The sequence below is a fragment of the Flavobacteriaceae bacterium GSB9 genome, assembly GCA_022749295.1.
In the GTDB taxonomy this organism is placed as follows: domain Bacteria; phylum Bacteroidota; class Bacteroidia; order Flavobacteriales; family Flavobacteriaceae; genus Flavisericum.
The window spans coordinates 3,125,172-3,240,514 of the sequence record CP062007.1 but is presented as its reverse complement, the minus strand read 5'-3'; the positions used below and the strand labels follow the sequence as shown (position 1 = coordinate 3,240,514).

Sequence of the window (115,343 nt, the reverse complement as noted above, 5' to 3'; positions counted from 1 at the left end):
ATTATTTAACGCACGGTTACAAAGAACTCAGTATTTTGCCAGATGAAGGTGGTGCTTTCAAAACCTATAAAAATGCCCTTCATATTTGGCCACGAGGCGATTTTATGCTTATTGCATTGCCCAATTTAGATGGCAGCTTTACCGTTACCTTGTTTTTAAGCTATGATGAAGGTGCTTATAATTTTAACAACCTTACCACCGAAAAGGAGGTACTGGAGTTTTTCAGAAAGGAATTTCCAGATGCCTTGGCAATGATGCCTAATTTATTGGACGACTTTTTTAACAACCCCACGTCTCCATTAGGCACCATAAAATGTTCGCCGTGGCATTACAAAGGCAATACCCTTTTAATGGGTGATGCCGCCCATGCCATTGTTCCGTTTTATGGGCAGGGTATGAATGCCTCTTTTGAAGATGTCACTGAATTCGATAAAGTTTTAGAAGAAGGTTTGACCGATTGGGAAACTATTTTTAAAACCTTTGAAAAAAACAGAAAAAAAGACACCGATGCCATTGCCGATTTGGCGATTGATAATTTCCACGAAATGAAAGACCACGTAGCTAATCCCATTTTTCAAGAAAAACGAAAGATAGAAATGGCATTAGAAAAATCATTCCCCTACGAATATTCATCTAAATATTCCATGGTAACCTTTAATGAAAATATAGGCTATCGTGAAGCAATGATAAAAGGAAGAGCACAAGATAAGGCTATTTTAAACCTCCTGTCGGATAAGCAAATTAACCTAAACGGCGATTTAAAAGTAAACCTAGAAAAAATAAAAAAAGAAACACAATCTATTATAGAAGATGATAGAATTGCTGGATTAAAATAACTTAAAAAAAAAAGAACATCATAATGGATTTAAAAATAAACAACAAAAACGCCTTAGTATGCGGAAGCACGCAAGGAATAGGTAAAGCAACCGCTATCGCTTTGGCTAACGAAGGGGTTAACGTTACATTAGTTGCCAGAAACAGAGAAAAATTAAAAGCTGTTTTAGAAGAACTACCACAACACCGAAATCACAGCTACATTGTAGCCGATTTTGCCAACCCAAGAGATTTGCAAGAGCAAGTCATTAAGTTTATTGAAAAAAATCACGGTTTCCACATTCTTGTCAATAATACAGGCGGCCCTAGAAGCGGAGAGATTCTAACGGCTAGTCTTGATGAATTTGACAATGCCTTTACCATGCACATAAAATGTAACCACGTGTTGGCACAGGCAACTATTCCCTTTATGAAACAAGAAGGGTTTGGCAGAATTATCAATATTATTTCCACTTCAGTGAAAGAACCTATTCCTGGATTAGGGGTGAGCAACACCATTCGTGGCGCTGTTGGAAACTGGAGCAAAACGCTTTCGTTAGAATTAGGCGCTTTTGGCATTACCGTAAACAATGTGCTCCCCGGGTTTACTGAAACCGAACGATTAAACGACATTATAAAAATTAAAGCCAACAACGAAGATATATCCTTAGAGAGCATGACCGAAACCATGAAAAATTACACACCGGCCAAACGTTTTGCCAAACCCGAAGAAACAGCAAGTGCCGTGGCGTTTTTAGCCAGTCAACCTGCTGCATACATTAATGGCATTAACATTCCTGTTGATGGTGGACGCACAAAAAGTTTGTAACTTTATAATGTAAATGTTTTGAATTATGAGCAAATTAGTTTCCCCATTAAATTTTAAAGATTGGATTGAAGAAAACAGACATCTCTTAAAGCCTCCTGTTAGCAATAAAGTGGTATGGAAAGATGGCGATTTTATCGTGATGGTCGTTGGCGGTCCTAACAACCGAAAAGACTATCACTACAACGAAACACCCGAATTTTTCTATCAAGTGGAAGGCGATATTGTTTTAAAAATAATCGACAACGGCAAGCCTAAAGATGTCCATATTAAAGAAGGTGACATTTATTTACTACCGCCAAAAGTACCACATTCACCACAACGCGGTGCCAACACCGTTGGACTCGTTATAGAATACAAGCGACCAAAAGGCATGAAAGATGCCCTGATGTGGTTTTGTGAAAATTGTACTACCAAACTCTATGAGGAAGATTTCACCCTTGAAGACATTGAAACCGATATGCCCAAAATATTCGACAATTATTACAGCGATAAAGATAAACGTAGTTGCCCGAATTGTGGCGAAATCATGCAGCCACCAAAAAAGGTTAAACTCAAAGATTAAGTATTATAAAATTTGTCATTACTAAAAAATTATGACGAAGTACTACCAAGACAAAAGTATACCACGACAAATAAATTATGGAAAATCGTAAGCTTCGCATAAATGGCCATTCGCATCTACTTCCTTACCCCGAGGAAATCCCAGAATACATGCGCGAAAAGGGTATTTTTTGGGTAGATAAAGACCGAAAATTTATGCTCCAAAAAGATTGGAGCCGACCTGTAACCGATTCGAGTTTTTTCCTCCACGAAAAACTAGATTGGATGTCGCGTTACAACATCGACCACGCTGTAGTTTTAAACCTATCTCAACTTTACGGTAATGGTTTACGGGTTGAGGAAATGAAAAAAGCACTGCGTTTTCAAAATGATTTTAATGCACGTATTCAGCACGATTACCCCAGCAAATTTACTTGTGGTTTTGTTGTACACCCTGGATTTGTAAGGAGCGCTTGTTGGGAAATAGAACGCTGCGTTGAAGAGCACGGTATGCAACTGTTGTGTTTGCCCACGCATTACATGGACACGATTGGTACTTGGCGATGTATTTTTGACGAAGAGAACGAACCCATTTTTGAGATGGCCAATCAATATAATCTAGCAGTTGAAATTCATCCTTATGATGGCGAAAAGTTTATTAAACTCGAAAATACAGCTTGGCGTTTTCACCTAATTTGGATGCTTGCCCAATGTGGTGATGCTTATCATTTTTTAACCCTTAACGGCTATCAAGAAAAGTATCCGAACATGAGAACCTGTTTCGCCCATGGCGGCCAATTGGCACAAATAAACCTAGGAAGACGGATTCAAGGCTTTGATGGCCGTCCCGATTTATTTGAAGGCAAGCACCACCCCAGAAAAGCCGTAGGCCACAAAAATATTTTTTTTGACACCTTAGTACACGATACGGGAGGCTTGGAGTTATTGATAAAAAACCACGGCGCCAAACAAGTTTTAATGGGATTGGACGACCCATATCCGTTGGGTGAAATGGAAAGCACACAACAATCGTCGTACCCAGGAAAAATTTTAGATTTGGCCAAAGAGCGAAACATCATTTCTCAAACCGAACATGATGCCATGTGGGAAGAAAACGTAATACAATGGTTGTGTGGAGATGACGAAGCAGCCAAACAAAAATTAATTCACAGAATATTAAACTAATGCATTTTATACCTGAAAATATCGACGAATATGTTGTACACCATTCTGAAAACGAACCAGAACTGTTACAACAATTAAACCGCGAAACCTATCAAAAAATATTACAGCCTCGAATGTTAAGCGGGCATTACCAAGGAAGAGTTTTAAGCATGATATCGAAATTGATAAGCCCAAAAAATATTTTGGAAATAGGTACTTACACTGGGTATTCTGCACTGTGCTTAGCTGAAGGCCTTCAAAAAAACGGAACTATAGATACCATCGATGTTAATGAGGAATTATATGATTTTCAAAGGAAATATTTCGATAAATCTGGGTTTGGAGAACAGATTTCTCAGCATTTAGGAAATGCACTTGATATTATACCCAAATTAAACAAGACCTATGATTTGGTGTTTATCGATGCCGACAAAGAAAACTATGCCAACTACTTTGAGGTGATTATCAATAAGTTAAACCCAGGCGGCATCATTCTGTCTGACAATGTACTTTGGAGCGGAAAAGTACTTGAGACAAGCTTTAAAAAAGATGACACCTCCACACCTGCACTCATTGAATACAACATGCTTTTAAAAGTTGACCCACGTGTTGAAACCGTTATACTACCCATTAGAGATGGGTTAACCATCAGTAGAAAAATTTAGCAATTGTATGAAATAAAAATTCATTGTATTTTCAAAATCTAAAAAACCAATAACTTCTTTCTCACTTAAACATAAAACCTTGTGAAGCAAATTCAAAAAATTATTTTTTCACTTAACTTTTTCCTTGTTACTGCTATAGCCATTCATGCTCAAGTAAAAGTAGCTTGTGTGGGAAACAGTATTACTTATGGCTATGGCCTTTCATCACCTTCAACGCAAAGTTATCCAGCAAGACTTCAAGTTTTATTAGGAAATGGCTACTCAATCTCAAACTTTGGTGTGAGCGCTAGAACGATGCTAAAAAATGGAGATAGACCTTATTGGAATGAACCTGCTTATACACAAGCTCTAGCTTTAAATCCTGATATCGTTATCATTATGTTGGGCACAAATGACTCTAAATTAAACACCAATTGGACACCTCATAAAGATGACTTTTACGGCGATTATGTAGATATGATTAAATCTTTTAAATCGCTCGACTCTAAACCTGAAATTTATGCATGCTTAGTACCTCCTGCTTATAAAGAAATATGGGAAATTTCAGATGCTACAATAAAAAATGAAGTGAACCCAAAAATTAAACAGGTTGCCATTGACGAGTGTGTTAATCTTGTTGACATGTATACCCATATGTCAGATAAAAATGCAATGTTTTTATCGGACGGCATACATCCTAATGCAACTGGAGCATCAGAAATAGCAAATTACATTTATGAAATACTTACTACCGAAAAAACTAATATTACTGAATTTAGCAATACACTTACCGCTCCAGAATCGGCCAGCTATCAATGGTATTTGTTTGATACCCCTATTGAAGAAATAAATGAAGGAAAAAACCAAACACTATCTAATCCAGATTCTGGAACCTATAAAGTTGGCTTGCAAAGCGATGAAAACCGTTCAACAGTGCTTATTTCAAATGAAACAACATTTGAAAACACACTATCTGTTAATTCCTTTGAAAAAAAAAGTGATAACGAATTTAAAATCCATCCAATTCCTTTTAAAAATTACTTTTACCTAAGTTCAAAAAACACAGACAGCAAAAAAATATTCATTTATACTCTTAATGGAGCTCTGGTTCATCGAAGTAAAAATTGGATTAAAAATTCAACCGAAAAAATTGAGATAAAAAATATTGGTAGTGGTTTATACATTTATAAAATTATAACTCCAACTAACAGCAATTTACATTCAGGAAAACTTATTATAGACAAATCCTATTGATATTTATCGTTACAGATGATGGCTAGCCCAACTATCGCTTTAATTTTTTGAAGGTGCTCTTAAAAAAGTAGCACAAGTTCTTGATAAAAATGCTATAGAAGGAAAGAGTTTGGTAATTATTTAGGGGGAGGGCTACCATTCTGAGATTATCCCTATGATTTTTTTTGTATATCTGAACTGATTATTGAATCACAAACGAACGGTTAAAACTTCCGTTTAATTGAGCCCGTAAAATCTTCTAAATCGTCTTTTACTTGATCCAACTCCTTTTTTACATCTTTTGTTATGCTGGTATCAATACCGTTTTTATCGGCTGTTTTGGTGATTTCGTGCTTAATATCGTTGGTAGCATCTTTTAGAGTTCGCATTCCCTTTCCTAGGCCACGCGCTATTTCAGGTAATTTATCGGCACCAAAAACCATTATAGCAATAAATAGTATAAATGCTATTTCAGCACCACTGATGAATAAAAATGTTGCTTGTTGTATCACGTTACAAATATACTAAGTTGTTTTATCAGAATAAAAAAAAGCCGATTTTAAAAATCGGCTCTTTTAATTTATTTTATCATTACTATCCTTTTATCCGCTCTTTAAACTGATCGAAATCACTCATTTGTTCCTTTTTTGGCCAAGAATTGTTTGAGACATCAATATCTGCCGTTTCTTCGTTAGGGTCTATTTCAATACCCACAATTTCTTTATCTGAAGCAATGGCCTTACTCACCTCATTATCATTAAACCTCCAGATTTGCGCGGGGTAGGTCTCCTGTCTTGAAGTTCCATCTGCATAGTTATATTTAACTATAATAGGCATTACCAGACCTCCTGGCTTTTCAAAGGTCACATTATAAAAATATTTTGGTTCTTTGATGTTTTTGCGTTCCTCTGGTGTAAAGTTATCCATTATGTACTCTTGTAAAGGCTTTGAGCTTTCCAAGAGTGTATTTTTCTTCATTTTTTCCTTAAAATCCTTGCTTCCTTCTTCAACCAAATAAACAAGGGGCTTCAACTGGCTTCTTTTTATCCCTCTTTCTTTCATGAGGTTTCTCATGTATTCGTTGGGCTCTTCGGACACATAATATTTTTTAACATCTTTTACACCAATATCCACCCAGTCTGTAGTATAAAACCAACCTCTCCAAAACCAATCTAAATCAAATGCAGAAGCGTCTTCCATGGTTCTAAAAAAGTCTTCAGGTGTTGGGTGTTTAAATTTCCATCTATTGGCATATTCCTTAAATGCGTAATCAAATAATTCGCGCCCCATAACGGTTTCTCTTAAAATATTAAGTGCAGTTGCCGGTTTTCCGTAAGCGTTATTCCCAAACTGATAGGTGTTAAGCCCTTTGGTCATTATAGGCGCTATAAAATCTTGGTTACCACCCATGTACGGCACAATCATTTTTGCAGGCCCACGATCTGATGGAAAATGTGTATCTCCAGCAGACAACGCCGAGGGATATTTTTCTCCAAAATCCTGTTCGGCTACATATTGAACAAACGTATTAAGGCCTTCGTCCATCCAGGTCCATTGGCGCTCATCACTATTAACAATCATCGGGAAAAAGTTGTGTCCCACCTCATGGATAATAACTCCCATCATACCATATTTTACACGGTCGCTGTAAGTACCGTCTTCTTTTGGGCGCCCATAATTCCAACAAATCATCGGGTATTCCATACCTTGTTGTTTGGCATGCACAGAAATTGCTTTATGGTATGGATAATCAAAGGTCATTCTTGAGTATGACTTTAAAGTACTTGCCACGGCTTTGGTTGACCATTGTTCCCAAAGCGGATTTCCTTCTTTTGGGTACATAGAAACTGCCATAACATCCTTAGCGCCAATTTTAACGGCCATCATATCCAAAATAAACTTTCTGGACGTTGCAAAGCCAAAATCACGAACATTTTCTGCTTTAAGTTTCCAGGTTTTTGTTTCTTCGGAAAAGCCTTTTTCGGCAGCTTCAGCCTCCTCTTGAGACACGATTACAACTGGTTCATCATAAGATTTTTTTGCTGCTTCATAACGCTGTAACATCCTTTTGGAATAAACTTCCTTTCTATTGGTCAGTACTCCGGTTCCATCCAAAATATGATCGGCAGGTACGGTAATGTTCACTTCGTAATCTCCAAAAGGCAAAGCAAACTCATCGCGCCCCCAAAATTGTGAATTTTGCCAACCTTCCACATCGCTGTAAACCGCCATTCTTGGGAAAAACTGAGCAATCACATAAGCTTTATTACCATCCTTTGGAAAATATTCATAGCCAGAACGCCCACCTTCTATGGTATGCTCATTAATATTGTACCACCATTTTATGGAAAATGAAAATTTATCACCCGTTTGAAGCGGCTCGGGCAATTCAACACGCATCATGGTTCGGTTTATCATATAATCGAGCTGCTCTCCATTGGTGCCTGTTACCTCTAAAATATTAAAACCACGTTCTAAAGGCGTTCTCATGTACTCTGAAGTAAAAGCATTTGGAAGCATTACAGGCGCCACTCCACTGGTTTCAATTAACGGCGATTTAGAATCTTTTGCTCTTTTATTTTGCTCCAACTGTACCCACAAATACCTTAGCACATCTGGAGAATTGTTGGTATATGTAATGGTTTCGTAACCCGACAACCTAGAGTTTTTGTCGTCTAAAACGATATCCATCTCATAATCTGCCTGTTGTTGATAGTAGGCCGGCCCAGGTGCTCCCGAAGCAGACCTAAACATATTAGGTGTAGAAAATTCGTCATACAGCTGCTTAAATTTATTGGTATTTGTATGCCCTTTTTTTTCTTGATTAACAACTTGGTTTTGGGAGATTACGGCAAAAGAAACCATAAAAAATGGCAGATAGAAGTAAACGAATTTACGCATTGTGTTTTTGTGTTTTGTTCAAAAAAAAGTCGGTTTAAGCAACTTTCGTTAGGATATTATTATAAAAAGTGCTCGAAACTAATAAAATATTTAGAAATAAGACTTTGTTTTAATTAAACTTTAACACAGCTGTATCCTTTTGTGGAATGAGGATAACACTTTTTTGTTTTGAATTTATTTTTGTTTTTATGATATTTTGTTGCTCTTGAATCAAATCGAATAAAATGCGATTTGTTATTTCTAAAGTATCAATCTTTTTAACATCTTCGATTTCAAGATAACACTTAATGATATCTATATCGTATTCCTTGCCAATGTAAGCTAAATCTGCTCTTTTACCGTTAATTTTAATGGTTAAATAATCCTTTAAATACCCCTCAATGTAATCGTCGAGGTTTTCTGTTTCGTCTTCCCCTCCAAAGGTTAACACTTTATTATAACGCGTTCTTACAGCACTTTCAAAATCGTTTATGAAAATTCTAGAAATAATTTGCACCGATTTTTTTTCTTTCACGAACTCAACCTGGGTTAAACTTATATAATAATCATGCCACGTGGTATAAGCAAAAAAAGACATTGAACAAACAAGGAGTAGTATCTTAAAAAATTTCATCTTTAAATTATAAATGGTGCTAATGTACTGTTTTCAAAAAGCATTCCAAAAACATTTAAACTTTGTTAGAATTCAGGTTAGCTTGGTACTGTTTGTATTTCATTTTTAGAAAAGTAAGAATTTCAAAATTGGTTTTGTTCTTACAATGTTTTATGAAGTTTTTATCGTCGGCACAGAAATAGAAAAAATCCATTTTCATGCTATCACCCAAAGAGTTCGAGCTAAAAAAACCTCTCGCTAATCGAGATTTTATTTGTCGCATCAAGGATTCGCGCTCCTCATGGTCAACGCGTTTTTCAAGAATTTTTGTTCTGCCTGATATTTCATTTATAATGGGGTCTAACGAAGCTCCGCCCGCTAAAATACCCAACAACATTATAGGTTTAAATTGCCCTGCTTGACTCAAGCGCCTTTCACTTTGAGTGGCTATTTTTCCAGTATAACCAGGAATGCCAACGTCAAAGAAATTAATAGGCGCTTTGCCGTCAACGTTTTCAATATCTGATCGTAAATTGCCCGTTAAAATCTTACCCACCACCACTTCGTCAAGTACATTAATTAGTGCTTCGAGAGTTAAATAAACAATTTTAGAATCATAAATACTTTTAGTTGCAACAATGTTTTTTGGTTGATGTAATACGGACGAAAAAGAAACGGTATCGTTTAACTTTGCTTTAATCTTAAACACTCCTATTTTATCACTAATAGTAAACTCCTTTTGGGTTTTATTGGTAACATGAACATTTTCAACATCACTCGAACTACTAATTTTCCCAATCAATTCAACAGATTGTCCAAATAGAAAACAAGTTAGTGCATTAAAACACAAAAAAAGTTGTTTAAACGATAAAGAACGCCTATGAAATCTTAAAAAAAAGACAAATGGTATTTAATCTTATGTTAAAATATGCACGGAACGTTAGTTTTTAGATTTTAAAAATGTCTTACTTTTTTGGTTAAGCAACTCTAAAAACTCCATTTCATTTCCATAATTGAGAAGAGAAAAATCAAAACCGTCGGCCTGTACGTATTGTATAAAATCTTCAACACGATGCTCTGGAATATTAAAATTATCCATTAAAAATTCGGAACCAAAATAGTATTTAATCGATTCTATAGGCACATCGGGCACTTGTACTGTCTTCTTGTCGGACACTTTTGAACGGAACAGGGGCAATAATAGCTGGTCGACTACATTAACGACATCCAAACCATTTACAACGGCTACGCCCTTGGTGTTCATGGCTACGTTTTCTGCTTCAGTTTTATAGTCTTTTTCAAAATCATACTCGGCACTATGCTTCACTCCAAAGTAGAGGGCATCCAATTTAGGCTTGAATGGTTTCGCGTCTTCCATATCGGCAACCAAATTCCCCGTTAATCCTTTTGTCACCACAACGACCTCTTCAAGCTTATTTATTTCTTCTATTAAGAAGAGTTTCATCTTTCTGGATTTTATAATGTCTTCATTAATCCTAAATGTAATGTTTTGGTACTGCAGGGCACTCACTTCTATTTGGTCGTTTAAGGCTACTTTTAAAGAAAATGTCCCATCTTCATCTGTAACGGTTCCTATATTAGACGAGGCGTTAAAAACGGTAATGCCAGCCAAATCGTTGTCTTCTACAATTATTTTACCAGAAACGGCAACCCTACTTATGGTTTGGGAAAAGGCTGATCCCGAAATGAAAACGGCTAAGAGTAACAATATTCTGTTCATGTTTTTTTATTTGAAAATACCACTTTATTTTCACTTTTTAAAGAATAGACTTTTAAAATCCTGTGAAAATTGATTTTTTAGTTAGCTTTACCTTAAAACGTATTTATGAAAAATTTGATTATAGCAAGCACATCAACGGTTCACGGCAGTGATTATTTAGAATACATAATTCCCGAGTTAGAAATCCACTTTAAAGCAGCCTCTGAAATTGTTTTTATCCCCTATGCGCGACCCAGTGGAATCTCGCATGATGATTATACAGAAATTGCCCGCAAAGGCTTGGCAAAAATTGGAAAATCTGTTAAGGGTATCCACGAGTTTGAAAACCCGGTTAAAGCCATAAAAAACGCCGAAGCCCTATTTGTTGGTGGCGGCAATACCTTTGTTTTAACCTACCAGCTGTACAAAAACGACGTTATAACCGTATTAAAAGAAACCATTGGCAACGGAACGCCTTATCTAGGCACAAGTGCGGGCAGCAACATATGCGGACTTACCATTAAAACCACCAACGATATGCCCATTGTTTACCCGCCTAGCTTTAATGCCTTAGGGCTAGTACCGTTTAATATTAACCCGCATTATTTAGACCCCGACACATCGAGCAAACATATGGGGGAAACCCGAGAAACCCGAATTAAAGAATTTCATGCCTACAACACGCCACCCGTAGTAGGGCTAAGGGAAGGCAGTTGGCTTAAAGTAAAAGGACATTCAATTGTTTTAAAAGGAAACCTATCGGCCAGAATATTTGAATATAACAAAAAAGCCTACGAAGTTGAAATAGAAACCGATTTGAGCCATTTAAAATAAAAAAAACTCCACCATTTCTGATGAAGCTTTTTGAGCGGGAGACCGGGTTCGAACCGGCGACATTCAGCTTGGAAGGCTGACGCTCTACCAACTGAGCTACTCCCGCCTTAATTACGCTACAAATATATATAAACTGTTTAATTTTTAGCAAGAAAAAAGCACAACTTTTTTAACAATAAAAAACAAATGCCTAAAGTGTTTTCTATCTTTGGACAATGGGCATATTCTCCATCTTATAAAGCAATGAATTTCAACATAAAACAGATATCCGCTAACAAAACCTACGAAGTTAGACAGCCTATCCTAAGGCCAGGAAAACCTATTGAAACTTGCTATTTTGAAGGCGACCAACTAAAGACGACACTTCATTTTGGCATTTTTTCAGACAAAAATCTATTAGGCGTAAGCTCTTTTTTTAAAAACAATCACCCTTCACTTTCTGAAAGCACCCAATATCAACTAAGAGGCATGGCTGTATTGACTTCGCATCAAGGAAAAGATTTAGGGCGAACTCTTTTAAACTATGGCGAACAGGCACTCAAACTAAAACAGGTAAACATCATTTGGTGCAACGCCCGTGAGGTTTCGGTTAGTTTTTACAAAAAGAACAACTACCAAACCTTTGGCAGTCCCTTCATAATTGAAGGTATTGGCCCGCATTATGTTATGTTTAAAAAACTGTAATTAGCGCTAAAAATAAAAACATGAAAATTATTGACTAAAATTTCTTAGTTTTATTTCAATTAATTCAGACAAAAGTGAGAGGAAGAAATTTAAAATTCAGATTACTAATAGGTGTAGCTATTGCTTTGTTTTTTGTTTTTAAAAGATGTAACCAACAAGAAGTTAATCCATATACGGGTAGGACACAAACCATATCTATGACCCCGGATAAAGAAATAGCTATTGGCCTGCAAAGTGCTCCGCAAATGGCACAGCAACATGGTGGTCTGCACCCCAGCAACCAATACCAAGCTTTGGTAGATAATGTTGGCAACAAACTTGTAAACAGCAGTATAGCTAAAAAAACACCATACAAGTACGAATTTCATTTACTAAACGACCCTAATACCATTAATGCTTTTGCGCTTCCTGGCGGACAAATTTTCATAACCTATGCGCTATTTTCCCAACTGGAGAACGAAGACCAATTAGCTGGTGTTCTTGGTCATGAGATTGGCCATGTGTTAGGCCGGCACAGCGCAGAACGAATTGCGGAAAGCGAGTATTGGCAAGGCTTAACTACAGCTGGGGCTGTTGGTGCCGATATGGGAGGGCTAATAAGCGGTATTGGACAAAATACATTGTTAACAAACGGACGTGACGACGAATTAGAAAGTGATGATTTAGGTGTTAAATTCATGATAAAAGCAGGATACAACCCTCAAGAAATGATAGGAGTCATGGAAATTTTAAAAGCAGCAGCCGGACCGAATCGTGTTCCTGAGTTTCAAAGCACCCACCCAGATCCAGACAACCGCATTGACAAAATAAAAGAAGCTATTGAAAAATATAGCACACAATAAAACTACAAAAGCCCTTACTAAGGGCTTTTGCAGCGAGTGACTAACTCAAATAATTATTAAATTCTTTAGATTATTTTTTTCTATTGGCCTTGGCTTCTGCTAAGGCCTCTTTAATAATGGCTGCAGCATCGTCTGCACCATGCAACTCAGCATATTTTAAGGCTGTTTTTCTTTTATCGCATCGTGCCTTTAAATCTGCGCCATGAGCAATTAACAGTTTCAATATTTCGGTTCTGTTGTATTTTGCTGCATACATTACCGGCGTCATGCCATTAGACTTAGCATTAACATCGGCCCCCCTTGCAATAAGTTTCTGTACGGTCTCTAAATCGCCTTTAGCAATAGAAACACAAAAAGAATTAACCTTAAAGTATGCCTCAACACTATTATTGGCAATTAAATGTTCTGTGGTAGCATTAGCTGATACAACTGAAAAGCATAATGCGATTGCGGAAATAATGATTGTTTTTTTCATGATGAAAGATTTTAATTTGATTAATTGATTACGTTTTTTGATATACTAAAGAGACGACTTTATTTTAAAACTGTTACACAAAAAAAGTTTTATAACGTATTTTTAACGTTTAATTAGCATAACATTAACGGAATGCAGGCATTTTTAAAAAATCCTAAAAGCCCTTAAAACCACTAGCATTTGAAAGGTTTTTTAACTCTTTTCTGAACAAACTTCGTTATCTTTGCATCATTATAAAATTTTAACAAAAAATGAATAAAAAAGTTATTTTGATGATACTTGATGGCTGGGGAAATTCTCCAGACCCAAAAGTTTCTGCCATAGACCACGCTAACACACCTTTCATAGATTCGCTTTATACCAAATACCCTTTTGCAACGTTACGCACCGACGGCGAGCACGTTGGTTTACCAAAAGGTCAAATGGGAAATAGCGAAGTGGGACATATGAATTTAGGGGCAGGTCGCATTGTTTACCAAGACTTGGCAAAAATTAACAAAGCTATTGAAGAAGATACCTTAAAAGACGAAAAAGTACTTGTTGATGCGCTTAAATATGCTTCAGATAACAATAAAAATGTTCATTTTTTAGGTTTGCTGAGTGATGGTGGCGTTCATGCCCATACCAGCCACCTAAAAGGTTTTATCGACGCAGCTAATAAAGCGGGCGTAAATTCTTTTGTACATGCGTTTACAGATGGGCGTGATGTTGATCCTAAATCAGGCAAAGGCTATGTTGAAGATTTAGAAAACTACATGGAAGGCACAAATGCCAAACTAGCAAGTATTACCGGGCGTTACTACGCAATGGATAGAGACAAACGTTGGGAACGAGTAAAATTAGCCTACGATGCTGTTGTAAATGGTACAGGAACTAAAACGCAAAACGCTGCTGCATCCATTCAAGATAATTACGACAATGATGTTACCGATGAGTTTATAAAACCGTTAATTTTAACAGATAGCGACAACCAACCAGTAGCCACAATACAAAACGACGACGTTGTTATTTTCTACAACTTTAGAACTGATAGAGGCCGGGAATTAACAGAAATGTTGAATCAAAAAGATTTTCCTGAATACGACACAAAAAAACTAGACCTCTACTACGTTACCATTACAAATTACAGTGATGACTTTAAAGGCATTAAAGTTATTTTCAACAAAGACAATATTACCGAAACTATTGGCGAAGTACTATCCAAGAACGGTAAAAAGCAAATTCGAATTGCCGAAACCGAAAAGTATCCGCACGTTACGTTTTTCTTTTCAGGAGGTCAAGAAACACCTTTTGATGGCGAATCTAGAATACTTAAAAATTCACCAAAAGTGGCTACCTACGATTTGCAACCAGAAATGAGCGCTTACGAACTTCGTGATGCTTTAGTTCCTGAACTCGAAAAAGGAGAAGCCAATTTTGTGTGTCTTAATTTTGCAAATGGCGATATGGTTGGCCATACCGGCGTAATGGAAGCCGCAATAAAAGCCTGTGAAGCAGTTGACGCCTGTGCAAAAGACATTATTACCACAGGACTTGAAAATGGATACAGCACATTGTTGATTGCCGACCACGGCAACTGTGAAACCATGATCAATCCCGATGGTTCACCTAACACCGCACATACTACAAACCCAGTTCCTGTAATTTTAATCGATAAAGATTTGAAAGAAATCAAGGATGGCATTTTGGGCGATGTGGCACCTACTATACTAAAACTTATGGGGGTTGAGCAGCCAGCAGCTATGACGCAACACGCATTGGTATAAATTTAAAAAATGTAACTTTGCAAAAATGTAACGCCTTAAATCCAAATGAATTTTAACGACACCCTCATTATTGCTGTTGATTTTGACGGTACCATAGTTGAAGACGCCTATCCCAAAATTGGAAAACCAATGTTGTTCGCTTTTGAAACCTTAAAAAAGCTTCAGGAAGACGGTCATAGGCTCATTTTATGGACATACAGATGTGGTGAAAAGTTGGATGAAGCAGTAGAGTTTTGCAAAAATAACGACATAGAGTTTTACGCGGTTAACAAAAGCTTTCCCGAAGAGGAGTTCACCGATGATGTAAGCAGAAAAATCCATGCCGATTTATTTATTGACGACCGGAACATTGGTGGTTTTCCAGGCTGGGGCGAAATTTACCATATGCTAACAGATGGTTCGGCACAACCGTTGAAAGAAAAAAAGAAAGGGTTTTTCGGGCTTTTTAGTTGATTTAATGTCCAAATTATTTCAAGACAAAAGACGCTTATATTTTAAGTATCTTTGCATCCTGTTAATTGATAGTTATGATTATTGTAAAAACCAGAGAAGAAATCGAATTGATGCGCGAAAGTGCATTAATTGTTTCAAAAACCTTGGGCGAATTGGCCAAAGAAATAAAACCAGGGGTTACTACTTTAGAACTCGACAAAATCGCAGAAACCTGCATAAGAGACCATGGTGCTATCCCTGGGTTCTTGGGGTTATATGATTTCCCAAACACCCTTTGTATGAGTCCCAATTCGCAAGTCGTACATGGTATACCAAACAACGACCCTTTAGTTGAAGGCGATATTATTTCTATTGATTGCGGTGCCTTAAAAAATGGCTTTTACGGTGACCATGCCTATACATTCGCTGTTGGCGAGATTGCTCCAGAAACCGAAAAACTTTTACAAGTAACCAAAGAATCTCTATACATAGGCATTAAGGAATTTAAAGCCAATAACCGAGTGGGTGATGTGGGCTATGCCATTCAAAAATACTGTGAAGACCATGGTTACGGAGTGGTTCGTGAGTTGGTTGGGCACGGACTTGGTAGCACCATGCACGAAGACCCAGAAATGCCCAACTACGGAAAACGGGGCCGAGGCAAAAAATTTATTGAAGGCATGGTTGTGGCTATTGAACCTATGATTAATATGGGCACACAGCGCATCAAGCAACATAACGATGGTTGGACCATCACTACACGCGACGGAAAACCATCAGCTCATTTTGAACACGACGTGGCTCTTATTGATGGCAAACCCGAATTGCTTTCAACCTTTGCTTACATATACGAGGCCTTAGGTATTGAAAGCAACGAAGAAGACGAGTTTAGACAACATGCCTTAGTTTTATAAAATATATGAATCAACTCAAGTTAATTGAGCAGGAATTAGCGCCTTTAAGGGCACAACTAAACAAACACAATCTTTATAAAAACCTTCAGTCGATTGATGATGTTAAAATTTTCATGGAGCAACATGTTTTTGCCGTTTGGGATTTTATGTCGCTTTTAAAAGCATTACAAAATCAACTTACAAACACTTCTATTCCTTGGACACCTGTTTCAAATCCATCAACAGCACGTTTTATTAATGAGATTGTTTTAGGAGAAGAAAGCGACGTGAACGAACTTGGCGAACCCAAGAGTCATTTTGAAATGTATTTGGATGCTATGGACCAAATCGGGGCCAGCACAGAACAGGTTATCAACTTTATTGGCTTGCTAAAAAATGGCACATCGCTGCACCAAACAACATCAGAAGCTATATTAAATACCGAAACATCAGATTTTATTAAATTTACATTCGATGTTATAAATACTGGTAAGCCCCATATCATAGCCTCGGCTTTTACTTTTGGACGGGAAGATGTTATACCTGAAATGTTTTTCCAAATCATCAACCAATCTAAAACCGAAAGCAACACGTACGACAAACTTTCTTATTACCTTAATAGGCATATTGAATTGGATGGTGACGAACACGGACCTTTGTCTTTAAAAATGATAGAAGAACTTTGTGGAGACGATAATCTAAAATGGAAGGAAACCATTAATATAGCCAAGTTTGCCCTGAAACAAAGAATTGCCCTTTGGGATGGTATTTTAAAATTAATAGAACAGAACAAAATGGTTACGGCCAACTGAATACGTTTGAAAAAAGTCTTTAAAATAATTCTAAATCTTGTTCCTAGACCTTTGTTAATCCGGCTAAGTTATTTTGTTCGCCCCATTTTAGCTTTCTTTTTAAAAGGGAAAAAATATACCGACCCCATTGACGGCAAGCGTTTTAAAACATTTTTACCTTACGGATACGGCACCCAACGAAACAATGTACTCTCACCTTCTACGTTAAGTTTAGAGCGGCACCGACTTTTATGGCTGTTTCTGAAAAATGAAACTGATTTTTTTTCGGACAGCAAAAAAGTACTTCACTTTGCTCCAGAGCAAGCTTTCTATAAGCGCTTCAAGAACATGCCAAATTTGGACTACGTAACAACCGACCTAAATTCGCCATTGGCCGACGTAAAAGCGGATATTTGCCACCTACCTTTTACTGATAATGAATTTGATGTTATTTTGTGCAATCATGTTTTAGAGCATATCCCAAACGACACCAAAGCAATGCAGGAACTTTATCGCGTCTTGAAATCTGGAGGTATGGGTATATTCCAAATTCCGCAGGATTTGAACAGGAAAAAAACTTTTGAAGACGACAGTATTACCGACAAAAAAGAACGCGCCAAAATTTTTGGTCAATACGACCATGTTCGGGTTTACGGCCGCGATTATTTCGACAAGTTACGTTCTATTGGATTTAGGGTTGAAGAGGTTGATTATACGTCCAAACTTTCCGCGGAAGCGATAGAAAAATACTGCTTGGCAAAAGGCGAAATTATTCCTGTGGTTTATAAATAAAATTGTTAAAATGGCACAACAAATTTTTATCGTTACTGGGGCTTTTTTTGGCATGCTCGCCATTATAATTGGGGCTTTTGGTGCTCATGCCCTAAAAAGCATATTATTAGAAGGTCAACAAAAAAGCTTTGAAACAGGTGTAAAACACCAAATGTACCACGCTTTAGTGTTGCTCATACTTGGCTTTAACCCAGAATTTTCATCCACAGGTATGTATTGGTGTTTCACCTTAGGAATTATCTTGTTTTCGTTTAGTATTTACGGACTTGTTTTGAGTGATGCCAAAGGCAAAAAAATAAATATTCTCGGCCCCATACACCCATTGGCGGTTTGTTTTTTGTCTTGGGTTGGGCTTTAATAATTTTCAAAGCTATTTAAAACTTTTACTCTGGAAATCCGTTTAGTGACAAAGTTTCAAACGCTCCTTTTTCGTTTTCAAAAATTAAAAACACTTTTAGCTCGGGATGCATTTTTAAAAAGGTTTTTACGCTTTCAATACCCATGGCTTTAAAAGCGGTTGCATAGGCATCGGCAGTCATGCAATTATCGGCTATAACCGAAATGCTCAATAAATTGGTTTTGCTCGGGTAACCCGTTTTGGTATCGATAATATGAGCGTAGCGATTACCGTTTTCATCAACTTTAAACTTTCGATATGTGCCTGAAGTGGCCATGGCCGCATCCTTTAAAGTGATGACTTTTAAAATAGATTGTGTACCATCAAAATGGGGTTGCTCTACCCCTAATTTCCATGGGACATTTTTCTCTGCGTTTATGCCTCCCGCCCTAATTTCACCGCCTATTTCAACCAAATAGTTGTTTATGTTTTGACCTTCTAAAAATTCGGCAATTACATCGACACCGTAACCTTTTGCAATGGCATTAAAATCTATAAATGTCCCGTTTGGCTTAGCAATATGATGGTTTTTTAATGTCACTTTATCAAAACCCACATATACCATTAAGCTATCTATTTTTAAGCTGTCAAGGTTAGCGATTTTCCCTTTGGGGCCAAAATCCCATGCGTTCACCACAGCTCCGATGGTGGGATCGAAAGCACCTTCGGTGGTCTTAAATATTTCTTTTGAAGCTTCAAAAACTTTAATAAAATGGGCATCAACCGCAACAGCCTCATTTCGGTTTAATTTTGAAATATCAGATTCTTCGATATAAGTGGACATCGACTGGTTTACAGCATAAAACAAACTGTCAAACTGCTTTTGAAAATTGGTTTCAGAATCGTAAATAACGGAATACGACGTGCCAAAAACAGGTCCTACTATTTTGGTATTTTTAATTTCCTTTTTACATGAAAGTAGTAGTAAAACGACAGAAACGACGAATATTTTTTTCATCTAATTTAAATTGGTTTCAACCACCTGAATGCCGTTATATTCCATAAGGTACTCTTCATTCAAATAAATAGGTTCTTTGTCTCCCTGTAAACTACCAATACCAACACCGGCATAAAGTACTTTAGCATCTTTTTCCCTGGCATGCTTTTTAAAGGTTTCCATCCAAACCACATCGTAATTGTTCGGATTATCTGGCAATATAACCGCCCTTACAATTACAAAGTAATATTGCTGGTTTTTATCAATGCAAACAAACTGCGGGTGTTTTTTTAGCTTACTGTTAACGGCTATAAACTCAAAACCACGTTGCTCTAAATCCTTGCCCACGTGATTCATGGCTAGATTATGTAATTCTTGTTCGGTAAGTGGTCTGCCCATAAGACAAAAATATAAAATCTTACTGAGGTGATGACATCTTAAATTAAATCATTAATTTAAAAACCGTTTAAAAAGCAATAATCCTGAGCGTTTCATGGAAATGAAGAAACACCCCGTATCTAAAAAAATTGGGCTTTTTGTTGGTCCTTTGCTTTTTTTATTAGTTCAATATATTACCCCAGAAATTATTTCAGAAAAAGCCAGTACGGTAATCGCTCTTGCACTTTGGATGGTTTCTTGGTGGGTTACTGAAGCTGTTTCCATATCGGTTACGGCCTTGCTGCCGTTATTGATTTTTCCTCTTTTTGGGGTCATGTCTATGGATAACGTTGGCGCAAATTATGGCAGTCCCATTGTTTTTCTTTTCTTTGGCGGCTTTGTGCTGGCTCTAGCTTTAGAAAAAGTTAATCTGCACAAACGCATAGCCTTGAACATTATAAATTGGACGGGCACTACACCTAACAAAGTTGTTTTAGGGTTTATGATAGCCACGGGGTTTATGAGCATGTGGATTAGCAATACGGCCAGTACAGTGGTTATGCTGCCCATTGCCATGTCGGTTATTAAACTTTTAATTAACAATGCAGACGGATTTACAAAAAAGGACAGGAATTTTGCTTTAAGCATTATGTTGGGCATTGCGTTCTCCGCCAATGCCGGTGGCATAGCAACAGTAATTGGCACTCCGCCCAACTCTGTTTTAATTGGCTTATTGGAAAATGAATACAATATTGAAATCTCCTTTTTAAAATGGATGGTATTGGGGCTACCTTTTTCCATACTCTTAATTGGTATCATTTATTTGGTTTTGGTAAAATGGATGTTTCCTAGCAAGGGTTTAGTGTTTAATGCTTCAAAAGACTTTATTGGTGAAGAACTAAAAAAACTAGGTAAAACTTCCAAAAAGGAAAAACATGTTTTAACCGTTTTTAGTGTTATTGTTTTTCTATGGATATTTAGAAGCCCAATCAATACGCTCATTCCTGGTTTAGCGCTTTCTGACACCATTATAAGCGTTCTAGGGGCCGTAGCATTATTTGCCGTTCCTTTCAATTTGTCTAAAGGTGATTTTGTCCTGAAATGGAACGATACACAAAAATTGGCTTGGGGAATTTTAGTTCTTTTTGGTGGTGGCTTAGCTTTGGCCAGAGGTATGTCGGCTAGCGGTATAGTTGATGTTGTGGCAAATATCATTTCCAACAGTAATATCAGCATTTTGGTAATGGCATAATTACTTATCGTCTTAATGCTGTTTATGACCGAACTGATGAGCAATGTGGCCTTAACCGCAGTATTAGTTCCCGTTGTTGCCGGTATTGCTTTGGGTTTAGATATTCCAATGTTGTATTTATTAATTCCTGTAACCATAGCAAGTAGTTGTGCCTTTATGTTGCCTATGGCCACACCGCCTAACGCTATTGTTTTTGCCAGTGGTTACATTAAAGTGAGCGAAATGGCTAAAGCGGGCTTCATTTTAAACCTTATTTCGATACTTTTACTCCTACTACTTTTCAAAATATGCCTACCATTAATATTTTAAGTTGTTCTGTAATTCCGCTTAAGAAACATCATTAAGTAATTCACCCATTAATATGTTGTGAAAATAATTTCTAACAACTGTATCAGTATTTTTTGTAACTTTATTACAGAAATAAAATATGTCTCCCTAACATTAATCAATACTTAATTAAATAATAGCAGCTTATTTAATTTAATGTTAACATATTATACTTCTGTAATGAAAATAAAAAAAGGAAGCTTTTGGGAGTTATCAATATTCTTTTTTACTACTGGGCTTTTATTCTCTCAAAGCCAAATCACGTCGAAAAACGCAAACATTTTCGGAAAATTACTGGACGAAAACAATAAAGAAATAGTTTATGCATCAGTAATGTTATTCCAAAATGATTCTACTTTAGTAAAAAGTAGCATTAGTGAAGATGACGGCAGTTTCCGATTTTTAAATGTTCAACCCGGAACATATTCTGTATCTGTAAGCCATATTGAATTTGAATCGTACCAATCAAATATTTTTATATTAGAATCTTTTCAAAATAGAACACTTCCCGATATCATTTTACAAACGGCTAACAATACATTAGACGAGGTTCTTGTTACCCACAAAAAAGCATTGGTAGAAGTAAAGCCAGATAAACTTGTATTTAATGTATCTAGTAGCCCAAGTGCTTCAGGCACTAATGGTTTAGATTTACTAAAAATATCACCAGGGATTAACTTAGACATAGATAACAACATTACTCTATTGGGAAAAAATAATGTACAAGTGTATTTTAACGGAATACAATCAAGGTTGTCTGGTAATGATCTAACTAATTTTTTACAGAGTTTAACCTCGGATGTCATAGATTCAATAGAAATTATTTCAAATCCACCAGCAAAATATGATGCCGAAGGTACCGGAGGTATTATTAACATTCGCCTAAAAAAAAACGTAGCTACGGGTTTTAATGGCAACGTATCTTCTAATTTTACAAAGGGTATAGAGTATAAGTATAATAACAACTTGTCTTTAAATTTTGGAGGAGAAAAAATAAAAACCAATTTTAATATAACCCAATCACATAATAACAATGTAGAGTTTTTTGACGATGACAAACAACAAAATAATGCTCTTTTACTTTTAGACTCAAAAGAAAACAAAATAAGAAATGGCTATAATATTGGGTTTGGACTAGAAGCAGCAGTATCAGAAAATCACACCCTAAATTTTAGTAGCAGAGCTATTTTTAATTTTAGTGACAATGCCCTAAATAGTAATACGGATATTTATCAGGACTCTCCAAGAGAATTTATAGAAATTCTTAATTCAAAATCTCTTCTCGACGGAACATCTCATAATTATATTTTTAATTTAAATCACCTTTGGAAAACGGGGAAAGCTTCAACTTTAAGTTCCAATGTAAGTGTAGGTGACTATACTACCGAAAGAAACACATTTCAACCAAACACCTATTTTGAGCCCGATGGCACAACTGTAAAAAATACCACAGATAGGTCTTTTGATGCCAATACAGACATTAATTTATGGTCGGCCAAAATAGATTACGACAAAGAATGGAAAAAACTAACCTTATCTGCAGGAATGAAATACGCCCATATCATTACAAAGAATGGCTTTGCTTTCTACAATTTTGAAAATGATAATCCTGTTTTAGATCCCAATAAAAGTAATGATTTTAATTACACCGAAAATGTTACAGCAGTGTACGCCAACCTAAACTTTAAACTAAGCACCAAAATAGCTCTCAATACAGGCTTAAGGATGGAAAACACTAAATCAAGGGGACTGCTTACAAGCAGCATTGATATTGATAATAAAGATGTTAAGAGAACATACACCGATTTTTTTCCGAATTTGGGGCTTTCATTTGATGACAAAAAAAACAATAGCTTGAGTTTAAACATAGGAAGAAGAATTACAAGACCTAACTATCAAGACTTAAATCCCTTTGAAAATCCCACAAGTCAACTTACGGTGTGGAAAGGAAACCCATTCCTTAAGCCCAATTATATCATGAATTATCAACTATCTTATGCTTATAAAAGTAAACTTATTGTAACAACTTCTTACAGTAAGACCAAAGACTTTTTTGCTAGAATAGTAGAAGTTCTAGATGGCAATAACACTCAAATTATCCCCAGAAACATGCAAAAATCCAATAACTATGCATTATCAATGAGTTATTCTATAAAAGCAGTCAAATTTTGGGATATCCTTATTTTTGGCAATTTGGCTTATCAAACTTATAACGGTAATGTAGAAGATAATATCATTGACTTAAAAAACACCTTTTGGGATTACCGCATTCAAAACAATATTAAACTTCCTCATAATATTTTATTCGATATTACTTTCAATCAATGGAGCAAATGGGTATGGAGAGGTTCTGCTTTTATTGAAGGCAACAAAAGATTCGATTTTGGACTGCGAAAAGACTTTTATGGAAAAAAGCTACAAATACGAATAACAGGAAGTGATATTTTTAGAACAGCTACCGATTACCCCTATTTTTTAGACTACGGTGGTTTAATTTTAAATGGCGTTTATACAAATGACAACCAACGCTTTGGGTTGGGTGCCACCTATAAGTTTGGAAACCAAAAAGCAAAAAACAAGAAAAAAGCCGATAGTGCCTTAGATGATGAACTAAATAGAATCTCCGATTAAATAAACTTGGTCAAAACAAGAATTAAACTTGTTCATTATAATAAACAACTGTTGTTTCAGATTTTATTTAAATAACATAAAACAAATTATTTTTTGTAAATTAATACAGTATAACCATTTTCTTCTCTAATGAAAACAGTAAGTCGATTCGATAAGGCAATAAAAAAACTATACAGTGCATTTCATAATGACACATTAAACCCTGAATGCTGTAAACAATGTGCAGTGGGAAACATTTTGGATAACATGGAGAGTTGGAAACACTTTTCTGATGACCACGGAAGTTTAAAGCTGAATTATATTGGTCAAGTTAATCAAGCGTTTGGCAAGCGTTTTAACGGCTACACACCTGTAGAGTTATTAAATATAGAACACAACTTTTTAAAAGCCTGTGGTTATCAATTACCTTATCAACATTCAAATTTTAAGCCCAAAAATCCCACCGACAAAAATGTTTTGTTTGATGGCTTGGTAGCTGTTATTACTTATTTATGTAAATTGGACGGCATACCAAACGTAATGGATTATTACAAACTTTTTGAAACAAACAGCACCTTACCTATTAACAACATCGATACATCAAAAATAAAAGTAGCGCCCCTTCCCTATTAAAAACCAGAAGTTTACATAAAATACACTATCTTTATATACCCCTTCTTTAAAGAAAAGTAACTTATTAACCAACCAATTATATGAAACCAGCTATTTTAATTTTTGGGGTAGCACTTTGCGCTATTTTGAATGCTTGCAACTCAAATTCGAAGGACAAGAAAACTTCTGAATTTGATTATGAACCTGTAAAGGAAATTACAGTCGACCCGAGCGAACGAGGCAAATACCTAGTAGACACCAACGGATGTCACGACTGCCATACACCTAAAAAGTTTTCAGAAAAGGGAATGGAAGAAAACCAAGATTTGTTGTTGTCGGGACACCCGTCAGGTGAAAAATTAGCCCCATATGATGCTAAAACGGCAAAATCTTATGTGCTTTTTTCAATGGGACTTACATCTACAACTGGGCCTTGGGGAACTTCCTTTGCAGCTAATTTAACCCCAGATGAATCGGGCATTGGCACTTGGACTGAAGAACAATTTATTAATTGCATTAGAAAGGGGCTTTATAAAGGTCTTGAGGGCAGCAGACCCCTACTTCCTCCAATGCCTTGGAAACACTATTCGAATTTTACAGATGATGACCTAAAGGCTATTTTTGCTTATCTAAAAAGCGTGAAACCTGTAGAAAATGTGGTTCCGGCACCCATACCACCAACTATTTAAAATTATCCTACCATTATAAAAAAAGCCAACACTAATTAGCGTTGGCTTTTTATCTATTTTAATCTATCCCAGTTAACACTGAGATTAATTAGTGTTTATCCACCAAAATCATCAAATCTGATGTTCTCGTCTGGAATTCCAAAATCCTCTCCCATTTTCTGAACTGCTTTGTTCATTAATGGCGGTCCACAGAAATACAATTCTATATCTTCAGGAGTATCGTGTTTGCTTAAATAATTATCGATCACACAATTGTGGATGAATCCTACGAAACCATCTCCTTCTTCATCATGTATGTCCTTTTTAACCTTCCAGTTATCTTCTGGTAACGGTTCAGACAGGGCTAAGTAGAACTTAAAGTTAGGAAATTTACGCTCCAAATCATAGAAGTGCTCTAAGTAGAACAACTCTCGTTTAGAACGACCACCGTACCAATACGTTACGGTTCTTCCTGTTTCTAAAGTTTTGAATAAGTGGTATAAGTGCGAGCGCATTGGTGCCATACCTGCTCCTCCACCTACGTAAAGCATCTCGGCATCACTCTCGTTAATAAAGAATTCACCGTAAGGTCCAGAAATAGTTACTTTATCACCTTTCTTTCTTGAGAAAATATAAGATGAAGCCACACCTGGATTAACATCCATCCAACCATTTTTGTTTCTATCCCATGGCGGCGTTGCAATACGTACATTCAACATAATATCCCGACCTTCAGCTGGGTAGGAAGCCATTGAATAGGCTCTTTCAACAACCTCATCGTTTTTCATCACTAAAGGCCAAAGACCAAATTTATCCCATTCTTCTTGAAATTTATCTGGTGTTTCATGCTCTTCGGGATGCGCAGTGATATCGATATCTGAATATTTAATTTCACACGGTGGAATTTCAATTTGAATATATCCTCCCGCTTTGTAATTCATATCCTCAGGGATACGCACTACGAATTCCTTAATGAAGGATGCCACATTATAGTTACGAACAACTTCGGCTTCCCATTTTTTAATACCAAAAACTTCTTCAGGAATGGTAATTTCCATATCCTGTTTTACTTTTACCTGGCATGCCAAACGCGCTCCATGCTGTAGTTCTTTTCGTGTAAAGTGTGGCGTCTCTGTTGGAAGTGCTTCACCGCCACCTTCTAACACATGGCACTCACATTGAATACACGTTCCACCACCACCACATGCAGATGGCAAAAATATTTTCTGGTTACCCAAAGTTGATAAAAGCGACCCCCCTGAGCTTACTTCTATTTCTTTTTCACCATTAATTTTTATAGTTACCGGACCAGACGGCGATAGCTTTTGTTTTACGAATAATAACAACCCCACCAATAGTAGAGTCACTACTAAAAAGGCCGCTACGGTTGCTAAAATTGTTCCTAATGTACCTGCTGCTAATATCATATTACTCGTTTATTGTAGTCGTGTTTTTAGCTAATTTGTTGTCTTGTTTTTCTTTTACTTGCTCAACGTTTGCAGTCTCGGTTTTCTCTTTACCTTCATCGTCACCACCTGTTAACATACCACCAAAACTCATAAAACCAATGGCCATTAAGCCTGTAATGATAAACGTGATTCCTAAACCTCTTAATGGTGCAGGAACGTTAGAATAGCGTATTTTTTCACGAATGGCTGCAATGGCTAAAATAGCCAAGAACCAACCAATACCTGAAGAAAAACCATAATTAAAAGCTAAACCGATGGTTTCTATTTCTCTAGACTGCATAAAAAGTGATCCACCAAGAATGGCACAGTTTACCGCAATAAGCGGCAAGAAAATACCTAAAGAGTTGTATAGTGATGGTGAAAACTTCTCGACAACAATTTCTACCAATTGCACCATAGTTGCAATCGTTGCAATAAACATAATAAAGGAAAGGAAACTTAAATCGTAATCAGCATACTCGGCTCCCAACCATTTTAAAGCACCCGGTTGTAAAATATATTGGTCTAATAACCAGTTTACCGGTACGGTTACAGCCAAAACGAAAATTACGGCTGCCCCTAGACCAACTGCGGTACTTACCTTTTTAGATACAGCAAGGTATGAACACATTCCTAAGAAGGTGGCAAATACCATGTTATCTATAAATATTGATTTGAAAAATAATTCTATATGTTCCATATGTTTTTAGTATTCAGTATTCAGTATTCAGTATCCAGTAGAGCTCACTGTGACCGCCAACTGTTTTACTAATTTTAATGATCTTCTATTAAATCTTTGTTTTTACTGCGTTGTACCCAAATAATGATTCCAACCACGATTAATGCCATTGGCGACAACAACATAAACCCGTTATTTTCATAGCCTATAGCATACAATCCGGTTTTCTCTATAGGATCTCCCAAAACTTTAAAGCCCAATAAAGTACCTGAACCTAGAAGCTCCCTAAAGAAACCTACTATAATAAGAATAACACCATAACCTAAAGCATTACCAATACCGTCTAAGAACGATTTCCAAGGACCATTACCTAATGCAAAAGCCTCAAAACGTCCCATGATAATACAGTTTGTAATAATTAATCCAACAAAAACCGAAAGTGTCTTACTCAATTCGTAGGCAAAAGCTTTTAAAACTTGGTCTACAATAATTACAAGAGCAGCTACTACCGTTAGCTGAACGATAATTCTAATTTTTGATGGTATAATGTTACGCATTAAAGAAATAACAACGTTACCAACGCCCAATACGAACATTACCGAAATAGCCATTACAATAGAAGCTTTCAACTCTGCTGTAATTGCCAAAGCCGAACAAATACCCAAAACCTGAATGGTAATTGGATTATTATCCGCTAAAGGATCGGTTATTAATTTGGCATCTTTTTTTGATAAAAGTCCCATACGTTTTAGTTGTTTTTAAGATTATCGAAATAAGGCTTATAAAGCTTAAGGTCGCTTTTAATCATAGCTGTAACGCCATTACCTGTAATGGTTGCTCCAGCAATAGCATCTACCTCATTATCTGTTTTATTTTCATTTTTTGGATCGGCATTTCCTTTAGCTACTTCAACTCCCTTAAAGTTCCCATTTTCTCCCAAAAGGTGCTCTCCAATAAAGTCGTCCATAAAAAAACGCTCTTTGATATTGGCACCCAAACCTGGTGTTTCCCCTTTGTGGTCAAAATAAGCGCCTTGAATTACCATGTTTTTATCCATGGAAATATAGCCCCAAATGGCATCCCAAAGCCCTTTACCATAAATAGGTGCTATATAATACATCTGTCCATCCTTTTCGCCAACAAACAATGGCAACCTTCTTTTTGAAGCATCACCTTTAGCTTTTTCTTTTTTGATATCGATTAAGTACGCCTCATCGTTCTCGGATACGTTACCATCTTCAATAACAATTTGCTTGATAATGTACTTATTAAACAATTCTGGAGCTACATCAGTGGAAACAAAGTTGGCACTGTTTTCATCGTTTTCGTTAACCCCCATGGCGTAAAGAATGTTTTGTTGTTTTTCCAACTCTACATTCTTGGTTATTGTAGGCTTGAGAGAAGCTGCCGTAAAGGCCAACAATGCGCCTACTACGATTACCATTCCTATGGCAAACAATATGGTATATACGTTGCTATCTGTTTTATTACTCATTTTTAAGCTGTTTTTGCCTTTAAACGTTTCATTCTTTTCTTAACATTACCCTGTACTACGTAATGGTCTATTGTTGGTGCAAATACGTTCATCAATAAGATGGCCAACATCACACCTTCTGGGTAAGCAGGGTTGAACACACGGATTAAAATCGAGATAAAGCCAATTAAAAACCCATAAATCCATTTCCCTTTGTTGGTTTGCGAAGCGGTTACTGGGTCGGTTGCCATAAATACAGTACCAAAAGCAAAACCACCAATTAATAAGTGGTGCCAGAATTCGGTACTCATTAAACCGTAAAATTTACTACTTTCTGAAATCCAACCTGCATTTACAACACCATTGAATATTAAGCCCATAACAAGCGCTCCTATTACAGAAGACAACATAATCCTCCAGCTACCTATTTTGGTAAAGATTAAAAATAAGCCTCCTATAAGGATTAAAAATGCCGATGTTTCACCTATTGAGCCGGGTATCATTCCAAAGAACATATCGGCTAAGGAATAACCCGCTTCGTTCCCTTGGGCCAAACTACCTAAAATGGTTTCACCAGAAATGGCATCAACATTAGCACCACCAGCTATTTCCTGAGTGCGCTCTACTGCTCCGTGCACCCATACTTTATCTCCAGACATCCAAGTTGGATATGCAAAAAACAAGAATGCTCTAATCGTTAAAGCCGGATTAAGTATGTTCATTCCCGTACCTCCAAAAATTTCTTTTCCTATTACAACGCCAAAGGCCACAGCAACTGCCAACATCCAAAGCGGCAAATCTACAGGAACAATTAGCGGCACAAGCATACCGGTTACTAAATACCCCTCTTCTACTTCGTGTCCTTTTATCACAGCAAATAAGAATTCAATCGCTAAACCTACACCGTAAGACACAATAACAAGCGGTAATACTTTCCAAAGACCTACAACAAGATTATCCCAAGTCCAGAACGATGACCCCAAAAACCCATCGGCCGATTGGATATCACCTAATGCCAAATGATGTTGGTAACCCGCATTGAACATACCAAAGATTAAACACGGCACCAATGCCATGATAACTGTATTCATGGTACGTTTTAAATCGTCTGCCGCTTTAATATGCGTACCACCATGGGTCGTTTCATCTGGTAGAAATAAGAACGTATGCAATGCATTGAAAGCAGGAGCCATTTTTTTGTTCCTGTACTTTCTTTTTAAAATATGTAATCTCTTTTTCAGTTTCATTATCCTATCTCTTTAAGCATTAAATCTAGGCCTTCTCTTATTATTTTTTGATGTGGTTGTTTAGACACACAAACAAATTCTGTTAATGCAAAATCTTCTGGTGCAACCTCGTACATTCCTAACGCTTCCATTTCATCCAAATCTTTATACATACAAGCTTTTAAGGTCTGCATTGGATATATATCCAAAGGAAAAACTTCTTCGTAGTTTCCTGTTACTACAAAAGCTCTGTGCTCGCCATTTGTATTAGTATCCAAATCGTACTTTTTCTTCGGGTTTAACCACGAAAAAGTAAATGCTCTAGTGGTTGAAACCTTATCGAATACAGGTTTGTTCCAACCAAATAGTTCGTAATCATCACCTTCAGGAATTACTGTAATAATATTGCTGTAATAGTCTAGACTGCCATCTGGCTTAACTTCTTTTCCAGTCAATACATTACCAGATATAATACGGTCTTCACCTCTTTTGTGTACACCATCTTGGTCTACTATGGTAGAAACATCGCTTCCGATTAGCGTTTTGAAGTATTTTGGTTTTTTAACCGAAGAACCGGCCAAAGCAACGATACGCTCGGCATTGAACTTCCCTGTTAACAACAACTCTCCAATAATCACCAAGTCTTGTGGATTAACGGCCCAAACCGTTTCGCCTTTGTTGACAGGGTCTATTTTATTGATTTGCGTGCCAACATTTCCCGATGGGTGCGGCCCCGAAACCTTGTGCAAGGTAATACCCGACAAACCTGCAAGCGGAGAATTGGAATCCTTACCAACAGAAACATGAACTTTTCCTTCGGTAAGCTTTCCTAAGGCAGTAATTGCAGCTTGCAACTCAGTCTCTTTACCTTTAAGTGTAAAATCCAAATCGGCTGCTAATGGTGCACTTGCATAACCAGAAATAAAAATAGCTTTTGGCGATTTATCTGGGTTTGCAATAACGTCGTACGGACGCTGTTTAATAAAAGGCCAACAACCCGATTTTAAAAGATGTGCTTTTAATTCTTCCGGCTCGGCAGCCTCGAAATTGAATTTACCAAAATCTTCACAAACCTGAGTCTTATCTGCTTCGATTTTGATAGCATCAATTCGTCTTTTTGGCCCTCTAACAATCTCAGTTACTTTTCCAGAAACTGGAGATACAAATTTCACAGCCTCATTACTTTTGTTATAAAATAAAACGCCCCCAGCTTTAACTGAGGTACCTTCTCTTGCAACAAGTTTTGGTGTAACGCTATGAAAATCTTCTGGTCTTACGGTGCAATATTCACTGATAGTAGCCTGTTCAACGGTTTTTTCAGCTTCACCTTTAAGTTTAATGTCCAGACCCTTTTTAATACGAATGTCGTTTGACATATTTATTTTTATTGAAATTAGTTGTCTAAAAATCGCTGCAAAAATACGAATTTCTTCAGTAAAAAAATGCAATGTTTTACAGAGTTTGTTATTTGTATTCATTCTAAATAATCAAATATCCAAAAGGCATAGATTTTGCATATCTTTACATTTTTTACACCAAAAACCACATGAAAGACATCCTAACATTCAGCTTGTTTACAACTATTGTATCTATTTGCGGGTTTGCGCAAGTAGAAGAAACAGTACCGCCCGATTATATTAAAACAATAAATTTTAAGGGCGACACACCTGAAACCCAATTGCCAATTCTGAAACTAGGCGAGTACTTGGTTTTAGAGTTTGATGCTCTTAATGGGAATGAAGACGACTTTTATTATAAAATCGAGCACTTTAACTACGATTGGACACCTTCTGTTTTGGTACGTTCAGAATTTATGGATGGCTTCGACAACCAACGTATTCGCGATTACGAAAACTCATATAACACTTATCAGATCTACTCCCATTATAAATTGACGATTCCTAATAGTTTCACCAAAGCACTCAAAGTATCAGGGAACTATTTACTCTCCATTTACGACACCAGTGGCGAGCTTGTGTTTTCACGAAAGTTTATGATTTATGAAGACAAATCGAATGTTGGCGTAAGCATAAAACGCTCAAGGGACATACAATATATCGAGGAAAAACAACGGGTCGATATCGTAATAACCCCACGGGGCATGCGGCTAAACAATCCCAAACAAACCGTAAAAGCCATGATTATTAAAAATAACAATTTGCACAATGTTATTTCCAATTTAAAACCACAATACACTATAGGCAATCAGCTCATTTACAAATACGATACCGAAACCAGTTTTTGGGGTGGAAACGAGTATTTTTTCTTTGAAAACAAAGATGTTAGAGCGGCCAATACCGGCATTCAGTTTATCGATTTAAAAGACCTTTACCACAACCACCTTTACACCAATATTGTTCGTGCTAACCGGCCGTACACCTACAACCCCGACATTAACGGAAATTACGTTATTCTAAATATCGATGCTGAAAACCCCAGCATTGAAGCTGATTATGTTTGGGTACATTTTTCGTTGGAAGGGAAAGAACAACTAATTGGCAAAAACATCCATGTTTATGGAAATTTTAACAATTACGTTATCGATGAGTCTACAAAACTAGAGTATGATGATACCAACAACGTTTTTAAAAAACCCATTTTATTGAAACAAGGGTTTTATAATTACAAGTATGTTGTGGTTAATGGTGACGGTAGCATTGACGAAGGCCTTATAGATGGAAATTTCTACCAAACTGAAAATAATTATAAAGTTTTGGTTTATTATAGAGATTTAGGCGCTCGTTACGACCAAATTATCGGAATTGGTGAAGGCAACTCGGTTAATATCTCGAACTAATCGCTCATTTCAACTAATATTTTAACGATAGATGTTAAATTTTATCAAATCAACTTAATTTTAATTATTTTAGCACCCCAAAACGCTTTGTATATCAATAGTTAACATGGTTCAACAAGTTACAAAAGGCATTAAAATTTCGGTAGAAACCAATTACGAAGGCTCATTTTATAAAAATTATAAAATACAGTACGCCTTTGGCTATACCATAACCATTGAAAACCAAAGCAAAGATTCTGTACAACTCAATGCACGCCACTGGGAAATTATGGATGCGCTCAACAACATTGAGACCGTTTCGGGCGAAGGCGTTATTGGTAAAAAACCAGTTTTAAAACCTGGCGAATCGCACACCTACACTTCGGGGTGCTTACTAACATCGCCTTTTGGCGCTATGCAAGGCCATTACAGTATGGTAAACTTCACAACTACAAAAAAGTTTTTGGTAACCATTCCTACTTTTAAGCTCAGCGCGCCATTTGCTATAAATTAGCCGCCACCCTAAAGAAGGCTCAATCACTCTTTTTTACCAATCTTCAAAATGGTAAAACTATTCCTTTCTATTAAATCGAAATACTTTACCATTTTGTTTAACATGGAAAAATTTACAGTTTGAATAATGCACAAACTCAAATTCGGAAAAGTAATCGAACCCTTCATCTTCAATCCAAAACACATCTTGCACATCTATATTCCCGTATGGAGAAATACGCTTAAAATGATACTCTACAGTGTGTCCATTATGGTATAATTCAAACCAAGCACCTGCCGCAATACCCGATAACCATTGGGCATTATCGTGCAATCCATCAACAAATTTAGGCTTTAAAGTTCCAACAAAATTTGGTACGTGGTTCTTTAGTTGGTCTAAAAAGCACCGTATATTTACGCTAGTTTGCGATTCTTTAAATTCTGAAATCACACCATTTTCCGAAACTTCATAAACACGATTTTCGGTAGTGGCCAACACTACATTCCCCACCGTACTTGGTGTAAACCATTTCGATTTTTCAAGTTTCTTTTTTATCGTTTTATCGGTAACAGAAGCTATTAAACTATCGGTAACAAAACGGGCGCAATTACAGGCGTTCTTTATAAAAGCTGCATACCTAATAAAATGCTTATTTTGCATTTGGGTAATGTGCGCTCTTGCCTTTTTATAATCTACGGCATCGCAAACTGAAGCTATTAGTTTACCGTCGCCATGAGTCAGTTTTGGGTTTGTAGCTAAAAACCTTAAAATTTCATCTAAATTAGAAATTTTACCGTTTTCGATATTAGCTTTGAGCGGAAAATCGAGTTCGTTGTCGGTATCTTTTCCGCGAACACGACCTGTTGGCTCGGGAGTAATGTAACGACCAAAATCGTGGTACTCTAAAAGACCCGTTTCCTTATTTATCAATACCAATGCCGCATGGCCGGCACGCAAGTAGTTTTTTTTACCTATCCCCACATAACGCAAAAAAGGCGAAAACCATTCCTTTGAAACCATTACAATGGTTTCTGGGTAGGCCAGGGTTAAAATAATTCCGGTATTATTCATTTACAGTTTCGGGAAGTTTAAACAGTACTTTAGAGGCCTTATTGTTTTGAAGATTTTTATAAGCCATTTCCACCTTCTTTTTTTGCTTAACCACTTGAGTGATACTGGTAGTTTTCACAAATCCACGATCCATAATAACGCCATAATCATTATTGCCATTGCCCGCAGTTTTGTGAAATGCAATAAGCGTATCGGCACTTAGTGCATTATTCTTTTTAAATTCTTCGAACCATTGTAACCGTTCTGCTTTCATTTTTGGAGAATATAAGGTTGAAGAGGACCACATTTTTATTTCCATGGGTAAATCTCTAAAGTATTTTTTTTTGCCATCCCAAACCCATTCAATAAATTTTAAGCCTGTATTCCAATCGGCTATTACCATAGTAAATGGCTCTACGTTTTCTAAATCGTAAATGGCTGTTGTTTCAAAGGCATTTTCCGCGGCCAAAATATCTTTTGCTATAAGGCCTCGGCTTTTCCCTTTTTCTAATTGCCGTTCATGGTATTCAAAACCGCCGTTCAATACACAAACCACCCGTTTTTTTTCACTTACCCCCACCCATGTTCCACCAGACTGCTCATCTTTTGGAAATAGCAGTTTAGCACCTTGAAATGTATAAAAACTGGGTGCTAGTGAGTTTCTATCGGGTGCCTCATCCCTATTTGTGGTTAACACAAAATCGTTGTTTTCTAATGGAAAAATGGTTACGGTACACATAAAACCTGTAGTCTTAAAACAGATGAGCAACTTACAAAAAATTAATAAACTTCGATAAGTGTTTAACACACCGGGATTATATAAATCATGCGAAAATCGTTAGTTTTGTTATCATTTGATAAGTATTTTTATACCAAAATTTAATACTGAAAAATCATGGGAGAAGGTTTCTTTAACGTACCAATCGCCAAAAACGAGCCAATACAATCTTACGCCCCCGGTACACCCGAACGCCAAGCTGTTTTGGAAGCTTATGAAACTATGTATAACAGCCAAATTTACATACCACTGTATATTAATGGCAAATATGTTACTACCACCCGCACACAAACCATTACGCCTCCCCACGAACACCAACATATTGTTGGGCAGTATTATTTGGCTGAAGAGGAGCACATCGAAGACGCTATTTCAAGCGCTCTAGAGGCCAGAAAAGTTTGGAGCCGAACACCTTGGGAACACCGTGCAGGCATTTTTTTAAAGGCAGCTGAATTGATTGCCGGCCCATACCGTGCCAAAATAAATGCCGCGACCATGTTGGGGCAGTCGAAAAACATTATTCAATGCGAAGCCGATGCGGCCTGCCAGCTCATAGACTTCTTGCGTTTTAACGCGCAGTTTATGACGGATATTTACACACAACAGCCCGAAAGCACCAACGCTGCATGGAACCGCATGGAATACCGTCCGTTGGAAGGCTTCACCTATGCCGTTACGCCGTTCAATTTTACTTCTATTGCTACCAACCTTCCCACCTGTATGGCTCTCATGGGCAACGTAGTGATTTGGAAACCGAGTGACAACCAAGTCTATTCGGCAAAAATTGTTATTGACGTTTTGGAGAAAGCCGGGTTGCCTCCAGGCGTTATAAACGTTGTGTTTGGTGACCCCGAGATGATTACCAAAACGGTACTATCCAATCACCATTTTTCTGGGCTACATTTTACAGGTTCCACCTCCGTATTTAAAGAATTATGGAAACAAATAGGCAACAACATTACGCACTATAAAACCTATCCTCGTATTGTAGGTGAAACCGGAGGGAAAGGCTTTGTTTTGGCCCACCATTCGGCCGCACCCAAAGAAGTAACCACAGCCCTATCGAGAGGCGCTTTTGAGTTTCAAGGTCAAAAATGCAGCGCGGCATCACGCGCCTACATCCCCAAAAGCATTTGGAACGATGTAAAACAACAGCTTTTAAACGATGTAAAATCCTTTAAAATGGGTGCACCCAATGATATGGGGAATTTTATTAACGCCGTAATTCACGAAAGAGCCTTCGATAAACTGGCCAAATACATTGATAACTCTAAAACCGACAAAGAAGTAGAAATTATTGCCGGCGGCACCTACGATAAAAGCAAAGGGTATTTTGTTGCTCCCACGGTTATGGTAACCCGAAATCCTAAGTACGTTACCATGTGCAAAGAATTATTTGGCCCTATAGTTACCATTTACGTTTACGAGGATAACGCTTACGCGGAAACCTTGCAACTAATCGATGAAACGAGCGACTATGCATTGACTGGAGCCATTTTTGCTACCGACCGGTACGCCATTGCGGAAGCCACCGAAGCTTTAAGAGACAACGTTGGCAACTTATACATTAACGACAAATGTACTGGAGCCGTAATTGGCCACCAACCGTTTGGAGGCGCGCGTGCATCGGGCACCAACGATAAAGCTGGAAGTATGCAAAACCTCTTGCGCTGGGTTTCACCACGACTAATAAAAGAAGTTTTTATTCCACCAACAGATTATCGTTATCCGTTTTTGGCTGAGTAGCCCATTTCTTAAAAAAAGACTATTTTATAAATTGAAAACAAAGGCTGTAAATCTTGCAACTGTTTTTATTGAAAACTCTTTTTTATGTTGTAATATTTTTCAGTTATCTTAGTAAGCAACTAAGATCTATTTGAGATAAATATAATGGAGCTAAACACCATTGTGTTTAGCCATACGTTGGCTACAATCTGAAATATGATTTCAATAAAAAGTGAAATAATAGGAGTTTTAAAACAAGACAAACAATTTGAAGATTGGTGGGAAAGCGAACCAATTAAAGTTCCATTTTTTGACAAAAAAAACTTAAAATCAATTTTATAGGTTTAGAACCAGAAAGTGACACTGAATTTATCCGAGAAGCTGATGAAGCTCTAAAATTGTTTTTAGAAAAGTCAGAAGTTGATAAACTTTTAATTTCAAATCTCGTGCATAAAAATTGCTTTGACTTTCTTAATGCTGTTAGGTTTAATAAAGCTGACCAAAATCTTTGGGATATAAAAGATAAAAATCAAATATGGGATTTTGCTCACCCAACTGGCATTCTCATTTCAAGAAGGCCTTACCAAGACCAAGATATATTTGGATATAAATTGCGAATGTGATTGGGAACAAGAACATGGATTACAATTAGTTTTCAGACAAGGAAAAAACTAACAAGAGTTAGCCAAATTGACGGGCATCTGACTGATGCTGATGCATAAGGAAAACCTGATGGTGAAGATATATTATTAAGTCAATTTAAAAAAAACGGAGTGAGCACAAAATTGAACTTTCCTGAAATAGGTTGACTAAAAATTAAACCATTAATTATAGTCACTTATGAAAATAAAAAAAGACCACTGCGAAAAAAGAAGCTACCAGAAAGTAACTTTAGAGACCAAACTTTTAGTCGTTGAACAAATTCTAACCAGGCACATCTCTAACAATCAAGCTTCCAAAAAATATGATGTCCCTAGAACAACCATTGTCTATTGGTTAAGAAAATACAGTACCTTAGTGCAACAAAACAATGGTATGAGCAAGGACGATGAAATAAAAAGCTTAAAGGAAAAGATTGAAGAACGCACTTATCTAATTAAATAAAAACGGTAGGCAACAATGGTAACCGTTGAACAAGTTCTTTTTTTTTTACAAATAGAATATAAAAAGCCCTAAAAAGTTTTTTATTTCATCAGCAAACAACCTACTCAACCCATATTTTTTTACTGACACTTCCATTTGCAGAATGCACCTTAACAATATGTGCTCCAGGTTTTAAATGTACGGGAATGATTTCGTCTTTTCCAGATTTTAATTTTAAATCAAAAACATCTTGCCCCAAAATATTGCACACCTTAACACCCAATAAACGCAAACCACTTTGGTTAACGATATTTAAAGTCGACTGCTTGGCATTATAATACATAGAAACCTTATTTAAAGCACTTTGTTTTTCAACATTTAAACTTAAATTATTTATAGAATTTTGAAAAACAAGTGCAAACCTATCGTTATAAACGCCAGGACTTAAAAATAATTTAAAAGTATTATCATTAATATCAAAAACCTCTCCAGTTAACCTATCCTTTATGTAAACCTTTAAGTTTTCCTCAACATTTTCTAAAGCATCAAGTTTAATTTTAACGATACCCGATTGCTTCACTTTTATCCCCAAGTTGAATCCGTTTGTGTTTTCAAATCTATCGACACCCTGAATTACAAACTTTTTACCACTAAAATACCAGTACATATCTTCTTCAGCAACATCGGCCATAAAAGCATCATAGCCCACATCGAAGCCTAAAGAGGCTCTACGATTCGCCCCCAACACAATTTGCCTGTGATAGCCTAATGGCGACTCATACATCAATTTAATAGTTGGAGTTATCTTGGCTAATCGACTTTCCTTTTTCCTTTCCGATTTAAAAAAGAGCGATGATGAACCATCTTCAACGGCATATACCCGTTGACTATTTTTAAACACAATACTGCCGCCATCAACTGTTAAAATCGGTGTACCATTATCATTATCGAAACCATCTAAAACCGTACTTACAAAAAAACCTTGGTTTACAGACACATACGGGCCTGGCACTTTTATACCCGTTGACAAATTATCGTTTATCCTATAATCGTTGGAAATAGCCACGGCACCACCTGTTAAATTACGTGTGGCATAACCACCAACATACGCTTTCAACACATGTGAGTTTTGCTCACCAAAATGATCCCAAAAGTATAGCGCCCCGTTAAAAACGGTTCCTGAAGGGTTATTTCCTCCATCTGCAACACTCAAGTTATCGAGTATAAACTCGGTGACATCTAGGGCTGACGGATAAGGATTCCCAACAAGCCGCTCCACTTCGCCAGAAGATTTATCTAATGCCAAGGTAATATCGCCGTTATTGGGCAAACCAACAAACACGTAATTTTGTTCTTCAGAAATGGAAACTTCACCAGAAGTACCTTTCATGGTAAAACCCTCGCCTGGCAACAGGCTTGTGTTTTCACTTATTTTTTCCCATGCATTTTGATCCTCGGCCGGTCCATAAAATTTATACAACCAGTATGAACTGATGGTTTTTGCAAAACCAGAGGGAGGTGGCGTACCATCACTGGCGGTTGGGGAAACACTGTACAAAAGGGGCTGGTATGTCCCAGAAATGGAACCATCATTCATAACCCCAGCTATGGTATGGTTAGCATTCGAACTAGAAACCCCGGTACCCCTAGTGGTTATATTGCCAGTAATTGGCCCCACCGAAGAGCACCAAAAGTTGTAATTAAAGGCATTGGCCGTGCCTTGCTGATCGCGTTCTATATGGCCACCGCTATCGGCATCAACAATACTGCCTTCTGTTTGCACCAATTGGGATTCCCCAACCAAATCAATTACCCCATCAATTTCCAAATAGTTGGTTACCGTTAATGCCTGCCCCGAATTGGTTTCATCTTGGGCATCTATTGGGTCGGCAATGGTTAATATCCCATCTGTTTGAATTAACCCCAAAACCGAAACATCACGATTACCCGAGGTAATATCGTGGCTTATTTCAACAATATTCCAGTCAATAACCGTACTCCCATCTAAACTCACCGAATTTGGAAGAATTTGATCAGTATTATTGTTCCAAGTTGCAGCAGTATCCCAAGCACCATCTGCCGAAGAAATGTAAGGCACTGGAACGGTTTGCGTGTCTACAATTTCTTTGTCTTTATCCAAATACTTGATTCTTAAAAAATTCCTGTCATCCGTATGTCCCTCAACGGTGGTGCCGTAAAACGAATTAAAATCGTAATACGCCTTTAATTCACTCCAAGGAATGGTTGCTACTTCATTACTGAACGATGCTTGCGGAAGTACTTTACCTGTAACAAAATCACCTGTTCCCTTCTCTATTTCTTGATTCATTAAATAGCGCACCTGTTCTTCGGTAAGTCCTTGATTCCAAACATAAACCTCATCTATTTTACCTAAAAATGGGTTGATAATATTATCCTTATCTTGATACAAAGCACCAAGTGAAAAATGGTTGTAATTTGGACTGGGTGCCACGACATTTTGTTCAGATTTATCAAGCACACCATCCACATAAATAAAGATGGTTCCGCTATTGTAAACAAAAGTTATTTGATGCCATTTATTATCTGTTAATGCCATGGTTGAAGTAAACCTTGGCGTTACGGTATCCTCAATTACAACCTCAATTTGGTGGGCCGCATTTAACCGTAGCTGAAGTTTATCGCCCTTAGCCATGATAGTTCGGGTACTTGTTTGACTGGCATCAGCTTTCACCCAAGAGGATATTGTAAAATCGTTGATATTCAAATTGGTATTTTTTTCACCGACCAAAAAGTCACCGGAAGCTATTGAAATGGAATGGTTTTCCAATAGTTTTGAAACTTTACCAAAGGTAAAATATTTGGTACCATCAAAATCGTACCAAGTTTGTAAATTTCCCAATCCATCCGGTTTTAACGGAATCACATCAATGATATCGCTGTTATTAAAGCTATCTGAATCAGCCACAACCAAGGCATACTCCTCATCTGCTCCCAAAGCAAACCCACTAAAAACATCTTCGGGAATTGAAATATACACGGTCCCTACATCGCTGGTCACCTCGGTCGATTCAATGATTTTCCACTGCCTTAAAATTCTAGTTAACGATGTTGTAATACCAGAACTTATTGTAATGGTGTTCGAGCCACTAGCCGTATACCCCAAATTGTTACTGCCCCAAACCAAAAAATCGCCATCATTTTCAAATTCATTAACATTGGCACTATTCGTAGTAAAAATACCATTTAAACCAACGGTAACCTCGTTATCTACATTTAAGGTTTTTGATTGCTTTTGGTTTAAATCGGAGATTGAATCACGAGCAATACCCGCTACGTGGTAATTATACCCCGAATTGGCTGAAATATCCCAAATCACAGTTCCAAAGGAATTGATATAATTTTTTTGGGCCTCTGTTGAAGCTCCCAAAGTAATACCGTATTTTATGGCGAGATAAGATTCTATTTTCTGACGGTCGGTATCCGATACGCGTTCGGCAAAAGTGAAAATTTCGGCCACACGTCCATTAAGATTCCCCATTGAGGCATTTAGGTTTTTACCTATATTATAAGGCGTTCCCAACGTAATATCTGGATCAGGTGCCGTATCGATAAAGCCAACATTTTCAAAAGTTGAAATGGTTTGAGTAGGACTTAAGGCATCATCAATACTATTGAATAAAATACGCATCCCATCGGAAACTGTGGCAGACTTATTACCCACATTTATAATACCTGCCACATCGTAAGCTCTTGCCGATGATGCTAGCAAGACATAATAAGGATTTGTTGTTGAAGACCCTTGGTTGTACCACAAACGTTCACCAGAGAGATTAGCCGTATAATCACCCAAGCCCACTCCTGTAACATCATTGGCATCATCCACATAATTTTCGGGCGCAATAATATCAGAAATTGAACCAGAAAAAATGGTCATTCCACTGGAACTTGAAACATCAACATCAGATTCCATGACAATAAAAATATCATGGCTGTAAAACCCATTATCGGCATTGTATAGATACTGACTAATGCTGCTCCCATCATTTTGGAACTCAATAACCGGATTAAAGTTTATGTTTGACGCAGCGTTATCCAAATATGTGGGCTGGTTTGCCGAAGCCGTTTGAATGGCATCCTTTCCATTGGTGCCTATGTCTGCCCATTTAGAAAGCTTATTGCTAACATCATCTTTAGTAATCCCTCTAGTGGATTTTAACCACAGCCTAAAATCGGCCGTTATACCACCAGGCCCAGGAATATTGAAATCGAACATTTCTGCACTTACATTAAACGTAAATGTGGTATTGGCCGTATTGGAAATACTAATGGTAGACGTTAATGTTCCCGTGCCCCCTATAGGCGCAAAAAAAGTAACCGGCAAAACAACATACGACCCCGCATAAACACTTGCCGTTAAAAAATCGGGCGTAACCAAATCAGGCAAAACCACATAAGGCGCTGGTGTTATAGGCACCACAAAATCTATCGAAGAACTGGATATAGAAGATATTTCCATTGGGCAGCTTCCAGTATTGGCAATAACATAATAGCGCGTAATGGTACTCCCTTCATCCACTATACCAAAGTACGTACCGTTAACCGCCGAAGTAGTTGTAGATCCATTGAGTATATCTGCACTTGGACTTCCCCCTAATAAATTAATTTCAGGATTACCATTTACCGAAAATGAAAAAACAAAATCAGGGTCTTGCTTCACCTCAATGTTAATATCGGTTGATGCCCCACAATTACCACTAATGTTGGTAACCACAAAATCGATATATTTTGTTTTACCCTTACAGTCGTCATTATCAACATTACTGGGAATTTTATCTGTTGAAAGAGAAAAATCGATTGTATTGTTAATACTTATGGATGCAATTTTTACTTTATCACAATCCATTCTATTATTTGTAATTCTAAACGTAATTACATTTCCCGCGGTAATGAATACTGTTGCCCCATCGCTAACCGAAGTTCCCCCTAAAACATTTACATTAATATCTTGGGCGTTACTTAGGCATGTTACTGAATAGAAAAGTATAAAAAACCAAAAACACAGGTTTTGTGAAGTGAGAGAATTTTGCATGAGAGAATTGCAAATGTTAATATTTCCCCAAACATAAAACTTTTTTTCAAACCAAAACTGATTAAATGCATTTTTTTTAGACCAAATACACTTTTTCTTAACAAATAGAACGAAACATATAAATTTAAAACAGCAAAACAACATGTGGCACAAGAATTGTTAAAGCGAGGCGGATTTTAACCAAACCGGCGAAAAAATATCATTTTGTTTAAAACTCCTTTATGATTATAAGGTTCTCTTCTATTTTCGATAATGATTGGGTTTTACAGAAAAATTATAATCAAAAAAATCACTAAATTTAACATCAAAAAGCGGCATATTATTTGCTGTCTGTTTGTTATGAAAAAAACTATTCTTCTATTCGTTCTGCTACCTTTTATTGGCTTTGCCCAAGCAAACAAATTAATGCGGCAAGCCAGCCGCACTTCAGATTTAAACGAAAAAATAAAACTTTACTCCCAAGTTATAGAATTGGAACCCAAAAATCTAGACGCCTATTTTTATCGGGCCCTGGCCAAGAACGATATGGGCGATTACCGAGGTGCTATTGTAGATTACTCTAAAATTATTGTAGATGAGCCCGATGCCGATACTTACTATAATCGTGGAAATGCCCGATTTAGTATCAAAGATTTTACTGGCGCTAAAGAAGATTATGCCAAAGCCTACATGCTCGACGATAAATTTATTGATGCACTTTACAGTTTGGCTTGTGTAAAATTTGAATTGGGCGAATACGAAACCGCCATCAAAGATTTTGATAAGGTTATTAAAGAAGCGCCTACCCACCCAGACACCTATATTTTAAGAGCTTCAGCGCACCGTGCGCTTGAAAATAATGACGAAGCCATTAAAGACTATACCACCGCCATTTACATCGAACCTACAGCCGATGCTTATTACAACCGCGGAGCCTTTTACATGGACATAAATTATTACCAAAACGCCAATGACGACCTGACTAGAGCCATACGTTTAAACAGCAACCATGCTTTTGCTTACTTTTACCGCGGAGCGTCCAATTTGGTGCTGGGTAAATTTGAAAAAGCCGTTGAAGATTTTAACAAAGCCATAGAATTTGATGCTACCGATTTTGATGCCCATTTAGGGCTAGCCATGTCATACTATAAACTGAACAATACGACTAAGGCTAAAGCGTTTTTTGAACGGGCCAATAACATCCTTTCCATAGGGGACGATGTAAACCATATTGACGCATACAGCAATACGTATTGGTTTCAAAACCAGTACTATTATTTTATAAACAATATCAGTAAAATTGCTAAGTTGAACTAATTAACCTTTGTACTTCAAAGGTAAATGAACCACTTTTTTGGTTTCAAAAAAATCTTCAGAATAAAAATCACTTAAATTGTATATGGTCGTAGTCCTGTAGTCTTTAAGTTCTTCGGTTAAATCACCTCCTTTTAAATAAAGTATACCATTTTTAAGTTCGTGATTTTGGGCTTTAGCAATTTTCCCTTTTACCCACCGCACAAAAGTTGGCATAGCAGCAACAGCACGGCTTACAATAAAATCGTATTGCCCATTGATATCCTCCACACGACTATGCGTAGTTTTTACATTAGAAAGCCCCAGCCCCTCAACAACCTCATCAACCACTTTTAATTTTTTGGCTATGCTATCCACTAAATGGAAATCACTATCGGGATGTAAAATAGCTAATGGAACACCAGGAAATCCACCACCAGTCCCAACATCCAAAATTTTTGAACCTGGCTTAAATCCCGTAACTTTGGCAATACCCAGTGAGTGCAGCACATGACGTAAATATAATTCATCAATGTCTTTTCTTGACACCACGTTTATTTTTAAGTTCCAATCTTGATATAATACTTCTAGCTTTTTAAACTGTTCTATTTGCCTTTCGGTGAGGTTAGGAAAATACTTTAAAATAAGGTCCATTGATGTTAAATTTTCAACAAAAATATGCTTTTTAAATACATATTTTTACAAAAAATCGTTACAACTTAACTTTGTTTATACCTATCTTTGCCCTTGGGTATGATCAATCGAAATTTAAAAATTAATCATATTAAAATACCAACATGACTAAACAAGCACTTTCGTTTTCAAGAAAAGATTCTGCTAAATTTTTCAGGACATTAAACAAAAGGGTTAACGATTACTTTAAAGAAAACAAAGTAAAACGTACCGGTAATTGGAAAATATGGGTTAAAACCGTAGTAATGTTCTCTTTATTTTTAACACCTTATTTTTTATTACTGACCTTAGATATGCCTGGTTGGGCGCAATTGCTGCTTACCGTTGTTATGGGAATTGGCATGGCTGGCGTGGGCATGAATGTTATGCACGACGGCAACCATGGTTCGTTTTCTAACAAAGCCTGGGTTAACCGCTTGATGGGAAGTAGTATTTACATCCTTGCCGGGAATGTTTACAACTGGAAAGTACAGCACAACGTACTGCACCACACCTACACCAATGTACATGGGCACGACGAAGATTTAGATGCTGGTAGAATATTACGATTCACCAAACACTCTGAGTGGAAATGGTACCATAAATTTCAACATTTCTATTCGGTTTTACTTTATGGATTGCTAACCATCAACTGGGCTATTACCACCGATTGGTTACAAATGAAACGCTATATGAAGCGTAAATTGTCTTATGGAAAATTCCCGAATCCAGTTTGGAACTGGAGTAAATTGGTGATATCAAAAATTATTTATGTCGCCATCTGGATTGTTATTCCCATGTTAATCTTAGACATTGCTTGGTGGAAAATCCTTATCGGCTTTTTTGTAATGCATTATACTGCCGGCTTAATTTTAAGTGTTGTGTTTCAATTGGCACACGTTATGGACGAAGCCGAAATGCCACTTCCTGAAAAAGATGGCTCGTTAAAAAATACTTGGGCCATCCATCAACTTAAAACCACCATCAATTTCAGTACAAAAAACAAAATTGTCAATTGGTTTACTGGCGGATTGAATCATCAAGTTGAACATCATATTTTTCCGCACATTAGCCATGTGCACTATACCAAAATTTCAAAAATAGTTAAAGAAACAGCAAAGGAATTTAACTTACCCTATAACGAATATAAAACAACCCGCAGCGCCATTATTTCCCATTTTAAGTATTTAAAGGAAATGGGGAGAAAACCGGCGTTGCAAGTCTAATCATAATTTATTTACCTAAATTACATGCAATTACTATCTGATAGAATTTTAAACATGGCAACCTCTGCTACGTTGGCCATGGCTGCAAAAGCGAGAGAATTAAGAGGCGAAGGCAAAGATATTATTGGTTTAAGTCTTGGTGAACCAGACTTTAACACACCAGATTTCATAAAGGAAGCCGCTATCCAGGCCATTAACGACAATTATAATTCATACTCGCCAGTTGATGGATATGCCGATTTAAAGGATGCCATAATCACCAAGTTTAAACGCGACAACAACCTTACCTACACCCCATCGCAGGTTGTAGTATCAACAGGTGCCAAACAATCGTTATTTAATGTTGCTGGTGTTATGATTAACGATGGCGACGAAGTTATTTTGCCATGCCCATATTGGGTAAGCTATTCAGATATTGTTAAATTATTTGGAGGTGTTCCAGTAGAAGTTAAAACTACCATTGCTACAGATTTTAAAATGACAGCCGAGCAATTAGAAGCTGCCATTACCCCAAAAACCAAAATGATGTGGTTTAGCTCACCATGTAACCCAAGTGGTTCGGTGTACAGTAAAGAAGAACTTAAAGCGTTGGTTGATGTATTGGTTAAACATCCAGATATTTATGTAGTTTCTGATGAAATTTATGAGCACATTAACTACGGACAAGGCCACACAAGCATTGCCAATTTTGAAGAGATGTACGATCGTACCATTACCGTAAATGGTGTATCGAAAGCGTTTGCTATGACCGGATGGCGTATAGGGTATATTGGTGCTCCAGAAAAAATAGCCCGTGCTTGCAACAAATTACAAGGCCAAGCCACTAGCGGTGCCAACTGTATTGCACAACGTGCCGTAATTACTGCTTGCAATGAATCGCCAGAAAAAGTAAAATACATGATCGATGAGTTTAAACAACGTCGCGATTTAATTTTAGGCTTATTAAATGAAATTGAAGGCTTTAAGTGCAACGTACCCGAAGGTGCTTTTTACGTGTTCCCTAATGTGACCCACTTCTTCGGAAAAACCTTAAAAGGCAAGAAAATAAACAATGCTTCAGATTTTTCATTATTCCTTTTGGAAGAAGCGCTTGTAGCTACCGTTACCGGTGAAGCTTTTGGAAACCCAGATTGTATCAGGATTTCTTACGCGGCCTCAAACGAGCAAATTATCGAAGCTATAAAACGTATTAAAGAGGCTGTAAGCTAAACTTTAATTTTATAAAATGAATTAGCCACTAAGTAAGTTTAGTGGCTTTTTTATTATATGAAATACAGGAACAGCACAATCAAAACGAGCATCACACTTCCAACAAATATATTTCGTTTGAGTTTTATTCTTCTGTTTTCTTTTCGTAATCGATCTCGTAACTTTTTTAATTCATAAGAAGAGGCATTAGCAGTTTTAAACTCTAGTTTATTGGCATTTTTAGCCGATAGCATATTTTTGAATTTATCCTTTTTAGACAGTAAACTTCTATTGTTTTTTATAGAAGAAATAGCTGATTGCACGACACCAAAACTCATAATTTATAAAGTTTAAATTCATAAGTATTAGTATCATAAATGAATAAAATGTTACAACACGAACTAGCACTAGTCACATTTAAGACTAGTAAATTGGTTATGCTGGATTATTGAATAACAATATAAGCCTACCTATTTCGCCAAAAGAACGGCGTAAACAAAATAAGCACCGTAAAGAGTTCTAGACGGCCAATAAGCATTAAAAACGACGCCCACCATTGTGCCAAATCGGGCAGTGCTGCGTAGTTGTTAACCGGCCCAAAATCGCCTAATGCTGGACCAACGTTACCAAGCGTGGATGCGGCCAAACCAATAGCCGACTTAAAATCGAGACCAAACATAGCAAACACCAAAGCCCCAATTATAAACGAAAGCATATATAGAATGAAGAACCCTAAGATATTGAACACAATATCGCCCGAAATGGCTCTTTTGTTATAACGCACTGGCAAAATAGCACTCGGGTGTAGCGTACGCTTAAATTCCAGAAAACCATTTTTTATAAGGATAAGATGGCGTACCACTTTAACCCCTCCCGAGGTACTACCTGCAGAGCCCCCCAAAAACATGAGTCCGAAAAAGAACACTACTAAAAAGGGTGTCCACATAGTATAATCGGCAGACACAAAGCCCGTTGTGGTTATTACGGTTAAAACCTGAAACAAGGCATGCCTAAACGCGCTTTCGCCCTTACCCCAAACCATGGGATGGTCGATAGTTGAAGCCGAAACATCTGCCTTAAAATAAATAAGCAGGGCTGCAATAGCCGTAAAAATAGTTATAAACTTAAAATAGAGTTTAAACTCTTCGTCATGAATTACTTTTTGCACCTTTCCCTTAAAGGCAAAATAACTCAACACAAAGTTGGTGCCCGCCAAAAACATGAATAAAATTATAATATACTGGATTACAGGGCTATCATTCCAATAGGCTACACTTGCATTTTTGGTTGAAAACCCACCAGTTGACAAGGTACATAAGGCATGGTTTATGGCATCGAAAAACGACATCCCCGCAAGATTTAAAAGCAATGTTTCTGCCGCGGTATAACCAAAATAAATAAGCCATAAGCGTTTTGCTGTATCTGTAATTCTAGGGTGTAATTTATCGGCACTTGGGCCAGGCGCTTCTGCAGCAAAAAGCTGCATACCACCAATACCCAATAAAGGTAAAATAGCAATAGCCAAAACAATAATACCCATACCCCCAATCCAATGGGTTAAACTTCGCCAAAACAAAACACCTTTTGGTACAGCCTCGATATCGTTTAAAATAGAGGCTCCCGTTGTGGTGTAACCCGACATTGTTTCAAAAAAAGCATTAGTAAAACTTGGAATACTTTCTGTAAGCAAATAAGGCAAGGTTCCTGAAAGCGACATAATTACCCAACCAAAACCTACTACTATATAGCCCTCGCGCTTATTTATTTCTTTTCTGTGCGATCGTGTTAACACCATGCTTATGCCTCCAATTATCGCTGTTATAATACCAGACATAAACAATTGTAGACTCACCCCATCTTGGTAAATAAAACTAATGAGCGATGATAGGAGCATAAAACTACCATTAAAAAGCAATAATAACCCTAGAAAATGAAAAATGATTTTGTAGTTAAGCTTCATAATGTTTTTTTAACTTAAGACAAGTGTGTCATGCTTCAATTGAGAATAATTTAAGTGATTTAGGTTAACGAAATAATCGTTCTACACCCTTTATGGATTGCAACAGGCTACACACCACAACACGATCGCCTTCACGAATTTTAAATCCTCCTAAGGCGATAATACCTTCCCCGTTCCTAACAACACCTCCAATAATGGCCGATCTAGGAAAATCAATATTCTTGATGTATTTATTGCATATTGCAGAAGTTGACTTAACCTCGAACTCCAACAATTCGGCATTCATATTGTTAAGTTTTGTCATAGCCACAACCTCTCCTTTTCTAATGTATCTAAAGATGGTATTTGCAGCAAGCAGTTTTTTATTGATTAGCGTTTCAATGCCCACAGAATGCGAAAGTTCAAAATAGTCCATATTTTCAACCAAAGCTACCGTTTTCTTAACCTCTTTCGATTTTGCCACTAAACAAGACATAATATTGGTTTCAGAATTGGCCCCTACCGCAATAAACGCGTCCATTTCGGTAATGTTTTCTTCCTCTAATACATCAACATTTTTTCCGTCACTGTTAATTACCAACACGTTGGGCAGTTCATCGGCTATATCGAAAGCACGTTCTCTATTGGCTTCAAATAATTTTACATTAAAGCCCTTACTTGACAGATCGCGAGCCGTTTTAAAACCAATTTGACTTCCGCCCAAAATCATGACATTTTTTATTTCCGTGTTGGATTTTCCAGTGAGTCGGCACAATTCTTCCCCGCCGCCTTCGGTTGTAATAAAAACTACATTATCGCCACGCTTAAACTGAGTATCGCCACGCGGAATTATGGTATATTGCGTACCAAAACGCTGAATGGCAATGGGCACAAAATGAATCTCAGGAAATATTCTGGCAGCTTCTTTTACTGTTTTGCCAACAAATGAGGCTGACTTAGACAAAGTTAAACCTACCATGGTTAAAGCGCCATTTTCAAACTCATAAGTATCGTTAAAGGACGACTGTTTAAGTGACAATTCAATCTCTGAAGCTGCCAACGACTCAGGTGAAATTAATTCATCAATTCCAAATTCGGTGAACCCCACCTCGTCTTTGTGGCGTATAAATTCTGTGTTTGATATTCTGGCAATGGTTTTTTTGGAGCCCAACTGCTTGGCCAACACACAAGCTGTAATATTTGTGGTTTCGCTAGATGTTACGGCAATAAACAAATCGGAAGACTCCACTCTGGCATCTTTTAAAATGGCTATGGATGTGGCATCGCCGCGAATTACCTTAATATCCAAATGGGTATCGGCATAGGCTAAACACTCCTTGTCGGTGTCTATTAACGTAATCTCTTGAGATTCGTAAGACAGCAGTTTTGCTAAATGAAATCCAACTTCACCAGCTCCGGCAATAATAATTTTCATTATCTATATAATCATAAAAAGTACGGCAAATATACTATAAATTAGATACTCACATATTAAATTGCTTCTTTATAATATTCAGCCACTTATTATTTTATGCATTAGTAAAAGTTTATATTTGTCGAAAAATTTTCAAGTTTGTCAAAAGTAAAGCCTTATAAAAACAGTGATTTGGGCAAAAAGGAACAAGTCACTAAAATGTTCGACACCATTTCTGGAGACTATGATGGTTTGAACCGTGTTATTTCGTTCGGAATAGATATAAAATGGCGAAAAAAAGTAGTAAAGCTTGTTGCCGAAAACGACCCTAAAACTATTTTAGATATTGCTACCGGCACTGGCGATTTGGCCATAAATCTAGCAGAAACCAATGCTAAAAAAATAGTTGGCTTAGATATTAGCTCCGGCATGCTTGAAATAGGAAAACAGAAAGTAAGAAAGAAAAATTTAGATTCCAGAATTGAAATGGTTTTGGGCGATAGCGAAAATATGCCTTTTGCAGACAATACTTTCGATGCCATTACTGTAGCTTTCGGCGTTCGTAATTTTGAAACCTTAGAAAACGGACTCAAAGAAATTTTAAGAGTGTTAAAGCCAGGTGGTACTTTTGTTATTTTGGAAACCTCGGTCCCCACTAAAACACCGTACAAACAAGGCTACAAATTCTACTCTAACAATATTTTACCTATTATTGGTAAAATATTTTCTAAAGACCGAAGTGCCTATAAATACTTAAGCGAATCGGCATCTGTTTTTCCTTATGGAGAAGCTTTAAACAATATTTTGCGTAAAATTGGGTTTATAAATGTTGAAGATTTTCCACAAACGTTTGGTGTGGCCACAATCTATAAATCATCCAAGTCATAACATGAAGTACGTTTTTGTATTATTTGCTTTTTTATTTATATCGCAAACCTCCTGCGCCCAGCTCTTTAAAAAAGAAAAAGTAACCTACGATGCTAACCAAGGTCGTGGTTCAACCGATAACAAATTACTACGTTGGGGCTACTTTTTGGGTTTTAGTAGTTACGATTTTAATTTTGACTATAACGACGACCTTAAAGATATATATGTAAAAAGAAATGCCGGTTTTAACGTTGGGCTAATAGGAAACCTGCGTGTTAACAATTTTATAGACTTGCGTTTAGAACCAGGACTTTTAATTACCACAAGGGAACTCTATTACAATCAAGAATATTTTGAGGGCATTCCGGATGTAAAATCTTCAGATTTAATAAGGGAAGTTAAATCGACCTACATTCACGTGCCGCTTTTGGTAAAAGTTTCCACCAAGCGCATCAATAATTTCAAACCGTTTATTGTTGGCGGTTTCTCAACGGCTTTAAATTTGTCTAGTAACGAAAAAAATCCTGAGGATAATAGCAACGGACAGTTTAGAACTACTAAAAATTCTATTTTTTACGAGCTAGGTTTCGGTATCGATTTTTATTTGTACAATTTTAAGTTCACCCCTTCCATACGTGGTGTTTTTGGAATAAATGATGAATTGGTGCGCGACGAAGACCCCAACAGCCCTTGGACCAGCAACATTAATAGTATGAAAACACGTGGTGTTTTTATTAATTTTACGTTTCAGTAATTATGCCCCCTCGCTTAAACTCACTCAATAAAATAGCGGTAGCTGTTGCCACGTTTAAACTTTCAGTGGCTTGCAAGTCTCCAAACCTAGGGATAGCTATTTTTTCTGTAATCAGTCTTTCAATTTGGTTTGAAATACCTTTAGCCTCATTTCCCATAACCAACACGCCACTTTTTGGTAAGCTTGATTGATACACATTTTCACCATCCATAGAGGCACCAAAAACAGAGCCATTGTAGGTACTTAAAAAGTTGGCTAAATCAACATAACAAACATTAACCCGTGTTATGGAACCCATAGTAGCCTGCACGACTTTGGGGTTAAAACAATCTACAGTATGACTGCTACAAATCAAATCGCTTACTCCAAACCAATCACAAAGCCTAATAATTGTACCAAGATTTCCAGGATCGCTAACAGCATCTAATGCTACAATCAAACCCTTATTGCTTATAGGCTTTGAGTCTGGAATTTCAAAAATAGCCAAGGCTTTATTTGGTGTTTTTAAAAAACTTATGCGTTTCAGCTCCTTTTCTGAAATAATCGTTTCATTTATGGCATCCATTTTGAAGGATTCAGTCGTAAATAATTCGTGGAGCTTAAGCGAAGAATGTAGTAGTTCGTTAATGGTTTTAACACCTTCAGCAACAAAAAAACCATGCTTTTGCCTAAACTTTTTTTGGTTTAAGCACGTTATTAACTTGATTTGGTTTTTAGAAATCATAAGGTTTCCATAAAATTTTTATAAAGAAAAGAAAATAATATTATGCCCTAGCAATTATACTATTTATTTCAGCCTAAATAGTGTATTTTTGAACAAAAAATAACTCGAACAGCACTTAAATTAACCGAAATTTCATTTGAAACGACGACTCTCAAAAATATTCATTCTAATCATTTTTATGAGATGTTTTATCTCTTGTGACGCTGCAAAAAGAGTTGCCGAAGACGAGTATTTATTAACAAAAAACACCATAACCGTAAATAACAAAAAAGACAACAGCGTTACCTTAAACAACCTAATCCACCAAAAGGCGAACCGAAAAATAGCCGGCATCCCGCTTAGATTGCACATTTATAATCTAGCCCGCCCCAACAGAGATTCGCTTTTTGAGGCTTGGTTAGACAAAAAGCCCAAACGACGAGAACGCCTTATAAAAAGATACTCAAAAAAACAGGTCGACAAACTAAAAACGTCTTTAGTGGGTTTTAACCATTGGTTAAAAAGAACAGGCGAACCGCCCACTGTTGTTGACGAGAATCTCACTAAAAAAACCGAAAAAAGACTTCAAGACTATCACATTAACAACGGATGGTTTAATGTAAAAACCGATTATGACATCAATAAAACAGAAAAGCAACGTGCCGAAATCGAATATCATGTAGAAACAGGTGCGCCCTTTATTCTCGACTCTATTTCTGAAATCATTACATCGCCTGCGGTTAAACAACTCTATAAAGACATAAAGGACAATGCCATAATTAAATCGGGGCAACAGTATAAAACCTCAAACTTTGAAGGCGAGCGCGAACGTATTTCCAGCGCGTTAAGAAATTCTGGTTTATACCATTTTAACCAAGATTATATTGCTTTTGAAATGGATACCATTGGAACAAACAAAAAGGTAAACGTAGACATTATTGTTCAAGACAGAGCCATAAGAACACCAGACTCGATTAGACACGAACCCTTTGAAATTTACAAGGTTAAAAATGTAAACATTATTACCGATTATACATTTGAAAACCGAGGCAAACCTTTTCAGGATTCTATTTCGTACAATAGCTACAAACTTTACAGCTATGGCAAAATGCGTTACCAACCCAAAGCATTAACCGATGCCGTTTTCATTACACCCGGCGAAGTTTTTAGGGATATTGACCGAACTCGAACCTATCGTCATTTAAACGAACTGCGCACATTTAAATACCCCAATATTGAATACATTGAAAATGCAGACCACACCCTTACAGACACCATTAGACTAACACCACTAAAAAAGTTTAGCTTAGGACTTAACACCGATGTATCCACGAGCAACATACAGACTGTGGGCTTTTCACTAAACCCTAGCTTGCTTATTAGAAATATTTTTAGGGGCGCTGAAACTTTACAAATATCAGCCATTGGGTCTATCGGCGCATCTGATGATGCCAGAGAAAAGGGCGATCCGTTTTTCGATATTAACGAGTTTGGGCTCGATTTTAAACTAACTATTCCTAGATTATTTACCCCGTTTTACACCGAAAACCTCATTCCTAAGTATATGCTGCCCAGTACAAGAATTAGTTTAGCCTCGACAAGCCAGACTAATATCGGTCTTGACAAACAAACTTTTAGCGGGATATTCAATTACAATTGGCACCCTAACAACAATGCTACCAATAGGCTAGATGTTTTTAATGTGCAATATGTTAGAAACCTAAATATTGATAATTATTTTGGTGTTTACCAAAACTCTTTAGCCTCATTAAATGAAGTGGCCAGAGATATTGGATACATAAACCAAGAAGAAAATTTAGAATTCCCTAACCAGGCCGACGAATTTATTGATTACGCATTAACCAGCCCCTTGCCCCCCGATATCAACAACGAACAAGTTTCTACGGTAAGCAATATTAAAGAACGAAAAGAACGACTCACCGAAAACAACCTAATTATCTCGTCAAGTTACAGTTTAACTTACGACGAGCGTACCAATTTATTTGATGAAGATTTCTTCATTTTTCGAGCTAAACTAGAATTGGCGGGCAATTTGCTGGCAACAGGATCTGAACTTCTAGGATTTCAAAAAAACAGCAACAATCGTTTTGAATTGTTTGATGTCGCCTATTCGCAATACGCGAAAACCGAATTTGAATACACCAAACACTGGGATTTAGGCAAGAAAAACGTACTAGCAATGCGAAGCTTTTTCGGTCTTGCTATACCCTATGGCAATTCTAACAGTATTCCGTTCGCAAAGAGTTTCTTTGCTGGTGGCCCCAACGATAATAGAGCATGGACAGCTTATAGTTTAGGACCGGGAAGCTCTAATACTACCAACGAGTTTAATGAGGCTAACTTAAAATTAGCATTGAGTGCCGAACAGCGATTCAACATTTTTGAAGACCTCAATGGTGCCATTTTTGTTGATGCTGGAAATATTTGGAATGTTCTGGACAACACTACAACCGAAGGTGCCGTATTCAATAGTTTCAACTCGTTAAAAGATATTGCCGTTGGCTCAGGATTTGGCCTGCGTTACGATTTTAGCTTTTTTGTTTTTAGGTTTGATATTGGCTTTAAAACCTACGACCCTTTTTATGGCGACCAAAACCGATGGTTTAACGATTACAACTTTTCTAACGCCGTTTATAACATTGGTATAAACTATCCATTCTAAATAAAAGGATCAGTGCATTTTATCAAATTACTTTAATTTTTCTCTTGAACTAAAAAAACTATAACGTTTTAGTACTTTTTATACTGTTTCCCAACTTAAAATCTCAATGATTTATTTAAAAATTGATTACTTTTGAAAACATATTAATTTACTAATCACTCAAATAGAAAAATATGGGACACAACATAAAACCAGGTGTAGCCACAGGCGATGAAGTTCAAGCTATATTCAACCATGCAAAGGCCAACAACTATGCGTTACCCGCAGTTAACGTTATAGGTTCTGACACTATCAACGGTGTTTTAGAAACGGCTCGCGATTTAAACGCTCCTGTAATTATCCAATTTTCAAACGGTGGCGCTCAATTTAACGCAGGAAAAGGCTTAAGCAACGACAACCAAAAAGCTGCTATTGCTGGTGCTATTGCTGGTGCTAAGCACGTACACACTTTATCTGAAGCTTATGGTGTTCCCGTAATTTTACATACCGACCACTGTGCAAAAAAACTATTGCCTTGGATTGATGGTATGCTAGATGCCAGCGAACAACATTATAAAGAAACAGGAAAGTCGCTGTTCAGTTCTCATATGATCGATCTTTCAGAAGAACCTATCGAAGAAAATATAGAAATCTGCAAGCAATATCTAGAGCGCATGAGCAAAATGGACATGACTTTAGAAATTGAGCTTGGCATAACAGGTGGCGAAGAAGATGGTGTAGACAACACAGATGTTGATGACTCTAAATTATATACACAACCCGAAGAAGTAGCGTATGCATTCGAAGAATTGAGCAAAGTAAGCCCAAGGTTTACCATTGCCGCTGCTTTTGGTAACGTTCATGGGGTTTACAAGCCTGGTAACGTAAAATTAACTCCAAAAATCTTGAAAAACTCGCAAGAGTATATCACTAAAAAATACGGCGTAGAGCATAACCACATCGATTTTGTATTCCATGGTGGTTCGGGTTCTTCAGTTGAGGAAATCAGAGAAGGTATCAGCTATGGTGTTATAAAAATGAATATCGATACCGATTTGCAATACGCCTTTATGAGTGGCATTAGGGATTATATGGGAGAGAAAGCCGAATATTTGAAAGCTCAAATAGGAAATCCCGATGGCGCCGACGTTCCAAACAAAAAATACTACGACCCTCGTGTTTGGTTGCGCGAAGGAGAAAAATCGTTTGTGGAGCGCTTGAAAAAAGCTTTCGAAGACCTAAACAACGTAAACACACTATAATTATAGTTTAAAATACGCACAAAAAAGACCTCTCCCACAGAGGTCTTTTTTTTGTTATACGGTTTAAAAACAGTATCTTAACAGAAGTAGAAAAAAGAAACGACAAACAAAACCTTTATTGGTTACCTCAAAATCAAAAAAAGACTTAATTTTGTAATTGGTTTTTTTGCAAACCGTTAATTGCATATATGAAAATATTTGGGGCTTTCTTAATTTTTTGATGCAAAAGCCCAAGCGGTCTAACTAAAACAAAATTCTCTTTTTTATAAGAGGAAGATAAAAAACAGAAAAATTAGTATGTCTTGGTTTAAAAGAAAAACAAAAGGAATAACAACAACAACAGAGGAAAAGAAAGACACCCCAAAAGGGCTGTGGTATAAATCGCCTACTGGAAAAATAGTTGACGCAGAAGAACTTGAAAAAAACTTTTACGTAAGTCCTGAAGACGGTTACCACGTTAGAATTGGCAGTAAAGAGTACTTCGAAATACTTTTTGACGATAATAAATTCAAAGAATTAGATGCCAACTTAGAATCTAAAGATCCTTTGAAATTCGTTGATACAAAAAAATACCCAGACCGTTTAAAATCTGCTCAGGAAAAAACAGAATTAAAAGACGCCATTAGAACAGCTGTTGGAAAATCTAAAGGCAAAGATTTAGTTGTTGCCTGTATGGATTTTGCTTTTATTGGTGGTTCTATGGGAAGCGTAGTTGGGGAGAAGATTGCCAGAGCTGCGGATTATGCTTTGAAGAAAAAAATACCGCTTATGGTAATCTCTAAATCTGGAGGCGCCCGTATGATGGAAGCTGCATTTTCGTTAATGCAATTGGCCAAAACATCGGTTAAATTGGCGCAGTTGGCAGACGCAGGAATTCCTTATATCTCACTTTGTACCGATCCAACAACTGGAGGAACAACAGCCTCTTTTGCTATGCTAGGAGACATTAATATTAGCGAGCCTGGTGCCCTCATTGGTTTTGCAGGCCCAAGAATTGTAAGAGACACCACCGGTAAAGATTTACCTGAAGGCTTTCAAACTTCGGAGTTTCTTTTAGAACATGGCTTCTTAGATTTTATCACACTAAGAAAAGACCTAAAAAATAAAGTAAACCAATATCTCGATTTAATATTAAACCAACCTTTAAGAGTTTAAATCACAATCAACAAAACCAAAAGCGCCCGAAATTTGTTTTGGGCGCTTTTGGTTTTAAACACTTAGCCATAACCAACCCAAACAGTCCTTAGGCAACCTAAAACCTAAAAACTACATTTTATTCATTCGGATTTAATTTTCAGGAAAAGCTTCAATTTTATTTTGCTTTGCTACAGTAAAACTTTATAAGAAAAGAAATGTTGCCGAATCATAAAAATTATCTATCTTTGCCGCTCGAAAGAAAGGCTTTCGTGTACATAACAATCATTTACAATAATATTAGCATGTATTTATCAAAAGAAGAAAAAGAAAACCTCTTTGCTAAACACGGTAAAGGTAAAAACGACACCGGTAGCACTGAAGGGCAAATTGCGTTGTTTACACACAGAATCAACCACTTAACAAAGCATTTAAAAAACAATCAAAAAGACTTTAACACTGAGCGCTCGTTAGTTAGCCTAGTAGGTAAACGTCGTGCTTTGCTTGACTATCTAACCAAAAAAGATATCTTAAGATATCGTGCGATAGTTAAAGAATTAGGACTAAGAAAATAAAAGAAAGAGGCTATTACGGCCTCTTTTTTGTTTTAAATACAACTCTGCGTCGAGTATAAAAGCGTTTTGAAGAAGCTTATCACAGTTTTTCATTGGTCATTTACAACAACTACACACAACAACACACGACCATTGTTTAACACGATTTGGGCTTGCGCCTAAATTACAAGAAAAATTTTATGATTCCACAAGTTTTTAAAGAGGTTATAGACCTTGGTGACGGTAGAGAAATTTCTATCGAAACCGGAAAATTAGCAAAACAAGCTCATGGTAGCGTTGTTGTGCAATCTGGAAACTGCATGCTGCTTTGTACAGTAGTTTCCAATTACAAGTCGGCCGATGTTGACTTTTTACCATTAACGGTAGATTACCGTGAAAAGTTTGCCGCTGCAGGTCGCTACCCTGGTGGATTCTTTAAAAGAGAAGCCCGACCAAGCGACGGCGAGGTTTTAACTATGCGTTTAGTAGACCGCGTATTGCGTCCGCTTTTCCCAAAAGATTACCACAGCGAAACCCAAGTGATGATTCAATTGATGTCTCATGACGAAAACGTTATGCCCGATGCTATGGCAGGCTTAGCGGCTTCTGCTGCCATTCAATTATCAGATTTCCCATTTGAGTGCCCTATTTCTGAGGTTAGAGTTGGCCGCATAAATGGTGAGCTTATCATCAACCCATCTTTAGCGCAATTAGAAGAATCTGATATCGACATGATTATTGGTGCCAGTGCAGACTCAGTAATGATGGTTGAAGGAGAGATGGATGAGATTTCTGAAGAAGAAATGACAGAAGCTATCAAATTTGCACACGAAGCTATTAAAGTGCAATGTGAAGCTCAAGTAAAATTAGCTGAAGCTTTTGGCAAAAAAGAAACCCGTGAATATGAGCCGGAAGCAGAAGATGAAGATTTGGCCAAGAAAATTCATGATATGGCGTACGACAAAGTATACGCCGTAGCCAAAGCAGGCTCTTCAAAACACGAAAGAGGGGCTGCATTTGCAGAAATAAAAGAAGAAATTATTGCTTCCTTTTCTGAAGAAGAACAAGAAGAATTAGCCGATTTAATCTCAAAATACTACAGCAAAGCTGAAAAAGCAGCCGTAAGAGACCTCACTCTAAATGAAGGTTTACGCTTAGATGGCCGTAAAACGACCGACATCCGCCCAATTTGGTGCGAAGTCGATTATTTACCATCAACCCACGGTTCGTCAATCTTTACACGTGGCGAAACTCAAGCCTTGGCCACTGTTACCTTAGGAACATCGAGAGAAGCCAACCAAATAGACATGCCGTCATTTGAAGGCGAAGAACGTTTTTATTTACACTATAACTTCCCTCCTTTTTCAACCGGTGAAGCCCGTCCAATTCGTGGCACATCGCGTCGTGAAATTGGCCATGGAAACTTAGCACAACGTGCATTAAAAGGCATGGTTCCAGAAGATTGCCCATACACCGTTCGTGTTGTTTCTGAAATATTAGAATCTAACGGTTCGTCATCTATGGCAACGGTTTGCGCCGGAACTATGGCCATGATGGATGCTGGGGTTCAACTTAAAAAACCTGTTTCTGGTATTGCCATGGGATTGATTACCGATACCGAAAGCGGAAAATACGCCGTACTTTCAGATATATTAGGAGATGAAGACCACTTAGGTGATATGGACTTTAAAGTAACCGGTACAGCTGATGGTATTACGGCTTGCCAAATGGACATTAAAGTAAAAGGCCTTTCATACGAAATACTTGTTAACGCTTTAAAACAAGCTCGCGAGGGTCGTTTACATATATTAGGTAAGATTACTGAAACTATTGCCACACCAAGTACCGATGTTAAATCGCATGCGCCTAAAATGGTTACACGAATTATTCCTAACGAATTTATTGGCGCACTTATTGGTCCTGGCGGAAAAGTAATCCAAGAATTACAGAAAGAAACCAATACAACCATCGTTATCAATGAAGACCCTGTTACCGAAGAAGGTATCGTTGAAATCTTAGGTACCGGACAAGAAGGTATCGAGGCCGTTCTAGCAAAAATTGATGCGTTAATGTTTAAACCTGAAGTAGGCAGCGTTTACGAAGTAAAAGTAATTAAAATGCTTGATTTTGGTGCTGTAGTTGAATATACCGAAGCTCCAGGAAACGAAGTATTGTTGCACGTAAGCGAATTGGCTTGGGAACGTACCGAAAACGTTAGCGACGTGGTTAACATGGGCGATGTTTTTGATGTAAAATACTTTGGTATTGATTCTAGAACGAAAAAGGAAAAAGTGTCTAGAAAAGCGCTTTTACCAAAACCTGAAGGTTTTAAAGAAAGACCTCCGCGCGACAACAACCGTGGTGGACGCGACAATAGAGGTAGAGACAATCGTGGACGGGACAACCGTCGTGACGATAGAAGACCAAGAGGAGACAAAAGAGATAATTAATTTCTTTTAATCTTAATAAAGTTAAGTCCGTTTCAAAATTTGAGACGGACTTTTTTTGTTATTCTCAATAAACCTCTTTGCTTTTCCACAAAATGTCACCGACATACTGTCAGTTTTATTTGTTTATGTAAATTATGAAATTGTCATTTATACAACCTTTTCGGCATTTTGCCTACAAATATTTTAACAAAACTTCAAAAAACATTAAATTACCAAAAATCTAAAAAACTAAATTCCATTTTGGCATTGTCGCATAAAAATTGCGGCTTATAAGCCAAACAAATAAGTTTATTAACCAAAAAACATTTATGAAAGTATTAGTAATTGGAGCAGGAAACATGGGTTTAACATACTCAGAAGGCATGGCAAAATCGCCACTATTGAGTAAAAACAAACTCAAAATTTACGACACTGACCCAGAAAAAATTACAACTTTAAGCAAAGACGAACGATTTGATGTTTACGACAATTTGAACGACTGCCTACCAGAGGCCGATGTCGTTTTTATAGCAGTTAAGCCTTACCACAGTGATGCGCTGTTTGAAGAAATCAAGCCCATGATTAATAAAGGGCAGATATTTGTTTCTTTAATGGCCGGTGTTACCATAGAAACCATTCAACAAAAATTAGACGCTACAAAAGTAGTTAGAACTATGCCCAATTTACCAGCTCAAGTTGGTAAAGGCGTAACCTCTTTTACCGCCTCTAGCGAGGTTTCAAACGTAGAACTTATTATGGTTCAAGGCCTTTTAGATACTACGGGAGCATCCATCCATGTAAGCACGCAAAATTTTATTGATGCTTCAACTGGTATTTCGGGAAGTGGTCCTGCATACGTGTTCTATTTCATGCAAGCCATGATGGAAGCCGCAAAAAAAATGGGCTTCTCCGAAAAAGACTCTAAAACCATGGTAACCAACACCTTTGAAGGCGCTGTTGAACTCTATAAACAATCGGACATAACACCAGAAACTTGGATAAGCCGAGTAGCTTCAAAAGGAGGTACAACGCAAGCAGCCATAGATTCGATGGTAAGCAACAATGTAAATCAATTTATTCAAGAAGGGGCATTTGCCGCTTTCAACAGAGCTGTTGAACTAGGTAAAAACAAATAAAATGGCAGAAGATCAAGAAGAAATTAAAAGAGTAGTTGTTAAGGTTGGCACCAATGTACTAACCAACAGAGACAACCGAATTTTAGGCCCTGTTTTGAGGGAATTAGTTAGACAAATCGCAGTACTTTATGAGCGTGGCATTATGGTGATTTTAGTATCATCGGGTTCGGCCATAGCAGGAAGAGAAGTACTTGGCGCAACTAAAACCAAGGACAAATCGATTCGCAGACAGATTTATTCGTCTATCGGCCAACCTCGTTTGATGCGTTATTATTATAATATTTTTGCCGATTACGGTATGTATTGTGCTCAAGTATTAGCTACAAAACGTGATTTTGATGCTGGCTTGCACCGTGAAAACATGATTAATTGCTACGAAGGCCTTTTATCTGAAGGCGTTATTCCAATTGCCAATGAGGACGATGCGGTATCGCTTACCATGTCAATGTTTTCGGATAACGATGAATTGGCAAGTTTGGTTGCCGAGTTGCTTGATGTTGATAGATTGATTATATTGTCTGATACAGATGGGCTATACACAGGGCATCCTGACGATGAAGGTTCAAAAAAACTTAGAGAAGTAAAAGTTGACGAAAACGTTGAGAAATACGTAAAAGCATCTAACAAAAAAGAAGGCGAAGGCCGTGGTGGTATGGCTTCCAAAATTAAAATAGCCAAAGGCACTGCCGAAAAAGACATCCCAACCTTTATCGCTAACGGAAAACGCGAGAATGTTATCGTCGACATTATTGACGATAAAGAAATAGGTACAAAATTTATACACTAAAACACAAAAAAATCATGAAACTTTTAAGTTCAGATATAAAAAATAATGTTCTTCAATCTATGATAAATATTATAGATAGAGAGCGTGATAACATTATAAAAGCCAACAAAAAAGACCTCGACGCTTTTAACCGTGACGACCAAGCGCTTTACGACCGTTTGGTAGTTGACTCCGCAAAAGTAAACGGTATGATTCAAGCCATAAAAGAAGTGAAAGATCAAGACGACCCTGTTGGAAAGGAAATCTCAAACGTAACGCTTGATAGTGGTTTAAAAATAACTAACAAAACAGCTCCTTTCGGAACTATTTTAATTATTTATGAATCACGACCAGATGTGACCATTGAAGCGGCTGTTTTGGCGTTTAAGGCCAATAACAAAATACTATTAAAAGGAGGCAAAGAAGCTATTAATAGCAACCTGATTTTAGAAGAGTGCTGGCATGAAGCTCTAGCTGAAAATGGATTAGATAAAGACTGGATTAGGCTTTTGCACCTAAAACGCGAAGAAACTCAAGAATTTTTAAGAAATCCATCAGAACCCTTAGATTTAATCGTACCTCGAGGTGGCGAACGTCTTATTAAGTTTGTTAAAGACCATGCCAGTTGCGCCGTATTGATAAGCGGAAGAGGCAACAACTTTTTGTATGTTGCAGAAGATGCTGATTGGAAAAAAACAGTTAAAGTATTGGTAAATGCCAAAACCCACAAAATATCAGGTTGCAACGCCTTGGATAAGGTTTTAATCAATAAAAATATACCTAACTACGAAGGAAAAGTAAAAGAACTTCAGCAGGTTTTACAGAATGTGAATGTTGATATTCTTGTAGATGAAAATATTGGAAAAATTCTTCCAAATGAAAATAAAATTCCTAACGAAGATACTTGGTACGAAGAGTTTTTAGCTTTAAAAATTCTTTTGGCCGAAGTTGATTCATTAGACCAAGCCATAGAAACCATAAACACATATTCTGGCGGGCACTCTGCAGCCATCCTAACAGAGGATAAAGAGAAAGCCAATTTATTTATGGAGCAAGTGGATAGTGCCGCTGTTTACCACAATGCCTCTACCCGCTTTACCGATGGTGGACAAATGGGCGTTGGCGCCGAATTGGCCATTAGTACCGATAAGTTACACCATCGTGGCCCACTTGGATTAAAGCAATTGGTTACCAATAAATATTATGTTTTTGGTGATGGGCATGTTAGAGTCTAAAACCATAATTTATCTATAAATCCCAGAACCACCTATATTTTAGGTGGTTCTTCACTTAAACTCTATGTCACAATTATTGGTACAATAACCGTAGCTCTGTACAGCGCTTCAAATAAAAATTCCTACCACCATTTAAAGGCATCCTGAGATATTAAAACGAGTGTGGCAATTGCCACTACGGGCAGCGCAATAGTTAAAATTGTTGATGTTGTTTTATCCTTTTCTTTAACAGTGTGAGTATAATCTTCATTTAAAGCAAATTTTAAGATTTTGCCATTAATTCTCTTGATACCATAGTAATGGCCATCTTCAAGTATTATCCTGTGAAATTTATCAATATTATTGTTTTTGGATTCGATTCTAACCTTGGACTCTTTTGCAACAGCCTGTCCTAGTGATATCTGGTCAGATCGGTAAACCGTGCAGCTTTGAAAAAGGATAGTTACACTAAATATTAGTGAGATTAGATTGAGTTGTTTGTTAATTGTTTTCATAATTCTATTTTTAAACGTTTTAAAATTGTAACAGTATGAATGATAAGCTTTCACTCTTTGGTTAATTTGAAACCGAGCATTTATTTGTTTATAGGCCACTGATAAAATCGGTGGTTTTCTGTTGTTTGCATAAATACTATCCAATTTTAGATTCCCCTACCTCACCTTAAAGTCATCTTGAAACACTAAAGTTGCAGAAGCTCCAATAGCAAACAGAAACACAATTGTTAAAAAGATTTTTTTATACAAAATCTACTTTAAAGAGTATGTACAAGTAAGGCTGACAAGCTACTGGCCAGAATAAACTTTAATGAAGAATCTAAATCATCACGAATCCAGACATGCATTCTATTAGCTGGCATCACTTGAACAGCAGCCAGAGACTTTGATCCTTGCCAAAGTTCATAACCTAATATGGGGTTAAGCCAAGACCTTTTTTTGCCGTCTTCTCTTACGGTAACTTTTTTAATTTCAATAGTGGTATTTGCACCGATCAAAGCGCCCCGAAATTTTGTGATAGTATCCTGCTTTATATCTCCATTTTGAACTTCTGCATAAACAGGATAAACTAAAGTTAGCCTCCATGGAATTGTGTCTCTTGAAAATGAAAAATCTGTTTCAAATACCCCTTCTCCTTTTTTAACTTCAGAATCGGACCAATTTAAGAAAGTGCGAGAAAACCAATTCCCGTCATCTGTTTCGATATTTTCTGTTATACGGATATTTGCGATACAGGTATCGCCTATTTTATTCACAAAAACAAAGGACTGTTTGGAAGAAGATTTTATAGATGTATGATCACCAAAAAAAGGTGATTTAGAGCGAACTTTTACCCAACCCTGTTTTCCCGAAATTATTTTAAATGGCCCAAACTTATATCTTCCAATAGCTCTGATTCCTTTTCGTTTAACGGTGAAGAATTGACTATTTTCCTTAAGTTGCTCATCAATTTTTATCTTTTTTTGGGCAGATATGGGATGAGTAAAAGCCAATTGAAAGCAAACACTCAATAGAATTGTATAAAAAATTTGTTCGATTGTTTTCATGATATTATTTTTTTAAAATTGTACAAAAAGCACTTATTGATTAGCTAATTAATAAATGTAGTTTACTGGCACTAAGTTATAACCATTAAAATGGTCACTATAAAGACCCTCCGGTATCTAAATAAAATGCCGTAACAATTATACCCAGGATAGAACCAATAAAAACTCCAAATGTTGAAATTGAGGATACTGCCCTATTTTCTTCATTTACACTTAAAACCGAACCCTCATCCAGAGTTATATATTTTAATTCACCTTTAACTTTTTGAACGCCATAAAATTTTCCTTGCTCAAAATCAATCCGCTTAAACCTATATGAATCATTATTAGTGGTTGTAACCTTAACTTTCGATTTACTTTTAAACGCATGTTCTAAAGTACTATTGGCCGATTTATAAACTGTACAGCTTTGCAAAAGCACAACCAAAGCAAAAAACTTAGCAATTAACCTGATTAATTTTTTAATTGTTTTCATAATTCTATTCAATATTACTTCGCTTTTACAGCATACTATTTTATTTGAATTGTGTATTCTTTGGATGCCGTAGCAGAATCACATAAACTTACACCGTTAAGTGAATCAACACTCAAAAGAATTTTAAACTCATAAATCCCGGCCCCTGTTGGTACACCTTCAAATATTATTCTCCCTGAGCTTAAATAGACATTTATCCCTTTAGGTACTTAGCCTTCAATTTGAAAATCCCACACATAAACATCCGTATTTGTCCTTTGAGGCACATACGGAATCAAATCATCATAATACGCCTGGCCTAAATACGCTATTTTTAATTGTTTAGACGGAAACTCGGGAGGTTTTAAACCCTTTAAGCAATTAAGAGCAGCTTCACAACTAAAAAAGGCGAATACCGCAAATAAAATAGAAGCGATTAATCCTAAAAATGATATCTTGATATATGGCTTCATGACTATTTAATTCAACTTATTGGTTTTTAATTTCAACTGAGTTTTTAAAAGCTTTCCAATTGGCTGCATTTCCATTGATGAATAGAGTTTCAGAATTTTTTAAACCAGCCACTATACCTCCCAGCGCACCTCCGCCAAGGGCTCCCAAAATACCAAAGCCAGCAGCTCCCTCACTTGCAGAGTAACCAAAAATCCATGCATCGGGATCTGCCGTAGAAATTCCGGCAACAATTCCTAGAGAAGCCCCCATCACCGACCCCATTAGTACATTATGCCCTCCTGACCGTTTTGTTTTTATTTTACCTATTTCTAAAAAGTTAATCTTCTTTATTTTATCCCTACTTTTAATTCCAATTATGGAATCGTTCAGAAAAGCCATTTGCCCTTTGGCTATTTTTTTTCCGCTCAAATTATAAACCCTAACAAATGTGTCAAAATCTATAAATTTCTTTTGTGCGCCTGAGCATAGAACACAAAAAATAGCGGCTACAAGAGCGACCTTTTTAAATATTTTATTAAATGTTTTCATAACTTAAAATTTAAAATTGAGTAATCATATTAAAGTTGATATGTAAGCCCTAATTTTGCAGAACGAATTTCGTTTTGCCCAAGTTCATAAATAAAATTAAGGCTATGCTTTTTTAATCTAACCCCTACTGTGAACCCTCTAAAAGCATTATCTCCATCAAACATATCTGTTTCTTTTATACCAATTAATCCTCCTGCATAAAAGCCCACTGTAAGTGCTTCTTCACTGGACAATTTAAAGACGTATTCTGAAAAGAGGTGATAAGTAAAAAATGATTTTTGATTTACAACAATCAGCTCTGGATCGTTTACTTTAGCCAGGTCAGCTATCTTTTTTTGGTAATCACCAAACTCGTTATTATAAGCCACTTCCACACCCAAAAACCGATAATCAATTTTTGGTCTTGTATAGGTGTAGTTGATTCCACTTTTAAAATTAACATTGTAAAAACTGGCCTTCTTGTCTTTTCTTGCCAAATTTTTATAACCTTCTTTAAATCGATAGGCTCCAAGGGAAGCCCCCAAACCATAGTAATAATTGTAAAATTTTCCGGTGGCATTACGATGAATATGCAGTGATGCTATAGTTTTGGTATCATCAAACGAGCTGTCGTCCTGCATATGGAGACCAAAGCTTAGGTCTCCAGAAATATAAGTTTCACTAGTTTTATGGTCTACATAATGTTGTTTTTCCGTAAAAGACTTTAGGGTTCCGTAAGACCCCGTTGTGTAAACTCTTTCCTCACCACATGACATTAAAAGCAATACGTTAATAATGTAAATTAAAGTTTTCATGACTAAAACGATTAATTATTCAAAACTACAGTAGACCAGAAAAATTGATATCCTACTTCATGGCTGATGGATGATTTAGGACATGTCTCTAAAACAATGGACTCACCTAAATGACAGGGGCTGTTCACTTTTTTCAGTTTACCAAACAATATGGTTCTATTAAGTTTTAAAAGCTTCAATGTTAGAAATTGCAAGTCATTCATATCTGCAATTTACCAGCAGGAAACTTGTTAATCTCCTTATTGGTCAATGCATCTTTTATAAATTCAGGTAATAATTTATCTAAAACCATTAAACATTTATTTATAAAACCTGGTACGATTAGCTTTCGCTTTTTCAACATAGCATTTATAGCTATTCTTGAAGCTTCTTTTGGACTTAGTACCGTATTTCTTGGTATCCAACCTAAAATTCGGTTTTGATAACACAATCTAGTGGTTGTATTTAACCCACCTGGACAAATAGTTGTTACGGAAATATTGTCTTTTTTCAATTCTTTACCCAAGCTTTTTGAAAATGATGTCAAGTATGCCTTAGTAGCACCGTAAACCTGCTTTTTAGGCAATGCAAAAAAGCTGGCCATACTACTTATATTTAATATGGCTGCAGGGCCAACAGCTTTCATATTGCTGAGCAATAGCTTAATTAAGAGTGTTGGGGTGGTTACATTTACAGCTATTTGCTTGAGAATGAAATCCTCGTTCAATCTTTCAAACAAACCTCTACTTAATACTCCTGCATTGTTTACTAGATATTTAATTTGAAGTTTATGTTCTTCCACATATTCAGCAATGTTATAACAGCTTTCAGCTAAACTTAAATCGAGCTCCAAATAGTGGACATCCACATGCATATGTTCTTTGATAAAACTTGACAATTCTGGTAAGCCAGAATTAGGTAAGGCAACAAGCATTAAATTCATTTTTCTATCCGCAAACTCTAAGGTCATGGCTTTTCCAAAACCTTGGCTAGCACCTGTAATTAATGTATATGTTTTCATGATTTCTATAATTTAATTTTCTTATCAAATGGCATTTATTGACATCTAGCTTCAATTTTTCTATTTGACCAGGTTAGAATCAGTTCAGCGAATCGAGGCGCAAATTTTTGCATCACAAAATTTAATTTACCTAACCAGGTAAGCGTTGTTGTAAATTTTCTTCTTCTTATATTATTTAATATGGCATTTGCCACTTGTTTCTTGGTTTGTATATTGGATCCAGACCTTTTTTTTAATTTAATTAATGAACCATTTTCTGAAATAGTTGTTTTACCTCTTTCAATTTCTGTTATGCCAACATATATTAAACCAACATGGATATCAGATTTGGCCTCTTCAATTCTTATGGATTCAGCAATAGCCCTTAATGCCATCTTGGAAGAACAATAGGCTGAGTTTTTTGGTAGCCCCCTTATACCTGCAACGCTTGAGATAAATACTAAACTTCCTTTTGAATTTCTTAAATAAGGCAAAGCTAATTTTGATAGGTTAACCGAGGCAAAAACATTAATATCAAACACTCTTTTAAACACATCTGAATTTAAATTTGAAAATTTACCACGCATAGACACACCTGCGTTATTAACCAAAATATCTAACTTCCCAAAACTATTTATTGTTTTGTCTATCAGTTTTTTTGCATTATCAAGATTAGTAATATCCGCACAAAAAGAATCAACATTTACTCCCTTCAGCCGTAATTCCTTTTCTGCTTTTATCAATTTTTCCTTATTCCTCCCGTTTAGCATTATGCAAGCCCCTTGAGCCCCAAAACATAAAGCCGTAGCTTTACCAATGCCCTGACTAGATCCCGTTATTAATACCACTTTATTTTTTAATGTATATGCTTCCATGATGGTTATTTTGATAAAAAATTAATGGTTCTTTTTAACCCCATATCAAACGGGGTTATTCTATATTCCAATTGAGAAATTGCTTTATTTGAAGAAGCTCCCCTGTTTGTGAACAATGAGTCTAATACCTTAGGGGTTAAAGACCCTCCAAATTCAAATAGTCCATTGAGTTTATAGTATAGCATGAGCGCACCTTTTACCATATTATAGTTAACTTTTAAAATTTTAATCTTACTTTCTGTAAGCGCTTTTATCTTTTTAAAGAGTTGGTTATAACTGGCATTTTCCCCTCCTATAATATATTTTTCGCCGCTTTCGCCTTTCTCTATGGCCAAAAGGTGGGCATTTACCACATCATCGATGTACACATAATTCGCAACAATATCAAGCTTTGAAGGAACGATTAAAAAATCATTTTTTCTAATCATATTCACTAGCTTGTTAACACCGTTGGAATAAGTTTTCAACCCAGGTCCATAAACCCTAGAAAGGTTCAGAATAACACTTGGCAAACCTTTCCTTTCGTAATCCAAAACCAATTCTTCGGCCATACTTTTAGTTAGTTCGTAATCATTCGCATAAGATTCCAACCTAGGCTGAGATTCTGTAATAGGTATATCCTTATACGAAGGACCGAAAACAGAAAGTGTGCTGGAATAAATTACTTTTTTAACGCTTGTTTGTTGGGCAGCTTTCAAAACATTTTCTGTACCCAAAACATTTGCTCTATAAAAGTTATCAACCTTTCTGCATTTTAAATTGGTGTACTCAGCCGAATGAAAAACATAACTGCATCCTTTTATGGCGCTTTCAATAGAACCTAAATCACACACATCGCCTTTTACAGGTATAATATTTTGATGCTTTGGAATTTTTCCCGAATTAAGATCTCTTACCAGCGCAATAACTTCAAACTCTTTATTGGCTAGTTTTAACGCTAATTGATGGCCAACATAACCTGTGGCACCTGTTATAAATACTTTCATGATGTGGTTCTGCTTTTTAAGGTTAAATAATAGAATACCGAAATTTCATAAACAGCAGACAATGCTATGTGTATTAAAAACGCACACCAAACACTATTTGTGAAATAGGTGAACAAGCACAGAATAATACCAAATGGTACCGCGCCTAAAATTTCTTTTTTTGAATCGAAAATATGAATGAGCACATACAGAACAGTACTGTAAAATATGGCCATGTACAGATTGGTAAAATCAAGAAACTTGAATAATAATATACCTCTAAAAAAGTATTCATAGCCCAACAAGAATGTAAACCTTATTAAAAAGTAAACCCATGCATTTGATAAACTATAAGTTTGGACTTGTACTTCCTGAAAGCCTTCATTCTTTTTCACACTAACATAAGATGCCGTAGCAGAGAGAAACGCTACAACAAAGAACAACAAAAGAACATGCAGTTTTGGAATTTCAAGCGAACTTATCAAGTAATTCAAATCGGGGGTTTGGATGTATGAAAGAAGACCAAAAAGAACAATCCCAAAGGCGTGCTTTAAATTTAATAACCGTAAACCGTTTGCAGATAGCAAAGCTGTATACAAATTATTAATTCCTAGTTTATTGTAAACCGAACTGGTGACGAAATACAATGTAAAACAAACACCAATAAAAACCCATATGTAAATTGAATTAGGCATAACTATGCAGGAATTATTATGACATTAAAAAGTCTGCTCACGGCTTCTACCTTAATACATTTTCCGCTTTTGTAATGAAAAATATTGTACTTGCCGTTTTCAAAATCCACTCTGTAACGTCCGTTTCCGATGGGTTGAACTTTTACCATTTTCTTGAGGTTATCGCAAAAAACAGTTTTAACATTAGTGGGCTCGTTATAATAGAGTGTAATTAGATTGCGCTTAATTAAATTGTTTATGTTAACATTATACTTACCCTCTTTGAATACTATTTCATGGTTAACCTTTGTTTTATTGTTAAGTGTTCTATAAACCGAAGAGTACACCAACACGCCTTTTTTGAAGACCGCCTTTTCCCTTCCCTTTACTTTGAATTTGAAAAGAAATTTGGCTTGAATATTGCTTTTCAAATTATAAACTATAGAATCGCCATACCCTTCTTTGTTTATTATAATTGTACCTATAACACTATCGTTTTTTAAAACATTATAGGTAAGCGATTTGTCTTCGTTTACATTTGAAAAGGCTAGTGTACATAAAATGGCAGGCAACAAGAAAACCGACTTTATTTTTAAAGCCACCTTTTTAAGGTTTACCTTGATTTTATTCGTGTTATTACTTTTCCTGAATCTTTTAAGTAGATATAAAATGAGTGCCGGTATCATAACGATTAGTTTTAGATTACTTTTCTAATCGTAAATTTATTGGCTATTAAGCTTTTCAATATCCAAGAAATTCTAAGGTGTAAAAATTAGGATGTCCAACGATAATCTCGGACGGTGTACTACTCCAATTTAGTGTTGTGAACGGTAAGCTGAAGGTGTTTTTGAAGTAAACTTCTTAAAAGCAGAATAAAAGGTAGATTTTGAGTTAAAACCACACTCTAAACCTATGGCTACAATGGTATATTCGCTAAATTCATCATCAGACAAAAACTTTTTTGCTTGTTTTACCCTGAGTGAATTTATAAAATCTGAAAAATTATAATCGCTATAAGAATTGATTAGCTTAGAAAAATAACTCTTGCTCATGCCTAGCTCTAAAGCTGTGGATTCCATACTTAAAAGAGGGTTTAAATAGAGTTTTTGCTTAACAATATAATTTTTTATTTTCTCGAAATCTGCTTGGTGCTTTTCATTAAAGAAGTCATCGCTCAAATCAATATCTTTTGACTCTAAATCAACACCTATTAAAACCTGGTTAGTTTTAATCGAGCTTCTTAAAGATATTCGGTCCTGTACTACGTTGTATTTATAAAAACCTTGATATCCTATCCAATAGAGCAATACCGAAGTACTAAAGCGCAACGGCAAATAGGCTGTTTCATCGCCCGTAAAAATAACAAAAACTAAAGCTACGGCCCAACAGCCAATGACTATAGACCCTATTCGAACAAACCATTTTATCCAATTTAAATCGTCATAAGGCATAATGCCTTCCAATAAATTGTGCCTTTTAAAAATCAATAAATACGTGTTTGTGAAGAAAAAAATAGTATAAAGGAGGTTAAAGGAGTCTTCGATGAGTGTATAGTTATAAATCAGCGTTGTGTCTCTATTTGGCACCTCATGATACACATAAGAAATGAGGCAAAGCCTAATAACAAGCTCTAAAACAAAAACGATTAAGGTTAGCTTAATAAAATTATTAACCTTGTTTTGAACTTTTAAAAAATTAATGGTAAAAGCGTAAAACATAGGTACAATTAACATATACCAAGGCACCTCCAATTGTTGAATCAAAAATAAGTTGCAGACATAATCATTTTCAATAAGCCAACGTTGTAAATTATTTAAGGATAAAAATAAAACCGTTAGGTTAAGAAAAACAATGGTTATATTAAACCTCTTCTTTACACATAAAGTTACCAGGTTAAAACCAAACCCCTGAATAACCCCAGCAATAAGTAAAAAGTTAATAATCTCTACCAAACTCATATACGGCCTATATAAATGTTAAAAAATATTTAAAGGTTTACATAAGCCACTTTAAGCCTCAATATTATAAAGTAAACTAAATTAGGGATAAATTGGCTAGTATTATAAACACTAAACTTTTATAAATATAATCTAAAAACAGATCATAAGCACATAAAGCATTGAGGTTGACCAAAAATTTAAAACAATTTTCAGTAAAAGTAAGATTAATTAACAATTAAGCATTTGTGCTTGGAAGTTGTACCATATTTGCCTTTCAGCGCTTTTTTATGAGCTTTGTTCACAACAACATGATAAAGATAAGCATCAATTATACTTAGTATCAAAGCATTAAAATAATGATAATATTGTTGCTTCTTAGTTTTCATATTCTATTGTGCTAAGTTATGTTTTAGCGAGATAGCCCAACGGCACTTTGCTGATGGTATAAAATTACCTGATACTTTTCACAAACAACTAACAAAATTGTCTAAAAATTCAATTTATTTTATTAAATTTCACAAAATCTACTAAAAACCAACTTGTAATTTTACAAAAAATGCAAGATTTATTTATTCAATCGTTAAAGGAAAAGGCTAAAAACAACACTTCATTTGTAGATGAAGTTGCCAGTATTTTGGATATAGGATACGATGCCGCTTACAGACGGATTAATTTAAAAACTAGCCTTTCCCTAGACGAAAGTGTTAAACTTGCCAGATATTACAAAATCTCACTCAATAAATTATTTGAAGTTGGCAGCCAAGACAGCATTATTGTAGACCTATCTCCTCCAATTTATGATGTTAAGAGCTTAGAACTGTGGATTGAAAAATCAATTGAAAATATTAGCGCTCTTAAAAAGGTAAAAAACGCCGAGTTTATTTATTCGAGTAAAGACATTCCTTTATTTCATACTTTAACGGACTCCTATTTAACCCGGTACAAAATGTACGTATGGCTAAAAGACCTCAGCACAGAAATGGCCAAAAGCAAAATCACTTTTGACGATTGGGTGCTAACCATTCCTAATTCTTTATTAGAAAGGGCGTTCAAATTAGGTGAAATCTACAAGCACATGAATATTAAAGAGCTCTGGAGCGATAACACTATAAACGGCACTCTACAACAGGTACTTTATTATTTTGAAGCGGGATTAGTGTCGAAAAAATTAGCTTTGGAAATTTGCAATGATATACATAGTGTTATTGATCATATTGAAAAGCAGACCATTAACCAGAGTGTTGGAGACAAAGAAAACAACAAGTCGTTCATGCTATACAAATGTGACTTGCACATGCTAACCAATACTATTATGCTTACCACCCCCTTTAGCAAAATATTCTTCACACCTTTTACAGTTTTAAGTTATTTTAAAATAGAGCAAAAAGAAACCTGCGATATGATGTACGAGTTTTTACAAAAACAAATGTCCAACTCCAAATTATTGGCAACCTCGGGCGAAAGAGACCGTACACTTTTCTTTAAAAAAGTGCATCAAAAAATATCTATCGCCAAAGAACGTATTAATATGGATGATAAAATGACCTTCCTGTAAAACGTTAAATGATGTTAAAAACTTGCTTTTTACCTCATTTTCTTTATTTTATAGTTTATGGTTTACACAGATAAAGAAAAATATTCAGATATTTTAGAAGCATCAATAACGTATTTAGAAAATCATGGTTTTGAAAACATCAAGGCCGACTACGAAGGTTACGAAAGCCCAAAATCGTACATAAAAAGAGGTAGCGACATTGCCATTACTCCCGATATAGTCGCTGAAAAAGAAGGGAGAAAACATATTTTCGACATTAGCTTAAAATCAGAAAAACCTAAGCTTTTAAAATCCAAATGGCTATTCCTTAATACGCTTAGCAATCTTAAATCCCATCGTTTCAAATTGATTACCAAACGCGGCCACTATAAGTTCTCTCAAGATATGCTAGACGCTATAAACCTCAGCGACAAGAAACTAATTAAAATTTAATTTTGGCTTTTCAAACAAATCTATGTGACCAAATACAGTTTTAGGTGTCCAAAAACAAAGACTTTATAAAAAAAATAATCTTTTTGTAACATTTAGTCTGTCTTTTACGTATAACTACTAAACGCCCTTTTATTCACGTTATAATTAACAGGAGAAAATTTAGATGAGACAACTTAAAATTACGAAGCAGGTAACCAACAGAGAGACCGCTTCGTTAGACAAATACCTGCAAGAAATTGGAAAAGTTGATTTAATTACTGCCGACGAAGAGGTAGAGTTAGCACAACGCATTAAAGCTGGTGATCAAATTGCCCTAGAAAAATTAACCAAAGCCAATTTACGTTTTGTGGTATCGGTAGCCAAACAATACCAAAATCAAGGCTTAACGCTTCCCGACTTAATTAACGAAGGAAATTTAGGACTTATTAAAGCGGCACAACGTTTTGACGAAACCCGTGGTTTTAAATTTATTTCGTATGCCGTTTGGTGGATTCGCCAATCAATCCTTCAAGCATTGGCCGAACAATCACGTATAGTTCGCTTGCCTTTGAACAAGATTGGTTCTATCAATAAAATCAACAAAACCTTTGCTTTTCTGGAGCAAAGCCACGAGCGCCCACCTTCTGCAGAAGAAATCGCCAAAGAATTAGACATGACCATTAACGATGTTAAGGAGTCGATGAAAAATTCTGGACGTCATGTAAGTATGGATGCCCCTTTAGTTGAAGGCGAAGACTCTAACCTTTATGACGTATTAAATAGTGGAGAATCGCCAAACCCTGATAAAGAATTATTGCACGAATCTTTGCGAACAGAAATTGAACGTGCCCTTGAAACTTTAACACCCCGTGAAGCCGACGTTATTCGTCTTTACTTTGGTTTAGGCAACCAACACCCTATGACTCTAGAAGAAATAGGCGAAACATTTGATTTAACACGCGAGCGTGTAAGACAAATTAAAGAGAAAGCGATACGTAGATTAAAACATACGTCTCGAAGTAAAATATTAAAGACTTATTTAGGATAGTTTCAAATTGAAATTACGACTAAATTACAGTAACAACAGTTACACACATAACTGTTCGTTTTTTGATTGATGAAAGAACCCCCGGCTGATTACCGGGGGTTTATTTTTGATTTCACCAATACATACCTCAGGTTTTTATTAACTTAGTGCTCAACCAATCTTAACAAACCCAATGATTAAAACAATTTGCTACTTAAGCGACTCTGTTAAACATGAATCTTTAGAAAATTTAAAATTGTTATACCTAAAAGCTAGCGCAAACAACAAAAAACAAAATATAACAGGAATTCTTATCTACAAAAACAATACCTTTCTTCAAGTATTGGAAGGAGAAGTAAATGCCGTTGATGAAACCTTTAAAAAAATTAAAGCAGATAAAAGACACCGAAATATATTCAAAGTAATTAGCTCTGAAGTGGACGAACGTATTTTTGAAGATTACAACTTTGGATTTACTATTGTTGACAACAAACAAGCACTAACCGATTTATACCAATACTTAGAATGGCTTAAAGAAGCTGACAGCCCCTATGCAAACAAAGTTATTTTAATGGTTGAAAACTTTATCAACAGTAATTAAGTCAACAAAAAAACCATTACTTTTACCAAAACAAAAACAACCACTTTAATGAATTCTAAACTAATAGCGCCTTCGTTACTTGCAGCAGATTTTGGCAATCTACAACGTGATATCGAAATGGTAAACAACAGTGAGGCAGACTGGTTTCATATAGATGTTATGGATGGGCATTTTGTACCCAATATCTCTTATGGGATGCCTGTAATTGAGGCCATTAAAAAACACGCAATAAAGCCTCTTGACGTTCATTTGATGATTCAAAAACCCGAACGTTACATCGAAGAATTCGCTAAAGTTGGTGCAGATATTATAACCGTGCATTATGAGTCTACCGTACACCTTCACCGCACATTAACACAAATAGAAAATGCTGGCTGTAAAGCTGGTGTTGTATTAAACCTAACAACACCTGTTTCGGTTTTAGAAGATATTTTACCAAAATGCTATATGGTTCTATTAATGTCTATTAACCCTGGTTTTGGCGGGCAAAAATTTGAAGACATAACTTATCAGCGCATAACAAAATTACGCCATATGGCAAACGAACAAGGTTTAAATACCCGTATTGAAATTGATGGTGGCGTTAGTGACAAGAATATCAAACAGCTTGTTGACGCTGGAGCCGACACCTTTGTTGCTGGCAGTTTTATTTTTAAAAGTAACGACCAGGCGAAAACAATAAAAGACTTAAAAGCTAAAGCTAATTTTTAAAACCTTTTGTAAAAATATTTAAGCAAATCCCGGGTTGTTATAATCCCCACTAAAGTGTCATTATCAACAACCGGCAATGCATGAAACTCACGATGGGCCAGAATGTGGGTTACCTCTTTAATACTGGTGTCGCTTGTAACCGTAACAACATCCTTAACCATAACCTGCTCTATAGTAAAATTATTATAAACCACCGAATCAAGCGATCCACTGTCTGCCATTGATTCTTCAGCTTGACTAATCCGCATCAAATCAGTAAAACTCAGCATCCCAATAATAGATTCTTCATATACTACCGGGATATGCTTAATCTTATAACGATTAAACAGTTTCTCTGCGCGCTCTAAGTCGTCTGCCTTTGTTAGAGCGATAATATTTTTTGTCATAATTGAAGAAACGGGTTCAAAAGTTTTCATAGTTATGGTTTTTAAAATTCGAACAATAAAAAAAGTCTCAAAAGCTAATATTTAAGCTGTCATATCGTGTATAAACATTGCCTTACTCGCTCAAAATTGCTTCAACAGATATTTAATAAGATCTGTTGTTGTCACTATTCCCACTAAAGAATTATTATCTACTACGGGCAAAGCATGGAATTCTTGGGTTGCCAAAATTGTAGCCACCTCCTTTATTGAACTAGACGAAGAAACCGTCACAACGTTTTGTTTCATTACATGGCCAATGGTAAACGCATTATACAACATGACATCGGCAGGCATATCGCCCTCATCTGTTACATCGGCAAAACTTAAACGTAGTAAATCGGTATAGCTTAACATTCCTACAACCATTTTATTATCCACGACTGGTATATGCCTAATTTTATGATGCTTAAATAAGTACTCGGCTTTTTCAAGGGAATCTTTTCTGCTCAATGTAACAACACGCTTGGTCATTATCAATGAAATGGGTGCTTTTCGTATCATCTTATTTAGTTTTCAACTTATCATCTTTAAAATTACTAATAGAAACCTTAAAATATTATGATAAAAATCATAACTAAAAGCCATTTGGTTATTAATACAGAACCATCAATAACCTGGAAAATTAAAATTGAGCATTTGTTTTAGTTTACCATAAACCACAGGAAACAACCTGTTGAATTCTTTTGGCGCTTCGACAAATGTTTCTATGATGACAGCCAATAATTCAGAATCGTTTGTCCAAGCATATTGCCTTATAAAGTTTGAAGTTTCAAGCCTATTTTTTAAACGTTTGTTGGTAACAAGTTCTTCCCGAAGCTCGTTAAAGGTATCTACAAATAATATGGAATTAATATCTTCCTGTTTAATGCTATTGTAATGAATAGCATGTGCGAATTCATGAATACCCAAATTTAGTTTATCGTCTTCTATCCTAAACCCTTCAACAAAATTATCCCACGATAGCACCAAGGTTTCAAGCCTTGCATTATACTCACCTTTATGGTATTCTTTGTTTATTTGAGAAAAGTATTTCGTAGGGTAAACAAAAATGTTTTTTATATATTCTATGGTATAGTTCCTAAAACCAAAGGTTAACATAATGGCCGTGGCCGAAATCATAATTCTTGCCTCTTCGGTAATTACAAAACCCTGTTTTCCTTGAATGTTCTTTCTTTTAAGAAATGTGGCCACTCTGTGCCTAAAGTGGCTTTTATGTTTTGAATCAAGCCTATTGTAAAAAGCAAACTGCTCTTCTAATATTTTAATTTGTGCTAGTTTAAGATTTTTTTTAAAGAAATAACAATGAACCAGAATAGGACGCTTGGCAAATGTCGCATAAACCATCTCAAAGGCATCCAAAACAGCGGTTACCAATCTTCTAATATATAACCACAACAACACGATTACCCCACATATTAAAATACCAAGGATAACAGTTCCTAAATAAGAATAAACAACAGATTGTAAGACTATCATAGGCTCCCTGAGTAGCTCGTTCTGACTTTTGTTACATTATAGCTCAAACTAAAACTCAAAATGGACTGCTTAAAAGGTTGCCAACTTACATGAGGAATGGGGCTTGAGCATTGTATCAGTCACAAAATACAACTTTGATTCTTTTAACTAAGATATAAAAGAACCAAAAGAAGATTAAATATGCAAATAGCCCTTAAACATAAACCACTTAATGTACCATAACCCCATTATGGTCTGTAACATTAGAATTTCCAGACTTCAGGCCATGCGCATTAAAAACCAACAGCGGAATTGAGATGTCAGATTCTATATCTTTCACCAAATCTTTATGGAATGCGTTTGCTAGATTCCAACTGTGCTTGCGCTCCAACATGCCCAAAACATTGGCTCTTTCCATATTTAAAATACTCAATAAGCCAGATTTTATTTTCGTAGACGCAATAATTTTAAATGTTATTTCGGGGTAAGACAACTGCTGTAACACCCTATCTTTAAATTCTGCCATCATTGATTTTGCTTTATAAACATCTGTTTTGTAAATATGTATAACATCAATGAGTGCCGAAAAAGGTCTAGCAATTTCAGCGAGTTTTTTTAGTGATAAAATATCACTATCTTCAAAATCTGTGGCATAGACTATAGATGAAACCGTATTATAAGCCATTCTATTTGGTACAATTAACAATGGTGCTTCTATTTCATCCAATAATTCATTGGCTATGTTACCAGAAAAATAACCTCTTGAACTATGGTTATCTTTCATACCAACAATAATTAAATCGGCGTCTAGTATCTTAGAAAGGCGCAAAATACTGTCTGATATGGAATTGTTTTCAACAACATGGGTCGTAATTGGCTTTTGGTGAAATTCATTCTTTAAAGTCTCTTTGCAGTACTTATCTACCAGTTCCATCTGTTCTTTATGTATTCTTCTTTTTACCGATTCTACAGGCTTTATCGATGAGAATGATATGGGAGGAAATTCATACACATGTAAAACATGCAAATCGGCCTTCATAATCGTGCTAAACCGGTAAGCATATTTTAGTGATGATGTATCATTCGCAGTACAGTCTGTAGCATATAATATAGTTTTCATAACATTTTGCTTTAACTGTACAAATTTACCACACCTCTACTGTATTTAAAATGACATTTATCATTGTATCCTAGGTCATATAATAAAATAAAAAATCCGCAATAATCTACTTATTAGATTATTACGGAGTTTTAACAGTGACCCCGGAGGGATTCAAACCCCCAACCCTCAGAGCCGAAATCTGATGCGCTATTCAGTTGCGCCACGGGGCCATTAGAGATATTATTTTAATTTGAAAGCTTTGCCTTTACAATAGTTGAAATGGTTTTACCGTCTGCTTGCCCTGCAAGTTCTTTACTCACAATGCCCATAACTTTACCCATATCCTTCATGCCCGCAGCTCCTGTTTGCTCAATTGTGGCAAGAACAACTTTTTCAATTTCCTCTTCAGTTAATGCTTCGGGTAGAAATTGAGTGATTATATCGGCTTCGGCAAGTTCTGGAGACGCTAAATCTTCACGACCTTGTTCCAAATAAACAGCCGCACTATCGCGTCTTTGTTTTACTTGCTTTTGAAGGATTTTAAGTTCTTGCTCTTCGGTCAATTCCGCTTTGGCTCCATTTTCTGTCTGTGCCAGCAAAATAGCCGATTTAACTGCGCGCAATGCCGCCAATGCCGTTTGGTCTTTCGACTTCATGGCTTCTTTTAAAGCCGACATAACATCTTGTTGTAAACTCATTTTATTTTAAGGATAATGTGTCTGCGAAGATAAAAATAGATTTCTGTCTCGGCAAGAATGCCTTATTTTTTTATTGCAAAAATTTCAATTTTAAACATGAAAAACCCGAAAAGTGAGGGACTCTTCGGGTTAAAATTAACATAGCGGTTAAATTCTATTGTAATTAATCTACGTTATCGTGCAAAAATGAATTATTGCTCCTCAATTTCACATCGTCGTTATCATCTGTACCAATACTAGTTCTCGACATATCGTTTTCAGAGGAATGCCTAGTATCTGTCAAATCCAAACCTTGGCGCTTATAGGCAGGCACTTTTTCTATATCATCAATTTTGGCATTATTGAATTTATAGTTGAAATCTTTCATCTTGCGCCTACGCTCTGCCGCCCGTTCTTTTAGCAGTTCTGAAATAGGCATGTTCATTGGATCTACGTCCTCTTCTTCAGCTTCTTCTTTTATGGGTTGCTTTACTACCTTCTTTTCAAAAACGACTTCTTGATCAATTTCTTCTTTTACTTTTGAAGACTTTGCAGATTTGTCGTTAATGGACGACTCAATTTCCTCATAATCATCTAAAGCATAACGAATACTGCCCTCTTCGGTTGTTTCGTTAACGGTTATTATTTCTGTGTAATCGTTAACTTTTATCTCTTTCACCTCATCATTGAAATCGTGTGAAACAATATGACCTTGATTCGATTTCTTCTCTTCTTCCTTTCCTGAAATAGGTAAATCGAAAGTTAATGTAATTTGCTGTTCTTCTTCATTTTGGTCTGAAACTACTTCGATATCCTTTGTTTCATCTGCTTCGGCCTCCATTCTCGTTACTGGCTTGATTATAAAATCGTCCTCTTCTTGCATGTTGGCACTTACCTCTTCATAAACAACATCAATGTTTTTAATGATATCTGAAGTAGGAATTATATTAAAGTCGTTTGATGATGACGTATTTACATTACTATTTTTGGGAAAAGGTTGCTTTATGGGCTTAGGCTCCTCTTCCTCAGAATCTAAATCTAATGTATGCCTTACCACTGGCGGCTCTTCTTTCTTTTCAAGCTCTATGCTAGGCGCAATAATTACCGGCTCTTTGTCCTTGGGCTCCAACTCTTGGTCTTCACCTAGGGAGTGAACCACTTTCTTTGTTTCGGTATTTGAAATTTCGTCTTGTTGTTCAATGTTAAATCCCGTAGCTATAATGGTTACACCTATTGATTCTTCTAAAGATTCATCTTCACCAACTCCCATAATAATATTGGCGCCATGTCCCGCTTCGTTTTGGATGTGGTCGTTAATTTCACCTATTTCATCGATAGTAATCTCCTGTGTGCCAGAAACTATCAATAACAGTACATTTTTAGCACCTGTAATTTTATTGTCATTAAGCAATGGTGAATCTAACGCTTTTCTGATGGCCTCTTGCGCGCGGTTTTGGCCCGAAGCCAAGGCAGAACCCATAATGGCAGTTCCACTATTACTTAATACTGTTTTGGCATCGCGTAAATCAATATTTTGTGTATAGTGATGTGTAATAACTTCAGCTATACCACGAGCAGCGGTAGATAGCACTTCGTCAGCTTTCGAGAACCCAGCTTTAAATCCTAGGTTACCATAAACCTCACGGAGTTTATTATTGTTTATTACGATCAATGAATCCACAACATCTCTTAATTTTTCGATGCCCTTTTGAGATTGTTCAATACGCATACGACCTTCAAACTGAAAAGGCATGGTTACAATACCCACCGTAAGAATATCAAGTTCTTTAGCCATTTTTGCTATAATAGGCGCAGCTCCTGTACCTGTTCCACCCCCCATTCCAGCTGTTATAAAAACCATTTTTGTGTTGGTATCGAGCATTTGTGAAATATCGTCAAAGCTCTCTAGAGCGGCTTTCTCGCCAATTTCTGGATTAGCACCGGCACCCAAACCTTCTGTTAGGTTAACGCCTAATTGGATTTTATTTGGAACACCGCTATTTTGCAACGCTTGGGAATCGGTATTGCAGATATAAAAATCCACACCTTTAATTCCCTGTTGGAACATGTGATTAATGGCATTGCTTCCACCACCACCAACGCCAATAACCTTAATAACGCTTGATTGGTTTTTAGGTAAGTCAAATGCGATACTGTCGAATTCTTTTTTGCTGCTCATAAATTCTTTTTTTCTTGGGGTTTTGTACTTTATCTCTATTTCAATGGATTAAACTATCACTCTGCGTTATCTAAAAAATCTTTAACGCGTTCGGTCAACTTATCAAGAAATGACCGTCGTTCCTTTACAGGAGGTTCTTTTATTTCGTTTTCAACTGTTCCTTCATCTGCATTTTTTAGTTCTTCGAGTTGTTGCTGGTGTTGCTGCTCAATTTTCTTTCGCTCGTTTCGCTTAAGGCCATCCAAGACCAAACCAACGGCTGTTGCGAACAACGGACTGGTAATATCGTCATCGCTATCGCCTGCCAAATGTTCGTTTGGATACCCTATCCTGGTATCCATTCCTGTGATATATTCTACTAACTGTTTTAAATGTTTTAATTGACTGCCTCCGCCTGTTAAAACAATACCTGCAATTAACTTTTTCTTTTGTTCTTCGTGCCCGTAATTTTTAATTTCAACATATACCTGCTCGATAATTTCAACAACACGTGCGTGTATGATTTTCGATAGGTTTTTTAAGGTGATTTCCTTTGGTTCTCTTCCTCTCAAACCTGGAATCGAAACGATTTCGTTATCCTTATTTTCACCCGGCCAGGCCGAACCGAATTTAATTTTTAACAATTCTGCTTGCTTTTCTATTATGGAACAGCCTTCTTTGATGTCTTCAGTAATCACATTGCCTCCAAAGGGGATAACCGCAGTATGACGGATAATGCCATCTCTAAAAATTGCCAAATCAGTTGTTCCGCCCCCTATATCGATTAAAGCTACTCCTGCTTCCTTTTCTTCCTGGCTTAAAACAGCATTTGCAGATGCTAAAGGTTCGAGGGTAATACCTTCTAAATTTAAACCCGAACTTTGTACACAACGTCCTATATTTCTAATGGACGACACTTGCCCCACTACAACATGGAAATTGGCTTCCAAACGGCCACCGTACATCCCGATGGGCTCTTTTATTTCAGCCTGACCATCAACTTTGTACTCTTGTGGTAACACATGAATAATTTCCTCTCCTGGAAGCATCACCAGCTTATGTACCTGATTTATTAACCTGTCAATATCCTCTTCATCAATAACCGTTTCAGAATTAGACCGTGTTATGTAATCGCTGTGCTGAAGACTTCTGATGTGCTGACCAGCTATACCTACGGTAACATCTTCAATTTTTATATCGGCCGCTGCTTCGGCTTCTTGTACAGCCTGTTGAATGGATTGTATGGTCTGGGTAATGTTATTAACCACACCACGGTGAACGCCTAAACTTTTTGACCTTCCTATGCCAAAAATTTCGACTTTGCCGTATTCGTTTTTACGACCAATCATCGCCACTATTTTTGTGGTCCCTATGTCTAATCCTACCGCTAAATTATGCTCCATAGTTTAAATTTTTGTGCATATAACTTGGTTCTCAAACTGCAAATTGACTTTACTGTAAATACTCAGTGATTTATCCTTCAGGTTTTTACCGTAAAACGCCTTGAGATTGCTTATTTTTTTGTCCATAAAATCTGTGCTACCCAATTTCACCAAAAAAGCACACTGCCTTAGCTTTAAGTAAAGTTGTTTATTAATGTCTTGGTGGATTTCTATAACATGCTTCTTTAAAAACCCATCGGACTGAACTTTACGTGCTATTTTATAGACGTTATCTAAATTATTTTTTTCTACATAACCGGTAACCAATGGCACTCTTGCGGAATAATTGCTTGACAATGGCATGAACGAACCTTTGTCGTCGATGTAATATGACGCATTAGTGCTTACCCGAGCAATAGGTGTTTTTTGTTCAATTTCGGCATTAAGTGTACCATTTACAGCAAGATACACTTCTGCTGACTTTATCATTGGATTAGATTTGAGGGCATTTTCTAACTCATTCAAAACTAAAGTTTCTTTGGCTACCTTTTTAAGGGCTCCATAATTTTGTATTAACAATTTACTAACAGCCTCATTGGTTATAAACAGGTTGTTTTCCCCGATAAACTTTACGTTTGGTTTTGAAACTTCCCTTGCCATGTTTCGTTTTGATGCAAATGCAAACAGGAAGACCACCAAAACCATTAGGGCTATCATTTTTATGTAATTCCAATTAATTTGCAACACTAAATTCTTTTTTAATTCGTTTTGCCTCTTCTCCTATATCTCCTGCTCCTATGGTTAACACTATTGAAGCACTGCTTTTTCGTATTTCCGAAACCAACGCTGCTTTACCAACCAATTTTTTATTTTTGCTTTTTACTTTATCCAGCAGCCATTTTGAAGTAACCCCCTCTATTGGCAACTCTCGGGCTGGATAAACATCTAATAAAATTAACTCATCAAACAAGGATAAACTTTCTGCAAAGCCTTCAGCAAAATCGCGCGTTCTGCTATATAAATGGGGCTGAAAAACTGCCAATACTCTCTTGCCGGGATACATTTCCCTCACGGCTTGATGTACTGCCCTTATTTCTTCGGGGTGGTGAGCATAATCGTCAATAAACACGAAATCTTCGGTTTTAATATGAACCGTAAATCGACGTTTTACCCCCTTATAGGATGCTAAAGCTTTGGCGAGCTGTTGGTGTGGGCAACCATATTCTACAGCCATCGCCAAAGCTATTAATGCATTCGACAAATTATGTCTACCAGGTAGGTTAAATTCTATGTTTTCAAGCACAGCTTTTGGTGTTGTTACATCAAAAATATAAGTGCCATTTTTTATTTTTATGTTTTGCAAGGAATAATCTGAGTCGTCTTCAATTCCATAAGTTATCCCTTTTATAGGCAAACCCTTTTTAACAAATAGTTTCCCGTTTGGTTTTACTTTTTTTGAAAAATCTTCAAATGATTCCTTTAGAGCTTCAGCATCTCCATAGATATCAAGGTGATCGGCATCCATTGAAGTAATCCCAGCAAAATTAGGCGACAAGGCCAAAAAAGACCTATCGAATTCATCGGCCTCAACTACTGTAACTTCAGTTCCTTTTAAAATTAAATTTGAATTGTAGTTTTCACTAATACCACCCAAAAACGCAGTAAGTGGCACGTTACATTCATGCATTAAATGCCCCAAAATACTGGTTGTTGTTGTTTTTCCGTGTGTTCCCGCAACAGCCAAACAAAATGTATTTTCGGTAATTAAGCCCAGCAATTTAGAACGCTTAACGACTTGAAACTGGTTTTCAATAAAATGATTCAGTTCTGTGTGCTGCTTAGGAACGGCCGGCGTGTATACCACCAATGTGTTTTCTACATTTATAAAGGCCGAAGGAATGTGTTTAATAGCGTCTTCAAAATGAACTTGAATACCCAAATCGACCAAACCATCAACAACATCGGTTGATGTTTTATCGTACCCAGCTACATTTTTGCCGTAAGCATGGAAATAACGCGCCAAAGCACTCATACCAATGCCACCGATGCCAATAAAATAGACGTTATGTATTTGGTTTAAATTCATTTATTTACTTTCAACAGTTTTTCTACCTCGTTTGCAATTTCTTTTGTAGCGTTAACCAAGGCTAGTTTTTTAATGTTTTCGCCCAATTCTTTCTGTTTACCTGTCGAAGCCACTAATTGTGAAAATTTATTTTCAAAATCAGCTTCCAAATCTTCCTCCTTTATAATCATTGCAGCGTTTTTTTCTACAATAGCCATAGCGTTTTTAGTTTGATGATCTTCGGCTACATTTGGTGACGGTATAAAAATAACCGGTTTACCAACGATACAAAGCTCTGAAACAGAACTAGCACCCGCCCTTGAAATCACTAAATCTGCTGCAGCATAGGCCAAATCCATATTGTTCAAAAACTCAAACACCTGAACATCTTTGGTATGGTTATAAATCTTAAAACGTTGGTAGTACAATTTGCCACATTGCCAAATAATCTGAACATTTTGGGTATCAAAAAAATCCAGTTCCTTTTCTATCAATTCGTTTATTCGTCTTGACCCTAAACTGCCCCCTATCACCAAAAGCGTATGCATACCGTGCTTTAGACCAAAAAAATCTTTAGCCTCAACTGTTTTGGCCTCAACATTCAACAATCCTTGACGCACCGGATTTCCTGTTTTTACAGTTTTTTCCTTTGGAAAAAAGCGCTCTAAATTATCGTATGCCACACATATTTTTTTGGCCTTTTTGGCCAACAATTTATTAGTTATGCCTGGGTACGAATTCTGTTCCTGGATTAAGGTTGGAACACCATTTGAAGCCGCTACTTGCAACAGTGGTCCGCTGGCAAAGCCTCCAGTACCTATCGCCACATCTGGTTTAAAAGTTTTCACTATTTTTCGAGCCTTCAACAAACTGCTGATTACCTTAAACGGAAAACTCAGGTTTTTTAAAGTCAACTTACGTTGGATGCCCGAAATCCACAAACCTTCAATTTTGTAGCCTGCACGAGGTACTTTTTCCATTTCCATACGGTCTTTAGCACCAACAAACAAGAATTCAGCATCAGGATATCGTGATTTTAGCTCGTTTGCTATCGCTATGGCTGGGTAAATATGACCTCCAGTCCCTCCTCCAGACAATATGATTTTGTAGTTCTTCATTAAATAGTTTCCGAAAGAATTTCCAATGGATTTTCTTCGTTTGTTTCTTGTTCCTTTATCTCTTCTCGCTTGGCACTTACACTTAAAATAATTCCAATTGCCAAACAGGTCATCCAAATTGAGGTACCTCCACTACTTATTAACGGTAATGTTTGCCCTGTTACCGGAAAAAGCTCTACTGCCACAGCCATATTAATTAAAGCCTGAAACACAATGGGAAGTCCTACGCCCAAAACCAAAAGCTTACCAAATACTGTATCGGCTTTTTGTGCTGCTATTACAATTCTAAAAAGCAACCACAAATACAAAGCCATGATAACAAAACCACCAATTAAACCATACTCTTCAATAATTATGGCGAAAATGAAATCGGACGAAGACTGAGGCAGAAAATTTTTCTGCAAGCTTTTTCCAGGCCCAACACCTTGAACGCCCCCCGTTGCAATGGCTATTTTTGCTTTTTCAATTTGATAATCGGCTTCTGTATCTTCTGGGTTCGAAAAACTTTCAAGCCTTCCCATCCAAGTATCTACACGATTGGGCATGGCATCAGGGAATGCTTTCGCCAACAATACAAATAAGGTCAGCACCAAAACGCCAGAGCCTATAATAACAGCCAAATAACGTATGGGGTACCCTCCTAAAAACACCAACATCAAGACCATTAAAAACATAATAGCTGCTGTTGAAAAGTTAGCTGGCAGTATTAATATGAGCACTAAAAACACCGGCATCCACAATGGCAAAACTGATGACTTAAAAGTTATTTCTTCATCTTTTATTTTCGACATATACCGAGCCACATAAACCATAAGCACAACTGCTGCCAAAGTTGACGTTTGAAATGACATACCCACAAAAGGAATTTGTATCCATCTACTGGCATTGGCGCCCTCTATTGTTGTGCCTTGTAACATCGTAAGTGTTAGCAACACCAACACAATGGGTATCATAACTAGAGATAGCCCCTTAAAATAACGGTACGGTATTTTATGAACGCCATACATAATAAAAAACCCTAATACCAGATGTACAAAATGCTTCACAAAAAACGCAAACGTATTGCTCCCACCACCCTTATATGCTAAGTTACTGGCCGCACTATACACAGGAAGGAACGATAGTATTGCCAATAAGGCCACAATGGCCCATATTAAACGATCTCCTTTTATGTTTTTAAACAGTGCTTGCATTTATTCTTTGTTTTGCAATCTTTTTAGTTTAATTTGAATTCCATTCAGCCTATAAATTTCTAACAGCCTCTTTAAACTGACGCCCTCGATCTTCGTAACTCTCAAACAAATCGAAGCTTGCACAAGCTGGCGAAAGCAAAACACTATCTCCTGATTCTGCCAATTTATACGCAATCTTTACGGCCTCGCTCATAAATTGGGTTTCAACTATAACATCTACCATATTACCAAATGTGCTCATTAGCTTCTCATTATCTACACCCAAACAGATAATAGCTTTTACTTTTTCATTTACAAAAGGAAAAAGCTCTTCGTAATTATTGCCTTTATCAACACCGCCAACTATCCAAACGGTTGGGGCATCCATACTCTCCAAGGCATAATATGTTGCGTTAACATTTGTTGCTTTGGAGTCGTTTATGTATTGGACCTTGTTAATTTTTAATACCAGCTCCAAACGGTGCTCAACACCTTGAAAGTTCTCCAAACTCTCACGAATGGTTTGCTTTCTTATTTTAAGTAAATGCGCCACTGTTGAAGCCGCCATGGCATTTTTAATATTGTGCTTCCCCTCCAATGTAAGTTTTGTTGTTGGCATAGATATTTGAGTGTTATTTATTGTTATTGTTATTTCGTTATTTTTAAAATATGCGCCATTCTCAATCATTTTTTCTATTGAAAATGGTAGTAATGTTGATTGAACTGGGTTGTTTTTTAGATGATTTACAATCACCTCATCATCGGCATCATAAATCAAAAAATCATCATTGGTTTGATTCTTTGCTATCCTGAATTTTGATTGGATATAATTATCAAACTTATAATCATACCTGTCCAAATGATCTGGCGTAATATTGGTGATTACTGCTATTTTAGGCTTAAAATCAACGATGTCATCCAACTGAAAACTACTAACCTCCAAAACATAATTATCGAAATTTTTTTCTAAAACCTGCTTCGCAAAACTATCGCCTATATTTCCGGCTAAACCCACATTCAAACTCTTATTCAAGAGATGGTGTGTCAAGGTTGCCGTGGTGGTTTTACCGTTGCTACCAGTTATGGCAATCAGTGTAGCCTTTGTAAATTTTGAGGCTAATTCAATTTCTGAAACCACTTGAACACCTTTTTCACGAATTTGTTTTACCAAAGGCACCGCATCTGGTATCCCCGGACTTTTCATCACCAAATCGGCATTTAATATTTTCGATTCGGTATGGGTTTCATCTTCCCATTCAATCTCATTATGTAAAAGAACTTGTTTATATTTCTCTTTTATTTTTCCTTTATCGGAAACAAATACTTCGTATCCTTTTTGCTTCCCCAAGAGCGCCGTTCCAACACCGCTCTCCCCTCCACCAAGCACCACCAATCGTTTCATTTATCGGATTTTAAGTGTTACTATAGAAACTATCGCCAATAATATTCCCACAATCCAAAAGCGCGTTACTATTTTACTTTCGTGATAGCCCTTTTTCTGATAGTGATGATGCAACGGCGACATTAAAAAAATGCGACGCCCCTCGCCAAATTTTTTCTTGGTGTACTTAAACCAGCTCACTTGCATGACTACCGATAAGTTTTCTGCCAAGAAAATACCACATAGCACAGGGATTAACCATTCCTTACGAACCGCAATAGCTATTACCGCTATAATTCCGCCAATAGTCAAACTGCCCGTATCCCCCATAAAAACCTGGGCCGGATATGTGTTATACCACAAGAAACCGACTAGCGCCCCAACAAATGCGGTAATATAAATTGTGATTTCCTCAACCCTTGGGATGTACATAATGTTCAGGTATTCTGAAAAAATGATATTACCTGACACCCATGCAAAAATTCCCAATGTAAGCACAACTATCGCAGAAGTACCCGCTGCCAAGCCGTCAATACCATCGGTAAGATTGGCTCCGTTTGAAACTGCCGCAATAATAAAAATGGTTACCAAAATGAATATCACCCATGCGTGTTTTTCCAATTTTGGACTGATCCAAGTAATAACCTTGGCATAGTCAAATTCATTACCCTTAACGAACGGTATGGTTGTTTTGGTCGACTTCACCTCAGGCTTAAACAATTTTGCCGCTTCAATATCTGGGTTTTCAGCAAGAAGCACCCTTTGCTCTTCTAACGGCAGTTTTTCCTTCATGGTTACATCTTGGTGAAAAAACAAGGTCGCCCCTACAATAAGGCCAAGACCTATTTGCCCCATCACCTTAAAGCGCCCTTTCAAGCCTTCTTTATCGTTTTTAAATTTTTTAATGTAATCGTCAATAAATCCAATGGCTCCCATCCAAAGTGTAGTAACAATTAAAAGAATGATATAGATGTTTTCTAATTTAGCCAGGAGCAACACCGGAATAAGCGTCGCCAAAATAATGATGATACCGCCCATAGTAGGTGTGCCCGCTTTTTCGCTTTGACCTTCGAGGCCTAAATCGCGCACTGTTTCACCTACTTGCTGTTTAATTAAAAATTGAATAATCCTTTTACCATAAATTGTTGAAATCAGCAATGATAATATCATGGCAGCTGCAGCCCTGAAGGTTAAAAACCCAAAAAGCGTGGCTCCGGGGAACTGAAATTCTTTTTCTAAATATTCAAATAGGTAATACAGCATTTATATGTTCTTCTTTTATTTTTGCAATTGCTTTAAAAACGCCTTAACAATTTTAAAATCATCAAAATCGAAACGTTCTCCTTTTATTTCTTGATACGTTTCATGCCCCTTACCAGCTATAAGAATAATATCGTTCGGCTGTGCCATTTGACAGGCCGTTTTTATAGCCTGCCTTCTATCTTGAATGGTCAATGTTTTTTTAAAATTTTGAGGCTCTACGCCTGCTTCCACATCCTTTAAAATATCTTCAGGGTTTTCGCTACGCGGATTATCACTTGTAAAAACAACCTTGGTACTCAACGCCGATGCGATATGCCCCATTTTTGGACGCTTACTTTTATCTCTATCGCCACCACAACCAACAACCGTAATAAGTGCTTCGTTTTTTGTACGGATGCTGTTAATGGTTTCCAAGACATTTTTTAGAGCATCGGGTGTATGGGCATAATCGACTACAGCAGTAATTTTTTCATCTGAAATAATGTACTGAAAACGGCCGCTTACACTTTCCAAATCACTTATCAATCTTAAAATCTCGACCTTTTCGAGTCCTAATAAATCGGCAGTTGCATAAATAGCCAAAACGTTATAGGCATTAAAGTCCCCTATCAAACGCGTCCACACCTCACTATCGTTGACCTTAAGCAACAATCCTCCAAATTGGTTTTCCAATATCTGCGATTTGTAATCGGCATATTGCTTAAGTGCATATGTGTACTTTTTGGCTTTTGTATTTTGCAACATCACCAAACCGTTCTTATCATCAACATTGACCAAGGCAAACGCCTTATTTGTAAGTCCGTCAAAAAATTTCTTTTTAACATCGCGGTACTCGGCAAAGGTTTTATGGTAGTCTAAATGATCGTGTGACAAATTGGTAAAAATGCCACCCGCAAAACTTAAACCTTCGGTTCTAAACTGGTGAATGCCATGCGAACTCACTTCCATAAAGCAAAACTCAACACCAATCGCATTCATTTCGTTTAAATACTTGTTTATAGTTAATGAGTTAGGCGTGGTATGTGTAGCCTTATATTCTATATCATCAACCATAATTTTGACGGTTGACAACAACCCGACTTTATAACCAGCCTTTTTAAACAACTGATAAAGCAAGCTTGCTACGGTAGTTTTTCCGTTGGTACCAGTTACCCCAACAAGTTTTAAGTTTTCGGAAGGCGCTCCGTAAAAATTAGAAGCCATAAAAGCCAAAGCCTTATTTGAATTATCGACTTCTACATAGGTTACACCTTCAGACAAGTTTTTAGGCAGATCTTCACAAACCACAATGTTGGCTCCATTTTTTATTGCAATTTCAATAAAGTCATGCCCATCGGCAACCAAACCACGAATAGCAACAAACAAATCGCCTTTTTTAACCTTTCTGGAATCAAAATGAATGGCACGCACCTCTACACCCGTATTTCCAACCACGGTATTGAGAGTTACTTTGTATAATATGTCTTTAAGTACCATCATGATGCTTTAAGCGTAATTGTTTGGTTATTTTTTAATTTGGCATCCTTGTCTACAGATTGCACCCTTACAATACCATGTCCACTCAACTTCACTTTTATATCCACCTGCATGTTTTCCAATAAGGCCAAGGCGTCCATTGCAGGCATACCAACTACATTTGGCATTATGGTCTTATAGGTTTGGGCTGTTTTGTAATACGCTTCAAACTCGTTTTCAACTTCAGCCACTTTTACATCAAGACTTTCAACCTCATCAACAATAGGCGTATCTGTAAAGATTTTTTGAGCGACTCTTTTGAATACAGGCCCGGTAACATCTGCACCATAATACCCCTTTTCAACACTTGGCTTATGAATCACGACAATACAAGAGTATTTAGGGTTTTCCGCCGGAAAATACCCCGCAAACGATGAAATATACCTTCTGTTCTCCTTCCAATCTTTCATCCAATATTCTGTTTGTGCTGTTCCAGTTTTTCCCGCCATTGAAAAATGCTCTGAATATAGAGAACGTCCAGTACCACGCTCCACAACATTTTTTAATATTGTCTGGATGGACTTCAATGTCTTATCGGAGCATATTTTTTTACCCGAGTCTTTTCTATCAAAAGTTTCGACCACCCGATCCAATTCCCTTACCTCTCTGATAAACCTTGGTTTAACCATAACACCATCATTAGCAATGGCATTATAAAACGTTAAGGTTTGCAATGGCGTTAACTTCAGATTGTAGCCATATGCCATAGAAGGCAAGGCATTTTTACTCCATATTTTATCGCCCGGCTCAGGAATTACAGGTTTGCCCTCGCCTATAATTGGAAGCCCTAAAGGCTCATCTAAACCCCAAGTTTTCAAATGACGAATAAATGGTTTTGGGTTCTTGGAATACCCTCGATCAATAATGGTCGCTAACCCAATATTTGAAGACACCTCTAGTGTTCGCGCTGCTGAAATTTTACCATGACCATGCGTATCGTAAATGGCACGCCCATAAAAGCGTTTGTAACCTAGCTTAGTATCGATTACTGTTGAGGTATCGACCACTTTATCTTCCAAAGCAGCCATCAAAGCCATCACTTTGAACGTAGATCCCGGTTCGTGCGATTCGCCTACCGCATAGTTTAAGCGTTCGTAATAGGTTCCGTTTTTATTTCTTCCTAAGTTAGAAATAGCACGTATTTCTCCAGTTTTGGTTTCCATAACCACCACACAACCATGATCGGCCTCATAAGCTTCCAATTGACGTAACAACGCATGATGTGCTATATCTTGAATATTAACATCAATGGTGGTATAAACATCATAGCCATCTTTAGGCTCAATTTCATTAGCATCACTCAAGGGCTTCCATTGCCCTTTTCCAATTTTCTGTTTCTTTCGCTGCCCATTGGTGCCACGCAAATACTTTACACCAAAAGCTCCATCAATCCCTGCACGGGTAACATTACCTTGATCATCAAATCGTTCGTAACCTATAGAACGTTGGGCGATAGCTCCCATAGGGTGCTCGCGCTTAGTTTTTTGTTCTACAATTAAACCGCCTTTAAAAGCACCAAGGTTTAGCATTGGAAAATTCCTAAACCGGATATAATCAGAATAACCAATATTCCTAGCCAACAAGTAGTAGCGGTGTTTGTTAGCTCGAGCTCGCCTTAAAGCTTTTTCGTATGCACTAGCTGATTTCCCTGAATATTTTGAAAGTGAATCTGAAAGCGGACCGATATGTTCCTCAAAAGTTGTAGCTGATGGCGTTAGGGCATCAAACCTAATATCGTACTTGGGCACCGAGGTGGCCAATAAATTCCCATTCACCGAATACACGTTACCGCGATTGGCAGGAATTACAACATCCTTAACCACACGCTCGGTAGCTAAAGCCCGGTATTTATCGCCCTGAACAAACTGGATACTCAATAGTTTAAATACCACAGCTAGGCCGAAGACGAACATACATCCAGCTATAAAATACAAACGGTTCAATATGCTTTTCTCGTTTACTGCCAAATTAACCTATCAGTTTTGCGATTTTACTTTTATTTTTTTTGGTGGAATTACCGAGGGCGCCAACCCCTTTTTCTTCATAACATTTACAACATGCGATTCCATTTTTAGCTTCATCAGCCTTGAACGGCCATCAACAAAAGCCGAACGCATTTCCTTTACCTCATTCTTTAACCGGGCAATTTCATAAACCTTTTTATCGGCACTATGCGAACTTGCAATCATTATTATAGCCAAGCCCGAGACAAACAAAATGAACCTCCAGTTTTTAAAAGCGTCATCGCTAACTAAAAATGTTCCCTTTAATATGTTATACAAACTCTTTTTCATTCAACAACCTTATCTCTATAATTTTTCAGCAATACGAAGCTTAGCACTTCTCGCCCTGTTGTTTTGTTTTATTTCTTCCTTCGAAGGCACAATCAAGCCACCTACTTTTTTTAACGGCACCTCAAAACGCCCAAACATATCGCGTTCTGGCTCCCCCTCAAACAAACCGTTTCTTATAAAACGCTTTACCAACCTATCCTCCAACGAATGATAGGATATAAAACTCAACCTGCCTCCTGTTTTTAATATTTCTGGCGTCTGCACCAAAAACTCTTTCAGAACCTCTATTTCCTGATTCACTTCAATCCTAATAGCCTGATAGATTTGAGCCAATATTTTGTTTTCATGGCGAGGCGACAAAAACTTTTTCAAAACGGCTTTTAACTGTCCGCTAGTTACAATTGGCGCTGTTTTTCGCTCACTTACAATTAACCTTGCCATAGCCGGAGCCGCACGCAATTCACCGTATTGCAACAACACCTGCTTCAAATGCTCTTCGTCATACTCATTAACTACATGAAAAGCAGACAGTTTATTTTGCTGATTCATTCGCATATCCAAATCAGCCTCAAAACGTGTTGAAAACCCCCGTTCGGCAACATCAAACTGATGGGACGACACACCAAAATCTGCCAAAATGCCATCCACTTTTTTTACGCCATGAAATCTCAAAAAGCGCTTCACATACCTGAAATTCTCATGGATAAGCGTAAACCTATCGTCATCAATTGTGTTTTTAAGAGCGTCTTGATCCTGGTCGAAAGCAAACAACTTACCATCTTCCCCAAGCCTACTTAATATTTCTTTACTGTGGCCGCCACCGCCAAACGTAACGTCAACATAGACACCATCTGGTTTTATATTTAAACCATCAACCGTTTCTTTTAACAATACCGGATTATGATATTCCATGGTCGTCGTCATCTTGTCCCATTACTTCTTCGGCTAAATCAGCAAAATCTATTGCCGCATCGTCAATGGCCTGTTCATAAAGGCCTTTATCCCATATCTCAATGATATTAATGGCCGAAGCCACAACAATGTTTTTTGAAATATTCGCAAAAACCGTCAATTCCTTCGGGATCAACAATCTTCCATTTACGTCAACTTCAACAATTTTTGCTCCCGCCGTAAATCTTCTGATAAAATCGTTGTTCTTCTTTTTGAACTTATTCAACTTGTTCATCTTCTGCATAAGTGCTTGCCATTCGGCCATTGGGTAGAGCTCCAAGCACTTTTGAAACACCGACCTGCGCAAAACAAACCCATCCTGCAAAACGGCAGAAAGCTGCTTTTTGATGGAAGCTGGCATCATTAACCTGCCCTTCGCATCAACTTTGCAATCGTATGTTCCTGTAATTAAGTCCACAAGCGGCGCGCTGAATATTAAACGTTTAAGTGTCAAATATATTGAAAAATTTACCACTTATTACCACTTATTACCACTTTGTTAATAAATTTTCGACTAAAACCGTATTTTATCGAGCGGCTTCGTTTGCAAAGCGGCATCGGCTCTTGCCTCCTTTAATTTGAAAACATCTTAAAATCGTGGGATTGAAATTGTTAACATCTTCTCCTGCAGAAGAAAGAAGAATCGACCAAAAACAATGAAGAACAATTTTTGCCGAAAAAAATTAATATGGTGGAATTTTGAATGAAATAACTATATTTGTTTTTAACGAATGACTAACACTATTAATGGCGCATCGATTAAAAAAAGAAAAGAATTACAATTATATTGAAGCAGGTGAAGGCACGCCAATTATTGTGCTACACGGCTTAATGGGAGGTTTAAGCAACTTCGATTCGGTTACTGACTTTTTCAGCAACAAGGGATATAAAATCTTAATCCCAGAACTCCCTATTTACAGCATGTCACTGCTTAAAACTAACGTAAAAAGCTTTGCCAAGTATTTGCACGATTTTATTGAATTTAAAGGCTACAAAGAGGTGATTTTATTGGGCAATTCACTTGGAGGCCACATAGGGCTTTACCACACCAAAATGTTCCCTGAAAGCATAAAAGCATTAATCATTACTGGAAGCTCTGGTCTTTACGAAAGCGCCATGGGTAGCGGCTACACTAAGCGCAGTGACTACGAGGTTATAAAAAAGAAAGCTCAAGATGTTTTTTACGACCCCGCCGTTGCCACTAAAGAGATTGTCGATGAAGTTTACGAAACCGTAAACGACCGCAACAAACTCGTTAAAACCTTAGCCATTGCTAAAAGCGCCATACGCCATAACATGGCAAAAGACTTACCAAAAATGACCACCCCTACCTGCATTATTTGGGGCAAAAACGACAACGTCACCCCCCCTGAAGTTGCGGTGGAGTTTAACGAATTGTTACCAGATTCTGAGTTGTTTTGGATAGACAAATGTGGGCATGCCGCCATGATGGAACACCCCATAGAGTTCAACCAAATAATGAACGAATGGCTACAAAAAAGAGGGTTTTAGCCAGTAGATTTATTCAAATAAAAGATTCCTGCCCTAGTGGGAATGACTAAAAGCATGAAAATAAAATCAGCTGAATTTATTGTAAGCAATTCCAATGTCGAAAAATGCCCTAAAAGCAGTTTGCCCGAATATGCCTTTATTGGCAGAAGTAACGTAGGGAAATCGTCATTAATCAACATGCTTACAGGCAGAAAAAGTTTAGCTAAAACTTCTGGCAAACCAGGAAAAACACAACTCATAAACCACTTTTTAATCAACAAAAACTGGCATTTAGTCGATCTGCCAGGTTATGGTTACGCCCGTGTTTCAAAAAGCTCCAAAAAAACCTTTCAAAAATTCATTACCCAATATTTTTCTTTTCGCGAGCAATTGGTTAGCGCCTTCGTTTTAGTGGATATTCGGCATAAGCCACAAAGCATAGACTTGGAGTTTATGCAATGGATGGGAGAAAACGGCATTCCTTTTTCTATTATATTCACTAAGGCCGACAAATTAAAACCAAGAGCCATAACGCGACATATCGAGGACTACAAAAATATCTTATTACAATTTTGGGAAGCCATGCCCAATTATTTTATTACCTCATCCTCTAAAGACATAGGGAAAGAAGAACTTTTAGGTTATATTGATGAATTGAATGCCAATATGGAGTTGGGTTAATTTTCAGCAACCTTCTTTATTTGTAAGAATATTTTTTATATTTAGCAGAATAAATATAATGGTGCTAAGCGGAATAGTGTTGCCCATACGTTGGCAATAATTTGAATGAAAAACATTATCACAATTTTAATAATAGTTTCATTTTCGCAAAGTTGTTCTAAAAACAATATTAATTCTGACTTAATCGGACATTGGAAATCGACTAAAAGTGCAAATATTGTGGAATTAAAATTGTTCAAGGACTCTTTAATTTCAAACTCTTGGGATAAAATGGCCAAATTTTCTTGGTAAAGCGACGGAACTAAAATTTACTATACTCAACTGACTGATTTTCCTACGGAAAATCCTCAGACACAAAACCGAACTATTCTTACACCAACCATTGGCATTCATTAACAGAACCGCTAAACAATGATAAAATTCTTTAGAAAAATTCGTCACAAAATGCTGACTAAAAATAAGTTCAGCAAATATCTAATTTATGCCATTGGCGAAATTATCCTTGTAGTTATAGGGATTTTAATCGCTTTGCAAATCAATAGTAAAAAACAGGAAATAAACAATAGAATAACTGAACAATCAATTTTAAACAATCTGAAAGAAGATTTTAATAAAAATCAAAAAGAAATTAAAGTATTAACGTTTGCAAACAATAAATATCATCGCAATTTGAACAAGTTTATTGAAATTTTAAAAACTAATCCAAAAGACATTAAAATTAAAATTGCTGATACCTTATCAATAGCCGCTATTGCCGCACCAACATACATTCCTACTACGTCGACTATAGATGTGATAATATCAACTGGAAATATTGATTTGATAAAAAATGAAAAACTAAAAACTTTAATAAGTCGCTTTAAAAGAGAAGTTGCTGATTTAAGTGAAGATGAGAAGGATGTGAGAGTTTTAGCAAATATTCAAATATGTCCGTTATTAGGACAAAATAGTGATATGATTGATGTATATCAAAACACTTATGCCTATACAATTGATAGGCTCAATAAGGTTAAATTAAGTTCATCATCAATGATATTAAATTCCAATTTATTAGGCTCGTTAATAGCTCAACGATTTTATTACAACAAAATGATTATAAGTGAGTTGAACAGTATTTCAGCAATGCAAAATGAAATACTACAACTTATTAATAGTGAAATTGATTAAGCTAAAACACAACACCATGCCTAGCATATTGCGACTGAATTTCCTACTCGCAAAGTCCTCGTAAATTTCCTATCTTGGACCTCTTTCAAAAAATCCGGCAAGATTTTAATACAACGAAAACCACAACCCAAACGTTAGCAATAATTCAAATTGAAATTAATGAAGAATAGATATTATGCGCAAAACTCAAAAGAACAAATCAAAATTCAGATTACCTTAGGTTTAGCTGTAATTATATTTCTAACATTAATAATTTTAATTTCAATAACCGCTCCTTTTTTTGATATCCCTTCGCTAGTAAAAAATGGTAAATTATAATATTTCTCTAATTTTCTTTTAGTGGAAAAACCTAAAAATGGAATCGTTAAAATTCATGGAGGCTCTTCATTTGATTATTATTTTTTATTGGATGATAAAATGAATTCTGAGCAAAGAACGATATATATTACAACAACATATAGAAGGTTTATTGTTATTGATAAAAGAATATCGACAAAATAAAAATATTAAAATACAAGGGGCAAGCTATTTTTTAATCAACTTACGGCTAACAAGTTTGGCTTTAAGACAGTATAAGGTCATTTTACTCAAAAGTTAATTCTATCTTACAATTATTTTAGTATCCTAATAGCAAAATCCATTAAAAAAAAAGGTTTCGTTTCCTAACCTAAGCCATATAAATACATATGAAACAAATGTGGAAAACTTAATTAAACGAGAACTACACATGAAAACATTAAACTCCAAATTAAAAAGAACACTTGCTACCAAGGTGCAAAGCCAATAGTAGTTTTGTTAAAAAGAAAAATTTGTCATTTTACAGTTTTCGTAAATCAAATAAAAATCACCCTTTCACATCCAAAGCATCCCTAAGGGCGTTACCAATAAGCATAAAGGCCATTACCAAACTCATAATACAAAGTCCTGGAATAACAGCTAAATACGGTTTTCCCAAAATAATATAGTTGTAGTGGTCCTTTATCATCGCCCCCCAACTGGCCATGGGTGGTTGTGCGCCAATTCCTAAAAAGCTTAATCCACTTTCTATTAAAATAGCCGCCGCGAAGTTCGCTGCCGAAATTACAATTACAGGAGCCATAATATTGGGCAGAATGTGTTTGGTGATAATCCTAAAATCGGTATAGCCCAAAGCTTTTGCAGCCGTAACATACTGCATCTCTTTAACGCTTATTATTTGACCACGTACCACCCGTGCCACCTCAACCCACATGGTTAAACCCACAGCTATAAAAACCTGCCAAAACCCTTTACCCAAAGCCAAAGTAATAGCAATAACCAAAAGCAAGGTAGGAATAGACCAAGTAACATTAATAAGCCACATAATCACAGTATCTAACTTCCCACCGAAATATCCCGCTAGGCTCCCCATTAAAACACCAATTACCAAAGAAATAAAAACCGCCACAAAACCTATAAAAAAAGATATTCGGGCACCCACTAAAACACGGCTCAACAAATCGCGACCATATTTATCGGTTCCCAACAAAAACTTTTTTTCCGATATATAATCTCTAACCGAGTTCTCAGGAAAATTAGACAATGCTACGCTCTTTTCTGCCCCTTGCAGACCATCGGCAGCATATTCAGTATAGGTCAATGTGTTGTTCTCTATACTATAATCTGAAATGGGAACCTCGGTAGAGGCATTTTTCTTTCCGAAGAACATTTTATCAAAAAAAGACTGCCCATCTTCAAACTTTAACGGCATGGTTAAGATTGTAACGCTAAAACCTGGATTTTTCGAATGTATTGACAAATGCATTTGATTGGCGTACTGGGAATTATCTGGCGCAAATACGTAAGCAAATACAGAAACAACACCCACCAACACAATAAAAAAGAAACTGAAAGCGCCCCAAAAGTTTGTTTTAAACTTTTGGAGCGCCAAATGTTTTAGTGAGGCAGATTTAACCATATACAGCCAATCTTAATTTTTTACAGCGCCTTTGGTCGCTGCTACATTTTTTATGGGATACGACATTTTTAAATCTTCAAGCACATTTAAGGCTTCTTCAATGTAAACATCTTTGCTTAAGCTTTCATGCCACCGCTCACGTTTTTCCTTTAAGTCGGTTGTATCTTGAGTGAACAGTTGTTTTTCAAAACTTGTAGAATCGAAAGTTAAATTGGTTTGGTAATCTGAAATTGCATCGAACTTTTTCGATTCTTCTTCATTTGCCTCTATTTGAGCTTTATAGGTTTTGTAGTTAAGCGAGTAAACTGTTTCGTCAATTTTATTTTTCACCCACTTAGCATTTTCTTCAATGAGCTTCAACTGTTCATTATTCATCATACGCTGTTTGCTTTTTTCGACCGTGGCATCGTAATCAAAATAATTTTCCCAAGGCGTATAATCTGCCGCATCAATTTCATCATATGGCAACGGGTTGTCTTTATCTTTCTCACCTACCTCAATAAAACTGAAACGCCCTGGCACTTTTACATCACTTTTAACCCCTTCCAATTGTACCGAACCACCATTAATTCTGTAATATTTTTGAGTAGTAAGGGCCAAAGCACCTAAATCGCCACTGGTATTGTTTCTCAACATATTATTAAGGTTAATCACATTTTGTACGGTACCTTTTCCGTAGGTTTGCTTACTTCCTATAATAATGGCGCGTTTGTAGTCTTGCATTGCAGCCGCCATAATTTCGGAGGCAGATGCTGAAATTTCGTTAACCAATATAACCAAGGGGCCATCCCAAACAATAGACTTATCACGATCGTTCAATACTTCTTTTGCCTTACCCGTTGAGCGTACCTGCACAATCGGGCCATCTTTTATAAAGAGACCGGCCATATCAACAACCGTAGGCAACGAACCTCCTCCATTGTTTCGTAAATCTAAAACCAAGCCCTGCATGCCTTCATTTTTTAAATGCTCTATCTCTTCTTTTACATCTTTGGCTGCATTTACATTTTTATAATCTTTAAAATCTACATAAAAGGCAGGTAAATTGATGACTCCAAATTTTTGCCCTTCTTTTTCTACAATAGATGATTTAGCATAGGTTTCGACCAACTCTACCACATCTCGGGTAATGGTAATATCTTTTATCGTTCCGTCAACTTTTTTAACGGTAAGTGTAACCTTGGTCCCTTTTGGACCTTTTATATATTTAATGGCATCGTTTATACGCATTCCTACTATGCTAATAGGAAACTCTTCGTCTTCTTGTTTTACTTTTAAAATAACATCTTCAACATCCAGCTCTTTACTGCGCCATGCCGGACCACCAGAAATAAGCTCAACTACTTTTATGTAGTCCATACGCTTTTGGAGCCTTGCACCAATACCTTCTAGTTTACCAGACATACGTTGATCGAAATCTTCTTTGTTTTTTGGTGCTAGATAATAGGTATGGGGATCAAATTCTTCAACAATGGTATTTACATAAACCGCAAACCAATCTTCGCGTTTTAAATCCTCTAAACTATCATTAAAATAAATATCGATTGAATTAAGCGTGGCCTCTCTGGCTTCTTTTTCAATTTCCGCTTCGGTTTTCATTACATAGCTTGCATCATTTTCTTTAGCTTGCTTTTCCTGCTTCATTAAATCATCATAATTTGAAAGTGTGGAAAATTTAAGCTGTTTTCTCCAACGCTCTTTCATTTCCTTTTTGTTCTTCGGAAAGGAGCTTTTTTCATAATCTGTGTCAAACTCTTCATCTATGGTATAGTCAAAAGGTTTCGACAACACGTCTCGGTATATCTCCTTAGCTTCTGCGATACGTTTTAGCAAACGCTCATGCACAACATTAAAAAATGTAATATCTGTAGCTTTTAACTGATCATCAATGTTCATTTTGAATTTTTCAAAATCCTTATAATCCGATTCATAAAAATACCTTTTAACAGGATCCAATACTTCTATGTAATCTGTAAACAATTCTTCTGAAAACTCATCATCAAAGTCAACAGGGTCATAATGCCCCTGCTCCAAAACAAAGGTTATAATTTGAACGAGCAGCTTATCTTTATCTGGATTACTGAACTTTTTTGTAGTGAAACTGCAGGATGCAAAACCCAATAACAATAAGAGTAACAGCGCCTTAAAATTCCTTTTCATAATATTTCTCATCTAATCAATTTTAGTTGCTTCTATTAAGCACGACATATTTTTTCACTAAAATAAAGAAAAAACCATGCCAATTGAGCTTAATGTCGCTAATTTTTTGTTAAAGACAGGAAATTGGATGTTTCCTGAGTAATTTATGTATTTTAGCGATAATTTTTGATGACCAATCATGACAAAAAAACCACTTATTCTAGTTACCAATGATGATGGGATTAATGCGCCTGGCGTAAGGACTTTAATTAGCATTATGAACACCCTTGGAGATGTGGTGGTAGTTGCCCCCGATAGCCCACAAAGCGGCATGGGCCATGCCATAACCTTAAATTCAACACTTTTTGCCGAAGAAATTCGCCTCGACGATGGCCCACAAAAAGAATACAGTTGTTCTGGCACTCCGGCCGATTGCGTAAAAATTGCTATTAGGGAAATTCTGGACAGGACACCTGATCTTTGTGTTTCAGGAATCAACCATGGCTCAAACTCGTCGATTAATGTCATATATTCTGGCACTATGAGCGCAGCCATTGAAGCAGGTATTGAAGGGATTCCCGCCATAGGTTTTTCACTTTTGGATTATGGATGGAACGCCAACTTTGAAGCTTCAAAACCTTACGTAAAAACCATTGCCCAGCAGGTATTAAAAAACGGGCTCCCCAAAGGCATTGTCCTTAATGTCAACATTCCAAACCTATCAAAAGAAAACATTAAGGGCATCAAAGTTTGCCGCCAGGCCAAAGCCAATTGGGTTGAAGAATTCGACAAACGCCAGACCCCCAATGGAAAAGATTATTATTGGCTCACCGGTAAATTTGTTAATTTAGATGGTGGCGAAGACACAGATGAATGGGCCTTAGAAAATGGTTATATTTCGTTGGTGCCCTCTCAATTTGATTTAACGGCACATCATTTTATAAAGGAAATAAATGCTTGGAACTTAAAATAATTTTAAATCACATAACAATTTTGATGAAGAAGGATATTTTTATTGGCATGTTTGTAGGATTGGTTGCCAACGCTATGGGCTTGTTTTTTGCAGCCACCATTTTGGGTAAGGGCGACGATTTTACAACGGTTATTAAAGCGGCTGCAGCCGAAGGTTTTTTAGGAAAGCTCATTAGCTTGGGCGCCATTTTAAACCTTATTGCATTTTTTATATTTATAAGGAAGAAAAAAGATTATCGCGCTAGGGGCGTATTGCTCATTACCGTTTTTATTGCTGTTTTTACCTTTGTTTTCAAACTATTTCAATAAAACTTTAAGTTTCAACCAGAACCCTTAAAACCTAGAGGCCATGAAATATTACATAATAGCGGGAGAAGCTTCTGGTGATTTGCACGGCTCGAATCTTATGAAAGGCTTGCTCAAATTAGACACCAATGCCAATATTAGGTTTTGGGGCGGCGACCTTATGGCCAAAGTAGGTGGCACTTTGGTAAAACACTACAAAGAACGCGCTTTTATGGGCTTTGTTGAAGTTATTACCAACCTCAACAAAATTTTTAAGGATATTGACTTCTGTAAAACAGACATACAAAATTTCAATCCAGATGTTATTGTTTTTATCGACAATTCAGGCTTTAATTTAAGAATAGCCAAATGGGCTAAAGCAGCTGGATTTACAACCAATTATTACATTTCACCACAAGTTTGGGCATCAAGAGCTAGTCGTATAAAAGCCATAAAGCGCGATATTGATGCCATGTACGTTATCTTACCTTTTGTAAAACCTTTTTACAAAAAATACGGCTACGATGTCACCTTTGTTGGTCACCCGCTAATTGATGCCATAGCTAACAGACATCAGGTAGGCGAGTTTAAATTTAGAGAAGAACACCAACTTGGAAAAAAACCCATTATAGCATTACTTCCCGGAAGTCGCAAACAAGAAATCACGAAGATGCTTTCTGTGATGTTGGGTATGGTTGACAAATATCCCGATTATCAATTTGTAATTGCTGGTGCGCCAAGCCAGGATTTCAGTTTTTACGAAGAGTTTATAAAATCCAAAAATGTAAAATTTATAGACAACCAAACCTACGACTTACTTAGCATTTCTACCGCAGCCTTAGTTACCTCTGGCACTGCAACGCTAGAAACTGCTCTATTTAAAGTACCTCAAGTGGTTTGTTATAAGGGGAGTGCCATCTCGTACCATATCGCTAAACGCATAATAACCTTGAAGTTTATATCGTTAGTGAACTTGGTAATGGATCGCGAAGTTGTAACAGAACTCATTCAAAATGATTTCAATAAAAAACGACTAAAAGCAGAACTTGATAAAATTTTAGATACGGAAAATCGAAAAAAAATCTTTTTGGATTATTACCAATTAGAAAAAATACTGGGTGGAAGAGGTGCGAGCGAAAAAACAGCCCAACTTATCTACGAATCCATAAAATCTTAACTTTTGGCAAAACAATTTGTTTTAATATTAATTTTAATGGTAAGCCTAAACGGCTGTAAATCTTCAAAGCGGGCAAAAACAAACCATAGCATAATCACCAAAAAAGACACCGATGCCCCGACTGATTATAAAAATGAAAAAACAAATTCTGCCGAAATCACAACTCCTGCCAAGCCACTATCCCCGTCTGATTACATTATAAACTATGCCAAACAATTTGAAGGCGTGCGCTATAAATGGGGTGGCACCACAAAATCTGGGATGGACTGTTCGGGTTTGGTTTACGAATCGTTTAAATCTTACAATATTATTCTGCCAAGAACATCAAAAGACATGGCTAAACGGGGTAAAAAAATAGCTCTAAAAAAAGTATTGAATGGCGATTTATTGTTTTTTAAAACCGGAAACCGCCGGAACTCCATTAATCATGTTGGCATTATTGTGGCCATTAAAAACAATGACATTGAGTTTATTCACGCCACCACTAGTAAAGGCGTTATTATATCGCGTTTGAACTCCCCCTATTGGCTGGATGCCTTTCACGAAGCAAGGCGTATTCTTTAGGATATTTTCATATCTTAGAAGTGTATGAAAATGCTCAATTTCACTATCATAAAACTCACACTTTGCCTTATTTTGGGTGTTGTTATTGGGCATTTCGCTGATGTTTCTGTACAAAGCGCCTTAATGGCCGCAACGCTTCTTTTAAGTATTTTAGGGTTATTTTATGTATTGGGTCGAAATCGGTTTAAAAAAACCATTTGGTTTGGAGTATTTACGTTTTGCACAATGGTTGCTATAGGTGTTTTAACAACAAGTCTGCACAACCAAAAGCACTTTAAAGACCATTATTCACATCAAATCTCAAGTAAAACTAACGAAGCCAACATAATCACCTTTAGGGTTCGCGAGGTTATAAAACCCAATAGTTTTTACAACAAATATGTTGTAGATATTTTAAAGGTAAACGACCAAAAAGCCTCTGGAAAATGTTTGTTGAACATTGCAAACGATTCACTCACAACAGATTTTAGAGTTGATGCCGTATACGTTTGTAAAACAAATTTTCAAGACGTTTACAAACCTTTAAACCCGAACCAATTCAATTACAAAAACTATTTAGAAAAAAAATACATTTACCACCAGTTAGTTTTAAACGAAAATGAAATACTTAAAGTTAACACAAATCGACATACGTTGTTTGGTTTAGCCGATGCCGTTAGAAGCCATATCAATGAAAAACTTAAACCATTTCATTTTAAACCAAACGAATTAGCCATTATCAATGCTCTTTTACTTGGTCAGCGGCAAAACATCAGTCAAGACGTTTATACCAGTTACGCTAATGCTGGCGTCATTCATATCCTTGCCGTTTCTGGGTTGCACGTCGGCATTATTCTAATCATTTTAAGCTACGTTTTTAAACCATTAGAACGCTTTAAGCATGGCAGACTCCTTAAAACAATTTTACTTGTAAGTATTTTGTGGGCATTTGCCATTATAGCAGGGTTGTCGGCTTCGATTACCCGAGCGGTTACCATGTTTAGCATTGTAGCTATTGCCCTTAACCTAAAACGCCCAACAAACATATACAATACCTTGGCCATATCAATGTTTATTATTTTACTTTATAAGCCATTGTTTTTGTTCGACGTTGGTTTTCAATTGAGTTATTTGGCCGTGTTTGCTATTGTTTCCATCGACCCATTTTTGTACAAACTTTGGCAGCCTAAAAATAAAATAATCAATTTTTATTGGCATACACTAACGGTGTCTGTATCGGCTCAAATTGGAATCCTGCCCTTAAGCTTATTTTATTTTCACCAGTTTCCTGGGCTATTCTTTGTTTCAAATTTATTAATCGTTCCGTTTTTAGGCATTCTTTTAGGCATGGGCATACTACTTATTTTATTAGCTGTATTAAATATACTACCCCAATTTTTTGCTGATTTTTACGGAATTGCCATCAGCGGAATGAACATTGTTGTAGATTGGGTTGCTAAACAGGAGACTTTCTTATTTAAGGACATTTCCTTTAACATCTGGCTCGTTTTGGCGTTTTACATTCTTGTTTTTACTCTTTTTAGGTGGACCGTCAACAAAAACGCATCCCGTTTAAAATATTTTTTAATGGGTGCTTTATGCGTTCAAAGTGCTTTTATTTATACAAAATTGAATAAACCCTCAAATGAATTTATTGTGTTTCACAAAAGTAGAAATAGTCTGTTGGCAAACGTAGCACACGATAAAATTCGGGTTTTTCATGATTTAGATAGTGTTCCCATTTCCCAAATAAGAAGCATTAAAGATTATACCATTGGAAACTTCATTAACACTATTGAGGAAGGCTCACTGCGTTCGGTGTATGAACTTGGCGAAAGGAAACTGTTAATTATTGATAGCATGGGTATTTACAACGTTACATCCTTTAGGCCTCAATTTGTTTTATTAAGGCACTCCCCAAAAATAAACCTAAACCGTTTAATTGATTCTATTCAGCCAAAACAAATAATTGCAGACGGAAGCAATTACAAAACTTATGTTGAGCGCTGGTCTAAAATCTGCAAAAAAAGAAAGCTCTCTTTCCACCAAACCGGTAAAAACGGAGCTTTTATAATTCGTTATTAAATCAATCCTTAACTTTTAAACTCTGACTTAAAATTGTTGTAGTACGTATTAAATTCTTCTTGTGTTTTGATGTTTTTGTGATCGTCTTTTTTGAACATCTTCAAATACAACTCGAGTTGACTGGGCTTTAAATACCCTCTTAAAGGTGTAATCACGTCGGCCTTTTCATCTAAAAACACTATGGTTGGATAGGCACTAATTTTAAAATAACGTGCTAATTGATGTGCCGAATTTCTTCTTTTGGCTTTTGCTGGGTCGTAATTTGGGTTAGTAAACGATTTATTCTTATAATTTACCACTTCGTTACCCTCGCCATTGAATTTTACGGCGTAATAGTGCTCGTTTACATATTCGGCAACCTGCTTGTGCTGAAATGTGTTTTTATCCAGCATTTTACAAGGGCCACACCATGTGGTATAAATATCAATCATAATTTTTTTTGGGTTTTTCTTTTGAAGCGCCACTGCCTCTTCAAGACTCACCCAATTTATCTCTTGCGCTATGGCATTTAAGCTTACAAAACCAATAGCTAAAATTAAAAGTAGTGTCTTTTTCATTTGTTTTTCATTATTTATAATTCTTCTAACTGCACTTGCAACAACCTTTTCTAAAATCGCAATTTAGAAATAACAACTTATTTTAGAGTAACATAAGTTGCAAAAGTCATTCCGAACTTACAAAAATTGTGGCAAAACCTAAATTTTTTAGTCCTATTTTAGATTAACGGACACCGTGCATCAGTTTTTTAAGAAGTGGGTTTAATACAAATATAACCACCCCTGCCAAGGCTGGAACAATTGTAAAAATTAAAAAGAACGTTGATAGGTTATACTCTTTTGTTATGTTTTCAATTTGCCCTCCAGCAACTGCGGCAAGTTTGTTTCCGATTGCGATGGCTAAATACCACATACCAAACATTAGCGCTATCATTCTCGCCGGCACCAACTTACTAACGTACGACAAACCAACAGGAGACAAACAAAGTTCGCCAAGGGTATGGAACAAATAAGCCAAAATAAGCCAAACCATACTTACCTTCATACCTTCTGAAATGCCATGAGCCCCCCAAGCCAACAAACCAAAACCAACAGCCATGATTATTAAACCCAAGGCATATTTTGTAGCTGCCGAAGGATTGTATTTACTCTCCCACCATTTTGAGAAAAAGGAAGCAAAAACTATAATAAAGAAAGAGTTTAAAATACTAAACCAAGACACTGTTATCTCAGAAACTTCGGCAGTAAACTCTCTCTGTAACATCCAGATAACTAACCCCCACATTCCTAAGAAGCACAGGACTAACGTAATATTTGAAAAGGGTATTTTTTTAAATGTTTTTTTCCATAAAACAAACAACACATAGGTTATTATAACTAGTGGTATTACTGTGAGCAATGCATTTACAATGTTAAAAGCCATTGCCGAGTTACCCTCTAAAACACGGTCTACATTATCGCGAGCAAACAATACCAAAGATGAAGCGCCCTGCTCAAACGACAACCAAAAAAACACGGTAAAAAAGGCAAAAATGATAAATGCAATCATTCTATCCCTAACAACTGCAGCGTACCTTAAAATTCTTCCAATTACAAGAAACAGAAACACGGCCAAAGCAAATAAAACAGCTACATATTGTCCTTCTAAACTTTCGGTTTTTAAAACAGAAAACATATCAATGCCAGCAATTTTAGACATCGGATCGTTTATAGCATATCCCAGGCCAATTACCGAACAGATTACAATTAAAACCTTATCTAGCCTGGTGAAAGGATTCGTTTTTTCAATGGCATTTTCATCTTCTAATTTTGATATGGTGTTATTGCCATCCTGAACATCTTCAACTTCATAAACTTTTGAAGGTTTTGCTCCTATTTTACCAAACAACTTTCCTCCAAACCAAAATTGAAGCGTACCAAGAAGCATAAAAATTCCAGCCAAACCAAAGCCATACGCCCAACCTATTTTTTCGGCTAAATACCCACATAACATCATTCCGAAGAATGCACCGGCATTAACACCCATATAGAAAATGGTATAGGCACCATCCTTTTTTTCTGAATTATTCTTATACATCTCTGAAATAATGGAGGTAATGTTTGGTTTAAAAAAACCTGTTCCTATTACCAAGAGGCCGAGGCCAATGTAAAGCGACAGTTCGGTCTCTAATGCCATCGAGGCATGCCCTAAAGTCATAATCAATGCGCCGATAACTACAGCCCAGCGGTAACCTGTTAACTTATCTGCAATAATCCCTCCAACAATTGGCGTGATATAAAGCAGCATAGCATATGTACCAAAGAGCGCTCCTGCATTTTCGGCAGACCAACCCCAACCTGGATTAGCTCCAATAACCGTAAAGGTTAAAAAGTTAACCAGAAGTACACGCATTCCGTAAAAAGAGAAACGCTCCCACATTTCGGTAAAGAAAAGGACAAACAGACCTGCTGGATGCCCTAAAACTTTGTCTTTAAACAAGTTTTCTATATCTGTATTGATTGTCATATGTTTGATTTGTTAGTTAATATCAGAATCTGCTAATTCAAAGCCTTCAGTTTCGTCGTAATGCATCATACGTTCATTGTCCTCTGCTCCATGGGTTAGACGTTTTAAGGGCTTAAGAAGGAAAATAAACAAGAGCCCCACTATAACCGTAAAGATTAGTATTCCTGAAAAAATAGCGTATTCTCCAAATTCTGATGCCGACTCTCCAACTATTCCCGCCACTTTATTTCCCAATCCAGATGACGCAAAATAAACCCCCATCATTAATGAGGCATATTTCGCTGGCGCTAATTTTGTAATGAATGATAGGGCTACTGGAGACAAACATAACTCACCAAGCGTATGGAACAAGTAAGCTAAAACCAACCAAATCATACTTGAGGTTCCTGATTTTTCGAATTCCATGGCAGCAAATACCATAAACAAAAACCCGAAACCCATTATTATAATACCTAAAGCCATTTTAAATAGCGACGAGGCTTCCTTTCCTTTCAACTGCCTTTTTGCCCAAATACTGGCTACCAATGTTGCAAATAGAATTATAAAACCTGCATTTAAACTTTGAAACATTACTGTTGGAATTTCCCATCCAAACAATACTCTATCTGTTTTAGTATCGGTATAAAGGTTCATTAAACCACCTGCTTGCTCGAAAGCTCCCCAAAAAATGATAACCATTATAAACGACAGCAATAAAACTACAAATCTATCCTTATAGACTTGCGAATTCAATTCTTTATAAATCATCATCATTAAAGCAGCAATGGCTGTTAAAAACACAAACAATAAGCCATAGCCCCAATCCATAAAATACCACCCAATAAAAGAAGCTAAAAGTAAAATACCGGTGATTACCAATTGCTTTGGAGCAGTGAAAAGTTTAGAATATAATTTTCCATAAGACACCTCGCTTTCGTCATCTGCTGCAGGCTCAAAGTTTCCTACCTGGCTTAGATATTTTTGTCCGCCAATATAATTGATTAACCCTAACACCATAACAATTCCCGCTAGCCCAAAACCAGCGTGCCAACCCCATTCTGCTACTACCAAACCAACTGTAAGCGTAGCCAATAACGAGCCTAAATTTATGCCTATATAAAAAATACTAAATCCTTTATCCCTTCTTATATCTCCTTGTTTGTATAATCCGCCAACCATGGTTGAAATATTGGGCTTTAGCAAGCCCACCCCAAGAATTACCAATCCGAGACCGGTATAAAACGCCCAAATATCGGTGAGTACTAAAACGCCATGGCCAAGACAAAGGATTACGGCTCCCCACAACACTGCTTTTTTCTGTCCTATGAGCTTATCTGCAATCATTCCCCCTGGAATAGACATCACATAAACCAACATGGTATACCAACCATAAAGCGCCAAAGCTTCTTGATCTGTCCACCCCAAACCAGCACCTCGTGGGTCTGTTCCCAGGGCCGTGGTTGTCATATACAAAACCAATAGCGCACGCATACCGTAATACGAAAAACGCTCCCACATTTCGGTTAAAAATAAAATATACAATCCAATGGGTTGTCCAAATAGTTCCCTTTGATGCGGTTTTATAGCTGCTGACATATTCTTAATTTTGGTTAGTCTATCCTTTAGTTTCTTGATTTTTCAATTTCTTTGCTGTCTTCCTTTTGAATTTTATCACCGAGCGTTTCATCAACAAAGTTGGTCATTTTTTTATATAGGTGAAGTCTCGTATTTCCTCCATAAATACCATGATTCTTATCTGGATAAATAGCCCATTCAAATTGTTTATCGGCCTGTATTAAGGCTTCGGCTAATCGCATGGTATTTTGCACATGCACATTGTCATCACCAGAACCATGCACCAGAAGGAAGTCTCCTTTTAATTTATCAACATGGTTAATTGGTGAATTATCGTCGTACCCACTTGGGTTTTCTTGAGGGGTTGACATAAAACGCTCTGCGTAAACAGAATCATAAAAACGCCAACTGCTAACAGGTGCTACAGCAATCGCCATTTTAAACACATCGTTACCTTGAAACAGTGCGTTACTGCTCATGTAACCACCATAACTCCAACCCCAAATACCAATTCTGGTTTTATCTATAAAAGGTAAGTCCCCTAATTTTTTGGCGGCCGAAATCTGATCTTCTACTTCATATTTCCCCAATTGATTTTGGGAGACTTTTTTAAACTCTGCTCCTTTATAGCCTGTACCACGCCCATCAACACAAACAATGATGTAGCCCTTCTGCGCCAGAAATTGAAACCAGTAATCGTTAGATTCGTTCCATTGGTTTTTCACCTCTTGGGAATCAGGTCCAGAGTATTGGTACATAAACAACGGATATTGCTTATTTTCGTCGAAATCGGCTGGTTTAATCATCCACATATTCAAATCGTTACCATTAATATTTATGGTACTAAATTCCTTTTCTGATGTCTTATAGTCGGCAAGCTTTTTCGCTAACTGGTCATTATCTATTATACTTTTAATAACATTACCTGATTCGGCACTATTTAAAGTATATTGCGGCGGGTTCTTAGCACTTGAATAGGTATTGATAAAATACGAAAAGTCGGCATTAAAAACTGCATTGTTTGTGCCCGTACTCTTTGTTAAACGCTTTTTGTGCTTACCATTCAATTTTATGGAATATACATCGCGGTTGATGGATCCATTTTCGGTTGATTGGTAAAATATGGTTTTACTTTCTTCATCAAAGCCATAATAGTTTGTAACCTCCCAATCTCCCTTTGTTACTTGGTTAACCAAGTTTCCGTCGTTGTCATAATAATAAATATGGTTAAAACCGTCCTTTTCACTGGTCCAAATAAAACTATTGTCCTTTAAAAACGTTAAGCTCGAGGAAAGTTCTACATAAGCATCATCTGTTTCGGCCTGCACTAATTTTGATGTATTTGTTTTTGCATTTATAAACCATAAATCCAATTCGTTTTGTCGGCGATTCATATACTGCGCACTCAAAATATTGGAGTCTTTGGTCCATTTCATCCGCGGGATATAAAATTCGTCATAGGTTTTATCGACCTCAACATTATGTGTTTTGTTATTCTCTAAATTGTAAATATGAAGTGACACTTTAGAGTTAGCCTCACCGGCCTTTGGGTATTTAAAAACTTGTTGGGTTGGGTACAGATCTTGCCCATAAATATCCATTGAAAATTCTGGCACCTGGCGTTCGTCAAAGCGAATAAAGGCAATTTTGTTACTATCGGCATTCCAATCAAAAGCACGGACAAATGTAAACGGTTTTTTAAACGATAATGGACTTTCCGAAAATTCTTCTTGGTATACCCAATCGCCAATACCATTTATTATTTCATTCTTTTTACCATCAAAGGTAATTTGTGTAACCTCTCCGCTATCTAAATTCTTTACGAATAGATTATTTTCTTTGGCGAAAGCTATTTTATTTCCGTCTGGAGAAAATGTAGGTTGTTGTATTTTAGCTGAATCTAATATAGTTAACGCCCCATTTTTAATATCATAAACAAAATAAATTCCTTTTTTAGACCATCTATAGATAGATTCTAAATTTGTAGCCAAAAGCAGTTTTTGCTCATCGACACTAAAAGTGTAATCGGTAAAATATGGAATGGCTTCAAGGTTTGCACTACTAACAACCGTCTTTACCTTGTTTAAGGTTTTATAATCGTAAACATTTACCTGCGTGCTTCTCGTAGCCCGATCAACTTCCAATACCGAATATTGTTTTCCATTAGCCATAGAATGTAAAGC

At 36.6% G+C, this 115,343-nt stretch carries 105 protein-coding genes, 2 tRNA genes and 2 pseudogenes (2 of these 109 cut by a window edge); 49 read left to right on the top strand and 60 right to left on the bottom strand.

The features are described 5' to 3' along the window. From GSB9_02894 to GSB9_02889, 6 genes are all read left to right on the top strand, one after another. Positions 1 to 836 carry the 3' portion of an FAD-dependent monooxygenase gene (locus GSB9_02894; GenBank protein UKM66312.1) on the top strand. 562 nt of this gene lie to the left of the window's left edge, so the window shows 836 of its 1,398 coding nt (coding positions 563-1,398); the start codon falls outside the window, past its left edge; it ends in the stop codon at positions 834 to 836. Positions 837 to 859: 23 nt separating this feature from the next. Further along, positions 860 to 1,642, top strand: coding sequence for an SDR family oxidoreductase (locus GSB9_02893; GenBank protein UKM66311.1), 783 nt, complete (start codon positions 860 to 862; stop codon positions 1,640 to 1,642). A gap of 25 nt (positions 1,643 to 1,667) precedes the next feature. Continuing rightward, positions 1,668 to 2,204 carry a 3-hydroxyanthranilate 3,4-dioxygenase gene (locus GSB9_02892; GenBank protein ID UKM66310.1) on the top strand — a complete coding sequence of 179 codons (537 nt, stop codon included), beginning with the start codon at positions 1,668 to 1,670 and terminating at the stop codon, positions 2,202 to 2,204. A gap of 77 nt (positions 2,205 to 2,281) precedes the next feature. Beyond that, the gene (locus GSB9_02891) at positions 2,282 to 3,367 is read left to right on the top strand and encodes an amidohydrolase (GenBank protein ID UKM66309.1); all 1,086 of its coding nucleotides are present in this window, start codon (positions 2,282 to 2,284) and stop codon (positions 3,365 to 3,367) included. Continuing rightward, positions 3,367 to 4,011 (top strand): O-methyltransferase, encoded by a 645-nt coding sequence (locus tag GSB9_02890; GenBank protein UKM66308.1) that lies wholly within the window; start codon positions 3,367 to 3,369, stop codon positions 4,009 to 4,011. The genes GSB9_02891 and GSB9_02890 overlap by 1 nt, the downstream gene beginning before the upstream one ends. Positions 4,012 to 4,092: 81 nt before the next feature. Beyond that, complete coding sequence (locus GSB9_02889) at positions 4,093 to 5,244, top strand: GDSL-type esterase/lipase family protein (GenBank protein UKM66307.1); 1,152 nt, start codon at positions 4,093 to 4,095, stop codon at positions 5,242 to 5,244. A gap of 203 nt (positions 5,245 to 5,447) precedes the next feature. On the opposite strand, the gene GSB9_02888 is transcribed toward GSB9_02889, so the two are convergent. From GSB9_02888 to GSB9_02884, 5 genes are all read right to left on the bottom strand, one after another. Then, the gene (locus tag GSB9_02888; GenBank protein UKM66306.1) at positions 5,448 to 5,735 is read right to left on the bottom strand and encodes a twin-arginine translocase TatA/TatE family subunit; all 288 of its coding nucleotides are present in this window, start codon (positions 5,733 to 5,735) and stop codon (positions 5,448 to 5,450) included. Positions 5,736 to 5,817: 82 nt separating this feature from the next. Continuing rightward, positions 5,818 to 8,088, bottom strand: a complete 2,271-nt coding sequence (locus GSB9_02887; GenBank protein UKM66305.2) for a M1 family metallopeptidase — start codon at positions 8,086 to 8,088, stop codon at positions 5,818 to 5,820. A 145-nt stretch (positions 8,089 to 8,233) separates the two neighbouring features. Continuing rightward, on the bottom strand, positions 8,234 to 8,638 hold the full coding sequence (locus GSB9_02886) for a peptidase E (protein ID UKM66304.2): 405 nt from the start codon (positions 8,636 to 8,638) through the stop codon (positions 8,234 to 8,236). A 154-nt stretch (positions 8,639 to 8,792) separates the two neighbouring features. Beyond that, positions 8,793 to 9,518, bottom strand: coding sequence for a hypothetical protein (locus GSB9_02885; protein ID UKM66303.2), 726 nt, complete (start codon positions 9,516 to 9,518; stop codon positions 8,793 to 8,795). A gap of 138 nt (positions 9,519 to 9,656) precedes the next feature. Then, complete coding sequence (locus GSB9_02884) at positions 9,657 to 10,457, bottom strand: carboxypeptidase-like regulatory domain-containing protein (GenBank protein UKM66302.1); 801 nt, start codon at positions 10,455 to 10,457, stop codon at positions 9,657 to 9,659. A gap of 105 nt (positions 10,458 to 10,562) precedes the next feature. Between GSB9_02884 and pepE the strand changes: the two genes are divergently transcribed. Further along, complete coding sequence (pepE, locus tag GSB9_02883; protein ID UKM66301.1) at positions 10,563 to 11,270, top strand: dipeptidase PepE; 708 nt, start codon at positions 10,563 to 10,565, stop codon at positions 11,268 to 11,270. A gap of 33 nt (positions 11,271 to 11,303) precedes the next feature. Here the strand turns inward: pepE and GSB9_02882 are convergent. Next, positions 11,304 to 11,376: transfer RNA gene (locus GSB9_02882), tRNA-Gly, on the bottom strand. A gap of 137 nt (positions 11,377 to 11,513) precedes the next feature. Here GSB9_02882 and GSB9_02881 point away from each other — a divergent pair. Beyond that, complete coding sequence (locus GSB9_02881) at positions 11,514 to 11,954, top strand: GNAT family N-acetyltransferase (GenBank protein ID UKM66300.2); 441 nt, start codon at positions 11,514 to 11,516, stop codon at positions 11,952 to 11,954. Between the two features lie 74 nt (positions 11,955 to 12,028). Next, positions 12,029 to 12,796 (top strand): M48 family metalloprotease, encoded by a 768-nt coding sequence (locus GSB9_02880; GenBank protein ID UKM66299.1) that lies wholly within the window; start codon positions 12,029 to 12,031, stop codon positions 12,794 to 12,796. A gap of 70 nt (positions 12,797 to 12,866) precedes the next feature. Here the strand turns inward: GSB9_02880 and GSB9_02879 are convergent, their stop codons facing one another. Further along, complete coding sequence (locus GSB9_02879) at positions 12,867 to 13,271, bottom strand: ankyrin repeat domain-containing protein (protein ID UKM66298.1); 405 nt, start codon at positions 13,269 to 13,271, stop codon at positions 12,867 to 12,869. Between the two features lie 251 nt (positions 13,272 to 13,522). Between GSB9_02879 and gpmI the strand changes: the two genes are divergently transcribed. The 6 genes and pseudogenes from gpmI to GSB9_02873 all read left to right on the top strand — a co-directional run bounded on the left by gpmI (position 13,523) and on the right by GSB9_02873 (position 18,323). Then, positions 13,523 to 15,037, top strand: a complete 1,515-nt coding sequence (gene gpmI, locus GSB9_02878; GenBank protein UKM66297.2) for a 2,3-bisphosphoglycerate-independent phosphoglycerate mutase — start codon at positions 13,523 to 13,525, stop codon at positions 15,035 to 15,037. 45 nt (positions 15,038 to 15,082) lie between these two features. Then, positions 15,083 to 15,490, top strand: a complete 408-nt coding sequence (locus GSB9_02877; GenBank protein ID UKM66296.1) for a hydrolase — start codon at positions 15,083 to 15,085, stop codon at positions 15,488 to 15,490. A 74-nt stretch (positions 15,491 to 15,564) separates the two neighbouring features. After that, positions 15,565 to 16,383, top strand: a complete 819-nt coding sequence (gene map, locus GSB9_02876) for a type I methionyl aminopeptidase (GenBank protein ID UKM66295.1) — start codon at positions 15,565 to 15,567, stop codon at positions 16,381 to 16,383. Between the two features lie 5 nt (positions 16,384 to 16,388). Beyond that, positions 16,389 to 17,174 (top strand): DUF3050 domain-containing protein, encoded by a 786-nt coding sequence (locus GSB9_02875; protein ID UKM66294.1) that lies wholly within the window; start codon positions 16,389 to 16,391, stop codon positions 17,172 to 17,174. A 6-nt stretch (positions 17,175 to 17,180) separates the two neighbouring features. Then, a complete protein-coding gene (locus GSB9_02874; protein UKM66293.2) occupies positions 17,181 to 17,945 on the top strand; it encodes a class I SAM-dependent methyltransferase in 765 nt (254 codons plus the stop codon). A 10-nt stretch (positions 17,946 to 17,955) separates the two neighbouring features. Then, positions 17,956 to 18,323: pseudogene (locus tag GSB9_02873) on the top strand (DUF423 domain-containing protein). A gap of 5 nt (positions 18,324 to 18,328) precedes the next feature. On the opposite strand, the gene GSB9_02872 reads toward GSB9_02873, so the two are convergent. Both GSB9_02872 and GSB9_02871 read right to left on the bottom strand, forming a co-directional pair. After that, on the bottom strand, positions 18,329 to 19,300 hold the full coding sequence (locus GSB9_02872; protein UKM66291.1) for an FAD:protein FMN transferase: 972 nt from the start codon (positions 19,298 to 19,300) through the stop codon (positions 18,329 to 18,331). Then, a complete protein-coding gene (locus GSB9_02871; GenBank protein ID UKM66290.1) occupies positions 19,301 to 19,678 on the bottom strand; it encodes a Na(+)-translocating NADH-quinone reductase subunit F in 378 nt (125 codons plus the stop codon). A gap of 100 nt (positions 19,679 to 19,778) precedes the next feature. Between GSB9_02871 and GSB9_02870 the strand changes: the two are divergent. The 4 genes and pseudogenes from GSB9_02870 to GSB9_02866 all read left to right on the top strand — a co-directional run bounded on the left by GSB9_02870 (position 19,779) and on the right by GSB9_02866 (position 25,147). Further along, positions 19,779 to 21,218 (top strand): annotated as a pseudogene (locus tag GSB9_02870) (DASS family sodium-coupled anion symporter). 198 nt (positions 21,219 to 21,416) lie between these two features. Further along, a complete protein-coding gene (locus GSB9_02868; protein ID UKM66287.2) occupies positions 21,417 to 23,867 on the top strand; it encodes a TonB-dependent receptor in 2,451 nt (816 codons plus the stop codon). 129 nt (positions 23,868 to 23,996) lie between these two features. Further along, positions 23,997 to 24,479: a Na(+)-translocating NADH-quinone reductase subunit F gene (locus tag GSB9_02867; GenBank protein ID UKM66286.1), complete on the top strand. Its 483-nt coding sequence runs from the start codon at positions 23,997 to 23,999 to the stop codon at positions 24,477 to 24,479. Between the two features lie 80 nt (positions 24,480 to 24,559). Beyond that, positions 24,560 to 25,147, top strand: a complete 588-nt coding sequence (locus tag GSB9_02866) for a c-type cytochrome (GenBank protein UKM66285.1) — start codon at positions 24,560 to 24,562, stop codon at positions 25,145 to 25,147. 95 nt (positions 25,148 to 25,242) lie between these two features. On the opposite strand, the gene nqrF is transcribed toward GSB9_02866, so the two are convergent. The 6 genes from nqrF to GSB9_02860 form a co-directional block, all read right to left on the bottom strand. Next, a complete protein-coding gene (gene nqrF / locus GSB9_02865; GenBank protein ID UKM66284.1) occupies positions 25,243 to 26,553 on the bottom strand; it encodes an NADH:ubiquinone reductase (Na(+)-transporting) subunit F in 1,311 nt (436 codons plus the stop codon). A gap of 1 nt (position 26,554) precedes the next feature. Then, complete coding sequence (gene nqrE, locus GSB9_02864; GenBank protein UKM66283.1) at positions 26,555 to 27,274, bottom strand: NADH:ubiquinone reductase (Na(+)-transporting) subunit E; 720 nt, start codon at positions 27,272 to 27,274, stop codon at positions 26,555 to 26,557. Positions 27,275 to 27,348: 74 nt separating this feature from the next. Beyond that, on the bottom strand, positions 27,349 to 27,996 hold the full coding sequence (locus GSB9_02863) for an NADH:ubiquinone reductase (Na(+)-transporting) subunit D (GenBank protein ID UKM66282.1): 648 nt from the start codon (positions 27,994 to 27,996) through the stop codon (positions 27,349 to 27,351). Between the two features lie 5 nt (positions 27,997 to 28,001). Next, positions 28,002 to 28,748: a Na(+)-translocating NADH-quinone reductase subunit C gene (locus GSB9_02862; GenBank protein ID UKM66281.1), complete on the bottom strand. Its 747-nt coding sequence runs from the start codon at positions 28,746 to 28,748 to the stop codon at positions 28,002 to 28,004. A 2-nt stretch (positions 28,749 to 28,750) separates the two neighbouring features. Continuing rightward, a complete protein-coding gene (locus GSB9_02861) occupies positions 28,751 to 29,974 on the bottom strand; it encodes an NADH:ubiquinone reductase (Na(+)-transporting) subunit B (protein ID UKM66280.1) in 1,224 nt (407 codons plus the stop codon). After that, the gene (locus GSB9_02860) at positions 29,974 to 31,329 is read right to left on the bottom strand and encodes a Na(+)-translocating NADH-quinone reductase subunit A (protein UKM66279.1); all 1,356 of its coding nucleotides are present in this window, start codon (positions 31,327 to 31,329) and stop codon (positions 29,974 to 29,976) included. The genes GSB9_02861 and GSB9_02860 overlap by 1 nt, the downstream gene beginning before the upstream one ends. A 170-nt stretch (positions 31,330 to 31,499) precedes the next feature. On the opposite strand from GSB9_02860, the gene GSB9_02859 reads away from it, so the two are divergent. Beyond that, positions 31,500 to 32,750: a DUF5103 domain-containing protein gene (locus GSB9_02859; GenBank protein UKM66278.1), complete on the top strand. Its 1,251-nt coding sequence runs from the start codon at positions 31,500 to 31,502 to the stop codon at positions 32,748 to 32,750. Between the two features lie 106 nt (positions 32,751 to 32,856). After that, on the top strand, positions 32,857 to 33,243 hold the full coding sequence (apaG, locus tag GSB9_02858; protein ID UKM66277.1) for a Co2+/Mg2+ efflux protein ApaG: 387 nt from the start codon (positions 32,857 to 32,859) through the stop codon (positions 33,241 to 33,243). 57 nt (positions 33,244 to 33,300) lie between these two features. Here apaG and GSB9_02857 read toward each other — a convergent pair whose 3' ends face one another. Together GSB9_02857 and GSB9_02856 are read right to left on the bottom strand one after the other, a co-directional pair. Next, the gene (locus GSB9_02857; GenBank protein UKM66276.1) at positions 33,301 to 34,293 is read right to left on the bottom strand and encodes a hypothetical protein; all 993 of its coding nucleotides are present in this window, start codon (positions 34,291 to 34,293) and stop codon (positions 33,301 to 33,303) included. After that, positions 34,286 to 35,011, bottom strand: a complete 726-nt coding sequence (locus GSB9_02856) for an NRDE family protein (GenBank protein ID UKM66275.1) — start codon at positions 35,009 to 35,011, stop codon at positions 34,286 to 34,288. Before GSB9_02856 ends, GSB9_02857 begins: the two co-directional genes overlap by 8 nt. Before the next feature lie 156 nt (positions 35,012 to 35,167). Here GSB9_02856 and pruA point away from each other — a divergent pair, with 156 nt between their 5' ends. Next, positions 35,168 to 36,796 carry an L-glutamate gamma-semialdehyde dehydrogenase gene (pruA, locus tag GSB9_02855; protein UKM66274.1) on the top strand — a complete coding sequence of 543 codons (1,629 nt, stop codon included), beginning with the start codon at positions 35,168 to 35,170 and terminating at the stop codon, positions 36,794 to 36,796. An 819-nt stretch (positions 36,797 to 37,615) separates the two neighbouring features. Further along, on the top strand, positions 37,616 to 37,879 hold the full coding sequence (locus GSB9_02854; GenBank protein UKM66273.1) for a hypothetical protein: 264 nt from the start codon (positions 37,616 to 37,618) through the stop codon (positions 37,877 to 37,879). A 100-nt stretch (positions 37,880 to 37,979) separates the two neighbouring features. Here the strand turns inward: GSB9_02854 and GSB9_02853 are convergent, their stop codons facing one another. Further along, positions 37,980 to 42,929 (bottom strand): T9SS type A sorting domain-containing protein, encoded by a 4,950-nt coding sequence (locus GSB9_02853; GenBank protein UKM66272.1) that lies wholly within the window; start codon positions 42,927 to 42,929, stop codon positions 37,980 to 37,982. Positions 42,930 to 43,334: 405 nt separating this feature from the next. On the opposite strand from GSB9_02853, the gene GSB9_02852 reads away from it, so the two are divergent. After that, positions 43,335 to 44,225, top strand: a complete 891-nt coding sequence (locus tag GSB9_02852; protein UKM66271.2) for a tetratricopeptide repeat protein — start codon at positions 43,335 to 43,337, stop codon at positions 44,223 to 44,225. Here GSB9_02852 and rsmG read toward each other — a convergent pair whose 3' ends face one another. Further along, the gene (gene rsmG, locus GSB9_02851) at positions 44,226 to 44,855 is read right to left on the bottom strand and encodes a 16S rRNA (guanine(527)-N(7))-methyltransferase RsmG (GenBank protein ID UKM66270.1); all 630 of its coding nucleotides are present in this window, start codon (positions 44,853 to 44,855) and stop codon (positions 44,226 to 44,228) included. It abuts the gene before it with no gap. Positions 44,856 to 44,998: 143 nt separating this feature from the next. On the opposite strand from rsmG, the gene GSB9_02850 reads away from it, so the two are divergent. After that, the gene (locus GSB9_02850; GenBank protein UKM66269.1) at positions 44,999 to 46,099 is read left to right on the top strand and encodes an acyl-CoA desaturase; all 1,101 of its coding nucleotides are present in this window, start codon (positions 44,999 to 45,001) and stop codon (positions 46,097 to 46,099) included. A gap of 24 nt (positions 46,100 to 46,123) precedes the next feature. Further along, complete coding sequence (locus GSB9_02849) at positions 46,124 to 47,308, top strand: pyridoxal phosphate-dependent aminotransferase (protein ID UKM66268.1); 1,185 nt, start codon at positions 46,124 to 46,126, stop codon at positions 47,306 to 47,308. A gap of 53 nt (positions 47,309 to 47,361) precedes the next feature. Here the strand turns inward: GSB9_02849 and GSB9_02848 are convergent, their stop codons facing one another. The 3 genes from GSB9_02848 to trkA form a co-directional block, all read right to left on the bottom strand. Then, positions 47,362 to 47,625, bottom strand: a complete 264-nt coding sequence (locus tag GSB9_02848; protein ID UKM66267.1) for a hypothetical protein — start codon at positions 47,623 to 47,625, stop codon at positions 47,362 to 47,364. A 128-nt stretch (positions 47,626 to 47,753) separates the two neighbouring features. Further along, complete coding sequence (locus GSB9_02847; protein ID UKM66266.1) at positions 47,754 to 49,247, bottom strand: TrkH family potassium uptake protein; 1,494 nt, start codon at positions 49,245 to 49,247, stop codon at positions 47,754 to 47,756. 64 nt (positions 49,248 to 49,311) lie between these two features. Then, positions 49,312 to 50,661, bottom strand: coding sequence for a Trk system potassium transporter TrkA (gene trkA / locus GSB9_02846; protein ID UKM66265.1), 1,350 nt, complete (start codon positions 50,659 to 50,661; stop codon positions 49,312 to 49,314). Positions 50,662 to 50,799: 138 nt separating this feature from the next. Here trkA and ubiE point away from each other — a divergent pair, with 138 nt between their 5' ends. Next, the gene (gene ubiE, locus GSB9_02845; GenBank protein UKM66264.1) at positions 50,800 to 51,528 is read left to right on the top strand and encodes a bifunctional demethylmenaquinone methyltransferase/2-methoxy-6-polyprenyl-1,4-benzoquinol methylase UbiE; all 729 of its coding nucleotides are present in this window, start codon (positions 50,800 to 50,802) and stop codon (positions 51,526 to 51,528) included. 1 nt (position 51,529) lies between these two features. After that, entirely contained in the window at positions 51,530 to 52,261 is a 732-nt protein-coding gene (locus GSB9_02844) for a PorT family protein (protein UKM66263.2), read from the top strand. Here the strand turns inward: GSB9_02844 and GSB9_02843 are convergent. Beyond that, entirely contained in the window at positions 52,248 to 52,985 is a 738-nt protein-coding gene (locus GSB9_02843; GenBank protein ID UKM66262.1) for an RNA methyltransferase, read from the bottom strand. The genes GSB9_02844 and GSB9_02843 overlap by 14 nt on opposite strands. 178 nt (positions 52,986 to 53,163) lie before the next feature. Between GSB9_02843 and GSB9_02842 the strand changes: the two genes are divergently transcribed. From GSB9_02842 to GSB9_02835, 8 genes are all read left to right on the top strand, one after another. Continuing rightward, entirely contained in the window at positions 53,164 to 55,647 is a 2,484-nt protein-coding gene (locus tag GSB9_02842) for a BamA/TamA family outer membrane protein (GenBank protein ID UKM66261.1), read from the top strand. Between the two features lie 173 nt (positions 55,648 to 55,820). Then, the gene (fbaA, locus tag GSB9_02841) at positions 55,821 to 56,888 is read left to right on the top strand and encodes a class II fructose-bisphosphate aldolase (protein ID UKM66260.1); all 1,068 of its coding nucleotides are present in this window, start codon (positions 55,821 to 55,823) and stop codon (positions 56,886 to 56,888) included. Between the two features lie 297 nt (positions 56,889 to 57,185). Further along, positions 57,186 to 58,043: an acetyl-CoA carboxylase, carboxyltransferase subunit beta gene (accD, locus tag GSB9_02840; protein ID UKM66259.1), complete on the top strand. Its 858-nt coding sequence runs from the start codon at positions 57,186 to 57,188 to the stop codon at positions 58,041 to 58,043. Positions 58,044 to 58,327: 284 nt separating this feature from the next. After that, on the top strand, positions 58,328 to 58,597 hold the full coding sequence (rpsO, locus tag GSB9_02839) for a 30S ribosomal protein S15 (protein ID UKM66258.2): 270 nt from the start codon (positions 58,328 to 58,330) through the stop codon (positions 58,595 to 58,597). 179 nt (positions 58,598 to 58,776) lie between these two features. Next, a complete protein-coding gene (locus GSB9_02838; GenBank protein ID UKM66257.1) occupies positions 58,777 to 61,026 on the top strand; it encodes a polyribonucleotide nucleotidyltransferase in 2,250 nt (749 codons plus the stop codon). A 308-nt stretch (positions 61,027 to 61,334) separates the two neighbouring features. After that, positions 61,335 to 62,141, top strand: coding sequence for a pyrroline-5-carboxylate reductase (proC, locus tag GSB9_02837; protein UKM66256.1), 807 nt, complete (start codon positions 61,335 to 61,337; stop codon positions 62,139 to 62,141). 1 nt (position 62,142) lies between these two features. Beyond that, complete coding sequence (gene proB / locus GSB9_02836; protein UKM66255.1) at positions 62,143 to 62,928, top strand: glutamate 5-kinase; 786 nt, start codon at positions 62,143 to 62,145, stop codon at positions 62,926 to 62,928. A 14-nt stretch (positions 62,929 to 62,942) separates the two neighbouring features. Further along, positions 62,943 to 64,142, top strand: coding sequence for a glutamate-5-semialdehyde dehydrogenase (locus GSB9_02835; GenBank protein ID UKM66254.1), 1,200 nt, complete (start codon positions 62,943 to 62,945; stop codon positions 64,140 to 64,142). Positions 64,143 to 64,264: 122 nt separating this feature from the next. Here the strand turns inward: GSB9_02835 and GSB9_02834 are convergent, their stop codons facing one another. The 12 genes from GSB9_02834 to GSB9_02823 form a co-directional block, all read right to left on the bottom strand. Further along, the gene (locus GSB9_02834) at positions 64,265 to 64,636 is read right to left on the bottom strand and encodes a hypothetical protein (GenBank protein UKM66253.1); all 372 of its coding nucleotides are present in this window, start codon (positions 64,634 to 64,636) and stop codon (positions 64,265 to 64,267) included. 257 nt (positions 64,637 to 64,893) lie between these two features. Next, positions 64,894 to 65,682, bottom strand: coding sequence for a hypothetical protein (locus GSB9_02833; protein ID UKM66252.1), 789 nt, complete (start codon positions 65,680 to 65,682; stop codon positions 64,894 to 64,896). A gap of 97 nt (positions 65,683 to 65,779) precedes the next feature. Next, positions 65,780 to 66,157 carry a hypothetical protein gene (locus GSB9_02832; GenBank protein UKM66251.1) on the bottom strand — a complete coding sequence of 126 codons (378 nt, stop codon included), beginning with the start codon at positions 66,155 to 66,157 and terminating at the stop codon, positions 65,780 to 65,782. 209 nt (positions 66,158 to 66,366) lie between these two features. Then, the gene (locus GSB9_02831) at positions 66,367 to 66,609 is read right to left on the bottom strand and encodes a hypothetical protein (protein UKM66250.1); all 243 of its coding nucleotides are present in this window, start codon (positions 66,607 to 66,609) and stop codon (positions 66,367 to 66,369) included. A gap of 16 nt (positions 66,610 to 66,625) precedes the next feature. Next, positions 66,626 to 67,138 carry a hypothetical protein gene (locus GSB9_02830; GenBank protein UKM66249.1) on the bottom strand — a complete coding sequence of 171 codons (513 nt, stop codon included), beginning with the start codon at positions 67,136 to 67,138 and terminating at the stop codon, positions 66,626 to 66,628. A 29-nt stretch (positions 67,139 to 67,167) separates the two neighbouring features. After that, positions 67,168 to 67,932, bottom strand: a complete 765-nt coding sequence (locus tag GSB9_02829) for a hypothetical protein (GenBank protein ID UKM66248.1) — start codon at positions 67,930 to 67,932, stop codon at positions 67,168 to 67,170. Positions 67,933 to 68,131: 199 nt separating this feature from the next. Further along, positions 68,132 to 68,932, bottom strand: a complete 801-nt coding sequence (locus GSB9_02828) for an SDR family NAD(P)-dependent oxidoreductase (protein ID UKM66247.1) — start codon at positions 68,930 to 68,932, stop codon at positions 68,132 to 68,134. Positions 68,933 to 68,967: 35 nt separating this feature from the next. Then, positions 68,968 to 69,786 (bottom strand): SDR family oxidoreductase, encoded by an 819-nt coding sequence (locus tag GSB9_02827; GenBank protein UKM66246.1) that lies wholly within the window; start codon positions 69,784 to 69,786, stop codon positions 68,968 to 68,970. A gap of 5 nt (positions 69,787 to 69,791) precedes the next feature. Next, a complete protein-coding gene (locus GSB9_02826; GenBank protein ID UKM66245.1) occupies positions 69,792 to 70,772 on the bottom strand; it encodes an NAD-dependent epimerase/dehydratase family protein in 981 nt (326 codons plus the stop codon). Next, positions 70,769 to 71,446: a CPBP family intramembrane metalloprotease gene (locus tag GSB9_02825; GenBank protein ID UKM66244.1), complete on the bottom strand. Its 678-nt coding sequence runs from the start codon at positions 71,444 to 71,446 to the stop codon at positions 70,769 to 70,771. Before GSB9_02825 ends, GSB9_02826 begins: the two co-directional genes overlap by 4 nt. A 2-nt stretch (positions 71,447 to 71,448) precedes the next feature. Further along, complete coding sequence (locus GSB9_02824) at positions 71,449 to 72,111, bottom strand: hypothetical protein (protein ID UKM66243.1); 663 nt, start codon at positions 72,109 to 72,111, stop codon at positions 71,449 to 71,451. A 129-nt stretch (positions 72,112 to 72,240) separates the two neighbouring features. Continuing rightward, positions 72,241 to 73,383 carry a helix-turn-helix transcriptional regulator gene (locus GSB9_02823; GenBank protein ID UKM66242.1) on the bottom strand — a complete coding sequence of 381 codons (1,143 nt, stop codon included), beginning with the start codon at positions 73,381 to 73,383 and terminating at the stop codon, positions 72,241 to 72,243. Positions 73,384 to 73,921: 538 nt separating this feature from the next. Between GSB9_02823 and GSB9_02822 the strand changes: the two genes are divergently transcribed. The 5 genes from GSB9_02822 (at position 73,922) to rpe (ending at position 77,670) form a co-directional block, all read left to right on the top strand. After that, complete coding sequence (locus tag GSB9_02822; GenBank protein UKM66241.1) at positions 73,922 to 74,920, top strand: hypothetical protein; 999 nt, start codon at positions 73,922 to 73,924, stop codon at positions 74,918 to 74,920. Between the two features lie 57 nt (positions 74,921 to 74,977). Next, on the top strand, positions 74,978 to 75,352 hold the full coding sequence (locus GSB9_02821) for a hypothetical protein (GenBank protein UKM66240.1): 375 nt from the start codon (positions 74,978 to 74,980) through the stop codon (positions 75,350 to 75,352). A gap of 163 nt (positions 75,353 to 75,515) precedes the next feature. Then, on the top strand, positions 75,516 to 76,379 hold the full coding sequence (locus tag GSB9_02820) for a sigma-70 family RNA polymerase sigma factor (GenBank protein ID UKM66239.1): 864 nt from the start codon (positions 75,516 to 75,518) through the stop codon (positions 76,377 to 76,379). Positions 76,380 to 76,551: 172 nt separating this feature from the next. Next, a complete protein-coding gene (locus tag GSB9_02819) occupies positions 76,552 to 76,959 on the top strand; it encodes a BLUF domain-containing protein (protein UKM66238.1) in 408 nt (135 codons plus the stop codon). A 48-nt stretch (positions 76,960 to 77,007) separates the two neighbouring features. After that, entirely contained in the window at positions 77,008 to 77,670 is a 663-nt protein-coding gene (gene rpe, locus GSB9_02818; protein UKM66237.1) for a ribulose-phosphate 3-epimerase, read from the top strand. On the opposite strand, the gene GSB9_02817 is transcribed toward rpe, so the two are convergent. From GSB9_02817 to mraZ, 19 genes are all read right to left on the bottom strand, one after another. Next, a complete protein-coding gene (locus GSB9_02817) occupies positions 77,667 to 78,086 on the bottom strand; it encodes a CBS domain-containing protein (GenBank protein UKM66236.1) in 420 nt (139 codons plus the stop codon). The genes rpe and GSB9_02817 overlap by 4 nt on opposite strands. Before the next feature lie 90 nt (positions 78,087 to 78,176). Beyond that, the gene (locus tag GSB9_02816; GenBank protein ID UKM66235.1) at positions 78,177 to 78,596 is read right to left on the bottom strand and encodes a CBS domain-containing protein; all 420 of its coding nucleotides are present in this window, start codon (positions 78,594 to 78,596) and stop codon (positions 78,177 to 78,179) included. A gap of 105 nt (positions 78,597 to 78,701) precedes the next feature. Continuing rightward, entirely contained in the window at positions 78,702 to 79,571 is an 870-nt protein-coding gene (locus GSB9_02815; GenBank protein UKM66234.1) for a zinc-dependent peptidase, read from the bottom strand. Positions 79,572 to 79,779: 208 nt separating this feature from the next. Next, entirely contained in the window at positions 79,780 to 80,670 is an 891-nt protein-coding gene (locus GSB9_02814; GenBank protein UKM66233.1) for a universal stress protein, read from the bottom strand. 138 nt (positions 80,671 to 80,808) lie between these two features. Further along, positions 80,809 to 80,882: transfer RNA gene (locus GSB9_02813), tRNA-Arg, on the bottom strand. 15 nt (positions 80,883 to 80,897) lie between these two features. Continuing rightward, a complete protein-coding gene (locus GSB9_02812; GenBank protein UKM66232.1) occupies positions 80,898 to 81,350 on the bottom strand; it encodes a GatB/YqeY domain-containing protein in 453 nt (150 codons plus the stop codon). 163 nt (positions 81,351 to 81,513) lie between these two features. Beyond that, positions 81,514 to 83,508, bottom strand: a complete 1,995-nt coding sequence (gene ftsZ / locus GSB9_02811) for a cell division protein FtsZ (GenBank protein UKM66231.1) — start codon at positions 83,506 to 83,508, stop codon at positions 81,514 to 81,516. A gap of 56 nt (positions 83,509 to 83,564) precedes the next feature. Then, entirely contained in the window at positions 83,565 to 84,890 is a 1,326-nt protein-coding gene (gene ftsA, locus GSB9_02810) for a cell division protein FtsA (GenBank protein UKM66230.1), read from the bottom strand. Between the two features lie 3 nt (positions 84,891 to 84,893). Then, entirely contained in the window at positions 84,894 to 85,586 is a 693-nt protein-coding gene (locus GSB9_02809) for a hypothetical protein (protein ID UKM66229.2), read from the bottom strand. 16 nt (positions 85,587 to 85,602) lie between these two features. Further along, positions 85,603 to 86,955, bottom strand: coding sequence for a UDP-N-acetylmuramate--L-alanine ligase (gene murC, locus GSB9_02808; protein UKM66228.1), 1,353 nt, complete (start codon positions 86,953 to 86,955; stop codon positions 85,603 to 85,605). Further along, positions 86,952 to 88,052 (bottom strand): undecaprenyldiphospho-muramoylpentapeptide beta-N-acetylglucosaminyltransferase, encoded by a 1,101-nt coding sequence (murG, locus tag GSB9_02807; GenBank protein ID UKM66227.1) that lies wholly within the window; start codon positions 88,050 to 88,052, stop codon positions 86,952 to 86,954. The genes murC and murG overlap by 4 nt, the downstream gene beginning before the upstream one ends. Then, positions 88,052 to 89,245 (bottom strand): FtsW/RodA/SpoVE family cell cycle protein, encoded by a 1,194-nt coding sequence (locus GSB9_02806; GenBank protein ID UKM66226.1) that lies wholly within the window; start codon positions 89,243 to 89,245, stop codon positions 88,052 to 88,054. The genes murG and GSB9_02806 overlap by 1 nt, the downstream gene beginning before the upstream one ends. 49 nt (positions 89,246 to 89,294) lie before the next feature. Beyond that, the gene (gene murD / locus GSB9_02805; protein ID UKM66225.1) at positions 89,295 to 90,626 is read right to left on the bottom strand and encodes a UDP-N-acetylmuramoyl-L-alanine--D-glutamate ligase; all 1,332 of its coding nucleotides are present in this window, start codon (positions 90,624 to 90,626) and stop codon (positions 89,295 to 89,297) included. After that, positions 90,627 to 91,868: a phospho-N-acetylmuramoyl-pentapeptide-transferase gene (gene mraY / locus GSB9_02804; GenBank protein UKM66224.1), complete on the bottom strand. Its 1,242-nt coding sequence runs from the start codon at positions 91,866 to 91,868 to the stop codon at positions 90,627 to 90,629. A 15-nt stretch (positions 91,869 to 91,883) separates the two neighbouring features. Further along, positions 91,884 to 93,347 (bottom strand): UDP-N-acetylmuramoyl-L-alanyl-D-glutamate--2,6-diaminopimelate ligase, encoded by a 1,464-nt coding sequence (locus tag GSB9_02803; GenBank protein ID UKM66223.1) that lies wholly within the window; start codon positions 93,345 to 93,347, stop codon positions 91,884 to 91,886. After that, entirely contained in the window at positions 93,344 to 95,296 is a 1,953-nt protein-coding gene (locus GSB9_02802; GenBank protein ID UKM66222.2) for a transpeptidase family protein, read from the bottom strand. Before GSB9_02802 ends, GSB9_02803 begins: the two co-directional genes overlap by 4 nt. Positions 95,297 to 95,359: 63 nt before the next feature. Then, entirely contained in the window at positions 95,360 to 95,677 is a 318-nt protein-coding gene (locus GSB9_02801) for an S-adenosyl-methyltransferase (GenBank protein UKM66221.1), read from the bottom strand. Between the two features lie 15 nt (positions 95,678 to 95,692). Beyond that, the gene (gene rsmH / locus GSB9_02800; protein ID UKM66220.2) at positions 95,693 to 96,589 is read right to left on the bottom strand and encodes a 16S rRNA (cytosine(1402)-N(4))-methyltransferase RsmH; all 897 of its coding nucleotides are present in this window, start codon (positions 96,587 to 96,589) and stop codon (positions 95,693 to 95,695) included. Then, the gene (gene mraZ, locus GSB9_02799) at positions 96,576 to 97,046 is read right to left on the bottom strand and encodes a division/cell wall cluster transcriptional repressor MraZ (protein UKM66219.2); all 471 of its coding nucleotides are present in this window, start codon (positions 97,044 to 97,046) and stop codon (positions 96,576 to 96,578) included. Before mraZ ends, rsmH begins: the two co-directional genes overlap by 14 nt. A gap of 329 nt (positions 97,047 to 97,375) precedes the next feature. On the opposite strand from mraZ, the gene GSB9_02798 reads away from it, so the two are divergent. From GSB9_02798 to GSB9_02795, 3 genes are all read left to right on the top strand, one after another. Then, a complete protein-coding gene (locus tag GSB9_02798; GenBank protein ID UKM66218.1) occupies positions 97,376 to 98,140 on the top strand; it encodes an alpha/beta hydrolase in 765 nt (254 codons plus the stop codon). A gap of 54 nt (positions 98,141 to 98,194) precedes the next feature. Then, positions 98,195 to 98,800, top strand: coding sequence for a ribosome biogenesis GTP-binding protein YihA/YsxC (yihA, locus tag GSB9_02797; GenBank protein UKM66217.2), 606 nt, complete (start codon positions 98,195 to 98,197; stop codon positions 98,798 to 98,800). 411 nt (positions 98,801 to 99,211) lie between these two features. Then, positions 99,212 to 99,967: a DUF6090 family protein gene (locus tag GSB9_02795; protein UKM66215.2), complete on the top strand. Its 756-nt coding sequence runs from the start codon at positions 99,212 to 99,214 to the stop codon at positions 99,965 to 99,967. Between the two features lie 844 nt (positions 99,968 to 100,811). Here the strand turns inward: GSB9_02795 and GSB9_02793 are convergent. Further along, positions 100,812 to 101,903: an ABC transporter permease gene (locus tag GSB9_02793; protein ID UKM66213.1), complete on the bottom strand. Its 1,092-nt coding sequence runs from the start codon at positions 101,901 to 101,903 to the stop codon at positions 100,812 to 100,814. 12 nt (positions 101,904 to 101,915) lie between these two features. Further along, complete coding sequence (locus GSB9_02792) at positions 101,916 to 104,063, bottom strand: carboxy terminal-processing peptidase (protein ID UKM66212.2); 2,148 nt, start codon at positions 104,061 to 104,063, stop codon at positions 101,916 to 101,918. A 178-nt stretch (positions 104,064 to 104,241) separates the two neighbouring features. Between GSB9_02792 and surE the strand changes: the two genes are divergently transcribed. The 5 genes from surE to GSB9_02787 are packed head-to-tail and all read left to right on the top strand — an operon-like array spanning position 104,242 to position 109,104. Beyond that, a complete protein-coding gene (gene surE / locus GSB9_02791) occupies positions 104,242 to 105,015 on the top strand; it encodes a 5'/3'-nucleotidase SurE (protein UKM66211.1) in 774 nt (257 codons plus the stop codon). Positions 105,016 to 105,038: 23 nt separating this feature from the next. Further along, a complete protein-coding gene (locus tag GSB9_02790; GenBank protein ID UKM66210.1) occupies positions 105,039 to 105,323 on the top strand; it encodes a hypothetical protein in 285 nt (94 codons plus the stop codon). A 40-nt stretch (positions 105,324 to 105,363) separates the two neighbouring features. Continuing rightward, the gene (gene lpxB, locus GSB9_02789) at positions 105,364 to 106,476 is read left to right on the top strand and encodes a lipid-A-disaccharide synthase (protein UKM66209.1); all 1,113 of its coding nucleotides are present in this window, start codon (positions 105,364 to 105,366) and stop codon (positions 106,474 to 106,476) included. Positions 106,477 to 106,479: 3 nt separating this feature from the next. Further along, positions 106,480 to 107,040 carry a C40 family peptidase gene (locus GSB9_02788; protein UKM66208.2) on the top strand — a complete coding sequence of 187 codons (561 nt, stop codon included), beginning with the start codon at positions 106,480 to 106,482 and terminating at the stop codon, positions 107,038 to 107,040. Between the two features lie 30 nt (positions 107,041 to 107,070). Continuing rightward, on the top strand, positions 107,071 to 109,104 hold the full coding sequence (locus GSB9_02787) for a ComEC family competence protein (protein ID UKM66207.2): 2,034 nt from the start codon (positions 107,071 to 107,073) through the stop codon (positions 109,102 to 109,104). Between the two features lie 8 nt (positions 109,105 to 109,112). Here the strand turns inward: GSB9_02787 and GSB9_02786 are convergent, their stop codons facing one another. From GSB9_02786 to GSB9_02783, 4 genes are all read right to left on the bottom strand, one after another. Further along, a complete protein-coding gene (locus GSB9_02786) occupies positions 109,113 to 109,661 on the bottom strand; it encodes a thioredoxin fold domain-containing protein (protein UKM66206.1) in 549 nt (182 codons plus the stop codon). Between the two features lie 163 nt (positions 109,662 to 109,824). After that, complete coding sequence (locus GSB9_02785) at positions 109,825 to 111,606, bottom strand: peptide MFS transporter (protein UKM66205.1); 1,782 nt, start codon at positions 111,604 to 111,606, stop codon at positions 109,825 to 109,827. Positions 111,607 to 111,618: 12 nt separating this feature from the next. Beyond that, positions 111,619 to 113,181, bottom strand: a complete 1,563-nt coding sequence (locus GSB9_02784) for a peptide MFS transporter (protein UKM66204.1) — start codon at positions 113,179 to 113,181, stop codon at positions 111,619 to 111,621. Positions 113,182 to 113,207: 26 nt separating this feature from the next. Continuing rightward, a protein-coding gene (locus GSB9_02783) for a S9 family peptidase (GenBank protein UKM66203.1) crosses the window boundary here: on the bottom strand, positions 113,208 to 115,343 show its 3' portion. Its footprint extends 126 nt past the window's final position; only the last 2,136 of its 2,262 coding nucleotides appear in the window; its start codon lies beyond the right edge, outside the window; the stop codon is at positions 113,208 to 113,210.

Bases quoted from the DNA above. Each gene is read 5' to 3' on its own strand.
- GSB9_02893 (UKM66311.1), top strand. From the start codon at position 860: ATGGATTTAAAAATAAACAACAAAAACGCCTTAGTATGCGGAAGCACG.
- GSB9_02892 (UKM66310.1), top strand. From the start codon at position 1,668: ATGAGCAAATTAGTTTCCCCATTAAATTTTAAAGATTGGATTGAAGAA.
- GSB9_02891 (UKM66309.1), top strand. From the start codon at position 2,282: ATGGAAAATCGTAAGCTTCGCATAAATGGCCATTCGCATCTACTTCCT.
- GSB9_02890 (UKM66308.1), top strand. From the start codon at position 3,367: ATGCATTTTATACCTGAAAATATCGACGAATATGTTGTACACCATTCT.
- GSB9_02887 (UKM66305.2), bottom strand. From the start codon at position 8,088: ATGGTTTCTTTTGCCGTAATCTCCCAAAACCAAGTTGTTAATCAAGAA.
- GSB9_02884 (UKM66302.1), bottom strand. From the start codon at position 10,457: ATGAACAGAATATTGTTACTCTTAGCCGTTTTCATTTCGGGATCAGCC.
- pepE (UKM66301.1), top strand. From the start codon at position 10,563: ATGAAAAATTTGATTATAGCAAGCACATCAACGGTTCACGGCAGTGAT.
- GSB9_02881 (UKM66300.2), top strand. From the start codon at position 11,514: ATGAATTTCAACATAAAACAGATATCCGCTAACAAAACCTACGAAGTT.
- GSB9_02879 (UKM66298.1), bottom strand. From the start codon at position 13,271: ATGAAAAAAACAATCATTATTTCCGCAATCGCATTATGCTTTTCAGTT.
- gpmI (UKM66297.2), top strand. From the start codon at position 13,523: ATGAATAAAAAAGTTATTTTGATGATACTTGATGGCTGGGGAAATTCT.
- GSB9_02877 (UKM66296.1), top strand. From the start codon at position 15,083: ATGAATTTTAACGACACCCTCATTATTGCTGTTGATTTTGACGGTACC.
- map (UKM66295.1), top strand. From the start codon at position 15,565: ATGATTATTGTAAAAACCAGAGAAGAAATCGAATTGATGCGCGAAAGT.
- GSB9_02875 (UKM66294.1), top strand. From the start codon at position 16,389: ATGAATCAACTCAAGTTAATTGAGCAGGAATTAGCGCCTTTAAGGGCA.
- GSB9_02872 (UKM66291.1), bottom strand. From the start codon at position 19,300: ATGAAAAAAATATTCGTCGTTTCTGTCGTTTTACTACTACTTTCATGT.
- GSB9_02871 (UKM66290.1), bottom strand. From the start codon at position 19,678: ATGGGCAGACCACTTACCGAACAAGAATTACATAATCTAGCCATGAAT.
- GSB9_02868 (UKM66287.2), top strand. From the start codon at position 21,417: ATGAAAATAAAAAAAGGAAGCTTTTGGGAGTTATCAATATTCTTTTTT.
- GSB9_02867 (UKM66286.1), top strand. From the start codon at position 23,997: ATGAAAACAGTAAGTCGATTCGATAAGGCAATAAAAAAACTATACAGT.
- GSB9_02866 (UKM66285.1), top strand. From the start codon at position 24,560: ATGAAACCAGCTATTTTAATTTTTGGGGTAGCACTTTGCGCTATTTTG.
- nqrF (UKM66284.1), bottom strand. From the start codon at position 26,553: ATGATATTAGCAGCAGGTACATTAGGAACAATTTTAGCAACCGTAGCG.
- nqrE (UKM66283.1), bottom strand. From the start codon at position 27,274: ATGGAACATATAGAATTATTTTTCAAATCAATATTTATAGATAACATG.
- GSB9_02863 (UKM66282.1), bottom strand. From the start codon at position 27,996: ATGGGACTTTTATCAAAAAAAGATGCCAAATTAATAACCGATCCTTTA.
- GSB9_02862 (UKM66281.1), bottom strand. From the start codon at position 28,748: ATGAGTAATAAAACAGATAGCAACGTATATACCATATTGTTTGCCATA.
- GSB9_02861 (UKM66280.1), bottom strand. From the start codon at position 29,974: ATGAAACTGAAAAAGAGATTACATATTTTAAAAAGAAAGTACAGGAAC.
- GSB9_02860 (UKM66279.1), bottom strand. From the start codon at position 31,329: ATGTCAAACGACATTCGTATTAAAAAGGGTCTGGACATTAAACTTAAA.
- GSB9_02859 (UKM66278.1), top strand. From the start codon at position 31,500: ATGAAAGACATCCTAACATTCAGCTTGTTTACAACTATTGTATCTATT.
- apaG (UKM66277.1), top strand. From the start codon at position 32,857: ATGGTTCAACAAGTTACAAAAGGCATTAAAATTTCGGTAGAAACCAAT.
- GSB9_02857 (UKM66276.1), bottom strand. From the start codon at position 34,293: ATGAATAATACCGGAATTATTTTAACCCTGGCCTACCCAGAAACCATT.
- GSB9_02856 (UKM66275.1), bottom strand. From the start codon at position 35,011: ATGTGTACCGTAACCATTTTTCCATTAGAAAACAACGATTTTGTGTTA.
- pruA (UKM66274.1), top strand. From the start codon at position 35,168: ATGGGAGAAGGTTTCTTTAACGTACCAATCGCCAAAAACGAGCCAATA.
- GSB9_02854 (UKM66273.1), top strand. From the start codon at position 37,616: ATGAAAATAAAAAAAGACCACTGCGAAAAAAGAAGCTACCAGAAAGTA.
- GSB9_02853 (UKM66272.1), bottom strand. From the start codon at position 42,929: ATGCAAAATTCTCTCACTTCACAAAACCTGTGTTTTTGGTTTTTTATA.
- GSB9_02852 (UKM66271.2), top strand. From the start codon at position 43,335: ATGCGGCAAGCCAGCCGCACTTCAGATTTAAACGAAAAAATAAAACTT.
- rsmG (UKM66270.1), bottom strand. From the start codon at position 44,855: ATGGACCTTATTTTAAAGTATTTTCCTAACCTCACCGAAAGGCAAATA.
- GSB9_02850 (UKM66269.1), top strand. From the start codon at position 44,999: ATGACTAAACAAGCACTTTCGTTTTCAAGAAAAGATTCTGCTAAATTT.
- GSB9_02849 (UKM66268.1), top strand. From the start codon at position 46,124: ATGCAATTACTATCTGATAGAATTTTAAACATGGCAACCTCTGCTACG.
- GSB9_02848 (UKM66267.1), bottom strand. From the start codon at position 47,625: ATGAGTTTTGGTGTCGTGCAATCAGCTATTTCTTCTATAAAAAACAAT.
- GSB9_02847 (UKM66266.1), bottom strand. From the start codon at position 49,247: ATGAAGCTTAACTACAAAATCATTTTTCATTTTCTAGGGTTATTATTG.
- trkA (UKM66265.1), bottom strand. From the start codon at position 50,661: ATGAAAATTATTATTGCCGGAGCTGGTGAAGTTGGATTTCATTTAGCA.
- GSB9_02844 (UKM66263.2), top strand. From the start codon at position 51,530: ATGAAGTACGTTTTTGTATTATTTGCTTTTTTATTTATATCGCAAACC.
- GSB9_02843 (UKM66262.1), bottom strand. From the start codon at position 52,985: ATGATTTCTAAAAACCAAATCAAGTTAATAACGTGCTTAAACCAAAAA.
- GSB9_02842 (UKM66261.1), top strand. From the start codon at position 53,164: ATGAGATGTTTTATCTCTTGTGACGCTGCAAAAAGAGTTGCCGAAGAC.
- fbaA (UKM66260.1), top strand. From the start codon at position 55,821: ATGGGACACAACATAAAACCAGGTGTAGCCACAGGCGATGAAGTTCAA.
- accD (UKM66259.1), top strand. From the start codon at position 57,186: ATGTCTTGGTTTAAAAGAAAAACAAAAGGAATAACAACAACAACAGAG.
- rpsO (UKM66258.2), top strand. From the start codon at position 58,328: ATGTATTTATCAAAAGAAGAAAAAGAAAACCTCTTTGCTAAACACGGT.
- GSB9_02838 (UKM66257.1), top strand. From the start codon at position 58,777: ATGATTCCACAAGTTTTTAAAGAGGTTATAGACCTTGGTGACGGTAGA.
- proC (UKM66256.1), top strand. From the start codon at position 61,335: ATGAAAGTATTAGTAATTGGAGCAGGAAACATGGGTTTAACATACTCA.
- proB (UKM66255.1), top strand. From the start codon at position 62,143: ATGGCAGAAGATCAAGAAGAAATTAAAAGAGTAGTTGTTAAGGTTGGC.
- GSB9_02835 (UKM66254.1), top strand. From the start codon at position 62,943: ATGAAACTTTTAAGTTCAGATATAAAAAATAATGTTCTTCAATCTATG.
- GSB9_02834 (UKM66253.1), bottom strand. From the start codon at position 64,636: ATGAAAACAATTAACAAACAACTCAATCTAATCTCACTAATATTTAGT.
- GSB9_02833 (UKM66252.1), bottom strand. From the start codon at position 65,682: ATGAAAACAATCGAACAAATTTTTTATACAATTCTATTGAGTGTTTGC.
- GSB9_02832 (UKM66251.1), bottom strand. From the start codon at position 66,157: ATGAAAACAATTAAAAAATTAATCAGGTTAATTGCTAAGTTTTTTGCT.
- GSB9_02831 (UKM66250.1), bottom strand. From the start codon at position 66,609: ATGAAGCCATATATCAAGATATCATTTTTAGGATTAATCGCTTCTATT.
- GSB9_02830 (UKM66249.1), bottom strand. From the start codon at position 67,138: ATGAAAACATTTAATAAAATATTTAAAAAGGTCGCTCTTGTAGCCGCT.
- GSB9_02829 (UKM66248.1), bottom strand. From the start codon at position 67,932: ATGAAAACTTTAATTTACATTATTAACGTATTGCTTTTAATGTCATGT.
- GSB9_02828 (UKM66247.1), bottom strand. From the start codon at position 68,932: ATGAAAACATATACATTAATTACAGGTGCTAGCCAAGGTTTTGGAAAA.
- GSB9_02827 (UKM66246.1), bottom strand. From the start codon at position 69,786: ATGGAAGCATATACATTAAAAAATAAAGTGGTATTAATAACGGGATCT.
- GSB9_02826 (UKM66245.1), bottom strand. From the start codon at position 70,772: ATGAAAGTATTTATAACAGGTGCCACAGGTTATGTTGGCCATCAATTA.
- GSB9_02825 (UKM66244.1), bottom strand. From the start codon at position 71,446: ATGCCTAATTCAATTTACATATGGGTTTTTATTGGTGTTTGTTTTACA.
- GSB9_02824 (UKM66243.1), bottom strand. From the start codon at position 72,111: ATGATACCGGCACTCATTTTATATCTACTTAAAAGATTCAGGAAAAGT.
- GSB9_02823 (UKM66242.1), bottom strand. From the start codon at position 73,383: ATGAGTTTGGTAGAGATTATTAACTTTTTACTTATTGCTGGGGTTATT.
- GSB9_02822 (UKM66241.1), top strand. From the start codon at position 73,922: ATGCAAGATTTATTTATTCAATCGTTAAAGGAAAAGGCTAAAAACAAC.
- GSB9_02821 (UKM66240.1), top strand. From the start codon at position 74,978: ATGGTTTACACAGATAAAGAAAAATATTCAGATATTTTAGAAGCATCA.
- GSB9_02820 (UKM66239.1), top strand. From the start codon at position 75,516: ATGAGACAACTTAAAATTACGAAGCAGGTAACCAACAGAGAGACCGCT.
- GSB9_02819 (UKM66238.1), top strand. From the start codon at position 76,552: ATGATTAAAACAATTTGCTACTTAAGCGACTCTGTTAAACATGAATCT.
- rpe (UKM66237.1), top strand. From the start codon at position 77,008: ATGAATTCTAAACTAATAGCGCCTTCGTTACTTGCAGCAGATTTTGGC.
- GSB9_02817 (UKM66236.1), bottom strand. From the start codon at position 78,086: ATGAAAACTTTTGAACCCGTTTCTTCAATTATGACAAAAAATATTATC.
- GSB9_02816 (UKM66235.1), bottom strand. From the start codon at position 78,596: ATGATACGAAAAGCACCCATTTCATTGATAATGACCAAGCGTGTTGTT.
- GSB9_02815 (UKM66234.1), bottom strand. From the start codon at position 79,571: ATGATAGTCTTACAATCTGTTGTTTATTCTTATTTAGGAACTGTTATC.
- GSB9_02814 (UKM66233.1), bottom strand. From the start codon at position 80,670: ATGAAAACTATATTATATGCTACAGACTGTACTGCGAATGATACATCA.
- GSB9_02812 (UKM66232.1), bottom strand. From the start codon at position 81,350: ATGAGTTTACAACAAGATGTTATGTCGGCTTTAAAAGAAGCCATGAAG.
- ftsZ (UKM66231.1), bottom strand. From the start codon at position 83,508: ATGAGCAGCAAAAAAGAATTCGACAGTATCGCATTTGACTTACCTAAA.
- ftsA (UKM66230.1), bottom strand. From the start codon at position 84,890: ATGGAGCATAATTTAGCGGTAGGATTAGACATAGGGACCACAAAAATA.
- GSB9_02809 (UKM66229.2), bottom strand. From the start codon at position 85,586: ATGATAGCCCTAATGGTTTTGGTGGTCTTCCTGTTTGCATTTGCATCA.
- murC (UKM66228.1), bottom strand. From the start codon at position 86,955: ATGAATTTAAACCAAATACATAACGTCTATTTTATTGGCATCGGTGGC.
- murG (UKM66227.1), bottom strand. From the start codon at position 88,052: ATGAAGAACTACAAAATCATATTGTCTGGAGGAGGGACTGGAGGTCAT.
- GSB9_02806 (UKM66226.1), bottom strand. From the start codon at position 89,245: ATGCAAGCACTGTTTAAAAACATAAAAGGAGATCGTTTAATATGGGCC.
- murD (UKM66225.1), bottom strand. From the start codon at position 90,626: ATGAAACGATTGGTGGTGCTTGGTGGAGGGGAGAGCGGTGTTGGAACG.
- mraY (UKM66224.1), bottom strand. From the start codon at position 91,868: ATGCTGTATTACCTATTTGAATATTTAGAAAAAGAATTTCAGTTCCCC.
- GSB9_02803 (UKM66223.1), bottom strand. From the start codon at position 93,347: ATGATGGTACTTAAAGACATATTATACAAAGTAACTCTCAATACCGTG.
- GSB9_02802 (UKM66222.2), bottom strand. From the start codon at position 95,296: ATGTTCGTCTTCGGCCTAGCTGTGGTATTTAAACTATTGAGTATCCAG.
- GSB9_02801 (UKM66221.1), bottom strand. From the start codon at position 95,677: ATGAAAAAGAGTTTGTATAACATATTAAAGGGAACATTTTTAGTTAGC.
- rsmH (UKM66220.2), bottom strand. From the start codon at position 96,589: ATGGAATATCATAATCCGGTATTGTTAAAAGAAACGGTTGATGGTTTA.
- GSB9_02798 (UKM66218.1), top strand. From the start codon at position 97,376: ATGGCGCATCGATTAAAAAAAGAAAAGAATTACAATTATATTGAAGCA.
- yihA (UKM66217.2), top strand. From the start codon at position 98,195: ATGAAAATAAAATCAGCTGAATTTATTGTAAGCAATTCCAATGTCGAA.
- GSB9_02795 (UKM66215.2), top strand. From the start codon at position 99,212: ATGATAAAATTCTTTAGAAAAATTCGTCACAAAATGCTGACTAAAAAT.
- GSB9_02793 (UKM66213.1), bottom strand. From the start codon at position 101,903: ATGGTTAAATCTGCCTCACTAAAACATTTGGCGCTCCAAAAGTTTAAA.
- GSB9_02792 (UKM66212.2), bottom strand. From the start codon at position 104,063: ATGAAAAGGAATTTTAAGGCGCTGTTACTCTTATTGTTATTGGGTTTT.
- surE (UKM66211.1), top strand. From the start codon at position 104,242: ATGACAAAAAAACCACTTATTCTAGTTACCAATGATGATGGGATTAAT.
- GSB9_02790 (UKM66210.1), top strand. From the start codon at position 105,039: ATGAAGAAGGATATTTTTATTGGCATGTTTGTAGGATTGGTTGCCAAC.
- lpxB (UKM66209.1), top strand. From the start codon at position 105,364: ATGAAATATTACATAATAGCGGGAGAAGCTTCTGGTGATTTGCACGGC.
- GSB9_02787 (UKM66207.2), top strand. From the start codon at position 107,071: ATGCTCAATTTCACTATCATAAAACTCACACTTTGCCTTATTTTGGGT.
- GSB9_02786 (UKM66206.1), bottom strand. From the start codon at position 109,661: ATGAAAAAGACACTACTTTTAATTTTAGCTATTGGTTTTGTAAGCTTA.
- GSB9_02785 (UKM66205.1), bottom strand. From the start codon at position 111,606: ATGACAATCAATACAGATATAGAAAACTTGTTTAAAGACAAAGTTTTA.
- GSB9_02784 (UKM66204.1), bottom strand. From the start codon at position 113,181: ATGTCAGCAGCTATAAAACCGCATCAAAGGGAACTATTTGGACAACCC.